A 96,371-nucleotide genomic window follows, 5' to 3' on the forward strand; every position below is an offset into this window, starting at 1 on the left:
TGGAGGCGGCAACGGGGGCAGGGCCTGGATCGGCATGGACGCCGCGGCGTACTCGTACTTGTTCGACGCCGCAGTCACCCACATCCGGCCGTAATTCGCCCGATTGACACCGATCGCGGGGGTGAGCATGCCCAGGAAGTTGTTCGCTTGGAGCGTGCCGTGCTCCACCTGGTTCTCCCCGATTTCCCCCGGCGTAGGGGTGGCAGCCTTGAGGGTCTCGAACGCCAGGGCCACCTCGTGGATGACGGCTGCTTGGGCTTCGATCTGACCTGCCGCAGCGGCCTGCCAGAGCATCAACGGCACCTTCGACAGCACCGCGAGCTGACCGGTCGGGTCAGGCCACGACATGGCCAGGGCCGAGTTGATCGCTTCCTGACCTCCCAGGTTGGCGATCAGCCCCGCAGCCACGGCGACCAGATTCTCCGCGGCAGCCACGAAGCTGGACGAGCCAGGTCCGAACCAAAAGCCCGCACTGTTGAGCTCTGGTGGCTCCGCACCCCATTCAGGCATCGTGTGGCCTTAATTCCCCGTGATCAATCAGCGGTCGGTTAGAGGATTCCGCCGATGGCGGTGTAGTTCATCGCATCGGCGAGGTCTGTGATGACCGCTGAAGCGCCCATCGCGACGCCGTGCTCGGCATGGAACGCGGCACCGGCTTGGATGACCGCTGAGGCCTCCGTCGCCAGCGTCATGATCTTCGCGGCGTTGGCCGCGCTGATCTCCTCCAGGCCCGGGGGGACCACGGCCGCCGAGGCGGCGGCCTGGCCACCGTGCGCTGCGGCTTCACCGGCCAGGCCCGCGGCCGCGCCCGACGACCCAGTGACCGCTGCGGGCTCGATCATGATGAAAGGGTCCATAGGAAACTCCTCACTTTCAGGTGGGACTGCTTTGCCGACAGTCTATACACGACGAAGCAGATAACGGAACACGTAAACGTCTGCTTGTTCACGAATCATGCAGTTTTCAACAGCAGTAGGCGGACACCGCCGTTTGCTACCTCCACGATACGGCCGTATTGACGTAGCCGACGACACCAATTTCCGGGCATCAGTCCACCGCCGGCGGGAGGGCAACCTGAATGAGCTGACCTCCTGCTTTGCGGAGATACAGTTCACCGCGGCCCGGGATGCGCGCCGCCGGGCGGACCTGGTCGATGATGACTTCCTTCCTGTCACCGTCGAGCACCAACACCGACGTACCGCCGCGCTGCATCGCCTGGATGAGCTTGTTCGATCCGCCGCGGGCGTACCAGCCTTCGCTGGTCACCGACGCGATCACGTGCACGTCGAGGTTGCGTGCCGCCTCCACCGCCGGCATCAGCGGCTGCAGCACCGTGGTGGTGGGCCCATTGGGACTCAACGCCGTCAAGTCGTCGACCAGGATGAACCACTTGGGGCGCACAGGCTTCCAGTTCCTGAGCTGGCGAGGATCCAGACCTTCCGGAGGGCGACGTTGCTCTAGCAACTGCGCGATCTGGGTCGCCGCAGTTCCGATCTTGGTGTGATCGGTCTCCCACACCGTGCGGTACTCGTCGGCCAGGGCGTCACCGATCGAGAAGTCGGGGTCGAACATCATCACCTGGGCCTGATCCGGGGTGTAGGTCTCCATGATGGCCGCGCACACCGTCCGTAGGAACACGCTGCGCCCGGCCTTGGTGGTACCGGTGCAGAACGCGTGCGGGTAGAGCTCCAAATCCAGCCAGGCCGTGGACATGTCGCGCTCACCGATACCGATCCGCAGCGCATGCCGCGGCGCGGTGGCAGGCAGCGGCGCGAGGTCGGTGAAGGCCACCTCGGCGGGCAGCTGCTGCAGCTGTGGCGCAGGACCGAATCCCCGTTGAGCCCACTTCTGGGCGATCAGTGACGCCGTCGCCTCAGTGGCAGCCACCTCACCGCCGACGTGCGCGACCTTAGACACATAGGGCACCGCGACGAGCATGTGCTTACCCGGCTTGACCACCCCACGCCCCTTCTGGTCGTCGGGAACGGTCTTAGCCACCGCGCGGTCCATCAGCGAATCGTTGTTGTTGGCCAGGCGCAGCTCGACTTTGGAACCCAACTTCGATTCGGCCTTCATGCCCATCCAGCTGTCGTTGCTAATAAGGACGTGCACGCCGAAGTTCAGGGCTCCGTCGGCCAGCGCGTTGATCCGGTCGTGGATGGCAAGCAGTTCGGTTTTGATCGCCGTGATGTTGTCGACGACGAGGAACACGTCGCCGTGGCCGTCCTCGGGCACCGGTCGCCGAGTGGGGCCGAACTTGTTGTCGCGGAAGCGCGACAGATCCATCCCCGATTGCTGACCGTCAGCCGGGTCAACCCACCGCGTCCAGTCGCGCTTGCGGTTGCGCAGGATCCGCTCGACCTCGGAGACCACCCGCTGAATCTTCTCCTCGTCACCGGTGCCCGCGATGCCGCACACGTGCGGCAGCCCGGCCACGCTTTGCAGCTTGAGGCCGCCAAAGTCGATGCCGTAGAACTGGACCCGCTGAGGCGAGTTGGCGGCTGCCAGAGACATGATCACCGTGCGCAGCGCGGTCGACTTACCGGCCTGCGGGGCTCCCGCCACGCCGCCGTTGGTGTCGATGAGCGAGAGCGCCACGACGTCTTGGGAATGCTCGAACGGATCGTCTTCACGGCCGTACGGGGCGACCAAGCCAGAGTCCTCGGTGAACTCGTCCCACGGACGATTCCAGTATTCGCCCAAGATGACGTCGAGTGTCAGCGCGGTGGTGTCGTCGAGCGCGGGCCGCCACATGCGGTGACCGCGCGGCACGGTTCTGGCCGCCTCAGTCATTCGCTCGACCATCAGTTCAGCCACGGCGGGTGCGTCGGGTTCGGGTGTGGTGTCGAGCGCGAGCACCGCTTCCTCGTGCTCCAGGTCGCTTTCGTTGACCACGGTGTCGGGCAGGGGCGCCAGCACGCTACTGAATTTGGTGACCGGCAGGTAATGCCCTTCGGTGCGATCGCGTTCTGTGGCATTCATTTTCGGGGCGATGAACTGCCCACTGGCATAGAAGCTGCGATAGCGCGTGTGATCACCATCGACGACGAGGAACGCCGAGCCTTGCGGGGCGTTCTTCAATTCTTCCCATGCTCGAGTAGAGCCGATCGCCGCGCGGGATTCGCCGGCATCCTTGACCTTGAGGCCGATGGCAAACGTTTGCTGGGCGATCATGCCGGCCATCTTGCCCACCTCCATGCGCTGGCTGGCGTTGAGGATGTGAATCCACAGTGACCGGCCCAAGCGGGCGACCTCGTCCATCACCTTGGCCATCTCTGGCACCAACTCGAGCATTTGGGAGAATTCGTCGAGAACCAGCAGCAGGGCGGGAATCGGTTCCAGATCGGTGCGCCCCGAGGTCCTGGCTTTCTCATAGGACCGGACATTGGCGAACCCCGTGCGCCTGAGCAGCTCCTGGCGACGCTGCAACTCACCGCGGAGCACCAGCTTGAAGCGGTCAAGCTTGTGCTGAGATTTCGACAGGTTCGAGATGATCCCGTCGCAGTGCGGCAAGAACTCCAGAGGCCCGAAGGCTGACTCGCCCTTGAAGTCTCCCAACAGGATACGAAGCTGCTCAGGAGAATGTGTCGCGCACAGAGCAAGCACGGTGGAGATCAGGTGCTCCGACTTGCCCGAACCGGTCTGCCCCACCATCGACCCGTGCGGCCCAACTCCGTCCTCGGCGCCCTCCTTCATGTCCAGATACACCAGACGGCCATCGACGGCCTTGCCGATCGGCGCACGTAGCCGATTGGCCGGAGAGAGACTGTTCCAGTTCAGCGTCGGATTCCAGGTCCGCAGATCGTAGATCCCCAGCGCGTCGGTGAAGTCCTGCCCGGCGCGGGCCTCCTCAGCGTTCTTGGCCAGTAGCGATTCGGCCTCGTCGGTGGGGGTGAACCCCGCCAGCGCCCGCGCCAGCGCTTCGGCCTCGTAGATCGGCATGATGTCGGGTTGGGCGGCGAACCGCAGACCCGTGGGCATCGACCGGGTGACTACAACCATCAGTGAACCTCCTGACCAGCGGCCTTGAGTAGATTGATCGTGCCGTTCTCGTCGGCGGCCACGAAGAACGCCGTGGTGCCGTTGGCCAGCACGCTTTGTTCGTTGCCGGTGGCTTCCAAGACCGAAACCCCCAGTCGCCCTTGTACACCGAGGATCGGTGAGCAGTCCGCCTCGGGCAGGTCGACGACAACGACCAGGTAGCTGTCCGGCGTCGCAACGCCGTCCTGCCGAGGCTGGAACGGACCCCGTTGGGACAGCGATTCACCGAAGCGCTCCATGAAGGACGGCACGTCGGGGAACATGAGCCGCACCGGGCCACAGGCGTCGACGAACTCGCCATCGCCGGTATGCGGCAGCCACTTCGCCCACTCCCACGACTCTTCGTCGTCGGAAATGATGGCGAGCTTGACGTCGTCAGGGCCATGGAACACGCACAGTTGACAAATCATCGAGCGCAACAAACCTTGGACGGTGGACCGCATCTGCGGCTCGGCGAAGTATGCCCACCCCATCTGATCGAACAGGTGCAGCGGGCGGGGCACATCGTGCACCACGTTTTGGGCGACGAGCAGATCCCGCACGGCGACCGTGGTCACAGTCTCCCGAAACTCCGGGGGCGGAACCTTTGTCGGCGGTACCAGTTTCGTCTTGAGTCGGGTCACCCCCAACCCGAGACGGACATGACCAAAATTGCGCTCATTGGGGGTGCGCTCCCACATGCGTCCGGTGCCGATCAGCGTCGCCAAGGAACCATTGGTGGGGTCTGGATGGTGGTAGCAAATCTCGGTCGCCTGCGCGCGGCCGGCGGCGTGAATCTTGAGCCGCTGCTCGTCGAGGGTCCTCAAATTGTCGGCGCGGTCCTGATTGATGGCGGCGCCATGGTCCTTCTTTCCGCTGCCACCCATTCGGCCCCGGACAATTCCCATCAGCGAGATCAGCATCACCGGCAACAGGAAGAACGAGCCAGTCGAAAGTTGGCGGGCGCCAGAGAGATACAGCATCACCATCAGGCCCACCGCCGCTCCGACGAAGATCAGAATCCACACCCACATCGGCGGCTTGGTCGGCGTCGGACGGCTGATCTCGCACGGATCGGGCAGTTCGATCGCGTCTTCTTGGACAGAGGGTTTGCCAACTTGTTGGCGGATGAACCCGATGCGGCTCACTGGCCCGGTCCTTTCGTGGGTGCCTGCAACGCGGCGGCATTGGGATCGGGCGCAAAGCTGCTGCCGTGCTGGGCCATGGCCGCGTCCTTGGTCAGCGCGGGTCCCGCCGGAAGCCACTTGATCACCGCCCACGGCGCCGGGGTGGGTGAGGCGGCCTTGAGTCCCAGCGACTCCCGGCTCTGATCGTTTCCGCCACCGGTCGGTACGCCAAAGCGCGCGCCGTCGTTCCCGATGAACCACAGGCTTTCCCCGCGCACCGAATCCGGCTGGACGCCGGTCACCTGAACGAAGTTGGCGGACTCCGGGTCGACGTAGACCCCATCGGCCGTGTTGTCCCCGGAACTGACGAAGGGCACCACGCGGTTCTCATCACCCACCGGGATCGGCAAGCGCCGTCCCGAGATCGTGCTCACCTGGGCCTGCGGCTCACCGTTGGTCTTGCGCCACATCACGCACGTCACCGGCTCAGCAGCCTTGTCCAGCAACTGCACCAGACCCGTCGGATAGACCGAGGTGTCGAAACCCACCGCTTGGGGCATCCCCGTCAAGGCCGTCGACTTGGCCTGCATGACCTGTGCCCCTGGCACCACCGCGGCGTTGATGATCATGGTGGCCACCGTCTTCGGGACGCGCTGCACCCCAGCAGGTAGCGCGACGAAGAACTGCGGATCGCCGGTCACGTCAGACACGCGCATCACGCTGCCCGACACCAGCGGCAGGTCAGCGGTGCTGTAGCTGACCGGTCCACCGGGAGTGGGAATCGCCGGTACCCGCACCGGCGCCGTGGGTGTCAACGCCTCGTACAGTGCCCGTGACATCGCCGCCGGATGCAGGTCACCGACGGGCAACCCCAGTGCCAGGGTCACCGGCTTGTCTGCAAGGTCGATCTCCGAGCGGTGCCCGTCAGTGACCAGGAAGGTTGCGCCGCCGTAGGTCATCAGCGCCACCTGCGGGGAATCAATCGTGTGTGCCCAGTCGCCGAGATCGGCCAAACCGTCGATCACGGTCACCTTCGGCACCACCTGAGATCCCTGCGAACCCAGACGATCGCACAGCGCCCACCCGGTGTCCCCGGGCGTGCGCACCGTCAGATCATTTGGTGCGCCTTGAATGCCGAGCGTCGGGCCCACCGGCGCCTTGAGAATTTCGCTCATGGGTACCAGCGTCGGATCGGCCGCCTGACCGGTGATCAGCCGGGCCGAGGCCTTGTTCAGCACCGGGTGCATCACACCGCCGACTTGGACGTAAAAGCCGCCGCCGCCGCGTGCTTCGACGAACTCGGACTTTCCGATCTGTCCGATCGGCTTGATGAAGGCCACGATGGCGCAGATCCCCACGATGGCTACCGCGGCCACGAGCCCCACCATCAGAGCCGCCGCCGAGTTCTTCGACGGATCGTGCACCAGCCGCACGTTGCGTCGACCGATCCCTACCGAAATACGATGCCGCAGAAAACGCCACGCTGAAACCTGCTCCAGCGATGCGTAATTCAAACCGCCACGTCGTGCCATCTCCCGAACCCCTCCGAACTATTGTCTATGCCGCGCGTCTGATCTCGAACCCACCAGAGGGCCACTTGCCGATCCGCACGTTCTGTCCCCGGCTCGGGGCTTCAATCGTTTGGTGATCGTTCATCACCAGCTGCACGTGCTGCCACTCGCCGTCGCGCCTGTTGCACAACAAGATGTCACCAGGCCTGGCATCTTCTGGGCGCACGCGCACGCCCCAATCGGTCATGTCGTAGGTGGTACGCGGAATCTTGATCCCCGCCTGCGAATAGGCGTATTGCACCAGGCCGGAACAATCCAATCCCTTGCCCGGCGTGGTACCACCCCAGGCGTACGGGACCCCCAGCTGCGACAACGCTGACTTCACGATCCGATCACCCTGCGGCCCGCCAGTACCAGCAATATCCGACCCGGCGGCACTGCCCGCGTGCGCTCCGATGCCCTGCTGGGCTTGGCCTGCTCCACCGCCGCCACCGCCGAGAAGGTTGCTCAGCATCCCCAGGGGAGCCATCGGCATTGCGCCCATGGGCATTCCGCCGCCCATGCCGCCGCCGCCCATCGGCATCTGCGGCATCTGCGGCATCATCGGCATCATCGTTGCGGCCCCGCCTGGCGGTCGACCAATGCTCTGGTAGCCCGCCGCGGTGGTGTCGGCGGCCGCGGCGTGCGTCGAGGCGTCGTTGCCGCCCTGATCGAGGGTGGACTTGGTGTCTTCGAGGTGACGTTTGATCGCCAAGACCAGGGCCTGCTGACCAGCTGGGGTGTTGACTGCCAACCCTTTTGACTGCACGTCGGCCACCGCGGCGGCGATCACGGCATCCATGCGCCCGCGCGACGCGCCCGCTGAGGCCACCGCCGCTTCGAGGTCGCCCTTGCCTGCTGCGTCGTGTTCGGCCAGGGCCTCAAGATGATTGACGACCACGCCGGACTCGTCGGCGAATCCGTCGGCGGCCCTACCGGAGCCGTCACCGGTACGGTCCGGGACGGTGGGAAGTTCCGGAGGTGGCGCCAACGCCAGCCCGCCACCCGTGCCGAAGCTCTCCCGAGCCATGCCCATCGCCGCACCCGCAGCCCGCACAAACCCCTCAACACTCATCGAAGCCCCCTCCACGGCGTTGTGACCGGCATCAGTAACCACCCGGGGCGTGGCGCGGATTGAATTGCCCCACCACCGACAAGTTCGATCCGTCGCGCGCCACGTGGTAGCGGCGCATCAGATAGTTCATCGCGGCAGTGATGTTGGCGACCGGGTCGTAGATATTGCGCGACGTACCGGGCTGGTGGTTGGACGCGAACGTCGCCGGAATCGTCTGCAACCCACCCCGTGACGCCCCGGCCGGAGCACCGTCGGCCATCCGAGCTCCATGGGCGTTGGAGTCGCTGAGGTTCACCGCATCCGGGTGAAACCCGGACTCGCGCGCCAACCCCGTCATCAACCCACGCGTCCAGTTGGCGCGTGCGGTGGGGTCAGTGACACCCATCGTGTCGAGGGCCTTGCCAAGGTACTGGCGGTAAGCCTCCGGGCCGCCGGGGAAGCCCTGCTTGGCCAGATTGACCTGCCCAACGGGGATCGCAGCGGCATCCGTGCGGTTCTCCACACCCGCCCCCGCGCTGGCACCAACTCCGCTTTCGGAGCCCACGACGGACCCGGTGCTAGGTGAGACCTGTTGGCCGAGAAGGTTCGTCAGTCCACCCAGCGGGCCGAGCATTGCGCCCATGGGCATTCCGCCGCCCATGCCGCCGCCGCCCATCGGCATCTGCGGCATCTGCGGCATCATCGGCATCATCGTTGCGGCCCCGCCTGGCGGTCGACCAATGCTCTGGTAGCCCGCCGCGGTGGTGTCGGCGGCCGCGGCGTGCGTCGAGGCGTCGTTGCCGCCCTGATCGAGGGTGGACTTGGTGTCTTCGAGGTGACGTTTGATCGCCAAGACCAGGGCCTGCTGACCAGCTGGGGTGTTGACTGCCAACCCTTTTGACTGCACGTCGGCCACCGCGGCGGCGATCACGGCATCCATGCGCCCGCGCGACGCGCCCGCTGAGGCCACCGCCGCTTCGAGGTCGCCCTTGCCTGCTGCGTCGTGTTCGGCCAGGGCCTCAAGATGATTGACGACCACGCCGGACTCGTCGGCGAATCCGTCGGCGGCCCTACCGGAGCCGTCACCGGTACGGTCCGGGACGGTGGGAAGTTCCGGAGGTGGCGCCAACGCCAGCCCGCCACCCGTGCCGAAGCTCTCCCGAGCCATGCCCATCGCCGCACCCGCAGCCCGCACAAACCCCTCAACACTCATCGAAGCCACCCACGAGCGCGAAAGACGTTGGTCGACAACCTGATCCGACGGCACGCGTCATCACGCCAGGTCATCTCACACCTGCCCTCCACGGATCTCACCCACGCTCTCTACGCAGCACCTACGACGACGACGGAGCAGGCGGCGTGACCGGCGGGACCGGCGCGGCCGGAGGGACCGGCGCGGCCACCGGGGCAGGCTCAGCCGCCTTGGCGGCCTGCGCACTGGGATCCATCCATCCCAGGAAGTCCGGGCTCGACCCCACGCTCGACAACGGCTGAACCTGTCCGGACACCAACACCTTGCCGCTGCCCAGAGCCATCACCAGGTGGTCCTGCCACACACCTACGTCGCCGGCCTGCAACTTGGTGGGGGGAATCGGATTCATGACCGGCGTTCCTGGAGGGGTACGTTCACCCCCGCCTGGTGCCACGCATCGGCCACCGTTGCCCCGCCGACTGCGGCCTTGACGGCGGTGGCACCCTGCACGGTGCGCGCTTCGACTGAGGCGCCGTCAGGCAGCGCGACATGCGTGCTCGCGGGCGGCTGGGCCGCCGCCGGATCGGTGGGGGTGTGATTGCCCGCCGCGTCGCCCGCCGCGGTGGTAGCAGGGGTGTCCGCCGAGGCAGGAGTGGTTTGCGCACCCTCGGAGCCGGAGCCGGGCTTGTCCGTCTCCCCGCCCGAGGTGGTCTCATCATGGAACTTCGGCTCATTCGACTCGGACTTCGACTCGTCACCGGAGTCTTGATCGTCGCGGAATCCGGCGTCACGCCCGCCGCCTTGGCCGCCAGCCAGGCCGCTCAACGCGCTCAGCGGATCACCACCGCCCAGGCCGGGCATTCCGCCACCGCCGAGGGACGGCATCGGCGGCATGCCCATGCCGGCGGGCATCATGCCCGCCCCCGGCATCATGCCCTGACCGAACGGAGACGTCCCCGCCGCTGGTGGGGCCGCAGCAGGCGCGGCGGCGGGGGCGGTGCCCTGGTCGGCCGCGCTGGTGCCGCCGCCTCCCCCACCGGACTCACCACCACCACCGCTGCCCTCACCGCCGTTGCCGGCAGGCTGCGTCGAGCCCTCACCGCCCCCGCCGACACTGCCGTACTTTTCGGTCAACTCCCGCGTATGGCGAGCCTTGGCATCGGCGTCAGCAATCTGCTGATCGAGCACCTTCTTGGCCGCGCTGAGCTTTTCCTTCAAGAAATCCCGCAGCTCCTGCTGACCAGCAGGAGTGTCCAGACGCGGCCCGAGCTCGGTGATCTTGGCGTCGACGTCCTTGCCGATATTGTCCAGCTGCTGCTGACCCGCTGTTCCCGCCGCATGAATCGCATCGATCGTCGCCGCCGCGCTCTGGTCCAATTCATGCAGCTGCGCGATCACATCGGCCACCGTGCCGGCATCGGCATCCCCCTTGTCCGCGGCTTCGCCCGACCCGGGCACCTGACCCGGAGGCGGCGGTGGCAGCGGCTTCGGTGCAGGAGGCGGCGGCGGCGGTCCACCAGGGGCAGGCACCGCGGGCGGCGCTGGTGGGGGCGCCTGGGGTGCATCCCCATGCCCGAACGCGTTGCCGCCAATGACGCCGCCGATCACCGGAGCCAGCGGCCCCAAGAAGGGCGTCAGCGGGGCGGCAATCGCACCGCCCAGCACTGAGCCGATAGCGGTGCCGATCGGGTCCCAGTCGTCAGTAGACATTGCGGTGACGTCCCTTCTTAGAAATTCAGCTTGAGTTCGGCGGCGGCCACGTCCTTGGGGTCCGGATAGTGGCCGTCAATGTTGGGCTGGTTCGACAAGTAGCGGTCATGGGCTACATCGGCGACCGCGACCACCCGGTCACCCAAGGTGTAGGCATCCCAGCGCCGGACCACATCAGAGAGCAAACGAACTCCCACGACGCACCCGTTGTCGCCCACCTCCACAGCCAAGCTGCGCTTGGCGGACACCGCCGAGGCGACCACGCGAACATCCGGGACTGCCGCTTCGTCCTCAGCAAGGTCTTCCACCGCTGCCCCTTTCGAGCGCTCAAACGAACCAATATCACGCAGTCTACACACACATAAGCAATCGTGAACAGTGATGATGCAATGCGTGTTGATGGCGCGCCCACACCGCACGGCGAAGGCGACAGAACAGCTCAAGCAGGCATGGCGCTAACCTGTTGCTCAATAGCGCTGACCATCGAGGTCACCACGGCCCCAAAGCCCGCCTGAACACCGCAATAGGCGATGTCGGCCAACGACGGCGGGCTTGCCTTCCACGCGCGGACCATCTCGACAACCCGGCCCGCGCAGTAGTAGTGCCGGTACCAAAGCGTCAGCGCCTCAGTCAGTTCCGAACCATCGTGATCGATCGGAGCGTGCGAGTCCGGCGAGACCAGGGCGCCATCGTCGCGTCGGTCGGCCAACTCGTCATAGAGCTTCCACGACACGGCGTCTGCGCTCCCGCGCTGCACCGACTGCAGAATGTTGATCTCGTCGTCGGTCACCAGCTTGTGGCCGGTCGCATCCGGCTGCGCCGCCGCTTGGACAACGGCCGCAGTCAGCTGTGCCGCCGCGTACAAAGACACGTCTCGGCCCCGGCAGATTGCCGAAACGCGGTGCGCCAGAACCGGATCGAGAACGGTCAACCGATGCTGATGGGCGCCGTCCAGCGTCGGTGCAACGCTCGCCATGCCAAGAGCCTGCCGATGCTGCACACCCAGGAAGTCCGACACCCCGGCTGGCTCCTGCGGCCACAACTCTGTGGTGACCATGGCCGAAAGCGATGCTCCTGCAACCCTTCTGCTGAATTGCTCGAAGTGGTCAGCCAGAATCTTCGACGGCTTCTGGCAGCCCATCCACCGCTGGGCCATCCCGAACGGCAAGGCTGGATCCGCCACTGCCAAACGCGCAGTCGCAGGCAGGAAGACAGTTGAAGGCACATACGCACCACCGCCGAGGCTGCTGGCAATCACCACTTGCGAACCCATCGAAGTCTTGACCACTCCGACAGCCCACGCGATCGGCGCCGGCCAATCCTCACATCCACGAACCAACCCACCCAGCACCCGCTGAGCCAACAGCAGGTCAGGGTTCACTTCACTGGTCATCGCGGCGATTCCTGGCGCCGACACCGTCGAACCGGCCCCTCCAGCCACCATGGGAGCTGGCGCGCCTGCCCCAGTCCCTGCACTCGAGGACTGCGTAGACGACGTCGCAGGAGCGGTCCCGGCGCCGCCACCGGGAGAGCCGCCCGCGCCTGCCCCCGGTGCACTGTAGGGAGCCATCGGTGCAGCGCCGCCCATCGCTCCGGGAGGCATCATCGACGTGCCGCCTCCCGGCGGGGTGCTCGCTCCACCAGCTGACGAGCCGCCAGGGGAACCCCCGACACCCGCATCGCCCCCTGGCGCCGACAACGGCGCCCCGGCCGGGCCACTCCCAAATGCCGGAGCGGCACCGGCGACCTGATGAGGGGCCAGTCCCTGCTGCGACACTGACTGCTGAGACAGCGGAGAACCCATCCCCGACCCACCAGTAGCACTCATGCCCGACGCCAGGCCTGACTGGAAACTCGATCCCGGATTCGTCATCGGAGAGGCCGCGGACGATGAAGACGGCGCCGATGGCATCGAGGACGCAGGAGAAGTCGGCATCGACGACGACCCCGACCCCATGCTCGACGACGACGCCGACCCCATGCTCGACGACGGCTTCAAAGCCGAACCCAGGCCCGACATCCCCGAACCGCCACCACCGCCACCGCTACCGCCACCACTCTGGCCACCACCAGCGGCACCGCCCATCGCCTGAGGCAACTGGCTGAGCATCGAGGGTGTGCCCTGGCCCACCGGCGTTTGCGCCCCATCGGCTTGCGGTGCAGCTGGCTGTTTGATGTCGCCCTGCGCTGCATCAGGCGTTGCGCTGGGAGGTTTGGTCGGGTCCGAAGTGGCGGGCTTGGTGCCAGTTTGCGACCCATCGGGAGCGGCGCTGCCGTCCTTTTCACCGTCCTTGTGGTCTCCGGCACCGGGGTCTTTGCCGTCTTTCCCCGATTCCGTCTGCTGCCCGTCCTTACCCGCTGGAGTCTTTGGGAGATCGAGCGGGATGTCGAAGCTCGCGGCTTGAATGGAACCTGTTGCTTTGGCGATGGCTTCCGAGGTGGATGTTTCAGCTAGTCCGTTGTAGCGCGTCCACACGTCCGCTGCGGCAAGAGGATCGCGGTTTCGGATGGCGGTGTTGAATTCTTCCTCACCGGCTTCTGCGAGGTTGTCGATGCGCCCTTGCAACCCCTTGATATGGCCTAGTGCTTGTGCGGCTGCGGTGGCTGCCGCACTGTGCTTGTCCTGGTGATCACTCCATGTCTTGACGGTGGAGTCGTGCGCTGCCAACAGAGCGTCGCCGGCCTCGCCGGTCAGTGCTCCGGCGAATCGCGGGCGGTAGTGATCGTAAGAAGTGTCGACGGCGTCGCCGAGGGTTTGGGCGAAGTCTTGGTGAAACTGATGGATGTCCTCGAACGACGTGCGTAGCGTTTCCGCTGGTCGCCAGGCCTGCTTCAGAGCTTGACCGAACTCTCCGCTCCCGAGCTCAGAGCCTGCCTGTTTAGCGACTGACGCGGCTTTCGTCGCAGCGCTGACGCCGCTGGTATAGAGCTGGCGTCCGATATGCGTGCCTGCTGCCGCTGCCGCCGCCGCTCCTTCGCTAGCGCCCCCGGCCCCTGAATCCACCAGTCAGCTCCCGTACGCCCTGCACAGATCCCAAACCTTTTGATCCGCATCGTTGGCTGCGGCTGCAGTCCAGCTGGTTGGAGGCTGGATTGCTCCTCGAGTCGCCTCGCCACTTGCGGATGCGGCGTGCTCACGCAGCAGGTTCAGGCTTTGGGTCACGGCGTCACGAATGGAGCCGTCGGCACTGGGGTTATCGCGAATTGCGTCCGCAATAAAGTTCGCCGTTGGGATTACGTCAAAGCCGGTGTTTTGTGGTGACGGCATGGCTCGGTATCCGGCGGCGAAGCGGGTGCAGAGGTCGATCGTGGCTGCGCTCACCTGCGCGGTCGTGGGTGCCGGCGGTGTGGCAGCAGGTGGTGGCGAGGCCGTGGTGGTGCCTGCCATGTGGTTGCCGATGAGGCCGCCGACTACACCGGCGGTGAGCGCGACAGCGACGGCACCGCCGATGATTGCCGCGATCAGGCCACCCTTGCGCTTCCGTGGAGCTGGCGCGGGGTAGAACGGCGGCATCTGCGGGTTAGGCGGTGCGGGGGGCATGGCGCCAGGGCCGACCGGGTAGGCAGCTGCGGGAGGCGGGTAGGTGAATTGGTCGGTCATGGTGTTAGACCTCGATTCCCGCGATGTGCGTGGCGTTGGTTTCGTCGCTGCTGGTCATGATTGCCGAGGTCCCGCCGTTGGCAGTGGCCACTCCGCTGACGTCAGTGGCTCTTTTGGCGGTCATTGCTTCATGGGCTGCAGGCCAGTCGGTGACTGCTGCACTCAGCGCCACCGACATCGGATCAGCACCGGCTGCACAGATGGGGTGCACGGCGGGCTGTGTGGGGGCAGCAGAAAACCACCCGCCCGTGGTCGACGCCAGGTCGGGGACGTCATTATGGATCGCAGCCATCTAGCTTCGCCCCTTTCGTTGCTCTAGAAAAATGGTAACTGCCAGCGCCGACGCTCCGAGCGCCAATTTTCAGGTCGGTTAGCCCACGCCGCGCAGCGCCGCGGCGAACTCTGTGGCTACCGGATGCTTGGCGAACTCCTCGGGGATGTGGGCGAATTCCTCGCGGAATTCGGCGGCCATCGCCTGAATTGCTGCGTAGGTGCGTTCGGCATTCTTGGCGATGGCGTCGTTCATCGCGTCTTCGAGCTCACCGACGGTGAGTTCTTCTTGCAGGCCCGTGCGGATGTCGCAGCCGATGAGTCGGCCTCTGCCGTCGTGGGTCAAGACGATGTCATCGTCGGGGTCACCGGTCGCAGTGAACGCCGCCACCTTGTCTTCCCAGCGGTAGACAGCATCCAGCAACTTGTCGATCATCTCTGAGGACTTCTCAGCTCGCGTGGCCATCGTCTTCTCTCCCTTAACTGCGATATGCGTTGCGGTGCAACGCTTCCCCTTGATTGTCGGCTCAGTTCTTCTTGTCTGGGTCGCGCCGTCGTCGCGTCTCGCGGCGCATCTCGCCGAAGACCGGTTCGGCGTTGGGCGTAGGTCGCTCGACAATGCGGCGCCGCTCCTCAGGTTTGCGGCCTTCGTCGTTCTTGCCGCCCATGCCGCCCATCATGGGCGGCATCATGCCCATTCCGCCGACGCCGGTCGGCGCGGCGCCGGTAGATGTTCCGGTCGCGGGGGAACCAACGGACAGGCCGGAGCCGACGGGCGGCCCGACGGCCGGGCTGGAGCTCGACATCGGTGCGCCTCCTCCCCCGCCGTCGCCGCCACCGCCCGCGGGGGTGGTGCCGCCGCTGCCGAAGTCGTCGCCCAAGTCATCCGACGGTGAGCCCGAGCCGCCGCCGCTGTCGGGCATTTCGGGGTTGCCTAGCTGCGGCATCCCGCCGCCCATGCCGGGCAACGAGGACAAGCTGGACAGTGCGGAGAGCGGGGACGCGCCACCGAGGCCATGGGTGACTTGACCGACCGCCCCGGTGCCAGCTCCCATGATCATCCCGGCCACGTTGGCGAGCATGCTCGCCGAGTTCGGATCGGCAGGGGGCAGCGGTCCTGCCGGGGTGGGGTTGGTCGGAGCCGTGGCGCCACCAATGGGGGGATGTTCTGCCGAGGTGGGATCGTCGGCTGCGTTGTCGCTGTTGCCCCGGTGCCCGCGCCCCTCGGCGGGGCCCTCGTCCTCGCCACCTGCTCCGGGGGCCGGGTGCGGGTTCAGCGTTTTGGCTTCCACGGTGGGCGGTGCGTGCACGATCGGCGGGGCGGGCTGCGGCGGTTTAGCTGCCCCACCGATGGTCGGCGGCGCGGCGGTGGAGAAATCCTGGAAGGCGCTCATTACGGCAGCGCGCTTGGTGGTCAAGTCGTTTCGCAGGGTCTCTACCTGGGCGGCGTTGGCCCCGCCGCTGGCCCTGTAATTGGCCAGCGCGACGTTGAGGCGCTGACGAGCATTGGAGAGTTCCTGGGGGTGCGGAGTGTTCTGGATCAAGGTTTCGGTCTGCGTGGCAGCGTCGTCAGCGGCGCTGGCCAGCGCAAGGACCTGAGGGTGAAGATCCGACTCCAGCCATTCGGCATGACCGGCGATGTTCGTGGCCGCTCGGTGGTGTCCATCGACCCAGTGCTCTGCCACCGACGTACCGGTGGTGCGCACGTGGTCGGCGGCATTCTGGACGCTCGTCGCCAGGGTGGTGCGGATGTGGGAGGCGAAATCGCGCAGGCTCTGAGGGCCAGGGCCGGAATGCACATGCGCGGCAACCTGCTCTGGGGTCATCGGCATGGGTGCTGCCATGGTCGGCATCGCGGGCAGCGATGGCACCGGGACCTCGGGAAACTTGCCGGCCGATGGCGCTGCCGGTGCAGCAGCGGCAGCGGCCGCCGAATCCTGCATGATTCCGGCGATTGCCGCGGCGTTGGTGTCGTCGGTGCCGGCGAGGTCGGCCGCGGTGCCGCCGACCGCCACCCCGCCCGCGGCTCGCTGCTGTCCAGCGTGCTCGTGCAGCAGGTGCAACGACTGCGCCCACGCGGTCAGCGCGCTGGCCAGGTGTGCAGAGACCGAATCGCCCGCTGCGGCCTGGCATGCCCCTGCTGGAGCGCTCTGGTGTGCGGAGGCATCGAGCGCCCCGGCGTCGGCACGTAGGCCGTCGGGATCGACCCTCAGATCCATGAGGGCGAATCTACGCGTCCACGACGTTATTGATCCGCGCTGCGGACTCGTCGTCTGCGTTGTTGAAATTCGTTCGGGTATTGCTCAGCCGCTCCGCATGTCCGCGAGCGTGCTCCGCCACGCGCTGGTAGGCGGCTTGCCTTTCCTGCATTTCAGCGTGCTTGGCCGCCACGAAGGGGGCGTAGGTGTCCCCCACCGTCGCCTGCAGCTGCTCGAGGGTCATGTGCTGCTGTCGGCCGTGGGCCTCCACCAGGTCGCCGTAGTTGCGCCACGCGGCAGCAGCCTGCGCCGCAGCGTCGCTGTCCAGTGAAATCGAATCCGTCATGTCGCCTCGCACCACTTTCTTCGTCACGGGTCCGCAACAAGCAACTTGCATCACTTGCGTTTACTCACTGCCTAGTCTGTAGCATCACCCGGTGAGTGCGCAAGGCGTGCCCGGATCTGTTCGCACGCCGCGCTCTGTGCTTACTCGGCTACACGCTAGGAAGGCCCACAGTCTTGAGCGACGTCCCCACCATCGGCCCATCCCCCTTTTCCCGAAATACCGCTCGCGCAGTTTCCGGCGTGTCGGCACAATTTCGCGAAATCGGCCGTGCATGATCAGCCCCATGACTGGAGTTGGTAGAAGAGGCCGTGCGGGTCGCCCCTCCCTCGGCGACCGGGCCGTCATGACTGCGAGGCTGCCGCTGATCGTTCAGCGGACGGTCGACGCCGCTGCCGCCGACCACGGCACCGATCGCACCGCGGTGCTGACCGACATCGTCTGCTTCCACTACGGGCGCCTTGACCTCATGCGCCATCTACCACAACAGCTGCTGTTCGAGACGTCCACGGCGACAACGGAACTCAGCGAAGAGGACCGCCGCATCGGGCCTCACGTCAAGGTACGGCCGCCGCGCGCGGTCGCCAACATCATCGACGTCGATGTCGACGACCTGCATCGCGGCGTCGAACGATCGACGTACCTGGCCGACATCATCTGCCACCACACGGGCTATCCCCAGCTCGTACGGGATACGGAAGTTCAGAAGGAGGGCTTGCCACTGGCGATGTGACACACACCGCCCGGCTCCCCCTCAAACGAGGACCACGTCTTGTCATCGACTGGGCCGGGCAAATGTGACATCTGAATAGCTGGTGTGCGGACAACCGCTCAAATGACGAAGGCCCCGCCTACGGCGGGGCCACGTCTAGAGAGTTAGAAGTCGAGGGCCAACTCGGCTTCGGGTTCTCCGCACCCGATTCCCCGAAGGGACTGTCTTGCTGGACAGCTCTCACGGTAGCGCATTGCTCGTCCACAGAACAGTGGTGGACGCCAAGTGGTGCGTTAATCGTGTCCAAACGTTTACCCACGTCACTTCCGTATCGCGGGTGTCAGCGTGGGCGCCCTGGTTGAGTGCCGCCCAATTGGCATCCACCGGCTCGCGTGGTGAGTTGCTGAAATCGCTCACCGGCGTGTGGCAGCCGTCTGCGCTGGGTCCGTTGTGCTGAGCGCGTCGCCGGGTCCGTCGATGCCGGTTCCGGACGACCCAGAGACAGTCTGGCGGACACTGGCCCCGCTGCTGAGCGCCCCCGGTCGCAGGTCGGTGCGCCTCTACGACGCCACCACGGGCAAGTTCAGCGAGGTCGCCAGGCTCACCAAGTCCTTGCCGAAGGCGCCGGCCGCCACCTACCTCTACACCAAAAAAGCCCGTACCCACTTGCTGGCCCTGGACTTCGACGATTCCCGTGGCGGCCGTGCCGCGGTGGACGCCGACCTGGCCACGGCCGCGGAATGGATCAGCCGCTGTGGCGGGGTGATCGTCACCGACCACTCCCCCACGGGCGCACACCTGTTGTGTCCCCTGGCCATTGGAACGACCGCCAGCTTCACGGAAGTGAACCATCTGGTGCGACTGCTCGAGGCCCGGTTGCCCACCCTGGACAAGACCCCCAGCACCAACCCCGACTCCGGCTGTCTCAGCGCGCCCGGCACCCCCGCCAAACGCGGCGGCTACCGCCAACTCGACTGCCCCCTCTCGGCTGCCGTCGAGGCATTCACCACCCGATCAGCACCCAGCCTGCTGCCCCGCCTCTACGAGCTGCTCGGCGCTCTCAAACCCCACCCCACCAACACCCAGCCCGCCACAGGCACCCCGCCGACCACCCCGTCCGACTACTGCACCGGTGAAGGCGACGACCAGCGACTCGCGCCGCGATGGGTCCGTGACGACCCGATCCACCCCGACATCACCCAGTACGCCCAGTACGGCACGATGCGCAACGACCAACGCCAATGGGACACCCAGTCCGAAGCCCGCATGGCCGTGCTCACCGCCGCCATCGCCCGCGGTCACAGCCTCACCAGCATCACCGCGTTAACCGCTCCCGGCGCCCCCTGGCACCAGGGCCTCGGCCAGGCCTACCAGCGCTACCACCACCATGCCCACACCGCCCTGAGCCGCGACTTCACCAAAGCCTTGCACTGGCTCTGCACAAACGCCCTCAAACACCGTCACCCGCAGCACAAGGGGAAGAACTCACAGGGGGGGAACCAGGGAACTGGACCGCGCGGTCCGCTCGCGTTGAGAACCTGGCTCGCCAGCGCGATGCACTGGGCTGACATCGAGTTCAAGGGCAAGCGCTACCGCTGGACCGTGCACGCCGTGCTGCAAGCCCTTGCGAGCAACGCCCACCGCGCAGGGCAAGAAATCAACGGCGTGTGGGTAGTCGGAGTCGGTGGAAGGAACCTTTCCCTCGGCACCGGCCTGCTCAGCGAGGACGCCGTGTGGCGCGTTTTACGGGACCTCCGCGACACCCCCGGAGCGCCACTGATCTTGACTCGTCGCGGCGTCGGCATCGAACCTGATTTCTACGCCTTGACCAGCTCGGCCGGAGTCGTCACGCCCAACGTCCGCGCCCTCCAGGTCCGCGTCGAACCAGTACACGACGCGTGGTCAGTGCTCGGGCACCATCACCGCCGCATCTATGAACTCGTCGCCCATCACGGACTGACCAGCCGCGCGGACCTCTATGCCGCGGCCGCGGTGTCGGCCAGTGCCGGCGACACCGCGGTGACCTCTCTCGAGATCGTGGGACTCCTGACGAGGACGGGCCGGGGCACCGTGTCGACGGGAACGACCACACTTGACGACGTCGCCGCCGCACACGACACCCACGGCTCACGCGCAGACCGGATCGCCCGGTATAAGGCCGAAAGAGACCAATGGCACGCATGGCTGGCCGATCGCGACGCGGCCCGCGAAGAAGAAGCGATCCAGGCCCTCGAACGAGCTGCACCCTACGAACACCCCGACGTCCTCCAGAGCTTCTGGGCATCAACCCACGCCAACGGACCCCCGGAGGAAGCCGTCGACCACGGTGATTACGTCGACTACGAGGAGGCCGTCGACCGCGTGCTGGCCATGCTCGGCGGCCGAATCCTCACCGCGCCACAGTAAGGCGTCGCGGCCGTCGACCACTGCGTGCTCTCGGTTCGGGCCGATCCACCACGTGAAATGGGCTGTGCGTCACGCTGACGCACCAACGACCGACGACTAGGGGTACGGGCGCTCAGAGGCACCGTCGAAGCGTGTGGAACGCGCTGGGGGCCAAAACGCGCTATTCATGTTTCCGACCCATGCGCCGGCAGACCGTTTCCGCAGGTCAGCTGGTGCGACCGGGAACAACCACTCCCCCTCCCCCGCGCCCCCTGGCGTCCATGATTCTGCCGCCGGAATCGTCGCCACACCCCGGAGCGGCCTGCCGTCGGGGTGGCCCAAATGCCCTGCTCATCCCCCTTGCCTGATGCCCGGCTCCGACGACTGGGCTGTTTCGTGCAGCGAGATGCGGCGGTAGGCCGGACTCGGCCGGGTTGAGCGCGCCCCATTCAAATGGACTACCAGTTTGGGCGCAGCAGGACGTGGTCAAAGCCCAAGCCCGACCGGAGGTCTAGTCCGTCGTGCCAGGAAGACCAACGCCCATGACGGGCCGCTACACACAAACCTCTCCCCGGCGGTCGCCGCCATCTCAGACGTCTGGGATGGCTCGTTCCTGACGAGACGGGCCTATCACCGCCCGCGCGGAAGCGCCGCACGACTGGCTCCTACCGCGCACGTTGCCTCGGCGTGTACTGCACGCCATTTTCAGTCGGAGGTAGTGGACAGGCGCATCCCCGGCGGCAGTGCGGGACGCGGGCCATTTCCTCATGCATGTCGTGCTGACACCGCCAATCGCAGTCCAGGTCGAGCCCTACGTGTTCGTACCTCCCCCGGCGGCGCGCCGTGCGGCATCAGGCAGCTCGCCACTCTGCTGGGATACGGTTTACGTGGAACAAACGTCAATGCGATGAAGTCACTGCGACGGCGCTATGCGAACGGGAAAGGGCAGCGACATGACTGACATTGATGCTGATCAACGCTTTGCGTCGCGCTCCTTATCGCGTATGTATCGCGCAGTCAGTCCCGCATTACGTCGCGCTTTCGGTGGCGCTTATCATCACGCTGTTACTGCGCCCGGCGTATCGCGCATGTATGCGCACACCACCGAGCAGACCGAGGCGCGTGGCACTACGCCCACCATTACGCACTTAATTGCGCGTCTGGTCCGCGCAGGCTCGCGCCGTTCACGGCGCTCATGCCACCGCCCTCGGTCGCGCCTTTATCGTCGCTCGGTAGTGCGCCGCCGTGTGCGCGCGGAGTCCCGCGCTAGGCCACGCCCAAATAACCGCCCTATATTGCGCCCCAAGGCCCGCTTTACGTCGAGCCCTTCTCCACGCCTCGCATCCCGCGCATTACTGTGCGTGGTGCAACGCGTGGTCATGTGCGTGCCGTGACGCGTGAACGTCCGCGCGGCTTAGGGCGAAACGGTGGGCGCAGATATCCGCGCTGACAAAAGCGTTACTCACGCGTTACCTGTCGCGTAACACAACGCGCTGTATGTCGCGCTATGCTCAGCGATATTCGCGCGTGACTTTCCGCCCCACTCATCGCCCCCGGCAACGCGCGGTACCCCGCGGTATAGACCGCGCGCCGTTGGGCGTGCACCCAACTGAAAGGGCAGAGAATTGATGACCGAAACGACCGCGCCGACACACGCGCTGGCTCCCGTGGTGCCGACGCCGTGGCAGGTGATCGCGCTTGCCAACGGTAAAGGGGGAGTGGGCAAGACCAGCATCACCGCCAATTTGGCCGGCCTCTACGGCCAGGGCGGATTCAAGGTGCTCCTGGTCGAGCTGGATCCTCAGGGCAACTTGGCGCGCGACTTCGGTCTGCCAGTGGCCGAGTACGAATCCATCAACGACCTGATCGACGCCAACGGCTCGCAACACGCTGCGTCGCTCATGCTGGGGAGCGCCAGCGCGCAGCCGCCGTTGTATGAAAATGTTCGGCCGAACGTTGACTTGATCGCCGGGGGCGGCGAGCTGCAACGCATCTTCAACTACTTCGGCTCGAACGCCAAGGAGAGCCTGGCGGACGCGATCCGCCGCGAAATCCTCCGCCTGGGTCGCACCTACGACCTGGTCCTTATCGACTCACCACCGATCGACCTGACGGCCCTGGAGGCCATCCTGCGGGTGGCGGGCACAGTGGTCATCCCCGTACGGGCCGATGACGCCAGCATTGACGGGCTGTCGACGATCGCGGGGCAGTTCGGGTCGGCGCAGTTGGAGAATCCGGCGCTACGCCTTGGGGGAGTGGTCCGGTTCGGGCTGGGCAGCCGCTCCACTCGAGTCGCCGAGCGCGTGCTGACCACCATCGAGGAGATCCTGGGCGGCGTGGCTCCGATCTTCACGTCCATCGTGCGGCATTCGGATTCTGGCGGGTACGAGGCCCGGCGCCACGGGCTGCTGGCACATGAGCTGGAATCGGCCAGCACTGAGGCCAAGGGGAAGCGTCTCGCAGCGTTGAAGGTGGGCGCCAAGGTCAGCGGCGACGAGGTCGGCACCGGGACCGGTACGAGCAGGGGACTGGCAGAGGACTACGAGAACCTGGCGGCCGAGGTGCTGTCCCGGGTCAATGAACTGATCAGCGAGAACGGCTAGAAGGGGCGTCGAGAACATGGCACCGAACGGAAAACACAAGGGTTTGGCAGGCTCCTTCGCCCCTCCCGAGCGGGGGAGCAAACTACAAGGTCTGCTCACCGCTCCGGCCCGCAGCTCAGCAACCGCCGCTGAACCAACACCAGACCCCGAGGGGGCCGACGGCGATGCCACGGTCGATGCCGCTCAGGTAGCGCAGCAGTCTGCACCCGTGGTTGAGGCGAGTGCGAGCGCACCGGCGGCGACTGCCGAGAAGTCGGCGCCGGCCCGCCGCACACGGGTAGGGGACAGGCGTGGGGTGTCCGCATCGTCGGTCTACCTCACGGCTGACACCTACAAGCAGCTGACGATCACCAAGTCGCGCAAGATCAAGGACTACTCCCAGATCGTTCAAGACGCTTTTGCTCAAGTCGCACGCGAAGCTGCTGATCAGAAGAAATCACCAGAAGAAGTGCTTGCCGCACTGTTCGTGGTCCCCGAGGACGGCGATTCGTGGCTGATGCCCTCGTCAACGTCGCGGTCCAAGTCCGCCACACCGTTGACCGAGGCGCGGATCTCCTTCAGCACACAGCAGCGCGCGTGGATTGAAGACAAGATGGCAGTGGTGAACAGGACGGTCACATTCTCAGAGTTCGTTGCGCGGATTCTCGATCATCATTTGTTGCCGTCGAAGCGGCGGTGAGCGGGAGCCCCAGTAGCTGGCGTCGTCGTCGCCGCGGCGGGCAACCCAGGTGCCGCAGGGCCACCGGTCGCGGTCGACACCGCACGCAACCGAAAGACGCCGTGCCGTCAGCGTTTCGTCATCCGGGGGAGTAGTGCGCGGAGAGTTCCGGACAGCGAACCTAAACGCTAAAATCGCGTCGACCTCACCCCTATGCCTTGGCGGCGTAGGTGGCGGGTTTTGCGGGTATCTCGTCCCACAAAAGTTGCTTAAATGACGTAAACACTCCTGTGTTGCGCTAATGCCGCTCTTGTTCTACCAGTGTCATACTGTGAGATGTACGATTCCCAGACACTGGGGGTTTGACCACAGGGCAACTCAGGAGGGCCATCATCACCGCTGCGCCGTTAGACGAGGACGCCGCCGCCGACATGGCGCGGTCCTTGCTCAGCGAAGGCCGCTCCGTCGACGAGGTGGTGGCCGAGACTGGGCTGTCGGAAAACTACGTCGAAATGCTCGCCAGCAGCACGGTGGCACCCGACGTGAAGCGCCTGGCCAAGTACATGAATACGCGACTCATGGAGTTGGGGATGAGCCAACTCGAAGCGAGCAAGCTCGGCCTGGTGTCGCGCTCGACGCTAAACCTGCTGGGCAAGGACGACCGGGTCCCGGGGCGTAGCACGCTGTCCAAGCTCGACGAACTGCTGTCCTGGTTGCCGGGCTCGGCGCATGCCACGATGTACGGCTCGGAGCCCAAGACGCGTGAGGCCAGCGTTGGCAAGCGCAAGGGTCCCGTGGTCGACCGCGACGCCGACGACGACTACGACAACCTGCGCATGTGGATCGAGAAGCGGCTGCTCGAGTTGCAGATGAGCAAGAGCCGCCTCGCGGCCGTCGGTGGTCCGGGACGTACGACTCTGGCAACGCTCGGTCAGCGTGGGTACAAACCCAATGCCGAAACGCTGGAACGCATCGACACCCACCTGATGTGGGAGCCCGGGTCGGCGTTGGCTGCGCTCAAGGGTGGCAGACCCGTGAACCGGCGCATCGAGGTGAAGCCACACCCGGCGGTGGTCCCCATCCATTCCATCGTCGACCGGCTCAAGCTGCTCAAGACTCGCGTCGAGCGTCAGCAGGAGACGCTCACCCAACAGGCTCGCGACATCGACCAGGCGTTGGCGCAGGCGCATCTGGTCATCGAGGACTTGACCCCGACTCACCACCGCACGAGTTTCCCGCCGTCATGATGGCGTCGGCGCCCCACTGGGGCATTCAGGTGACATCGTTCGGCAGGCGATCCTGCCGGCCGATGACACCGGGCATGGGCACGGCCATTGAGGTCGATGCCGCAGATCAGGAGACCAACTCATGACTAGCGGCATCGGGAGAACACTATGGCCCGCCAGGGCGACGAACAGCCAGATCTGTTCAGCTTCGAGGAGACAGACGACACCAGTGACCGAATGGATGAGCCAAGCGGTCAACGACGTGTACCGCCAGTGGCTGGACCTGCCGCCGGATTGGACGACGCCGCAACGGGATCGGTACCTCAGCGAGGTGACGGGCCGACTGGACCGGATGGCAGCACAGATGGCCGACGACCTGGCAGCCTCGTCGATCCAGGAATGGACCAGGCGCCACGGCCAGCACCCGGACTATCAGATGACCGTGAAGCTACGGCAAACCGCGTTGCAGAACGCCCGGGAGATAGTCGTGCGGCAGGAACTCTACGACCAGATCGAGGAACCGCCGGAGCAGACGGTGGACTTCGACCCGCCGCTACATCAGCCGCTGCCGCCCAGTCAGGTGCCGTGGAACCTGCGGTGGAACGACGTCCGGTATCGGAGCGAGCCGGGGGAGCAGGTCGAGGCACTGACCGAGATGGTGTGGCCCGCCCCGAACTTTTCGGTGATGTTCCGCATCAAGGCGGCCTATCTGCTCAGCGCCCTACTGGAGGACCAGCTGCCAGTTCCGGACGGCCCCCAGCATCCCCTGGCCAGCGACCTGGCACCCCTGGTGTACGAGGATCTTCGGGTCGACGGCTACCCCGTGGAGTAACCGAACCCAAGCCACAGCTCTCACTGTTCGAGGACTTCGACCAACCCACAGACCCCGCCACGATCGACCCCGGCGGCACACCCCTGCCCCCAACACGGCCAGTCGAGGCCGCGTCGTCGACCACCTCCGATGAACCGCCAGCGCCGCCCACCCCGGCCGAGGCCGCCACCGAGCAGGCACCCACCGGCGAGCGCACATCCCTCCCGCAGAGTTGGCGCCACCACAACAAGGCATCGCTGAAACCCCCGCCGTCACCGTCGAGAGCTCAGATCCCTTTGCCCTCACCACCGACATCCGGGTGCCCTCGGGAACCAAAGCTCGCATCCACGCCAACCTCGCGGCCATCGACGTCCTGGAACGCCTCAACCGGGAGGGTGGCCGTCCCGCGACCACCGCCGAAAAAGAGGTACTGGCCACCTGGTCGGGATGGGGAGCCTGCGCCGAACTGTTCGACCGCCGCAGCGACACCTACGCCACCGAGCGGGAGCACCTGCGCGAAACCCTTGGCCTGGAGGCTTACCGCGCCGCCGAGGCAAGCATCCTCAACGCCCACTACACCGATCCGCTCATCGCCGAGGCGATGTGGGACACACTGCGCCAGGCCGGGATGAGCGGCGGCCGCGTCCTCGAACCAGGTTGCGGAGCAGGAACATTCATCGGCTTGGCCCCAGAGGATGCCGTCATGGTCGGCGTCGACAACGACACCGTCACCGCCGCCATCGCCGCCGCTCTCTACCCGCGCGCCCAAGTCCGCGCCGAGGGCTTCGAAACCACCCGCGTCCCAGCCGATTCGTTCGTCGCCACGATCGGCAACGTCCCGTTCGGCAACTTCACCCTGATCGACCCCGCCCACAACCCGGGCCGATTCAGCATCCACAACCACTTCATCAACAAAGCGATCAGTCTGACCGCCCCCGGCGGCTACGTGACCGTTCTCACCAGCCGCTACACCCTGGACGGCATGGACACCCGAGCCCGTCGCGCCATGGCCGCCAAAGCCGACCTGATCGGCGCTGTCCGACTGCCGTCCACCGCATTCAAGCGCGTCGCCGGCACCGAAGTCGTCACCGACATCCTGGTCCTGCGCCGTAGAGACCCCGACCAGGCCGCCGACGACGGCGACGTGACCCGCTGGATCGACACCGAGGAGATCCCCTTCGACGACGTCGACCACCTCGTCGATCGCAGCGTCTTCGACTCCGAGAAGACCCAGGATGCCTTCAACGTCAACGAGTACTTCATCAACCATCCCGACCACGTCCTGGGCAACTACGCACTCGGCCAAGGGATCCACGGCTCAGCCACCCTCAAAGTCGTGGGGGAGCAGCCCACCCGCGAGGCCCTAGGAGCGTGGGTCAGTAACACGCCTGGCGGGATGTCTGGTTGATGGTGGTGTATCAGCGATGATGGGGTATGCCTGATGATCTCGATCCGGATGGTTTGTTCGAGGTAGACCCTTCGGACAGGGTTGAACCGCATTCCGTGGCGTCAAAGGCGCCGGTGGATAAGACGTTTCGGGTGTTCGCCCCGGATCAGGACCTGTTGTTTCCGCCCTCGCTCGATGATTGGCTACCGGCTGAGCATCTGGCCCGGTTCGTCGCCGAGCTTGTTGATGAGCATCTGGACCTGTCCCGGATCCATGGCGTCTATACCGAGGTCCGTGGCGGGCCGCCGTATGACCCGCGGTTGATGGTGCGGATCCTGCTCTACGGCTACACCACCGGGGTCCGCTCCTCGCGCAAGCTGGAGGCGGCCTGTGTTGATGTGGTGGCATTTCGCTGGCTGGCCGCCGGATCGGCCCCGGATTACCGGGCGATCGCCCGGTTCCGTAAACGCCACCTCTCCGCGTTGGGGCACTTGTTCGTCCAAGCGTTGGCGTTATGCCAGGCCGCGGGCATGGTCAGCCTGGGCCGAGTCGCCCTCGACGGAACGAAAGTCCGGGCCAATGCCTCTAAACGTAAAGCGATGAGTTACGCCCGGATGACCGAGAAGGAAAAGGTCCTCGCCGGGGAGGTCTCGGCGTTGTTGGCTGAGGCCGAACGTATCGACACTGCCGAAGATAAGAAGTTCGGCAAGAACCGCCGCGGTGATGAACTACCCGAGGAACTACGGCGCCGTGAAACCCGGCTGGCGGCGATTCGGGAAGCCAAGGCCGCACTGGAAGCCGAAGCCGCCCAAGCGGCGCGTGAACACGCCGAGGCCAAAGCCCGCGAGCGCGGCGATGACGACGACACCGCCGCCGAGAAAGGGACCGCCGCCGCCGAGGAGGCGACACCGAAACCCAAGTCGCAACGCAACTTCACCGACCCTGAGTCGAAGATCATGCTCACCGGCGATGGGGCGTTCCACCAGTGCTATAACGCCCAGGCCGTGGTCGACTCCGACCATCAGGTGATCGTGGCCACCGAGTTGGGCACCAACGCCTCCGACGTCATGAACTTGATCTCGATGACCGAACAGACCCTCACCAACACCGGGCAGGTCCCCGGCCAGATGCTCGCCGATGCCGGCTACTGCTCCGCGGACAACCTCGATAAGGCAACGCAATTCACCGCCACCCACGGCACCGAGTTCTTCATCGCCACCGGCCGCCGCCGCCGCGACGAACCGACCCCGGCACCGCCGCGCGGGCGGATCCCCAACAACGCAACCGGCAAGCAGCGGATGGCCCGCAAGCTCACCACGAAGAAAGGCCACGCGGTCTATGCCCGCCGCAAAGCGATCGTCGAACCGGTGTTCGGTCAAATGTCGACCCTGCAGAACGCCAAAGCGCTACTGCTGCGCGGGTTGGACCAAGCCCGCGGGGAATGGCTACTTCTGGCTGCCTGCCACAACCTGCGAAAATTGCACGGCCACATCGGAATTACCGGACTCACCGCCCTGCCAGCCTAACGGGGCATCCGCTGGCCGCCCCAGTTGCCGACACACGACTCATCGGGGCACGTCTACACCGAACATCCACTCAGAACGCCGCAGACCCCGCAATACCATCTCTACCCAGACTCGACGCCACACACCCGCTCGAAGCCTTACCGACCCACGCTCCTAGCCCAGCAGATCCGCCAGCGTCTGTCCGACATCGTCGACAATGCCGTGGCCCACGACAAAGTGCTCACCGCCACTGCGGAATCCCTCATCGAGGTCGACGACAGCGTCTTCGACGTCGGGCTGTACACCGCCGCCGAACGCGCCGACCAGCCACCCATGGACACCCTGCGCTATCACGAACCCACCGACAGCATCCAACGCTGGACCGGCCACAGTTGGGAAGAACAGCGCACACCGAAAAGCCGTCTGCGCGAGACCCGTTCACTGATCGAACTGCGCGACACCGCGACCGCGGTCATCGCCTCCCAACGCGACGATCAGCCTCTGGAGGTCCGCGAACAGCTACGCGCGCACCTCAACAAGCTCTACGACGGCTACGTCAGCAAGCACGGGCCGATCAACCGCTTCAAATGGATCTACCCCGCACCCCCCACTCAGGAGGCCCACGACCGCAAGGTCGCCAAGTCCGAGGAAACGTGGCGCAAAGCCCGCGGCACCGACGGGATGCCCTACCGGGGCCCGATCCCCGAGCAGCTGCTGGAGGACTGGTCACAGAAGGCATGGGAGCCCGCCAGCCCCTTCAAACGGCGCCCCCATCTCGACGGCGGCATGAAATACGACCCCCGCTGGGCCAACGTCGCCGCCCTGGAGATCTTCGACGAACAACGAGGCGAAGCGCTCAAAGCGCCGATCTTCTCAGTCGACGTCCTCAACGTCCGCGCCGTACCCGACACCGCGGCCACCATCGAGGACGCCGTGGCCATCAGCATGGACCAGCACCGACGCATCGACATCGGCTACATCGCCGGCCTACTGGGCATCGAGCCGGTCGCTGTCGGCGACCAACTACGCGGACTGGCCTACCCGTCACTAGAGGATCCCGACGAGCTGGTCCCGGCAGTGACCGCACTGTCGGGCAACGTCCGCGAGAAGCTGGCCGCCGCCACCGCCGCAGCCGAACGAGATCCCGCCTATCAGGGCTACGTCGCCGCGCTACGGGAAGTCGTGCCGGCCGACAAGGAAGCCTCCCAGATCAAGACCCGCCCGGGTGCGCCATGGATCGACGCCAAGTACATCGCTCAGTTCGCCCGCGAAACCTTCGGCGCCGACACGGTGGTCGCCGACCACGTCGGCGGCACGTGGTCGGTGGAATGTGCACGCTACCAACGTGGTTCGGTCATGATGACCGAAACGTGGGGCACCGGCCACAAAGACGCCATCGACCTGCTCGATGCGTTGTGCAACTCGAAGGCGATCACCGTCCATCGCCCACCCGAGATCGTCGCCGAAACAGGCGGCCCCAGCATCGATTTCGAGGCAACCTTCGCCGCCCAAGCCAAGGCCGCCAAGATCACCGAAGAGTTCCAAAAGTGGATCTTCGAAGACGAACAGCGCCGCGAGGAACTGGTCACCGAATTCAACAAGCGCTTCAACAGCCTCGTCGCCCCCAAGCATCGCGGTGACCAGCTAACCCTTCCGGGACTGTCAGACCGGTTCGAGCCGCACTACTACCAGCGCGATGCCGTCGCGCGTATTATCGCGGAACCCACTGTGCTGCTTGACCATACCGTCGGTTCAGGCAAGACAGGCTCTATGCTCATGGGGGCAATGGAACTCAAACGCCTGGGTCTATGCAAGCAACCTTGGATCGTGGTTCCCAATCATATCGTGGAACAAGTTGGACGCGAAGCCGCCCAGTGGTACCCGGCCGCACGAGTCCTCCTGGGCACCGCTGGCACCGACCCCGACGGCCGCCGCCGCTTCATCGCCCAATCGGCGACAACCGACTGGGACATGGTCATCATGCCCCAAAGCCTCTTCACCGCAATCGGTGTCAGCGAAGACACTCAAGCCGACTACGTGCAACGACAGCTTGACGAGCTGGAGAACCACGCCGAACGCGCGGAGACCTCGGTCAGCAAGAAGCGCGTCGAACAGCAAAAGAAGCGGCTCGCCACTCGGCTGAGCGACATGACCAAACAGGATCGCAAAGACACCGGCCTCAGGTTTGAGGAAAGCGGTGGGGACTACTTGCTAATAGACGAAGCGCATATGTACAAGAACAAGGGGCGCCTGAGCAATATCGAGGAATTGTCGTGCCCGGCGGCCGCGCAGCGTGCCGAGGACCTCGCCATGAAACTCGAAGTGCTCAGACGCCGCCGCCACGACGAGGGCCGCGCCGCCGGCCTACGCCCCGACCAAGTCGTCGAGCGCGTCGCGACCTTCGCCACCGGCACCCCGGTCGCCAACTCCCTCGGCGAGCTCTGGGTCATGCAAAATTATCTGCGCCCCGATCTGCTGGCCGCGGCCGGAGTTGCCGACATCAACGACTGGGGTGCGACGTTCACCGCCCCGGTGAGCACCGTGGAAGTCAACGCCACCGGCACCAGCCTGCGGACCGTGACCCGGGTCGGAAAGTTCTGCAATCTGCCCGAACTGCTGGCCTTGTCGTCCATCTTCACCGACGTCGTCACCCGCGACCAAGTCCCCGTCGAGCTCCCACAGCTCACCGATGGTCGCCGGCGCGTCGTCAGCATCACCCCGTCCCAAGAAGTCAAAGACTTCATCACCGACTTGGGCTGGCGCCTCGACCACCTTGACCCGAAACGTCCCGACAAGGACAACCAACTCAAGATCGCCAACGACGGCCGCAACGTCTCCCTGGATCCGCGCCTGGCCCACCTGGATGCCCCGGCGGTCTCCCGCGCCACCGAGGTCGCCTCCGAGGTCATGGCGTTGCACCACGCCAGCATCGACAACGTGTACCGCGACCCCGAGACCGGTCAAGAAATGCCGATCCGCGGTGGGTTCCAGATCGTGTTCTGTGACCGCGGCACCCCGTCGAAGGATCCCCGCCAGTTCACCATCTACTCCGCAATCCGCGACGAGCTCGTCGCCCGCGGAATGCCCCGGGAATCCATCGCCTTCATCCACGACGCCGTCAAGCCCGCCGACAAGCTCAACCTGGCCCAGCGGTGCCGGACTGGTGAGATATCGGTCCTGATCGGCTCCACCGAGAAAATGGGCACCGGCACCAACGTTCAAACCCGGCTCCGCGCCCTGCACCACGTCGATGTTCCCTGGCGCCCAGCAGACCTCGAGCAACGCGAGGGTCGCATCATCCGCCAAGGCAATCAGAACCCGGAAGTCGACATCATCAACTACGTCACCGAAGGCTCCTACGACACGGTCATGTGGCAGAAGGTCGAAGCCAAGGCCGGCTTCATCGAGCAGATCAAGCGCGGCGAAGTCGACGTCGACGAAATCGAGGATCTCGGGGGAGGAGACATCTCCGGGGCGGCAGCCGAAACGAAGGCCATCGCCACCGGAGATCCCCGCTACATCAAGCAAGTTCAACTCGCCGACGACGTCAAGCGCCTGTCCGCGCTGGAATCCGCCCACCGCGACGCCGCGGCCCGACGCCGCCATCAACGCCAAGGCACCGAACGAGAACTCACCGCGACCAAAGAGCAACTCGGCACGCTGGCACCAGTTCTGGAGAAGATCACCGCCCAGGGCGAGCGCGCCCCCAGCGTCACCGTGGGCGGGCGGTCCTACGCCGAACGCGTGGACGCCGCCGTCCCATTTGCGGCGGCCTGCCGCGACGCCTACGCCGCACTGCGGGACAAGTCGAGCTTCGACAGCCGCCCCTTGGATGCCACCCTCAACGGCATCGGCATCACCGCCCGACGAAGCCACCTCAAAGGCGAACTGCAACTGACCCTGGACGTGCCGTCCACCACCGTGGGCATCGAGGATGCCGACCTGCTCGCCACACTGCCCCGTGCCAGCGGTACCAACCACCTCACCAAGGCGCGCGGCCTCCTACAGCGAATGGAGAACGCCTACAAAGACATTCCGCACTTCAACAATCGACTGGAGCGCCGCGCGGCGAACCTGCAAGACGAACTCGACGACTACGACAGCACCAGCCTAGGAGATTTCGAGCACGCCGATGAGCTGGCCGCCAAACGCCTCGAACTGGACACCCTCAGCGCGCAGCTGCGACTGGAGGCGCAAAGCGAAGCCGCCCAGGCGGCCTCAGCGGCAGCCCGGGAACGCATGCTCGAATCCGGCCGCCAACCAGGATGGACACTGCAAATCAACCCCACCCCCGCCCTCGTCGCCGACGCCGGACTGGTCGACCCCGACAGCTACCGCGCAGCCCAACGCCTCGTCGAACGCCACCGCGCACTCGAGTACCGAACAAGCCAGCTCGCCAAAGACCAAGAACAAGACCGTCAGCGCAACACCGATGACGACGGACTCGGCCTCTAAGCGACTGAGCGACAGCCCGTGGAACGCGTCGCAACCACCGACGCGGCAGCTACCAATCTAAGCAAATAATGCAATACGAGAACACACTAAGCTGCAAATGGTGTAGTATCGCTGCCACGTCGTTTCACTCGATGCCACGACCGGTGACGATCTACATTCGGACCGGGTCGGCTGTGTCGAACTGGCCTGGGGGAGAGGGCATGACTGCATCAGCAACACTGTCGATCGAACCCACGGTGACGACGGTCCGCGCAGCCACGAACGGCCAGGTCGAAAACGCACACGTGAACACTTCGCCACCAACAGCTGCTGTTCAGGTCGGCTGCATGGTGGTCGACGTCGACATTTCCAAGAACTGTCCAGTGCCGGTGTTAGCGTGGAATCGGCGTCACGGGCACTGGGTTATTCCCCCGACCCCGATGTCCATCAAGCAATCTCCCGCGAGATGGGCGCTGCCCGTGACGCCAACCTCGACCTGTCATAGCCCAGCGCTACGCTTCCCGCTATCAGCTCGACGGCTGGGGAGGGTGATCGGATGAGCGCGGAAATCGTTGCCAGCGACCCTTGGTGGGTGTACGCCAGCGGATGCGCCGCCGCGTTGAATGCGGGCTCGCCGGCCCCGTCGATCGCCGTGTACGGCCCCATCCTCAACCCTGACGAGGACGCCCGGCTATGCACCACGGCGATCTCCAGTCGGCTGGTGGCCGGAGACGGGAGCTTTCAACGGTCCTCCACATTCGTGCTCGGCACTCCCTTGCTGATGGTCGGAATGCTTGCCGCGCAAGGGGTTGCCAATAGTCGGCGCCGCAAGCAGGCCCAGCGCGACGAGGTCCCGCAGTGGCGCGAACAGCATGAATGCACGGTCATCGTCACCGACGAGCGGCTGATGTGCAGCCGGTCAGACGGCACGTTCGTCGACTACTGGTTCGGATACGTCACAGAGTTTTATCCCGACCTGCACGCGCGCACAGTGACATTCGCCTACGGCGAGCGCTGCGTGCCGTTGCAGCTTGCCGGCCCAGCCGCGGTGGCGATCGCGCTGTGGTCCGCCCACGCGTTGCATGGGCCAGCGTGGATCAACGACGTTCGTCTGCACCCGCTGCTGTCGACTCAATCGAGCGTGCCTGCCCTGGCGTCACGACCGGCGATCGCCGGCCACTCAAGTTGGAATGACCGATAGGGGCCATTCATGGTGAAGCAGTGGTTGATTGACTATTGGTGGATTCTGGTCACGGTGCTGTGCATCATCGCCCTCGCCGTGACGATGTGGGTTCTCGGCCGCCGAGGAACGTTGAAGAAGACGTGGCCGAAGATCAGCTTCGCGGTGACTTGCGTACTGATCCTGTTGATCCCGTTCATGCCGGCGCCCGGTAACTACTGCCTTGCCGCAATCGCGGTGTCCAACCTGTTGGTCGTGTTCAGCGGCACATTCACCTCCGAGAAGTCCCCAGGGCGTGTAGATCAGCCTGCTACGAGTGCGACGCCCACCACGCGTAGAGGTCGTTGAGACCCGCTCCGTCGAGTCTCAGTGATTCAACGACGGCGAGAAACCGGTCGGCGTCCAAGGTCCAAGCAATCAGTGGGCGTCCGTCATTACCGATGCCGCAGAACAGCGTGCCTCGAGGGGTGGTCGGGTCGGCCACGCGGCGCCAGGGCCCGGGGGACTGAATGTTGCCAGGGCAGATCACCGTGGTCGCCGTTCTGATGACGTCAGCCAGTGCGCCCTGGAGGGATTGCGCGTCATGCGCGAGCGAGTAGGTGCCGGAGACCGGACCACCGGCATCCTTGTTGGGCCCGCAGATCATGACCACTTCGGTGCCGGGATCCGTTGAGTCTCCAGGGGTGCACGCGCCGGGGGGATACCCGGCCGGCAGCGCAATTTTCCGTGGGGGAGATGCTGACGTGCTCGTCGGGGGAGTCGGGGAAGGGCTGATTGTGGTGGCCGCATTGTCGTCATGGCTGGGAAAGGCAAGCCAGGCCAGGACGATTGCCACCACGACGGCCGCCGCGCCGCACAGAATCATCCACCGCTTGGACCGAGGTCGGGCCGGTCTGGCTGACTCGACGGGTGTCACCTGGATGCGCGTTGGTGGGGGAGTGGCGTCCGGTAACGGTGGGAGAGAAGGGCTCAGTGCGTGGGCGGCCGCCGCCGCCAGCTCGCCGGCGGTGGCGTAACGATCCGCCGGACGCTTGGCGAGCGCCTTGGCCACCACGGCGTCAAGCTCGGGGGCAGCCCAGCCGAGCAGTTCTGAGGGCTTCGGGGCGGCCTGGGTCACATGCGCGTTGGCCATGGCTGCGGCAGTGGTGTGCCCAGGAAAGGGGATCGAGCCGGTGAGAAGTCGAAACAGTGTGCACCCCAGCGAATACACGTCCGCCCGCCCATCGACAGTGGTGTCGCCGGTGATCACTTCCGGTGCGGTGTAGGCGAAACTGGCGACGAGCGAGTCCTCGGCATCGTCGGATTCCTCAGTCGTCGTCGTCGACAGCAGCGCCGCCGAGCCGAAGTCGGCGAGGACGACCCGCTCCCGCCCATCCGCGCGCGTCCCTAGAAGGATGTTGGAGGGCTTGACGTCTTGATGAACAACCCCGTATCTGTGGGCGTAGTCCAGTACCCCGGCGACCTCGCTGACGATGCGCAGAGCGCGCTCAGGAGCCATGGGACCGGCCGGCACCGCGGTCTCGGCATTGGGGCCCTCGATGTACTGCATGGCGATCCACCGTTGACCGTCGGCGGTTTCGCCGCGGCCGTAGAGAGCCACGACATTCGGGTGTCCCAACCCTGCGGTGGTTTCGCCCTCTCGCCGAAAGCGGGCACGGAATGCAGGGCTACGTGCGCGCTCCGCGGTGAGCACTTTGAGCGCCGCCCAGTGCCCTCTGGTGGGGTGCCAGGCCAGGTACACCACGCTCATGCCGCCGCGGCCCAGGACCCGGTCGATGCGGTAGCCGGCGATATCAGTGGGTTGATCCGGCGACGACTCAGGCTCGCTCACGTGTCGCAAACCTCCCGCCGACGTCGCCACCGCGGGGCGCAATATGTACGCAACCCCTGTACGCTGATCGTACAGGATAGTCGTACAACTGAGAGGTGCACGCGATGGCCATCAGTGCGAGCGAAGCGCGGCAGCGCCTATTTCCGCTCCTCGAGCAAGTCAACACCGACCACGTACCCGTCCGCATCACGTCCAAAGCCGGTGACGCAGTGCTCATGTCGGCTGATGACTACGACTCCTGGCAAGAAACGGTTTACCTCCTGCGTTCGCCGGAAAACGCGCGCCGACTCATGGAATCGGTCGCCCGAGACAGGGCCAGCCACGCCCCGTCGGCCGAGTACACCAAGTCGCTCGACGAGCTGCAGGAGATGGCTGGCGGCTCGGAGTGAGAAGCATCCAGTTCGACCCGGATGCGTGGGAGGACTTCCTGTTCTGGCTCGCCACCGACCGCAAGACCGCACGTCGCATCACCAGACTGATCGGTGAAATTCAGCGCGATCCGTTCAGCGGCATCGGCAAACCAGAACCCCTCAAAGGCGAACTGTCGGGATACTGGTCACGCCGAATCGACGACGAACACCGCCTCGTCTACCGAGCCAATGCGACAGAAGTCAAGATCCTCAAAGCCCGGTACCACTACTGATCAGCGGCCCCTCTACGCCCTCATGAAGACCGGATCGTCACCGGCGGCGCACTCCGCGCTCAACCTCCTCCGGGCCTCGGACGTTGCATCCAAAGCCCTCTAGGCCCTGATGCGGGGCGCCTCGGTGCTTTTCCAGGCGACGGAGGGGTCCGTAGCGAATCGGCTGGCACCCGCGTTGTCTCGCTCTGCGAGGTAAACCAGGATGTTCGGCTGGAGCGCGGTGGAGCCCTGCTCTTGCGACGTGATGTAGGCCTGTCCCCACTGCGGAAGCCGGACAGGCGCATCGCTACCGACGACCCGCCGAGCCAAGGCGGCGTGAGACATTCGCATCGCGCACGACTGCGGGAACTGGTAGTTGGACGGCGCCAACCGAACGTTGGACTCAGCCTCGAAAATCCACACGTAGACGGCCAAGGCCTGGCCCTTGTCGCTCACGATCGACGCCACCAGATTGGACAAGCCGGGGTTCGTGATGCTGCACGTGGCCCTGACGACGACGATCAAGTCGGCGATATGGGCCGACTCCTCCGGACGCGTGCGGCGCAATTCCTCAATTGACGCCAGCCCCAACTCTTTTAGCATCGTCGTTCGCTTTTGCATCTGATCTCTGACAGCACCCACGAATAGCCCCGCACTCTCCTCATCGTCGGCGACATCCGTGGCGAGCGTGACAATTGGTGGTGGGGCTGCCTCAGGATCTAGGTGGTGGTAGTTCACCGGAGCGGCGAATTCGGTGGTTGCGACGGCGAACTGAACGGCTGATCCGTTGTCCGTGGCGCCGTTGAGGACCGCGCTGACAAGGTAGATGAGATCGGCATTCACCTTCGCGACAACCCATGTATTGCAGGCTAATTCAAGTTCGACGATCTCCCCCAGTGACGTCTCTCCGATAGCCGTGTACCCGGGACGCGCGGCCAGGTCGCGGAACTCCTTGGGCGTCGGGTGCGCGCCGCCAACTAGAGCTGTTGCCTCTGCCGCCGCCTCGTCGATTGCTTCCAGGCGGTGGAGATCGTCGATGGGAACGATGGCCGCGACGGGCCTGTTCTGGTTGAGGATCACCAGGCGCTCACCGTCGGCAGCGCGCGAGATGAGCTGACCAGAGTTGCGGTTGAGGTCCGTTGCGGAGACGAGCGCCTTGGTGTCGACCTTCATACCTACAGAATACGGTCAATTTTACGTACGTGTCTACGTATCATTCCTCACGGCGCGCCGTGCTGTGCATCGTCAATCGGGGTCGCCGGCCGGTGACAGCGGGGCCGTCGCCCGAGTCTTCCCGCGCCTGGATACTCGGGTGGACAGTTGGGGGCTCGTCGTCTGGCCGGGGCCACGCCATCGCGATCTCAACGGCCTCTTGAAGTTGAGCATTGGTGTACATCCAGCCTTTGGCGGTCCACGTACGTGGAACAACCTGAGCGATCAACGGCTGTGGAAGTCCGCACGCCTTGGCGACATCGGCGATGGTGAGACTTGGCCTGTCCTGCTCCGTGGCTGCACGGTCGGCGCCCTTCACGATGCGCAGCGAGGTCCGGGGCGGGTTGTTATCGCGCACGCCTTCCACGCTACGGGTATGCCGGGGTGTGAGCGAGCAGCAATTTCGGCCAGAAAGACGTGAGAGTGTCGGACAGAATCCACAAAGACGTGAGAGTGTCGGACAGAATCCACAAAGACGTGAGAGTGTCGGACAGAATCCACAAAGACGTGAGAGTGGTTCGGTGTCTTGCGGGACAACGGCTTTCGTCCCTGTCGGCGGTGCTGGGACTTGTCGGTGCTCAAGTGCAGGCCGGTGTTGGCGAAGCGGCGGCGCACTTCGGTCAGGCTCAGTTCGCTGTAGAAGCCGTCGGTGGACAGACGGGCGCCCTGTGGTGCGACTATCTAGTGCTTGAACTGGCCTTCGCGAATCATCCGGGTTACCGCCGCGTCCCAGCGCCATGTCTGGGAGCGGTCGTAAAGGGGGGCTGTTAGGTGTCTCTCGACATGTGGCCGCAGCATGATGGTGCCAACCCGCAGGATCAGCGGGAGCATCGCAGCCCACACCGGATCGAGGTCCTCGCCCACAAGGCCCTGCGCCCTGAAGTTGGCTCCTTGCCGCTCACTGATTGCACAGAAGCCGTCGAAGATGACCCTCCCGATCTCGCCGCCTTCGGCCAGCGCCCGTCCGACGTAGTCCATTGCGTGTGGATTGCTGAACATCAAATCAGCAAACCGGCTACCGGCGGCGTCGGCGCTGACAGGTGCCGTTGGGGTGTCCGGGGAAGTTCCAAGCGCCTCGTTGAAGATGGCGAGGACGTGCCTGTCGATGCTCTCGATCAACTGTTGCTTGGTGAAGAAATAGTGCTGGATGAGGCCCAAGCTGACGTTCGCAGCCTCGGCGATGGTGCGCAGCGACGTCTTGTCGATGCCGTGCTCGGCGAAGCACTTCATCGCCGCGTCGCGAATTTGCTTGGGCTTGGTGGCCGACGACGGCGCCGCGATGCAATGGGGGAGTGAGCCATCCATCGTTACGATTCTGGCAGAGGACACAGTCCACCCCTGGCTCGGTTGGGATTGGCAAACTATGCGACTGGCGTTTGAGCTGCCGCGGGAGGGGCGTCGCCCGAACGTTCCGTCAACGGTCAATCGGTCGCGAACTCGCGGGCCGCATACGCCGTGACCACAAGCGCTGCCCAACACACGCCAACGAACGGAATTAGGACGTACCAGCCCATGGCGAACTCGGGATCACCGGCGTACGGCGTGAGAAAGCCGATGAAGGCAAACATGCCGGCAAAAACGCCAAATAGAATTTGCCCCGGAAGGTACAGCGCCATGGAGTGAAGGATCTCAAGTGCGTGCTCTCGACCCGTGACCACAAGGAAGTCGATGACGAACACCAGGCACAGTGCGATGATCGCCAATGTCTTGGTCAGTTCAACGACTTGGTCGAAGGAGAAGGCGATGCTGACCCACTGCGTCAGGCTCAGCGCTCCGTGGACCGAGCCGTCGAACGCGCGAAACATCCACCCACATAATTGAGACATGCAGCAGACCGATGCGATGAACAGCGTTTGCGCGATCGCCAAGACCGGAACTTGCCACGCGAGATCATCACGCTTTCGTCGAAGGAAGTCGCTCGCCCGTCCGTAGGAGTCGATGGCCTGATGAGCAGCCTCCTTCCACGCGAAGAAGGCAAAGACGCTGTTGAGCGCCAAGAGCAGGACGAACGGAACGCCCAGCCACTTCAAGATCCCTAAGACAAGGTCGTCTGGAGCCAGATCGGGGAGCTCCTCCGCCCGATAAAGCACCCCCGACAGCATGAGCACCGCGACCTTGCACGCCACAGCATCGACCACAACGAACCCCCTTTCGCTGCGGGCACGAACTCGACCGTCGACACCCGCCCGCGGGTCGATTGTGGCCCAACCCTTGCTAGCTCGCGCGATTGGGCCGCGGCGACGTCATGGGTTGCCCAGGACACGCCGTGCCTTGGGCGGCTCGTCTAGATCTCTTTGAATCGAAGCGGCATCGCATCGCGAACATGCAATTGTGGCAGGGACATTCGAAATTATGCAGTTGTGGCTCTGGTGGGGGCTTCCCTCATCGCCATTCGTCACAGTGACGAATAACCCTGCTAGACTTCATACTTGGCGGCAGCTGGCGATGGAAGTGGGCGATAAACTATCGGCATTAACCAGAATGCGGTCTGCTAAGCGCAAGAACTCGCACCTCCGAGCTGTCCGATCCGGAACTAGTTGGGAGTAATCCAGGAAACCTGGTATCTGTCCGATTTCTCGCCCTCCGTTCCAGAACTATCTGACAGTGACCCTTGCCCAGGTCCCTGCCCATGCACCTGCGGATCTTCGGTCGGCGTAACCATGGCGCCGACTCCGAATCCATGACTATCTGACAGCGCCGGACAGGACGATCGACTGTCCAGAACTACCTGACAGCGGCGGGCACTCCGCGCCTTCGAGGTCCAGCGTGAACCGGTTAATTCGTCACTGTGACGTTACGTAGGTGATGCAGCACCCGATCAACGGCTACGACACCCTGCAGATCCTCAGGCACTTCGGCAAGGTCTGAGCTTGACCCGCCGCTACTCCCCGAAGGTGTCCTTCAAGTCAACGCAGAGGTTGTTCCCGAATCGGTAGTCGAGCAGGCGTTTGCGGTGCATCTGGTGCACGGCCACCCCTGGGGAGATCCCCACCTGCCTTGCGGCGCGGACGATCTCGCTGTCCTGGCTGAGCCCCTCGAACGGTGCGATGCCGTGTTCGCCGAACAGCGTCTCGAAGGCGAACTGGTTCGCGCCCTTCTCGGCGGCGCTGGTGCGCTTCTTCTCCGTCTTGAACTCCAGGTGCATCTCGCCCCGGGGGTCGTTGAGAACGTGACCGAGTTCGTGGAACAGAGCCCAGGTCACGAACCCGTCCTTGCCCCAGCGGCCCGTCTGCTGGATCACCGGCACCCGCTTGTCGATCCACCGCGTCATCCCCAGCAGCGGGAAGTTCTTCGGGGGTTCGACCACTATGAAGACGACGCCGATCTCTGCGAGCTGGCCCGCGATGTCGCGGAGCATCATCTTGTCCGGCCGGGCAGCACGCGCGCGAAGCTCCGGGAGTGCGGCGCGCAGCTGTGCCTCGTCATAGTCGTACTTCCGGCCGCGTTCGAACGGCTCAGTGAGCTCAGCGGCGCGAAGCCACGTAGTCAGAGCGGTGGGTGCGACGTCGGCGCCGGACTCCTTCAACGCCGCCAGGGCGTAGTCACCCTGCGACGCGGTCTCATGGAGGTGCTCGTAGACCTCCCATGTGCCGCAGCGGTGGAACGCTAGGAAGTCGGAGACCAGGCGGCCCGGATTGGCTCGCGTCGAGGTGGTGGCACCGAGGCTCCGCAGATAGGTCGCCGCGTTCAAGTCGATGGCGTCGGCGTGCTGCGCGAGGTTCTCCTCATCGGCTATGCGGTTAAGGTCCGCGCGGTACGCGGCCTCGTACCGCAGCCACGCGTCGGCGGGTATCCCCACGACACGCTCCAGCCGCCCCGCGGTGTCCGGTGTGATCGGAGCACGTCCGTGAACGATCTCGTTGACCTGCTTGCGGCTGCAGCCGAGCATCTCGGCCACCCGTTGCTGGGAGAAGCCCTGTTCGTCGATCCACTCTTCCAGGTATTCCCCGGGGGCGACGGCGTAGTTGGTGGCGGTCATTGGCTTCTCCTCTCAGTGGTAGTCGTCGATGTCGATCACGGTCACGGTGACCGCGTCCCAGGGCTCTACCTCGCCTTCGGGACGGATCAGCAGGCGCCAGTTCCGACTCAGGTCACCCGCCCACTTGCCCGCGTGGTCCTCATGGAGCTGGTGCCAGTTGCCCAGCGGGTCGATGGTGGCCAATTCGCCCACGTTCGTCGCTGTGCGCAGGGCATTCACCCGAAGTCGCAGCTTCGCAGCGATGTCACCACGCTTCTTCTGCATCTCCCGCTCGTCCGTGCACAGCTTCTGGAGCTTCCGGTCCTCGTAAAGCACTTCCAACAGATGTCACCGATTTCGTTACAGTCTAACGCAGGCCGACCGCGCACTATGCCGCATGTGACGAAGAAGGCCTACCGAGATTCGTCGTGCGGATGCTGCCGGAACTTCGACCTGCACCCGTGGTGCGCAGAGCGTATCGACGGGGCGCGACAGGACCATTACGCCATGCCGCGAGTAGTCCGTTCGGGCTAATACGGCGGGCCACCTTTGCATCTCCCGATTCCGCGGCGAATGCAGCGGCAAAGGAGGACACCTCGCGGTGCATGCGGGTTTCGTCCTACCGTCGCGGCGTTGAACGAGGCAGCGACCAGTTGCTGACCATACCGGAAGCGATCGAGAGTTGCGCATATCCAGAACCCACTTCTTTCGCCTGAAGAGGCAGGGTGTCATCGTCGGATTCAGTTCGGGCACCGCACCCTGATTCCCGCAAGCGAAATCGGCAGACTGATCGACGAGCGGTACCGCCCCCGGCGCCGGGTAACTCCAATCATCCCAGCTCAAAGGGCACTTTCCTTACATCAACACCCTCCGAACAGGCGATTCATCGGTGGATCGAGGCTAAGTCAAGGAGCTGTTTTGGCTGCCACTGGTAGGTCGTCCACTGGGCCGGCACCCTGTTGTAGGCCTCGGTCCGCTCGACATCGGCGTCACCGACGTGGGTCGCGATGATCAACTGACCGCCCTGGCGCAGCGCCGCGGCGAAAGCAGCCAGAACCGTGGGCAGGATGTTGCGCGGCAGGTTGAATAGGGACCACCAGCCCAGGATTCCGCCGAGTGAAGACGGGCGGAGGTCGAGGTCGGTCGCCGAGCCGAATGTGAACGTGCAATGGGGATGCAGTCGCCGGGCGTGGTCGATCATGCGCGGTGAGAGATCGTCCTGCGACTTCGATGTCGCGCTCGGCAAGGTAGGCCGTGACCATTCGTGCCCCGCAGCCGACGTCGAGGACCGGGCCTATCGGTGCGACGGTTGTTGCGAAGGTATCGATGGCTGCTTTAAGCCAGGGATGGGTGCGGATGTCTCCGATACCCGTGGTCGTCACCATCTCGACGTAGCTGTCGGCCACGCGGTCATACGAATCGCGAACGGTGTCGAGATCGGCGGCTTGCAGACTTGATCGCGTAGCACGCAGGTGACGGTAGCGCCGGCCTCCGACAGCTGCTCCGGTTCGTCGCCTGTGATCTGAGATGACTCCGAACAGAGAAAGATCGGATTACCCTGGTCAGGGCAATCCGATCTTTTATGCTTCTCTTCGCTTGTACTTCTGGAAGAAAAAACGAGCTTATGGTCGGCAGAGCCGGGCATGTAGCTCGTTTACGACTTAAATGTACCACATGCCGATCCAGGAACCACCGGAGTACGCCCACTTCACCGCCAGAATCATGGAGATCTGCTCCACCCGCGCTCCGTGGCACCGTCGACTCTGGCGTGCAGGAACACTGCAGGTCGGACGCGAACTCCGTGACGAAAGCGTGCGGCCCGGTACGCCGGAGTCGGCGATCGCAGACCTGAGAAAGCACTGTCGGCACAGTCTGCAGACCGATAACGGTATCGCTGATCGCGGACAGGCTCTTGGCAATTTGGCCGGCATCAAACCCGGGCTGACGTACTCCGATCATGCCTGGGTGAGCCTGCGCGAGCACCTCGATCGATACAACCAGGACTACCTCCAGACGTGGGCGACTGCATTCGACGCCGCACCGGATCCAGACCCTCGCCGGCGAATCGACATCGAAGGTGCCGCCCGGCGGATTACCGCTCATCTTCTCGATGCCGGGATGCACAAGAGCAGCATTTACGCGTGGCTGCGAACGATCCGTGACGATCCGTCAACCGTTCTGTCGATCGGTGACTTCTTACGCGAAGCCGACGCTCGGCTGAAAAAGCCTCTCAAGCTCTATACGTTCTGCGTTCCGGTACAAAGCTCCCCGAAGTTCGGTGGATCGGAGCCACCACCTGGCTGGCTAACCGCCCAGCAGACAACCGCATGGAAAGCGCAACATGCCGCGAAGGCGCCTGGGGTTTCCCAGCAAGGCTCGTTTCTCATCGAGGTGTCTGCCCATGACATCAACACTGCAGCAGACCGAGCCCGTACGCGGATCTCCAACCTCGCAACCAAGCTGCAATTGGGCGCAAAAAAGCCGATCGTCCTCAACCCGAGCATGTGGTCCAAGGACAAAGGCAACGAGTTCCCCGCCCACGCAACGAACCGCGTTATCAACGTGCATGCCTTCGAACGCCTGGGACACCTGCACGACCTCGACACGGTCGACTACATCACCAACACCCTGGCGCTCGTGCAGGCAGTCCGCACCGGACCCCCGCACGTCGCCGTCGTCAACGGCTGGGCAGCCATCGAGTCACTGATGGTCGGCCCAGCCGACGAACAGGACGTCATCGCCGCGCGACGATTCGCGTTGATTGTCGCAGCAAGCATGCTGCGCGCGGAACTGTCCTGGCTCTCACGTTCCTACGCCACCGTTCACAGTGGGCCCGCTGCCGAGAAGATGCGGGAGTGCAGCGAAAACCTCGATCGTGCCAAGCTCTTTCAACAGCACCTCCACAACAATCCGCCGTTGAATCTGAATGCGATGGACGCGCTCGCGCTGGACCGCATCCGACCTGCTTTGGCCAACCCGCGAGGCGAAATCGAGAAGATAACCGACATCCTAACCCGTGAGTTCACCCGCCTCTACCGCAAGAGGAACATGATCGTCCGCGGAGGCCAGATCCAGGAAAGCAGCTTGCACTCCCTATCTGAAACCCTCGCTCCTCTTATCGGCGCAGGTATCGATCGCGTCGTGCACGTCGGCCTGAAGTACAACGTGCGACCAATCGAACTATCGGCCATCGCCGAGACGCGCACCCATTACCTCGCGCCCAGCACCCCCACCGACGCGGGGAAACTACTGGAACTGCTGGAGTTTTGACCCAAGCCCGCAACACCGCGAACGGCGTCGGCGCCACCGTATTCTGCGCGAATCATCAGGGAACGCCGGGCGACCCCGACCAGCCTCACCGTCTGCGATCCAATCTCGCCCCGAGATTCCGACGCGGGCGTCACGGCGAATCGCGGCATATTGCTCGACTCGGGAGGGCTGCCTCGAGACCACCGATGCGCTACCTGCCAGGCGTGGCGAAGACGAACAGGGCCATGAAGGCGATGTTGATGAAGTAGATCGCTTCAACCAGCCCGACGGTGATCAAAAACGGTGTGAACAAACGTGATTGCGCCTCGGGTTGGCGGGCAACTCCCGCGATGAACTGGGAGCCGGCCATCCCGTCCCCGATGCCCGCACCGATGGCACCACCGGCCAAAATGCTGGCCCCGGCCAAGAGGGCGTCGCCCACGATGGGGTCAGTCGGCATGATGAACCTCCTAGGTTGGGTGATGCAAACGGGATTCGACAGCATTTACGGCTTGGGCGGCGCCGTCCTCGCCTGCGATGGCCGTACTGAGTCGACGTACCTGGGGACTCTGGACGGGCCGATGGTGCGCTACATCGACGCGATCGAGAGCTCGAAGGGATTGCGGGTGGCTCCGCGGCTCGGACAGCTCCTACCGGCCCACTGCACCTCCACAGGCAAGGCGATGTTGGCGCAGCTGTCCACCGACGAACTTCGTTCCATCTATCCGGCGGAGGATTTGGAGATCCTCACGCCGAGGTCGATCAGCAACCGGACGGCGCTGGAAGCGGAGCTCGCCAGGGTTGCCCGCCGCGGGTTCGCCGTGACGAACGAGGAGAGCGAAGAGTCGGTCTCGGCGGTCGCGGTGGCGTTACCGGCCGACCGCACGCCGACGCTGCTTGCTGTCAACGTGTCGATGCCGTCCATCCGGCTCAATCGTGACGAGCTTCGGAGTATCGCGGACACCCTGTCCAAGACTGTCGCCGAGGCGGTCGAGGAGCTGTTCTGAAGCGGGAATTGGCGCTGCTAGACCGAATTGCGTACGTGGCGGACGAACTCCTGCACCGGAGGGCTGAGCGCCCGATTCGCCGCCCAGTAGATCCACACCGGCGTGGCCATCTCATGATCGTCGTCGCAGAGTACTGGCCAATCGTGATCTGCCGGCTCTCCGGGGAGGTGGTCGTCGGCGACCACCGCGACCCCTAAACCGGCTCGCGCCAGCGCAACCAGGGAGGCCATGTCGTGCGATTCGTACATGATGTCTAAGATAACGCCCTCGGTGCGCAGGGCGGGCTCGAGGAGCCTGCGAGTGAGGCTATGGTCAGGCCCCACGAGAACCGATACACCAGCGAGTTCGGCCACCTTCACCTCCGAACGGTTACGCCAGGGGTGATCATCGGGCGTGACCACGGCGATGCGCGCCTGTCCGAGCAAGTGGCCTTGCAGCCGACGATCCGCAACTGGGATCGACGTCACGAAATCGGCCTCTCCAGATAGAACCCGATCGATGGGCGGAAGGCCCGGCAGGCCCTGGATGGCGACGTGCACGTCCGGCCGCTCCATGTGGAATCCGCCGATGAGCGGGGCCAGAAACCGCAACAGGTGGGGATAGGCGCAGGCGATCGTCACGGTGCCCGCACGGCCGCGGGTGATCTCGGAGGCCAGTGATTTGATCTTGTCGGCACCTGCCAGAACCTGTTCGGTGAGCGGCAGGAGCAGCAAGCCCGCGCTGGAGACCTTGACCCGCCGACCCGACCGTTCGAACAACGGCACCCCGAGTTCCTTTTCCAGGGACTTGACCTGGCGCCATAGTGACGGCTGCGCCGTGTCGAGCCGGTTGGAGGCGCCGAGGAACGAACCTGTCTCGACAACCTCGGCGAAGTACCTTAACTGGCGTAACTCCATGAACTACTCCTGGAATATAGACTCTATCCAAACTATGCAATGGACGTAAGAATACTAGGCTCGTACTGTCAACGAGGTATCCATGCCAGAAAGTGTGCAGTCGGCCATCAAACTGGCAAGCGGCTGCGCGAGGCGCCCGAGGAGCGTTGAATGACAGCCAATTCGATACCCGACACCCGCACACAACAGACCCGTGGTCAACTGCTCGAGCGATCGCTGAGCAACTGGCGGGACGAGCTCGATGGCCGGGTCGCGGTCGTTACCGGTGGTGCTCGCGGTATCGGCAAGGTGATGGCCGACTGGCTGGTCCGGGCCGGGGTGAAGGTGGTGGCGCTCGACCGCACCTGGAGAGGTGCCGATGCGCACAAGCAGGGACTGGAATCGGCGCAGGGCCTGGCCATCGAGGCCGATATCACCAAGGACAGCGATCTGGACAACGCCTATGACCACGTGGTCGATCGCTATGGCGGCGTGGACATTCTGGTCAACAATGCCGCGTTGGTCTCGGAAACCCTGTTCCCGCCAATGGGCCACCGTCTGACGCTCGACACCACCGACGACGACTGGGCAGCCATGTTCGGTGTCAATGTCTTCGGTACGGTCAAGGTAACGCGACGGTTCATTAAACCGATGCAGGAGAATGGCCGCGGCAGCATCGTCAACGTGGTGAGTAGCGGGATTCTGTCGCAGTCCAGCGGTGGCGGCTACTACGCCACGCGCCCCTACACGGCCGAGATGCCATACCAGGCGGCCAAAGCGGCAGTCACTACCTTCGGTTTCTACCTCGCGGAGGAAGTGCGGGCCGACGGTGTCGCCGTCAACTCGTTCATGCCGGGCCACACCCGCGCATCGTGGTTCGACCACACCGCCCATGCGTACGGACAGGCCGGCCAGGTGTACTTCCAGCGCCCGGTGGTCTCCGAGCATGTTGTGCCCATCACGTTATTCCTCGCAGCGCAGGACGGCCAGCACGTCACCGGCCGGCTCTATCACGTCCCGGACTGGAATTACGACTCCGGGTACGGTGACTATGCGTTCTGGCAAGACCACGATCTGCCGCCCGAGATGGAGCAGATGTACACCGCGCTCGAGGCCGCGACGCCCGCTTTCGGCCGAACGGGGGTGCCGCAGTTGCCTTTCGACGCTCAGATCGCGCTTTTCGTGTCTGCGATGGGGAACATGGCTCGCGACGAGGCCGGCGAGTAGTGCTGCGCATCGTCGCGATCAGCCGGCTGAAGATAGCCCGGCGACCCCCGCAACCATGGAAGGATCCCCGTGGCCGCTAGTTCGAATGGTGTCGCTGTCGTCGGTGGTTCGGTGGCCGGTTTGCGGGCACTGGCGGAGCTGAGGGCGGCGGGCTTCGCCGGGACGATCACCCTGATCGACCGGGAGGCCGCCGCACCGTACGACCGGCCGCCGCTGTCTAAGCAGGTGTTGCTCGGCGCATGGCCACCGGCGAAGGCATCTCTGGGTGATCCGCGCACCGAGTGGGGCGCCGAGATCGTAGAGCAGCATGCGATAGCACTCGATACGGATTCTCGCGAGATCGTCCTTGAATCGGATGAACGGGTCGCCTACGACAGCCTGATCATCGCCACCGGTGCGACCCCCCGTACGATCGGCGACTGCCGCTTGGAGGGCGTTCATGTGTTGCGCACCATGGCCGATTGTCTGGCGATCAGGGAAAGCCTGGACCGGGGTGGGCCGCTGGTCGTCGTGGGCGGAGGTTTCATCGGCGCCGAGGTTGCCTCCGCGGCGCGCGCCAGCGGAGTCGACGTCACCTTGGTCGAGGCGCTACACGCGCCAATGGCGCGGGCGCTTGGTAACGAAATGGGCGGCCGGCTGCGCAGTCTGCACGAGGGCAACGGCACCCGGGTGATCTGCGGTGTCGCGGTGGATGGGTTCGCCGGTGACACCCGGGTCACTGGTGTGCATCTGGACACGGGTGAGACCCTCGCCGCCGATTCGGTGGTTGTCGGCGTGGGCGTCGTGCCCAACACCGCATGGCTGGAGAACTCGAAACTGACGGTGGACAACGGCATCCTGTGCGATCAGTACTGTGCCGCCGAAGGTGCGGACGACGTCTTCGCCATCGGCGATGTCGCTCGCTGGTACGACAGTCGTCGGGACCGGCACGTGCGCGTCGAGCACTGGACGAATGCTACCGAGCAGGCGAATACGGCTGCTCACAACATCATCAACCCTGGCAGTCGGCGCGCCCACCACGCTCTCCCGTACTTCTGGTCTGATCAGTACGGGGCGAAGATCCAACTGATCGGCCACTGTGAGCCCGCTGCGGACGTGACCGTGCTGCAGAGCTCTGGCGACAAGCCGCGTACGGCGGCGGTGTACCACTACGGCGACGACCTGCGCGCAGCGGTGATGATCAACTGGCCCCGCGCCCTTGGCATGGTGCGCTCCGCACTGCAGGAGCGAGCGCCCGCGGGCTCGGTCATCGACAAGCTGCGCGGACTGATCGAAGGATAAGATCGAACACGCATGCGGGACACCATCTTCCGATGTTTTCCCGCATTTTCACATTGTGCAGACATCTTGTCGTTGGGGCGCGCCGCGCCGCCCTGCCGATTGACCATGAATGTGGTCTGCTGCTACTATTCAGAGGAAGGTTCTGCATGACAGAATATGCTCCTGCGCCGGTGACCGCGGCGCATCCGTCGAGGCGGTTGACTGTGATCAAAGTCCATGCAGATCGTGAACAGTGCCAGGGTTACGCGAATTGCATTGTGGCGGCACCGGATGTGTTCGACATCGACGACGACGGCATCGTCGTGGTGCTCCGCGATCAGATCGAGGACTCCGAACGTGACCACGTCGACGAGTCGGTCCGGAGCTGCCCGGTCGCTGCTCTGCGGTTGGAGCAGCTGACGCCTGCCGAGCACTGAACGCTTGCCGAACTCATTCGCACAGAGAGGTGCCCATGTCTGAGTCCAGCCATCCCGCTGATCTCGCCGGTAGCGTCATCGTGGTGACCGGCGGTGCCAGCGGCATCGGCGACCAGATCGTGGTCGACCTGGTCGGGGCGGGCGCCGACGTCGTGGTGGCCGACCTCGCGCCGCCGCCGGATCGGCCGAGGGTGACCTATCACCACGTCGACATCACCGATGACGAAGCACTGTCCCGGCTGGTCGAAGCCACGGTGGCGCGATCGGGAAAGGTCGATGCACTGGTCAACTGCGCCGCACTGTACAAGTCGCTGGGCGCCAAGAAAGCCCTGGAGGAACTGACCACGCAAGAGTGGGACGACGTGCTGCGCGTCAACGTGCGCGGTGCGTGGCAGGCGATGCGGGCGGTGCTGCCTGCGATACCGGTCAACGGGGGTCACATCGTGAACATCTCCTCGACCACGGCTCGGACGGGAACGCTCGGCTTTCCCCACTACATCGCATCGAAAGCCGCGGTCGAGGGCCTGACGCGAGCGGCGGCGCGTGAGCTGGGCGCCCGCGGCATCACCGTAAACGCGGTCGCGCCCGGCCTGGTCGACGACGAGGCCACCAACGAACTCAACGATCCCGAGTACGTCGCCCAGGCGGTGAATCGGCGTTCGATCAAACGCACCCTGCTGCCCGGCGACGTGGCATCGGTGGTGCGTTTCCTCTGCAGCGATGCCAGCGCTTTCGTCACCGGCCAGGTCATCATCGTCGACGGCGGGGGGGTATTCGGCTGACGGCCGATTTGGCGACCTAGGGCCGCAACGCATCGAGCGTTGCGGCCCTTCTGCATCTGGTCGCCGACCATCGCGCGGCTTGTCGATTAAGACCTAATGGTATTACAATTAGGTCGTTATGACGGGCCAGCCCACGGTGTGGTCGGCGACGACGAGCTGAGGTAGACGGTGCTACGGGCAGAGATCAATGAACTGTTGACCAGGACCGGACCGGGAACGCCGATGGGCGAACTGTTCCGGCAGTACTGGATCCCGGCGCTGCTCGCCGAAGAGCTACCGGAGAACGACAGCCCGCCGGTGCGGGTGAAACTGCTCAGCGAGCGGATGATCGCGTTCCGCGATAGCAGCGGCAGGTATGGACTGATCGACGAATTCTGTGCCCACCGCGGTGCTTCCCTGTGGTTCGGCCGCAATGAGGAGGGTGGTCTGCGCTGCCCCTACCACGGCTGGAAGTATGATGTAACGGGACAGGCACTCGAGGTTCCGTCGGAACCCGAGAACTCCACGTTCTGCGCCCATGTCAAGCTGACGTCATACCCGCTGGTCAAGATCGGCGATGTGTTGTGGACTTATATGGGCGATGCCGAGACCCAGCCGCCGCAGCCGGAATTCGAGTTTGCTTTGGTGCCGGCCGACCAGACCTTCACGTCCAAGCGGTGGCAGGAATCCAACTGGTTGCAGGCGTTCGAGGGTGGTATCGACTCCAGCCACGTGTCGTTCCTGCACTCGGGTGGCCTCAAGTCGGACCCGCTGTTCAAGGGCAGCAAGGGTAATGAGTACAACCTGGCCGACCTCAAGCCCTTCTTCGAGGTGGCCGATTCCGACGGCGGACTGTTTGTCGGCGTCCGCCGCAACGCCGATGCCGACAGCTACTACTGGCGCATCACCCCATGGGTGATGCCGTGCTTCACCATGGTGCCACCGCGTGGCGATCATCCTGTGCACGGTCACTTCTGGATTCCGATCGACGACGAGAACTGCTGGACCTACTCGTTCGACTACCATCCGGTGCGACCTCTGACGGCCGATGAGGTACAGGCAATGAAGGACGGGCACGGGGTACACAGTGCTAACATCCCCGGCACCTACCGTCCGCAGGCTAACAAGGACAACGACTACCTGATGGACCGCGCCGCGCAGAAGCGCGGTGAGACCTACTCCGGGGTCCGCGGCATTGCGATTCAGGACTCGTCGCTGCAGGAGAGCATGGGGCCGATCGTGGACCGCACCAAGGAGCGGTTGGTGTCGGCGGACAGCGGCATCATCAAGGCTCGGCAGAAGCTGAAGCGGGCCGCAGAAGCTCTGCGGGACAAGGGTATAACCCCTCCGGGCGTTGATCCGGCCCACCATCGGGTGCGTTCGGCCGCCGTCGTACTGCCACGCGATGCCTCGTTCAGCGAAGCTTGCCGCGAGGACCTCACCGTGCGTGACGGTGTGCGGCAGACATCGGTATGACCAGGTCATTCCGGCCGATCCTGGGCAGCAGTTGCTCCCGTGCCACCTTGGCTGCCGAGATGCGTCACCGCATCGACCGTCCCATCGCCGGCCGGCAGGGAGCGCGCATCATTGCGCTCGACGCCGGTGCCCACTCGATCGTCGAGCGGCTCGGCGATCAACCGTGGGGACATGCTCGTCTGCTCTCGCTGACAGAACCCGTCGGAGACGGCGGAGAACGGGGCTCGGTATCGGTGGTCGATACCGACGGCGCGGTCTCCGCCCTGGTGGATGAACTCGCCGAGGCCGACGTCGTCGTCATGGTCGCCACCACCGACGCCGACGCCGCTGCGGCCAGCATCATCGGTGCCGCATGCACGGTACGGGCCATCATGACCGCAGGCGTGGTGATCGGCGAGGACAGCGCAGTGGGCCCCACGGTATCGGTGTTGCGCCCGCATGCCCGTGTCCTCATCGTCAGCGGTCATGAACACGATGTGTCTGACCTGCTGACCGCGTTGCGAGCCTGAAAGGATCCAGAGTGGACTCCAAGGTGAAACTGACTGAGCTCCAACAGATGAAGCAGCAGGGCCGCAAGATCGTCGGTGTCGTCGCCTGGGATTATCAGATGGCGCGGATCGTCGATCGCGCCGGGGTCGACGTGGTGTCGGTGGGTGACACCGTCGGTATCAACCTGTGGGGCCAGCCGAATCCGCTCGAGATCACCATGGACCAGATCCTGGTCGTGTGTCAGGCGGTTCGCCGCGGTGTTCAGCGCGCCCTGTTGTCGTGCGACTTCCCCTTCGGTCCACTGCAGGAGGGTTCCGCCAGCGCGGTGCGTGCGGCCATCCGACTGGTCAAGGAGGCCGGCGTGGACATGGTGAAACTGGATGGTGCCGCAGATCACCTGGACGCGGTGGCCGCGGTGGCGCGGGCCGGTATCCCGGTCTTTGCGCAGTTCGGGATCACCCCGCAGACATCGCTGAAATACGGTGTCACCTATAGCTCGACGCCCACTGCCGAGGATGCGATCTCCGATGAATTGCTCGACGAGATGGTGCGCGAAGCCAAGAGCCTCGCCGATGCTGGTGCGGTGATGCTGAACTTCACCAATTCCGGTCCGGTCGTGGGGGCGGCGGTGGCCGAGGCGGTGTCGATCCCGGTGGTCGGGGGATTCGGTGGCGGGCCATGGCTGGACGGGCGCATCAGGATGGCGACGGCGGCCATCGGTTACGGCGCTGATGGACTGGACGAACCACCCAACACCTATGCCAACGTCGCCCGGATTGCCCTCGACGCGATCTCGGCCTACGCCGACGATGTCCGGGGTGCCCGTCAGATCAAGGGCGGAATCCGGCGATGAGCGTGTCCTCGGTGACGATCGACGGTATCCAGACCCGATTCAGCATGCAGGGTTCGGGCCCACCGTTGCTGATGTTTTCCCCGGGTGGGTTCAGCGCAAGCATGAACAGCTGGGGAAAGCACGGACTCTACCGTCGCACACGGATGCTGGCACAGCTGCAGGAGCGGTTCTGCTGCATCACTTTCGACAAGCGCGAGTCCGGGGAATCCGGGGGCCGGGTCGAGCGGGTGAGCTGGGCGCACTATGTGCGCCAGGGCGTCGGCCTGTTGGACCACCTCGGCCTGGTGCGTGCGCACATCATGGGCGGGTGTGTGGGGTGCTCGATCGCCGCGCAGCTGGCTGTCACACATCGTGAGCGGGTCGCAGGCATGGTGCTGTATTCACCGGCGGGCGGGGTGCGCTATCGGCGTAAGCAACATGAGCGGTTCCGCTCCCATCTGGCCTACGCGGCCGAGCATGGATTGGTCGGCGTCGCCGATCTGGCGACCACCACCGACGGGGATTTCTCATCGGACCCCCGCTTGGGTCCGTGGGTCAGCGTCCTGCGTTCGGATGCGGAGTTCGCCGAGCAGTACCGTCGGCTGGACCCGGATCGTTACCAGACCACCGTTGCAGGCATGGGCCAGTTGCTGTTCGACCGCGACACCGTCCCCGGCGTCGAGCCCGACGATCTGCTGCTATCGGACGTCCCAACGCTGATCGTGCCCGGTGAGGACACGTCCCACACCCCGTCCGCGGCGCGCTATCTGCAGGAATGTTTGCCTATCAGCGAGTACTGGGATGCGCCGGTCGCCCAACAGACCGCCGAGACCGCGCCGGTCCGGGTGGCGAACTTCCTCGCAGCAGTCACCCTATGAGACGTGCTTGGCGGTACGACCGATGTGCGTACGCATCACCGCCGTTGCTTTGTCTACATCCCGTTTCTTGATCGCCGTGACGAACTGGCGGTGCTCCCGGTTACCGCGGATTCCCATCTCCGGGTGTGTTTCCTGGATGTTCAGCATCGAACGCAAGGTGACGCCGTGGAATGACTCGGTCAGCATCGCGATCGCTCCGTTGTGGCTGGCCCTGGCCACCCGGGTATGGAATTCTGCCGACAATTCCATCGGGTAGAAGCCCTGCTCCAGTGCTGCGTCACCGCGGTCGCAGATTTCCATCAGCTCATCGATGTCCTGGTCGGTGGCACGTTCGCACACCAGTGGAATGATTCCGAGCTCCAATACTTGTCGGGACTCGGTGACCTCTCGGTCGGTCAGACCAGAGAGCGTGAGGAGATCCTCGATCCCCTCACCGACGCGCTTGCTGGTGGGTGCGGTCACGAAGGCGCCGCCCCGGGCACCGACCTTGATGCGCAGCATGCCGTTGGCTTCCAGGCCGCGCAGCGCCTCGCGCACCGTCACCCGGCTCACCCCAAACCTTTCGCCGAGCTCACGTTCGGCGGGCAGTCGGTCACCCGGCCGCAGTTGACCCTCGCGGATCAACAGACGTATCTGGTCGACGATCATCTCCGAGGCGCGGCCCGGAATGACCCGGGTGAACAATGCGTCCCCTGTGTGCGGGGTCGTCATGGGGCCCTCAGAGGCAGTCATGGACCAATGATAAGGCCATGGTGGCTGGCGTATGTCCGTCCCTCGGGGGCGGCACCGGCACCGACGTGCCCGGCTGCGACGCCATCACGGTGGCGGTTCGGTTGTACGAGTGGTTGGCACGGACGTGTCGTCGGGACAGAGTTGAATTCCGCCGATCACCAGTGGCCGCAAGCGATCATCGAGGTCGTAGCGCACAGGCACGCCGGTGGGGATGTCGAGGGACCGCACCTGTTCACGAGTCAGGTCGTCCAAGAACATTCGGAGCATGCGCAGGGAATTGCCATGTGCAACAACCAGTGTCACCGCATGTCGGGCACAGTCCGGGGCGATTGCCGACTCCCAGTATGGCAGGAGGCGGGCGCGCACATCGGCGAGCGACTCGGCGACAGGCAGCTCATCATCGGCGATCGTTGCGTATCGGGCGTCGAGACGGGGGTGGCCGGGATCATCCATAGGAGTGGGAGGAGGGGCGAGTTCGTATGAACGTCGCCACAGCGCGACTTGTTCGGGGCCGAATTCCGATTCCACGTCGCGGCGCGCCCTGCCCTGCAGCGCACCGTAGTGGCGTTCATTGAGTCGCCACGTGCGAGCCGCGCTCAGATCGGGTACGCCGGCCTCCCTGACAGTGATCGCCGCAGTCTCTACCGCCCGGTCGAGCATCGATGTGTGCAGTGCCGCAGGGATCAGTCCGGCAGCACGTATCGCCCGGCCCGCTTCCGCGGCTTGCGCGCGTCCGCGAGTGGTCAGCGGAACGTCCAACCAGCCGCCGAAAGCGCCGGCGGCATTGGCCGCACTCTCTCCGTGCCGCATCAGCAGCAGTACCCGGCTCATGACCGGATCCGCTGCTCGGGAAGGTTGACGGGCCCGTTTCGGGACGCGGTTGAAATCACCATGCCCTCGCCCTCCTTTCCGGTTCTGTCCTCCGTAATTTAAGGTATAATGGTAAGGCCATCGGAAGCCAATTGGAGAGTCGTATGCCCAAGGTCGTCTTCATCACCATCGACGGAGCGCAGCGCGTCGTGGACGCCCACCCCGGCGAGTCAGTCATGGCAGCCGCCGTGCGCAACGGCGTCCCCGGGATCATCGGCGAGTGTGGCGGGAGCTGTAGCTGTGCCACATGCCATGTGTACGTCGACGCGGACTTCTCGGCGGCGGTAGGGGGTCCCACGGAGATGGAGGACGACCTGCTCGAGCTGGGCGCTGCGTCGGAGCGGCGCGACAGCAGCCGGTTGTCCTGCCAGATCGCCATGACCGAATCGTTCGACGGTCTGGTCGTGCACATCCCGGAGGAGCAGTGACGGTGCATGCGGGGACGTTGATCGTCGGCGCCAGTCAGGCCGGCGTGCAACTGGCGGTGTCTCTGCGTGACCTGGGCGAACAGGGGCCGATCACGCTGATCGGCGACGAAAAGCACGCGCCCTACCAACGCCCACCGCTGTCGAAGTCCTTCCTTGGCGGCGACGTCGGCGTCGAGCAGCTCTGGCTCCGGTCTCCGGAATACCTTGCTGATCAAGCTATCTCGGTGATCACAGGCGCGCTGGTCGAGACGGTCGAACTGGCTGGGTCGGGACCCGGCGGGGTCGCACGTACAGCTGGCGGGGGCGAAGTGCACTTCGACCGGTTGGCGCTGACCGTGGGTGCCCGACCGCGTCGGTTGGCGGTGCCCGGCGCCGATCTGGATGGCGTGACGTATCTGCGCACCGCCGACGACGCCGCCAAGTTGCGCCAGATGCAGCGCGATGCGCAGTCCGTCGTTGTGGTGGGCGGCGGGTTCATCGGACTCGAGGCCGCGGCGGTGGCGCGCGCGCAGGGCAAGGCGGTGACGGTCGTCGAGGCCGCCGACCGGTTGATCGGACGGGCGGTGGCACCGGTGGTGTCCGACTTCTACCATGCGGCGCACACCCGCCGCGGTGTCACCGTTCGTCTGGACACGTCCGTGTCGGCGCTCACCGGCCGGAAGTGCCAGGTGGAATCGGTTGAGCTGTCCGATGGCTCCGCCATCCCGGCCGACCTGGTCATCGTGGGCATCGGTGTCGAACCCCGCACCGAGCTCGCCGACCAGCTGGGGCTGACCTGCGATGGTGGCATCGTCGTGGACAGCCATGCGCGCACCAGCAATCCGGGCGTGGTCGCGGCAGGGGACTGCACCGTGCAGCCCAATCCGGTCACCGGCAGGGGCATGGTCAGGCTGGAATCGGTGCAGAACGCCATCGGCCAGGCCAAGACCGCCGCGGCGACACTGGCGGGCCGTGTGGAACCGAGCACCGCGGTGCCGTGGTTCTGGTCCGATCAATTCGACCTCAAGCTCCAGATCGCGCGATTATCGCCGGGGCATGACGATTTCGTCGTGCGCGGCAACCCGGAGCAGGAGTCGTTCTCAGTGCTCTGCTACCGGGACGGGGCGCTGTTGGCCGTCGATGCTGTCAATGCCGCCGCCGACTACATGGCGGTACGCAAGGCGCTCGCCCAAGGCTCGACGATTCTGGCCGAGGACGCCCGCAACCCTGGGGTGGCGCTGCGTGACCGCATCGGTCCACCGACCGTTAGCGCCTAGACAAAGACCTCCTCCAGCACCATCGGCCGCGTCAGAATCCCTTGTATCCGGGCGAATTCCAGGAGCTGGGTGAGCATCACCCGGTTGGGTTCGATGCCGTACGGCAGGGGGTCGGTACCGGTCGTGCGCATCACCTCGGCGTACATCCGGTCGGCGGCAGTGCTGATCTCGCCGTCGGCGAGCCGTCCGACGTAGCGTTCCTTGGCCTCGGTGAACGCGTCGTACACCGCCGCCGCGGCGTGCGGGAAACGCTGCAGGATCTCGTCCTTGATGACGATGAGATGGTTGATGGGGTAGAAGGCGCGGTCGCGCAGAGCCGCGACAGCGGTCGCGTTCGGATCCGGGATGAGCGGGGCAATGTCGGGATGGTCGACGTCGACACCTATGACGGCATCGAGTTCGCCGTCGATCAGCATTGCGCCGAGGTCTGCGCCGGGGCCCGCGGAGACGACGTTGGCGGGGGGGCGGTAGGAGCCGACGTGCTCGTCGCCGGAGAGCACCCAGGTCACCTGGGCGAGGTCGACACCGTACTCCAAGGCGAGAATGCCACGGGCCCACACTCCGGTGGTGACGGTGTAGCCCCGGTTCACCCCGACTCGACGACCCTCCAGATCCTTCGGCTCCCGGACGGTCGACCGGGTGTTGTAGAGGATCGCTCCGTGGTGGAAGCCTCGCACCAGGAAGACCGGCAGTGCGGTGAACGCCACACCGTGTTCACGAGCGGTCAGGTACGTGGTCAGCGCCATCTCGCTGACATCGAACTCCAGCCCACGGACCATCCGACGAAACCCGTCGACCAATACCGGTATCTCTTCGAACTGCAACGAGAAGCCGGCCGGGGTGACCGAGCCGTCTTTCAGGGCCCGATTCGCCCCTTGGCTGCGGGTCAACGTGGTCAGGACAGGGTCGTGTTCGGACATTTCGGCTTGCCCCTAGTCGGTCGATTAAAACGATGGTATATTGGCATTACCATTGTGCCATACCGAATGAAAGGTGCATTTTGGCCGAGCGTGTACTCGCTGCGGTGCGAACAGCTCCGAACACCACCGAACTGAGGGAGCTGCCCTTCCCGGAGTTGTCGGACGACGCTGCGTTGCTGAAAGTCGAGGTGGCCGGGATCTGTGGCACGGACGTAAAGATGTACTCCAAGCCGCCGTTCGATGCCCCTGTCATCATGGGACACGAGAACGTCGGCACCATCGCGTTGGCGGGGAACAAGTTCACCCGGTTGCACGGCGTGGGGGTGGGTGAGCGCATCTTCGTCGAGCACTACGTCGGCTGCTACCAGTGTGAGTGGTGCCGGATCGGTGAGTATCGGCACTGCGAGGCCACCGACTGGCGGTCCAACGCCGACGCACGGCGGTACGGATACACCTCTGCCGAGAATCCCGGCACGCTCTGGGGCGGGTTCTCCGAATACATGTACCTGCCGTGGAACGCCGTGGTGCACAAGGTGCCCGATACAGTCTCCGCCGAACTGGCGGGTCTTGTCACGCCGTTGTCGAATGGGATCGAGTGGGCGCTAATCGCCGCGGGCGTCGGCTATGCCGACACCGTGCTGATCCAAGGGCCGGGTCAACAGGGGCTGTCCCAGGTCGTGGCGTGTAAGCAGGCCGGCGCGTCTCAGATCGTCGTCACCGGGACGTCCCGCGACAAGGCCCGACTGGACCTGGCGCTCACCCTCGGCGCGGATGACGTCATCACCGTGGACACCGAGGATCCGCGTGAGCGGGTCATGGACCTCACCAACGGCCGCGGCTTCGACTTCGTGCTCGACTGTACCTCCCGTGCCGGTGTCGGACCGGTGCTGTTCGGCATCGACGTCCTCAAACGCCGCGAAGGCACATTATTGATTCAGGGTGAACTCGCAGCGTTCCCGGACTTCCCGATCAAGAAGCTGACCGAGAAGGCCATCACGATCAAGAGCGCGCGGGGGCACAGTTACCGGGCGTGTGAACTGGCATTGGCGCAGCTGGCATCGCGCCGCTTCCCGTTGGAACGGCTGTCCACCCACAAGTTCGGGCTGGATCAGGTCGATAGAGCGATCCGCGCACTCGCCGGGGACACCGAGGACTCCGACGTCATCCATATCTCGTTGATGCCCTGGCTGGGAAAGGAATCCTGACCGTGTCCGTCGTCGTACGCAATCCTCCCCGCACGCACTTGGCGGTGTGCGAGGAGCTGGCCAAGTTTGGTGTCGCCACCATTCACGAGGCACAGGGACGCACCGGGTTGCTAGCCGCGTACATGACGCCGATCTACATCGGCGCGAGGGTCTGCGGTTCTGCGGTGACGGTCAGCGTGCCGCCGGACGACAACTGGATGATCCACGTGGCCGTGGAGCAGTGCCAGGCAGGTGACGTTCTAGTGGTGGCCCCCGAATCACCCTCGGAGTACGGGTATTTCGGTGAACTACTGGCAACCGCCCTGGCGGCGCGCGGTGTCGGTGGCCTGGTCATCGACGCCGGCTGCCGCGACGTGACCGAGTTGGCTGCGATGAAGTTTCCGGTGTGGTCGAAATGCGTCTCGGCGCAGGGCACGGTCAAGAAGCGGCTCGGTTCGGTCAATGTCGGGGTGACCTGTGCCGGCGCCTGGATCGAGCCCGGGGACGTTGTGATCGGCGACGACGACGGTGTCGTGGTCGTCCCGCGCACCGAGGCAGCCGCTGTCGCAACCGCGTCGAAGGTGCGCGAGGCCAAGGAGGCCCGCAATAGGGAGCGCTACCAACGCGGCGAACTCAGCCTGGACGTCAACGATATGCGCGCCGATCTCGCGAAGGCGGGACTGCACTATGTCGACCATGAGGATGCTCCGCGATGATTATCGACATCCACGGTCACTACACGACGGCGCCGCCGGCACTCCAGGTGTTCCGTGAGCACCAACTCGCGGCTCTCGACGATCCGACAGCACCCGCGCCCGGCGCGCCCAGCGTCAGTGACGAGGCACTCAGGGATAGTGTGGAACACAATCAGCTGCGGGTGCTGCGCGAGCGGGGCGGTGATCTGATGCTGTTCTCCCCGAAGGCTTCTGGGATGGAGCACCATGTCGCAGACCAGGCCACCGCGATCGCGTGGGCGCGCGCGTCGAACGACCTGGTGCACCGTGTCACCGAGCTGTTCCCCGATGCCTTCGCGGCGGTTGCTCAGCTACCCCAGACCCCGGGTGGGGATCTGGGGCCGGTGATCGATGAACTGCGTCGCTGCGTGGACGAACTCGGCTTCGTGGGCTGCAACGTGAACCCGGATCCTGCAGCCGGCTACTGGACCACACCTCCAATGTCCGACGAGTACTGGTTCCCGCTCTACGAGGCCATGGTCGAACTCGAGGTTCCGGCGATGGTGCATGTCTCCACGTCCTGCAACCCCAACTTCCACACGCTCGGTGCGCACTATCTCAATGCCGACACCAGCGTCTTCATGCAGTTCTTGCAGTCCGACCTGTTCCAGCGTTACCCGACGCTCACATTCGTGATCCCCCACGGTGGCGGCGCCGTGCCCTACCATTGGGGCCGCTATCGCGGTCTGGCTGCGCGCCTAGGCCGGCCCGACCCGTCTGAGCTGCTCCGCAACGTCTACTTCGACACCTGCGTCTACCACCAGGCTGGGATCGACCTGCTGTACCGGGTGATCGGGCCACAGAACCTGTTGTTCGCTTCCGAGATGCTGGGTGCCGTTCGCGGCGCCGATCCGGATACGGGGATCGCCTGGGACGACACTCTTGTCTATATCGACGGGCTGGGCCTGGGTGCGGACGAGTACCGCGCGGTGGTGGAGCGCAACGCACGACGGGTGTATCCGCGGCTGGACCGACGGTTGGCGGCCGCCGAGGGAGAGGGGACCGCTTCCGTCGCAAATGAACGTCGCAAATGATGCTCGCGCGGAATGACCTGACGGTGGCGGCTTTCTGCCCGCCATGGGTCGGCAGACATATGTTGAACAGACCGAAGGAGGTCTCCAGTTGGTGAGCACGATCCCCGAGTTCGATGTCGACATCTTCTCGGACGAGGTGTTGCATGACCCGTACCCGACCTACGCGCAGATGCGGGAGCTGGGACCGGTCATCCGCCTGACAACCTACGGCGTTCTCGCCGTGACCCGGTATGCCGATGTGCGCACGGTGTTGATGGATCCCCAGCGTTTCATCTCCGGTAAGGGTGTGGGTTTCAACGATGAGTTCAACGAGGTCCGCAAGCACAGCGTCATCGCCTCCGATTCGCCGCGTCACGAGCAGCTCCGCGGTGTACTCCAGGACCGCCTAGGTCCTCGGTCGATCCGCAGTGTCGAGCACATCATTCGGCCGCGGGCGCAGGAACTCGTCGGCCAGATGATCGACAGCGGATCGTTCGATGCCGTGACCGATTTCGGACAAGTCTTCCCCGTCGAGATTGTCGGCGAGTTGATCGGGCTACCCGTCGATGCCCGGGCGGAGCTGCTGCGCTGGGCTAATGGTGCATTCAATGCGTTCGGCCCCCCGGGTGAGCGGACATCGGCCGGCCTTGCGGATATCGCCGAGCAGTTCGAGTACATCCGTACGGTGGCCACCCGCGAGAAGCTCGCGCCCGGAAGCATGGGCGCCGCGGTCTACGAAGCCGCCGACGCGGGCATCATCCCCCCCGAGTACTGTCTGCATCTGCTGTCCGCCTATCTCACCGCGGGGATGGACACCACCGTGAACGCACTCGGCGCGATGGTGTGGCTGCTCGGCTCCAACCCTGACCAATGGCAGGAACTCCGCCAGCTGCCACACCGGGCGGGAGCGGTGGTCAACGAGGTACTGCGGATCGAATCACCGGCCCAGATGTTCTCCCGGATCGCGGCTGTCGACGTCGAGGTGGGCGGGGTCGAGATCGCCGCGGGTGAGCGGGTGGCCGTCATCTACGCCAGCGCCAACCGCGACGAACGCCAATACCCCAACCCGGACAGGTTCGACATCCATCGGAACTCGGCAGGGCACCTCGCCTTCGGCACCGGTGTGCACGCCTGTGCTGGACAGGTGCTGGCCAGGATCGAGCTACAGGCGGTGCTGGAATCGATGATCGAGGAGGTCGGGACCATCTCGGTCGGTGAACCGATCCGCAAGCTCAACAACGTGTTACGCGGATTCGCGAGTGTGCCCGCGGTGTTCACGCCTGCGCCGGTCGAGAGTCGGGTGCCCTCGGGAGAACCCGTGTGATCGGCCAACGACACCGCCACCTCCACATCGATGGCAGGTGGCAACCAGCGGACTCGCAGGAAAAGCTCGACCTCATCGATCCCGCGACCGAACAGTGGGTCGCCAGCGCACCCGACGGCAACGCCGCCGACGTCGCGACGGCAGCAGCTGCTGCGCGCCGAGCTTTGCCAGGCTGGTCTGAAGCACCGCCCGAAGATCGGGCCGATCTGATCGCGGCTCTCGCGGACGGGTTCGATGAGCGGCGTGAGGAGTTCGCACGACTCGTGACAGCGCAGAACGGTGCCGTCATCAGCCGGTCGCGGCGTACCAACGGCACTCGGCCCGTGGCCCTGTACCGGCACCATTCCGAGGTCGCCAGAGCCTTCGAGCCGGAAATGGTCGACACCGCTGGCCGCGAGATCCTCCGACGTGAACCCATCGGCGTCGTGGGAATCATCATCCCGTGGAACGCGCCCCAGTCGTTGTTGGCGCACAAACTGGCCCCGGCGCTCGCCGCTGGTTGCACTGTCGTGGTGAAACCCGCGCAGGAAACGCCGCTCGATTCACTGCGGATCGCCGAACTGGCCGCCACCGTCGGCTTTCCGCCCGGAGTGATCAACGTCGTCACCGGCGGCCGTGCAACGGGGGCGGCCATCGTCGACGAGCCGGACATCGACATGGTCTCGTTCACCGGGTCGACCGGAGCGGGACGCGCAATAGCCTCGCGCGCCGGGCGTTTGCTCAAGCCCGTGGTCGCCGAACTCGGGGGAAAGTCGGCTGCGGTACTGCTCGACGATGCGGATCTCGAGCTCTTCTCGGAAAGGTTGATCGCGACCTGTCTGCCGAACACCGGTCAGGTCTGTTACTCGTGCACGCGTGTGGTTGCGCCCCGCGAGCGCTTTGACGAGGTGCTGGCGGTCGTAACATCGACACTAGCCGCCGCGAAGGTCGGGGATCCGTTGGATCCTGCAACCACATTCGGTCCACTGGTCAGCGCCGCGCAACGCGATCGGGTCCAGGGTTACATCGAGTCCGCACACAGCGAAGGCGCTAAGGTCGTCCTCGGCGGTAAACGCCCGACCACCACCCCGGCGGGTTACTACGTCGAACCGACGGTGATCATCGACGTGAACCACTCGATGCGGGTGTTCCGGGAAGAGATCTTCGGTCCGGTGTTGGTCGTGGTTCCCCACGATGGCGATGCCGACGCCGTCCGTATCGCCAATGACTCCTCGTTCGGGTTGGGTGGGGCGGTCTTCGGTGTCGACGTCGAGAGGTCCACCGAGGTCGCACGGCGCATGCAGACCGGCCGCATATCGATCAACGGAGAGGCCCACAGTGTGTCTGCCCCGTCCCAGGGGTTCAAGGACAGCGGTATCGGCGGCTCGATCGACCTGCATTCGCATCTACAGGTCAAGTCTATCGCAAGGTTTCCAAGCTGACAGTTGCTGTTCAGCCGACGCACTAGAGTCAGACTTTACGCCATGCGCAAAGAGAACGTTTGTGGCGTCACGACCTCTGCCTGGTGTGAATCATCGCGTTCAAGACGACGACCCGTCATGGCGAACTCTTGGCAGATGGGCCGGATCCGAATTAGCATAAAGAATTGCGAGAGTAACCCACGTAACGACTGGCAATATTTCGGCGCCAGCGACCCGATCGAACGCCTTAAGGCAAGACTCGGAACAGGATTGGCCTACATGGGATGCTCGGCGGCCTCAGGACATAATCCGAAATAGCTCCGTTATTCCTCGACGCCTCGTTATTCCTCGACGCCTCCGGCCAGAACAGGACTGGACAATAGACGCCGCGCATTTTCGTTGAGGTTGGCGAATCCGTCGACTATTTCGGATGCGATGCGGAAGTGACCGTCGACTAATCGGATCTTCCAGGTGTGAAACGCTGTACCAACGAACTCTTCACTATTGGCAGCCGGTGGCCTCCAACGGCGCATGAAGAAATCAAGCCTACTGGTAATTTCGAGATCGAGATCAGACAACATCGTCAGTGACAGCACTGCTTTCAGCTCGGTGCGTTGGTCGAAGAATTCAGCACGGACCGAAAGATACTCACGTAAGCCTTCGAATCCACGCCACATGTCGCCGCCACGGAGTCCGATTACAACGTCTTCAGTAAGGATCTGTGACATCACGTCCTGGGCCATGGGAGGGCCTTGACCCCGGATGTTGGACACGGGATTTGGATTACGCAGCTTCTGGCAGCGTAGCTGATGTGTGGGTGTTTTCGTAGCTGGCCGGGCTGGAGTAGCGGCAGCGGGAGTGCCTCCGTTTCAGGTTGTAGCGGACCAGCCAGCGGAACACTTCGCGGCGGCAGGTAGCAGCGTCGGTCCACTGGCTGCAGTCCTGCAGGATCTCGCGTTGGTTGCGTCCAGCAGAGTGGTGTATGAGTCGGACCTGATCAGCGGTACCGGCGTGTCGTAGCCGACTGATTGAAGGTCATCGCGTGATTCTTCGAGGGACCGTCCAAAGTCACTCGAGCAAAGGAATCGACGCGATGACCACTGCCCACAATATCGACCTGCCCGCTGTGCTGGCCGAACGACTCACCACCGCCCATCCCGATGTGCTGCGCGAGCTGCTGGCCACGTTCATCCACACCCTGATGGGCGCGGAAGCCGACGCCCTGTGCGGCGCTGGCTATGGCGAACGCAGTACCGAGCGCACCAACTCCCGCAACGGGTATCGGCACCGCCGATTCGACACCCGTGCCGGCAGTCTGGATCTTGCGATCCCGAAGCTGCGCCAGGGATCGTATTTCCCGGACTGGCTGCTGGAACGCCGCAAACGTGCCGAGCGGGCCCTGACCACCGTGGTGGCCACCTGCTATCTGCTCGGGGTCTCGACGCGGCGGATGGACCGCCTGGTCGAGACGCTGGGGATCACCAGCTTGTCGAAGTCGCAGGTCTCGGTGATGGCCAAGGAACTCGACACCGCCGTCGAGGCGTTCCGGACTCGGCCCCTGGATGCCGGGCCGTACACGTTCGTCGCCGCCGACGCCCTGGTTCTCAAGGTCCGCGAGGGCGGGCGGGTGGTCAACGTGCACGCCCTGATCGCCGTCGGGGTCAACCATGAGGGCTATCGGGAGATCCTGGGCATCGACGTCACCACCGCCGAGGACGGAGCCGGCTGGCTGACGTTCTGGCGGTCACTGACCGCCCGCGGCCTGTCGGGGGTCAAACTGGTCACCAGCGACGCGCACGCCGGGCTGGTGGCCGCGATCGGCGCCACCCTGCCCGGCGCCACGTGGCAGCGCTGCCGAACGCACTACACGACCAACCTCATGGCCATCACCCCGAAAGCGTCGTGGCCGTGGGTACGCACCCTGCTGCACTCGGTGTTCGACCAACCCGACACTGAATCCGTTGCCGCGCAATATGACCGGATCATCGACGCACTCGCCGACAAACTCCCGAAGGTCGCTGATCACTTGGAGGCCGCTCGGCCGGATCTGCTGGCGTTCACCGCGTTCCCCAAACAGATCTGGCGCCAGATCTGGTCGAACAACCCCCAGGAACGGCTCAACAAGGAGATCCGACGCCGCACCGACGTCGTGGGCATCTTCCCCGACCGCGACGCCCTGATCCGCCTGGTCGGCGCCGTGCTGGCCGAACAACACGACGAATGGGCCGAATCCCGCCGCTACCTCGGCCTAGACGTGCTGAGCAAATCACGCACCGTCAACGACGCCCCGACCGAACAGGAGGACACCCCCGCGGCACTGACCGCCTGAACCATCACCCACGAAGAATCACACGACGACGTCGTACACCACGTCCCTGGACTTGACCCTCGCGTTTAAGGCTGGCGTTGAACGATTCGGCGAGCGCGTTATCGGCACTTGACCCCACCCCACCCATCGACTGGACGACGCCCAGGTCTGCGCAGAGTGCCGCGAAAGCCTCTGAGGTGTACTGCCTGGGTTCAACCGGTCCTTGCAACACCGGGTTATTGGAGGGAGCGTAGCTGCTCCTCGAACACCTCGGCAGGTGTTTTCCAGTCAAGGCTTTTGCGGGGTCGGTTGTTTAGCGCGAGAGCGACTGCTTCGAGGTCTTCCGCGGACCACCGTGAGAGGTCGGTGCCTTTCGGGAAGTACTGGCGCAGTAGCCCATTGGTGTTCTCGTTCGTCGGCCGTTGCCAGGGCGAGTGGGGGTCGGCGAAGAACACCTTCGTGCCCGTCGCGAGAGCGAACTGGGCGTGGCCGGACAGTTCTTTGCCGCGGTCCCAGGTGAGTGTCTTGCGGAGCTGTTCGGGAAGCTTCGTCATTGACGCTATGAGTGCGTCGTTCATCGCGACGGCGCCGTAGCCGCCCAGCGCGGGACCGTTTTTGACGGGCGGTATCTCGCCATAGCCTTGCAGTCGCGGTAGGTGCACCAATAAGGTCGAGCGGCTCTTGCGTTCGACGATCGTGCCGATCGCTGACCGGCCCGTACCGATGATTAGATCGCCCTCCCAGTGCCCGGGGACGGCACGGTCGGCTGCCTGGGCGGGGCGCTGAGAGAACACGACGTCCGCGGTGACATGGCCTTGCGGGCGGTTCTGCGTACGAGCGCGTGGCTGGCGCAGTGCGCGGCCTGTTCGCAGGCAGGTGACGAGCTCGCGTCTGAGCGCGCCACGGCCCTGGATGAACAGCGCCTGGTAGATCGCCTCGTGGCTGATGCGCATGGACTCATCATTGGGGAAGTCGACCTTGAGCCGGTGCGAGATCTGCTCTGGGCTCCACGCGGTCGCCCACCGCCGGTCCTGCCGATGCGGTTTGTTCAGCCCCTTCCACGCGGGCGGCTGCGGTCCGACGACGATGCTGCCGTCCGGGCCGCGACATATCGACATCCTTCCAGCAGGACACCGTCCCGCTATCTCAGGTGTCCACTGAAACTGGGGAACCTCCGTTGACTCCTCTGACGCCTTGTTGGACGCGTCTCCAGTCGAACTTGGTTCGTCGGCGGAGAACTCCACGTGATCTCTGCCTCTGCACTTCGCGGATCAGGTCACCGAAACCCGGATAGCAGCAACATTGCCCGAAATCGGTCTCGGGCCAGCCTAGTCGCTGAAGTTCAGGTCGTTGACGATCGGACGCAACGAGTTCCCGAACGTCGATCCCGCGTAGCCGAACAACCATCGTTGGATCTGTAAGCGGACCGGCGGAGGAACGCACACCTGGCGATGCGCGAGAATGCTCAGGAGTTTGACCATGGCCGCTTGTGTATCGCCGCTCCCGATGGCCACGTACACCGCTTGTCGCTCGGAGCGTGACAGGGACTTCGAAGCCAAGTCGGCCAGTTTCCAAGCCAACGTAGCTCCATCAGTTGTGAGTCTCACCGCTTGGGACCCCCTCCACTCTGGCGTTCTCGGGCGGAATGGACTAACCATAATACTGTAATTGCGCCAGGTCCAGGGTTCTCGCGGCAGGACTAGGGGAGGGATCGTCGAGATTCATCACGGAGCCGACCACGGCTTCGCCGCGCTGGAACCGGGGTACCATCGGGAGGCGGTGATTGGGCTTATGGTCAGACCTTCGCGCTGTTCGACCGCGTGCTGGATTGGAAGGCCTCCAATTGGGCCATGTGAAGGGAGTCGTGCTGTGAGCAGGCCCGAGGAATCGCAGCCGGCGGGCTCAGCGATGCGTGGCGACACCGGATTGCGTTCCGAACGCGGGCCGATCTTGCGGGCACTCATGTTGTCCACGGCCTTGGTTGCCCTGGATTCGACGATCCTGGCTACGGCGATCCTGACCCTCGCCGAGGATCTCGGTGGATTTTCCCAGTTTCCGTGGCTGTTCTCCATCTACCTGCTTGCGCAGGGCGTCTGCACACCGATCTACGGAAAGCTCGCTGACACCTTCGGCCGCAAGCCCGTGATGCTGTGGGGCATCGGCGTATTCGCTCTTGGATCGGTGCTGTGCGGAATGGCGACCAGCATGTTTGCGCTGGTCGCCTTCCGTGCTGTCCAAGGTGTGGGTGCCGGCGCGGTGCAGCCGATGACGATGACGATCGCCGGTGACATCTACACCCTCGAAGAGCGCGCGAAGGTACAGGGCTACATCGCGTCCATGTGGGCGATGTCTGCTGTGGTGGGACCTACGTTGGGTGGGCTCTTCTCGGATTACCTCCATTGGCGCTGGATCTTCTTCATCAACGTTCCACTTTGTCTATTCGCAGGCTGGTCGCTGATCCGCAACTTCCATGAGGAGCGCGCAACAGATACTGCGCGCCGTATCGACTACCTTGGCGGCAACGCGCACCCGGGCGGCTCACCCCGATAGAGTTCGAACTGCTCCACACACCGGTCGCAACCACGGCCTGAAATTCACACCCCCCGAGTCAACTGAACTCCGGGCAGTCCCGAAAGCTTCGTCATCTGATAAGCGCGTCCTGCTAGGCGGTAGTGGCGACTTGTGGCCGGGCGATGTGGCTGCGCCGGTCGATATTGCCGCGCAGTACTCGCAGTGCTGTCGAGGGGAGCAGCAGTCTTGGCGGTGCGTCGAGCAGGTTGATGACGCGCAGGAAGGCGTAGGCTACGGCGGGGTCGTGTTCGGCAGCCACGTGCAGGCGTGCCAGGTAAGCATTCGTGAGGCGCACCCGCGCTGTGCGCTTGCCCTGCACACCAGGGAATCTCAGGTCACCGTCCACTCCGATGCTCCACGGGATATCGACGATGGCCGCGGCCTTCTTGAAGAACCGGGGAGCGAGTTGGTCGACACCTTGTTGGAGGCACTCGCGCAGGCCGAGCGCCTGAACCGCGCTCACGCTCATCCCCTGTCCGTACACCGGGCTGAAGCTGGCGATTGCGTCACCGAAGGCTAGGAAGCCCTCGGGTACGTAGGGCAGTATCTCCCAGCGGCGGCGCGTGCTGGCCGGGTAGCGGAACCGCAGTGGATCCGAGAGAGGTTCCGCGTCGCGGATGACGTCGTGAATTGCCATGGAGGGCAAGGTGGCCGCAAACTCGGTGAAACCCTCGTGATCCAGCGGGGTGGCATCGCCCAGGAGACCGCTGTAGGTGACGATCCAGCGGTCGCCTTCTTGGGCCAGCATCGCACCGCCGCGGGGATGCGCCACGCTCATCGCCACCGCCGCGGGCTGCGGACCGTTGGGGTCACGCCGATAGAGCCGGCTGCCGTAGGCGAGGCCGACCTCCACCCGGTCGGTGGTCGGTGCCGGATACCCCAGCGCCTCAAGCCAGTTCGGTCCGCGGGTACCGCGACCGGTGGCATCCACCACCAGGTCTGCGCTCAACACCTGATGGCTTTGCTGCTCGCCGAGTCGAGTCACGTGCACGCCGGTGATCCGCGGCGCCCCGGGGGCAGCTACCAGGTCAGTGGCTTCGGAGCCATCCATCACCGTGACGTTCGTCAGCGCGAGCACCCTGGCCCGGATCCGGGCCTCCAGTAGAGGCCGACTGGCACCTAGCCCGATCATTCCGGACGGCTGCTGGCACAACAGGAGTCCGTCGTTGTACCAGCGAAACTCGGATTGGAAATCCATTTTTGATACTCCGAGAGCCACCAGCTCGTCGGTCAGTCCGGGAAACAATTCCTCGAAAGCTTCACGCCCGCGCGCCAACAACGCGTGCGCGTGCCGGCCTTGCGGCACACCCTTACGCGGTACCGGATCGGTGGTCATCACGTCTCGATCGACGATGGTGACTTGTTTGAACGACTCGCTCAAAACCCTAGCAGCCAACAACCCGCCCAGACTGCCCCCGACAACGACGGCGTGATCGGTGTGCGTTGCCATATAGCCATCTCCTTATCGACGATGGCCGAGTGGCCAGCTATCGCCATAGATATTGCGCCCTTCAATTTGCGAGGGGCCGTTGGTAATCCGTTGCGGCTAGCACCTGTGGCGCTCGGGTCCGTCAAGACCGGAATCGCCGAAAGCGATGCGGTGCACCCGAGAGGCTGCGATGCAGGCCTGCATCCGGAGACTGTATGACTAGGGTCACAACGTGTCTAGAGGCATATACGGCATAGAATTTATGCAAATCGGGTAATTGCGAACCATTGGCGTCGCATTGCAGGTTCTGCCGCTGGGGGGCGTTCTTTCGGCAGGCTGCTGCTTTCTAAGACCACTGGCGTCCGCGGCATCGGCGCCGTCCCGATGGGCTGACTTCCTATGTGCCACGTGCCTGGGGCTCGTTGGGGGTGCAGCCGGTGGCCGTCGGCCTCGCATCCACAGCGTTGACCATTGGTTGGCCGGTCACCGCCACCGTGACCGGATTCTTCTATCCCCATCAGGATTCAAGAGATTGCAGTGAAAGGTGTTCGTCGGGATGTCGGTGTTGGTCCGGGCGCAGGTAAACCCAACCTCGCCGTGGTGAAAGGGGTGTGCTTGCTGATCGTGGCGGCATGGGACTACTGTCGCCGCCCACACTGATCGCCGCACAGTCCAGCGTCGATTGTAACGAGCGTGGCGTCGTTACAGATGCCAATAGATTCTCCCGGGCCCTCCGGAGCGGGGGGTGTGGCCATCTTGTGCGTGCCCAAATCTCCGGAACCAGGTGCGTCGCCGTGGATGCCGTCGACCTTGGCGCGCGGTCGGAATCGCATTACGACGCGTGGCTGACCGGCACTCGTCTTAGAAGGCCCCCGATATCATTGCACCACAGAGGCTTCTTGAGCGCTCAGATCTATCGGGGCGATCCATGCGGTCGAACCGCTCTACCCGCCCGATGCTGCCCCTCGGACTCCTGTCGAGGTTGCGTCACCAGCCCGGTGAACTGCCTTGCCCAGGTCGAACTCGTGGATGACCGACACGGGCAATACCTTGAAGTCGCGGCCGGTTGTCTTGGACCTCGCCGTGTGCTGGCGCTGAGCGCATCGGGACAAGCCCCTATCGGTCGGGAACGCCGCTCTGCTCGGGCAAGGCTGCGCCGGGGTGTCCCCAGAGGCCGTGAAGCATGTCCAGGCAGCCATCGCGGACTGGGCCGTCACACATGTAAGATCAGCTGCTGCAGAACCGCTTTCGTGGTCCGCGGGGGTTTGTCGATAGGTCTTCACAGGGCGATCACCCGAGTGACCGGGCTGCCACTGGCGGCGATTTCGATAACGTACGCGGATCGGAGATGCCTCCTATGTGGCGACTGACCCGTGAGATCGAAGTCGGGAGATCGCCTCGGCTACCACCGAATTTATGCCGCGGCGAACGCTATGCGGGTTGGCACGTGCTATCGGTACCGATGTGATGTCCGGTGCCCGCGATGACCGTCCCGGCCTAACGGATCTCATGGGTTACGTCCGTGAGGGTGACACGGTGGTGGTGTGGAAGCTGGACCGACTCGGGTGAAACATGCTGCACATCGTGCAGACCGTCATGGAACTGACGGAGCGCGGCGTGACCGTGGTGTCCGTCACCGACGGTATCGACTCTTCCGCCCCGTCGGGCCGGATGATGATCGGCGTCTTGGCTCTCTCGCGGAGTATGAGCGCGAACTGAGCAAGGAGCGCAACGCCCTCAAGCGGGCGACCTCGCGGGCTAACGGCACCAAGTTCGGGCGGCCTCGCAAGGTCGACGACGCCGAGCGCATTGCAACCGCGAGGCGGATGAAGGCCGACGGTTACACCGGCAAGGCCATCACCGAGTACCTCGGAGTGAGTCGGGCGACGCTGTACCGGTACTTAAACGACGCTCCAGACTGACTAGGCGACCGGGGGTGACGTCGTTCGCTGTGCGACAAGTTCACGCAGCCGTTCATCATCGATCGGTGCACCGCCACTGAGCGCGTCACCGACCCGGACGTCGCCGACGGTGTCCCAGACCGACAGCCTGGCCAGGTGTAGCGCATCGGAAGTCAGTGCGGCGAGGTCTTTCATCGCGTCGAAGAGGGCGCGTTGCTTCCAACGCGGAGCGCCAGCCCCCTCTATTAAGCCTGCCTCTCCAGGCTCCCCGAACATCGACTCACACGAAGGGCTCCTCCATGTCGGCATCGCCTGAAAACTGACGCCGTGTCAACGCCCGACTTTGACCCCCTTCGTCCGATTCTCGGCTTACGAGCCGAGAGGAGAAGGGAGTTGTTGTCAGTGGAGGACTGGGCTGTGATCCGCCGATTGCATCGGCGGAGGGGTTGCCGATCAAGATGATCGCCAGGACGTTGAACTCGAGGAACACGGTGGGATCGGCGTTGTCCTCGGATGGCCGCCGTAGTACGAGCGCAAACCGGCGGGGTCGGCGGTGGGCGCGTTCGAGGACGCGATCCGCGTCGAGCTGAAAAAGGCCCGACGATGCCGGCGACGGTGATCGCCGAGCGCGTCGGCTGGACGCGGGGAATGACGGTGTTCAGCGCGCGGGTCCGGGAGTTGCGTCCGGCGTATCTGCCGCCGGACCCGGCCGGACGCACCAGCTACGACGCCGGCGATATCGCCCAGTGCGACCTGTGGTTCCCACCTGTGACGATCCCCGTAAGGTACGGCCAGACTCGGATGCCGATACAGCTGCCGGTGCTGACGATGGTGCTGGGGTATTCACGGTGGCTCTCGGCGATTCTGCTGCCCTCGCGCCGGGCGGAGGACCTGTTCGCCGGCTGGTGGCAGCTGATCGCCGCATTGGGCGCGGTGCCCCGCACTCTGGTGTGGGACGGTGAGGGAGCGATCGGCCGAAACCGCGGTGGCTGAATCGAATTGACCGGCGACTGCCAGGCGTTCCGCGGTGTGCTGGGTACTAAGGTGGTGGTCCTCAAACCGGCCGAGCCCGAGCATAACGGCATCATCGAACGTGCCCACGAGTACTGCGAACGGTCGTTCCTGCCGGGCCGCGAGTTCAGCGGTCCCGGCGACTTCAACCACCAGCTCGGCAAGTGGCTGCAGATCGTCAACCCGCGCCGGCGTCGGGTGTTGGGTTGTTGCGCTCCGACCGACCTGATCGGCGCCGACCGGGGGGCGATGCTGACCTTGCCACCGGTGGCTCCGCAGGTGGGATGGCGTCACTCGGCGCGGTTGGCGCGTGTTCACTACGTCCGGTTGGATGCCAACGACTACTCGGTGCATCCCGGGGTGATCGGACGACGCATCGAGGTCACCGCCGATCTGGACCGAGTAAAAGTGTTCTGTGACGGCAAGACCGTCGCCAACCACGAGCGGGTTTGGGCCCGGCATCAGACGATCACCCACCCGGAGCATCGTGAGGCTGCGAACATGCTGCGCCGCAACAGGATCAGTGCATTACGCCCGATACCCGGCTCCGATGAGCACGTGCTGGTCGAGCAGCGTCGTCTCAGTGACTACGACGCCGCACTGGGCATCGACCTCGGCGAAGGCGGACTGGTGTCATGACCACCAGAACCACCTCCGCCAAGACCGCCGCGGCCGCGTCGACCCACCGGGATCTGACCGCGAAGGACGCATCCGCGCGGCACGATTTCCCTCGCGGAAGTCATAGAGGAGCTCGACTTCGACCACGCCCGCGGACTCAAACGCGACACCATCGCCCACCTCGGCACGCTGGACTTCGTCGCCGCCAAGGACAACGTCGTGTTCCTTGGACCGGGTGTTATCGAAGGTTCGAACGCAGAATGACCGTGTTATGCCTGTTCAGGACGTTGTTGCGATCGATACGACGTTAGGCGAGGGCTGGATGCCGCGGCGGGCCAGTTCGCGCCGTAGGTCGAGGTTCTCTCCGTGTGCTCGTTCGAGTGCGTCGCGGAGTGCTTTGAGTTGCTGGTGGTGCTGTTTCTTGAGTTCGGCGATCTGGCGGGTCAGCGTGATGACGAGCGTGCTGTCGGTGTCCACGGATTGGTCGGCGGGGGCCTTGGGGCGGGTGCCGCGCAGATGTTCGATTCGTTTGCGCAGTTCGGGATGGTTGTAGAGGAAGGCGTGAGAGACGGCCGCTTCGCGTTGCACGGCCTGGAAAGTGATCGGGTCGCCACGTTTGACCAGTCGGCGGATGGCCTGCTCAGCGTCTCGGGTCTTGTTCTGAGACTTGGCTTTCGCTGCTTGGGTGAGTGCGGTGATGCGGCGTTCTCGGGAGTCGGTCATGGGGTGCTCCTGCGGTGGGCGGTGAGATCGAGAGTCAGCGGGACTGGTCCAGCGCTGGCTCGATGACACTGGGTTGTCGCGCCGTGGGCTGCGGAGCCGGGCGCATCGTCGAGGGCGGCCAGGAGTCGGGTAAGCGCGTGGTGTTCAGCTCGGCGGCGGATCAGCCAGACGTTGTCCTCGGGCATGGGATGGCCGTGTCGCTGTTCGAATTCCGTTGTGGCCCGGTCGATCAGGTCGGTGGTCTCGCGGAGTTGACGTTGCAGTACGTCGTGGTGGGTGTGGTCGGTGACGAAAACTGAGCAGGTCAGGCAGGCGTTGCCTTTGTCGCAGGATTGCAGCGGTGGCAGCATGCACCACCCGTTGGGCAGGAACCGGTCTGCGCGGCGGAACAGGTGCAGACTGTCGTGGTCGTCGCTGGAGAGTTGGATGCGGGTGCCGTCGGATCGCAGCTTGGCCGTGGCCAGGAATGCCTGCTCGGCGTGTTCGTCGCGGGCGGCGATGTAGTGCATCGTCATGGTGGGGGTGGCGTGCCCTGCATAGCGCTGTAGGACGTGAATCGGCAGACCGAGTTCGGCCAGTCGGGTCAGCCGGGTGTGGCGGAAGCGGTGAGTGTGGCTTAACCGCACGGCGTGGCCCTTGGCGTCGGTGATCTGAACGAGGTCGCTGAGGCTGCGCAGCACCCAGTTGTAGGTACCTGCCGGATAGGGTTTGTCACCGCGGCGGTTGCCCAGACGCCGCGCGAACAGATACCGCCTGCTGCCTTCTGGATGCTGGATTTGGAGCCAACGGTGTTGTTCGGCAATGACTTCGGTGACCTCGCGGTCGACGAGGATGATGTCGGGTGCGACATCGATCTTGCTCTGCGCGTAGCGGAACCTGGTCAGCATTTGGCCATCGCCCTCGGCCGCTGCGGTAGTGGCGGGCGCAGCCGAAAGGCAGTCGAAGTCGCAGGTGCGGATCTCGCTGGCCCGCCGGCCGGTGAGGATCTGCAGCAGGATCATCCGCATCGCTTGCGGGTCGTCAAGTCCGTTGGCGGTGAGGGTGGTGCCGTCGCCGCGGGTGATGGTCATCTGCTCGGTGCGCGGCAACCCGATCAGCGGCAGCGCCGCAGTGATCTGCGCGAGTGCGTGATCATCGATGTAGTTCGCATCGTTGAAACCGCGTTGATGCGGTATCCGGGTGACCCGGCCGAACCAGCTGGAGGCGTGTGCTGCGCTCACTCGTTGCCAGGGCTCGGCACCGAGAACGCTGCGAGCCTCCCCGGGATTGGCGGCAATGAAGTCCAAGAGGCCGGCCACCGCTCGCAGGTCGTCGTTGATTCCCCGGATCGGCACTGTTCTTCCGAGGTGGCGTGTGTCGGATTGGCGGGTGACGCGGTTGGCTGCCACGGCGGTCCACCGCGCGAACGCCGCCGCCTGTTCGACCGCGCTCGTTGGGTCGCCCAGGATGCCAGTCGGGTCGTCGAAGCTGGCGGTCAGCCAGTTGTCGAACCGGCGGAAGCTGCGCATGCGTTCCTGGCTGACCGTGGTCCAGCGCAGCGCCCCGGATTCGAGCATCGTGCCCAGGTGCCACTTCACCGCGGCCCGCAACCACGGAAGCTGTATATCTCCGGGTGCGCAGCCGTAGTTGGCGACCGGTTCACGATCGGTCAGTGGTATCCGCGGATCGCAGCGCGGGTGCCAGAAGTCCAGGTGCCACCACGGGCCGTCGTGGCAGGCGGCGATCAGGGCGTGCCGGGCGAACCCGAACAGAGCGTGCACCCGGCCCCGACCTCGGGGTGAGGGCAGTCGCTTGCCCCTGCTGAGATAGAACCAGCTCTGCAACACCGCGGCGGCGTCGTAATCCATCGCCCGGATCGACGAGGGGAAATCACGGCCCTCGGTAACTGCCCGCCGAATCATGTTGGCCAACTGCGCCATCGCCAACACCGAGACACGGGTGCCATCACCGGCCTGCCAGTGCGCCATCCACGCCAGCTCCGCGGCGAACGGATCGGGTAATTCGCTCAGATCCAAATGCGGCCAATCATTCTCGGTAATCGACGCCCAGTTCTCGATACCGGGCCCGAGCACGGGGCCACGCCACTGTGCTGGCAGCTCGTCAAAGAGTCGCCAGATCGGATCGAGGTGTTCGGCACTACGCAGGCGCAGGTGGCCATGCTCGTCGATCATTCGGCCACCCGCCAGCTGCTGGCGTAGGAAGCCCAGTTGGCTGCCGCTCGCAGGGCTTCGTCGTCGCGGACCCAGCCGTAGAGGTCAAGGGTGGTCTGCACATGAGCGTGGCCAAGACGCCGGGAGACCACCCATTCCGGCGTCCCGGCGAGCAACAAGGCGGTGGCATGGGTGTGGCGGAACCAGTGCGGCGTCCACCCGAGTGGTCCGATGCCCCGCCGACGCAGCGTGGCCACTTTCTCCCGGACCGTCGTCTCCCGCAATGCGGCCAACAACGGTGGTCTGGCCACATTCACCAGCAGCGGCGATGTGTCCATCAGACCGATCCCGGATTCGGCTGCCCGGCAGGCGATGTCGGTGAGATAATCGGCGAACAGCCGCTCGAGGTCAGCCCCAACATAGACTCGTCGCGGTCGCATCATCTTCACCCGCGCCCCGTTGGGGTTATCCGAGCGAGGCACGATCTGCACATACGCGGTATCGCCGCGGCCGAGCACGAACTCGCCGATCCGCAGACCCAGCGCCTCCCCGAGACGCATCCCGGTCTCGGCCAGCAGGGCGAACACGAACCGGTCCCGCAGGTTTCCTTGCCACGAACCGGACTCGGTATCGAAGACCGCGCAGCCATCCAGGACCGCCTGGATCTGCTCGGGCAGCAGCAAGGGCGGTCTGTCGCGGCGTCGGTCGCGGCGCACCCGCACCAGCGAGGATGCCGCCGGGGCCGACCGCGCATCCAGATGCGCCAGCAAGCCCCGGGCCGGTCGCTGTCGCGGAGTTCCTCGAAGTAGCTGTCCTGCTACCGCCACACCGGATACTGCCTGATGCCAGCGGTAGAACGAAATCAATGCTGCAAGGCGAACTTCCAGTGTTGCAGCGGTCGGTGCCTGGTCCGACTCGGCCAGCCGATGCTCAACTGTGCGGCCATTGCGCTGCCAGGACAGAAACGCCGTGAATGCGGGGACACCGACATCGCGCCATCCATCGGATTGTCCGCGTTGTTCCAGGAAGCTCCACCACTGCGCCAACGACGTCGCATACCCGCGCACCGTGTTCGGCGACCACAGGTGCCGGTGGGCTTCTATCCACTCCTCGACGGGACCGACCGTTGCGAAGTCCTCCCCAAGCACGGTCCAGGTCCGCTTCCCTCCCGCAGGAGACACTGCCACCGGATACGCCATCGTTGCCGTTCCTTCACGTCGAAGAACACCCGCCGATAAACCGGCAACAACGATGACTTGCCCAGCATCAACCCCCTTGTTGCATACATAGATTCGAGCGTGTTGCTACCCGTTGATAACACCCGGCACTGGCAAAACGCACCTGGCCATCGGCATCGCGATCCGGGCGTGTCAGGCTGGGCACCGCACCCTGTTCGGCACCGCCTCGGAATGGGTGGCACGGCTGGCCGAAGCCCACTACGCGGGCCGACTTCAACCCGAACTCGTCCGGCTGGGCCGTTACCCGCTGCTGGTCGTCGAGGTGGTCGGCTACATCCCATTCGCACCCGAGGCCGCGAACCTGTTCTTTCAGCTGGTGTCGTCTCGCTACGAACGCGCCAGCTTGATCGTGACCTCCAACAAACCGTTCGGCCGCTGGGGCGAGGTGTTCGGTGACGACGTGGTAGCTGCGGCCATGATCGACCGCCTCGTCCACCACGCCGAAGTGATCGCCCTCAAGGGCGACTCCTACCGGATCAAAGACCGTGATCTCGGGAGAGTCCCGGGATCGACCACCGAAGAATGAACACCAGGGGGTCAATTTTCAACCGTTGAAAAGGGGTCAGTTTTCAACCGACGTTGACACAGGCAAATCGTTGCCCGGCTGTATTGAGTGAACCGGTAGGCTCCGTGGCTGTCGAAACCGGCATCTGCCAGTCGACGCTGCGCCGCTGGAAACGGTAGGCCCTCATCGACCCGGGGCCATCGAGGGCACGTCGAGCGTGGAGTCCGGCGAACACGCCGCCGCGCAAGCGCGCCCCAGAACCGAGGCCGAGCTGACCAGCGACCGGGGAGCGCGCCGAGTTCTCCTGAAGCATTCGGCACGACCTGTTCTGGTGGTCTTTGCCAACGCCGTGCCCGGCGTACTGACGGAAGGGGCGCGGACCGATGTATCCATCTCCAGATCCCGCCGGCGCCCGCTCAGCAAGGAGTGCTCCTATACCCACTAGGCATAAGAGTGCTAGTTAACTAGTAGTAGACGTAAGTGAACAGCGCCCATACCGTGATCGGCGTCACTTGCCGCATGAACCAGACCCGGGAGTCACCATGCGCGTCACGCCCGCACGTCTGGGGTTCCTTGCGTCCGCAACGCAGCGGTGCTGGGCAGCAACGACGAATCACGTTTGCTGGATCGAGGTCGACCGACCTCGACTCCGACGGCGGGGGCACTACCCGGAAGTGCCGACGTCCATCGCCTTCCGGATAGAAGGATCGAGTCGGTGACATCGAATCGCATTGATTGGTCAGAGACGCCCACCATGGAGCCGTTCCGTCGGATCGGTGGATTCGTCGGGATGGCGTTGGACACGTTCGTCGCGATCTTCAAGCCGCCCTTCGCCTGGCGGGAATTCCTGGACCAGACATGGTTCGTCGCGCGGGTATCGCTCTTGCCGACGCTGTTGTTGTCCATCCCGTTCGTCGTGCTCACGGTCTTTACGTTCAATGTGCTGCTGGTGGAGTTCGGCGCTGCCGATAACTCCGGCAGCGGAGCGGCGCTGGGGGCGGTCAACCAGATCGGCCCGTTCGTCACCGTGCTGGTGGTGGCCGGATCGGGGGCCGCAGCGATGTGCGCCGACCTGGGCGCCCGCACCATCCGCGAGGAGCTCGATGCGATGCGGGTGATGGGCATCGATCCGATCCGAGCCCTGGTTGTGCCGCGGGTGCTGGCGGCGACGGTGGTCGCGCTGTCGCTGTCGTCGTTGGTGACGCTCACCGGCCTGACCGGGGGGTTCTTCTTCGCCGTGTTCTTCCAGCACGTCACGCCGGGGGCATTCATCGCGAGCCTGACTCTGATCACCGGCCTGAGTGACGTGCTGATCTCGATGGTGAAAGCGACCGCCTTCGGTCTTGCGGCCGGCCTGATCGCCTGTCACCGCGGGACCACCGTTAGCGGTGGACCTGCGGGTGTCGGCAACGCTGTCAACGAGACCGTCGTTTTCTCGTTCGTCGTGCTGTTCGTCATCAACCTGATCATCACCGCTGTCGGATTCGAGGTGACGAAGTGACCGCGTGAACCATTGCGCAGCAACGCTTCCCCATGGCAACCCGGTCATTGAGGGCGGTCCGATCGAGTTGGCGCCAATTCGGTGAACAGACCAGGTTCTACGGCGAAATGCTGGGATCGATCGTCATGGCGATGGCCAAGTATCGCTCCGAACTGTTGCGTCAGGTCGCCGCGATGAGCCTGGGGACCGGATCGCTGATGGTGATCGGCGGCACCGTGGCCATCGTCGGCTTCATGACCATGTCGACCAGCGGCACCCTGGCGAGTCAGGGTTTCAATCAGCTGTCGCAGTTCAAGACCGAAGCGCTGGCGGGCTTCGTCTCGGCGTTCGTCAACACCAGGCTGGTGACGCCTGCCACCGCCGCGATTGCGTTCTCGGCAACGATCGGCGCGGGGGCGACCGCGCAACTGGGCGCTATGCGCATCAATGAGGAGATCGACGCGCTCGAGGTGATGGGCATCCGGGCCATCGCCTACCTAGCCTCCACCCGATTGCTCGCCGCGATCATCGTGGTAGTCCCTCTCTACAGCGTCGCGCTCTGGCTCGGTTACACCTCGGGTCAATTCGTGACCACCGTGCTCTACGGTCAGTCCAGCGGCGTGTATGCGCACTACTTCAACACGTTCTTCACCCCGGCCGATCTGATCCGGTCGTTCGTCGTGACCATCGCCGAGGTCGCTGCGATCATCATGGTGCATACCTACTACGGATTCACCGCGGCGGGCGGACCCGCGGGTGTCGGCGAGGCCGTCGGGCGCGCCACCCGCACTTCGCTGATCGTCGCCGCCTTCGTCATCACGCTCGTGACCCTGGCCCTCTACGGCCAGACCGGCAAGTTCAGCTACGCGGGGTAAGGAGATGCCCACCCGACGCCAGAGCGGCCGGCCCCGGATCGCCGCCGGCTGGCTGGCAACAGTGATGGTCGCCCTCATCGCCGGTGCGATCGCGCTCACCGTGGGCGCGTTCAACGAATCCTTCACTCCCACCGTGCCGGTGACCCTTTCGTCCGATCGGACGGGCCTGATCATGGAGCCCAATGCGAAGGTCAGGATGCGCGGTGTCGACGTCGGCAGGGTCGCCTCGATCGAGGGTAACGGCCAGGGGCCGGCGAGCCTGCGGTTGGCCATCGATTCCGACCAGATCGGCAACATCCCCGCCAACGTGCAGGCGCGTATCGCTGCCACCTCGTTGTTCGGCGCAAAGTTCGTCGACCTGATCTATCCCGCCGATCCCAGCCCGCAGATTCTCGCCGCAAACTCCATCATCGAGTCGGAAAATGTTGCCACCGAGGTCAATACGGTGTTCGAGAATGTCGTCCAGCTGCTGGACACCATCGATCCAGCCAAGCTGAACGCCGTACTCGCGGCGCTGGCAGAGGGTTTGCGCGGACAGGGAGAACGGATCGGCCGATCCATCACCGACACCAACACGGTGCTGCTGGCCCTCAACGCGCGCACAGATACGATGAAGCAGAACTGGCAGGCGCTGGAGGATTTCGGCGAGGTCTACGGTGCCGCCGCACCGCGCATCATCGACACCCTCAACGCCGCCAGCACGACGAGTGTCACGCTCACCGAGCAGGCCCAGCAGCTGGACGCCCTGCTGCTCGGCGTGGTCGGTGTATCCCGTAGTGGCATCGACGTTCTCGGACCGAGCAAGGATGCCCTGGTAGAGGCCGTCAATCTGGCGAAACCCACGACCGATCTATTCATGAAGTACAACCCATCGCTGACCTGCCTGCTCGTCGGTGCTCACGAGATATTGCCCGATTACGAAGCTGCCTACGGTGGCGCCAACGGCAAATCTCTCATTATGGACGCATCCCTGATGCTTGGTGACGATCCCTATCGCTATCCGCAGAACCTGCCCATCAACGCTGCCAAGGGTGGTCCCGGCGGCAAGCCGGGTTGCGGTTCGCTGCCCGACGTCGCGAACAACTGGCCGGTGCGTTACCTGGTGGCCAACACCGGCTTCGGTGCCGGGCTAGATGTGCGACCCAATCCGGGCATTGGCTTCCCGGGGTGGGCCAACTACTTCCCGGTCACCCGCGCTGTCCCGGAACCGCCCAGCATCCGTTATCCGGGTGGGCCTGCACCAGGACCGATTCCCTATCCGGGAGCGCCGCCGTACGGCGCTCCAATGTACGGGCCCGGCGGTGTGCCGCTGTATCCGGGGATCCCGCCGGCGTCCAACGCGCCACCCGCCGCCGGACCGCCGCTGCCCGCCCCGGCGCCCCCATCGTCATGACCACCGGCCGTTTCCTCAGAAGGAGGTAAAGCGTTGCGCCGCAGTATGTCCGGAGTTATCTGGCGTCTGGCCATCTTCTTCGTGGTGTGCGTGATGGGTGCCTTCGCCCTGATCGCGATCTTCGCCCAACTGCGATTCCAGAAAGAGACCGTCTACAGCGCCGTGTTCAGTACGGTCAGCGGTCTGGCCGATGGGAACTTCGTCCGCATCGCGGGCGTGGAAGTGGGCAAGGTCAAGGACATCACGGTGACCGACGACGGTAGTGCCGTGGTCCGGTTCAGCACCGACGACTCCGTGGTGCTCACCGAGGGCACCCGCGCCGTGATCCGGTACGAGGACATCATCGGGAGTCGGTATCTGTCGCTGCAGGAAGGTGCGGGCGGCACCAGGCGACTGCCACCCGGTGGCACCATTCCGCAGGACCACACGGCGCCGGCGCTCGACCTGGACGCGTTGCTCGGTGGTTTCCGGCCGCTGTTCCGGGCGCTGGACCCCGATCAGGTCAACGCGCTCAGCGGGCAGCTGATCGCCGCATTTCAGGGGCAGGGCCCGACGATCGGATCCATCCTCGCCCAGACGGCTGCACTGACCAACACACTGGCCGACCGGGACGAACTTATCGGACAGGTGGTGGTCAATCTCGACACGGTCCTGGGGTCGATTGGTGACCGCAGCGCGGAGTTCGGACAGGCGGTCGACTCGCTCGGTCAGCTGGTCGACGGACTGGAGGCTCGTGGCCAGGACATCAGCAACGGGGTGGCGCATGCCGACGAGGCAGCCAGGTCCATCGCGGACCTGCTCGGCGAGGCCCGTCCGCCGCTGCAGAAGACCCTGCACGAGACGGACCGGACGGCCGGCGTGGTGCTGGCCGACCATGAGTACTTCGACAACCTGCTGGCCACGCTGCCGGAAGCCTATCGGGTCTTGGGCCGGCAGGGCCTCTACGGTGACTTCTTCAGCTTCTACCTGTGCGACATCGTCCTGAAACTCAACGGCAAGGGCGGCCAACCGGTGTACGTGAAGATCGCCGGCCAGGACTCGGGCAGGTGCACACCGCGATGAAACCTTTCGTCGAACGCAATCACGTCGTCCTGGGCATTGCCGGGGTGACGGTAGCCGCCGTGGCCAGCCTGGGTGCACTGAACTACAACAGGTTGCCCTTCGTCTCGTCGGGCGCAACCTATTCCGCCTACTTCGAGGAAGCGGGCGGTTTGACCGCCGGCACCGAAGTGCGGGTCTCGGGATACCGTGCGGGTCAGGTACAGAGCATCACCCTGGATCGCAATGGTGTCCTGGTGGAGTTCACGGTCGCCGACGACATCCGTCTCGGTGAACGGACCGAGGCCAGCATCAAGACCATCAACCTGCTGGGCAACAAGGTGCTGGACCTGATGACCCGCGGCGATGGCCGGTTGGAGCACACCATCCCGCTGGACCGGACGACATCGCCGTACCAACTGCCGGATGCGCTAGGTGATCTCACCGCGACCATCAGCGGGCTGAACACCGACCAACTCTCCGGCGCGCTGCAGACGCTGTCTGAGACGTTGCAGGACACCCCGCCGCAGTTGAGGGTGGCTGTGGACGGAGTTGCCCGTTTCTCCCGCACGCTCGGTGAGCGGGATTCGCACCTGCGCAACCTGCTGTCCAATGCGAGTAAAGCGACCACCGTGCTGGCCGAACGCACGGATCGAGTCGTGCAGTTGATCCACGACTCCAACGGGTTGCTCGTCGCCCTGCGCGCACAGAGTGCCGCCTTGGACGGCATCATGGTGGACATCTCCGCGCTGGCCGACCAGATCCGCGGCTTCATCTCGGAGAACCGGGATACCCTGCGACCCACCCTGGACAAACTCAACGGTGTCCTCACCATCCTGAACAACCGCAAGTCCGAGATCCAACAATCCATCAAGGGATTGAATTCTTACGCAACGACTTTCGGTGAGACGCTGACCTCCGGCCCGTTCTTCAAAGCCTACGTGGCCAACTTGATGCCCGGTCAGTGGATCCAGCCTTTCGTCGACGCAGCCTTCTCCGACCTCGGCCTCGATCCGAACGTGCTGACGCCGTCGGAGCGCACTGATCCGCAGACCGGTCAGCAGGGCACGCCCGCCATGCCCGTTCCGTTCCCGCGCACCGGACAGGGCGGCGAGCCCCGGCTGACTCTGCCCGATGCCATCACGGGCAAGCCGGGAGATCCGCGGTACCCCTACCGCGAGCCGCTGCCCGCTCCGCCACCAGGAGGTCCGCCGCCTGGAGCGCCGGCTCCGCCGACACCGGATCCCTTCGCCTCACCGGTGCCGACCCCAGCCCGGTGTACCAGCCGGCGCCGAACGAGGCACCACCGATGGGCCGAACCGGTGAAGCGCTCCGGGTTCGTTCGGCTCCTGCTAGCGGCCGTCCTGGTGAGCACCCTCACTGCCGGCGCGTTCGTGGTCAACAATGCGGTCGGACAGCGCAATCGCATCCATGTCGAGGCTTACTTCACCAACACCAACGGCCTCTTCGTGGGTGACGACGTTCGGATCAGGGGCGTGAACGTCGGTCGCATAGAGTCGATCGAGGCCCAGCCGGCCAGCGTGAAGGTTATGTTCTGGGTGGAGGAGCAGTACGAAGTGCCGGCCGAGGTTAAAGCGGTGATCCTCTCACCGACGCTGGTCACCGCCCGAGCCATCCAGTTGACCCCGCCCTACCAGGGCGGTCCGCTGCTGGGCGACAACGCCGTTATCCCGGTGGAGCGAACCGCGGTCCCAGTCGAGTGGGACGACTTCCGGGAGCAGCTCGAGAAACTCACTGATCTGCTCGCTCCCACCGAGGCCGGAGGTGTCAGCACCCTGGGCAGTCTGGTCAACTCTGCCGCCGACAACCTACGTGGCCAGGGCGCGAACATCCGACAGACGATTCTCGAACTGTCGCAGGCGCTCTCGGCGCTGGGTGACCATAGCGGTGACACGTTCACCACCGTGAAAAACCTCGCCGCCCTGGTCTCGGCGCTGGAGGGCAGCACGACGCTGATGCGCGACCTGAACCAAAACTTCGCGTCGGTGACGAATCTGTTTACCAACGACTCGGGCGAGGTAGCCGAGGCCATCGCCGACCTGAGCGACGTCGCGAGTGAGGTCAAGTCCTTCGTCGCCGACAACCGGGAGGCGTTGGGTACCACCACCGATACGTTGACATCGGTATCCCAGGCGCTGGCCGACAGCCTTGGCGACATCAAACAGACACTGCATGTATTGCCGACAGTGGCGGCCAACGCGGCCAACATCTACCAGCCTGCCCAAGGGACGCTGAGTTCTGCTCTGGCGGTCAACAACTTCCGCGACCCCATCACCTTCCTGTGCGGTGCTATCCAAGCCGCGTCGCAGTTGGGTGCCGAACAGTCATCGAAGCTGTGTGTGCAGTATCTGGCGCCGATCGTCAAGAACCGCCAGTACAACTTCCCCCCAATCGGAATGAACCCCTTCGTGGGAGCCAGCGCAAGACCGAACGAGATCACCTACAGCGAGGACTGGATGCGGCCCGACCATGTCCCACCTGCGCCAGCAGCACCCGCTGTACCGCCTCCACCGGGTGCCGATCTGCTGCCTGCCGAGGCGCCACCAGTGGCGTTGCCCACAAATCCCACCGCCGGTCTGGCCGGGATCATGGTGCCGCCGGGGGGAGATCGGTGATGCGCACTGGTCGTCGTGTGGCCACGTTGGCGATCGCCGTCGTGACAATGGCTGGGCTCCCCGGATGCGGGTGGCGGGGACTGAACTCCTTCCAGTTACCGGGCACCGAGGGCAGCGGTGCGGGGGCGTTCACCGTGCAAGCCCAGATGGCCGATGTCTTCAACATTCAACAGAACTCACGCGTGCGTGTGAACGACGCCAACGTCGGTACCGTCACCAAGATCGAACGCCAGGGGTGGCATGCGTTGCTCGACCTCAAGCTCAACGGCGATGTGGTGCTACCGGCCAACAGTACGGTGAAGGTGGGTCAGACGAGTTTGTTCGGCTCGTTGCACATCGAGTTGGCGCCGCCGACCGATGAGCCACCCCAGGGTGAACTGCAGCAAGGTTCCCTGATCCGGCTGGAATCCAGCAGCGCCTACCCGTCCACCGAAGAGACTCTCTCGGCGCTGTCGCTGTTGCTCAACGGTGGCGGGGTGGGTCAGATCCAGGACATCACCCAAGCGCTCACCACCGCCTTCGGGGGCGGGAGGACGACCTGCGGAGCATGTTGGTGCAACTGGACACATTTATCGGCCGGGTGAACGAGCAGTCGGCGGACATCATCGCGGCCACGGACAGCCTCAACAGGCTGGTCGGACAGTTCGCCGCCGAGAAACCAGTGGTGGACCGGGCGCTCGATACCATCCCTCGGGCACTGGAAGTCCTGAACGAGCAGCGCGACAACCTTGTGGAGGCGGTCGACCAATTGGGCAAGTTCAGCGCCCTGGCCGCCGATTCGGTTCACCAGACCAAGGATGCCATCGTGGCGGAACTGAAGAATCTCGGCCCTGTCCTGGAGTCGCTGGCCAACTCCGGCCCCGCGCTCACCCGTTCGCTGGGCCTGTTCCTCACCTATCCGTTCCCCAAGGACACGCTGACGAAGTGGTTCCGTGGCGACTACGCAAATACCTCGCTGATCGTCGACCTGACTCTGAGCCGATTGGATGCCGGGTTGCTCACCGGCACCCGATTCGAGGGCGACCTAACCGAACTGGAGATGCAATGGGGTCGCACCGTCGGCACGCTCCCGAGTCCGTATACCGCAGATAATCCGCTACTGGCACCCTATCGCTGGGACCAAGGTCACTAGACATGCATCTGAGCAGACGAGTGTGGATACAGCTGTTGATCTTCGCGGTGATCTCGGTCCTCGCGGTGGGCGCGATCGGGCTCAGCTACCTGAAGGTGCCCGCGCTGCTGTTCGGGGCGGGGGAGTACCGCGTGATCGTCGCTCTTCCCGCGTCCGGCGGGTTGTACAGGAACGGCAACGTCACCTACCGGGGTACCGGAGTGGGACAGGTGAAGGACGTGCGCTTGACCCCCGCGGGTGTCGAGGCGGTGTTGTCCTTGACCTCGGATGTCGAGATTCCGTCGGATGTCGACGCTGCGGTGCACAGCCAGACCGGTCTCGGTGAGGTTTTCCTCGAACTCACACCGCGCAGTGACCGAGGTCCCGTGCTGGTCGACGGTGACGTGATCCCGATGGACCGGACCAGGCTGCCGGCCGATATCAACTCCTTGTTGACCGCCACGAACGAAGGCCTGCAGGCGATTCCCAACGAGAACCTACGAACGGCCATCGACGAGTCCTACCTGGCCGTCGGGGGGCTCGGTCCGGAACTCGCGCGAATAGTCAAGGGCACCACAGCATTAGCGTCCGATGCTCGGGCCAACCTGGAGTCCCTGACCACGCTGATCGACCGGTCCGGGCCCATTCTGGATTCACAGATCGACACCGCCGATTCCATCCAGCGGTGGGCGACCAACGTGGCCGACGTCACCGAACAGCTGCAATCGCGTGACGCCGAGTTTCGAGAGGTACTGCACACTGGTCCGCCAGCGCTGGGTGAAGTGCAGCAGCTCATGGATCGATTTCGGCCGACGCTGCCCATCCTGCTCAACAACCTGGTCAGCCTGGCCGACGTCGCGGTCGTCTATCAACCGAACATCGAACAGTTGCTGGTGCTGGCGCCCCGCTGGTGGAGGCCATTGGCGGCTCGATGCTGGCCAATCGCCACACCAAGCAGGACTACAAGGGCGTGTACATCTCGTTCAACCTCAACCTGAATCTGCCGCCGCCGTGCACCACCGGCTTCCTGCCCACCAGCCAGATCCGTCCACCCAGCGAAGAGGATTATCCCCAGCGGCCCCCGGGTCACCTCTACTGCCGGGTGCCCCAGGATTCGGCCCTCAATGTCCGTGGAGTGCGAAACCTGCCATGCGCCAACAGGCCCGGTAAGCGCGCACCCACGGTGGCGATGTGCGAGAGCGACGAGAACTATCTGCCGCTCAACGACGGATACAACTGGAAGGAGATCCCAACGCCACGCTGTCGGGTCAGGCGGTGCCGCAGGTGCCTGCCGAGTCGGTTGTTGATGGGCCTGCTGTGTCGCCACCGCTGACCGTGACGCGGTACGACCCGAGTACGGGTGCCTATGTCGGCCCGGATGGGAAAACGTACGTCCAGCGGAACCTCGCGCGCGGTGCGGCCCGGGCACGTGGCAGGACATGTTGATCCCGCCGGGGGATGAGCAATTGACCGACCGGTGGAGCCTGCTGATCGCACACCATCGCTCGGGTGCGCGCTCGGCCACCGCGATGCGCCAATGCCAGGTCACGGTTCTCCCGGGAGTCGGGACGTGGTGCACGAAAACGTCATTGGAACACGTTGGGAGGAGACAGCGAATGCACTGACCCCGATTGACCGATATCCGAACGACCGCAACTGATCGCACCGACCGAGGAGTACCGATGACAGACAATCAGGACATCCGAATGCTGATCGACGGGGAACTGGTTCCCGCCGTCGACGGCGATTGGCTCGAGTCCGTCAATCCCGCGAACGAGCGGGTGATCGCCCGGGTGCCCGCCGGTGGCGAGAAGGACATCGAACGTGCGGTCGCCGCGGCCGAGGCCGCATTCGTACCGTGGTCTCGAACCCCGGTATCCGAGCGCGCCGCCATGTTGCGTACCTTTGCTTCCCGTCTGCGCGCCGAGGGGGATCGGCTGGCCGCACTCGAGACCGCGGACACCGGGAACACGATCGGCATCTCACACTTCGACGTCGCATACGGCGCCGACGTCATCGACTATTTCGCCGGACTGGCGCACGAGAGCAAGGGGGAGACCTCCCAGCCCGCTGAACCGGGTTCGCTTAACGTCTCGGTGCGCATCCCCTACGGTGTGGTCGGAAAGATCTTCCCGTTCAACCATCCCCTGATGTTCACCGCCGCCAAGATGGCCGCGCCGCTGGTGACCGGAAACACCGTGGTGATCAAACCTTGCGAGCAATCTCCGTTGAGCACGGTGGCCATGGGCGAGATCATGCGGGGGGTCTTCCCCCCCGGTGTTATCAACGTCGTCACCGGCGCCGGCGGCCACGCCGGTGAAGCCTTGGTGCGCCACCCGAACGTGCGTCGGCTGGCATTCGTCGGTTCGGTGCCGACAGGTCTTGCGATCCAGCGCGCCGCCGCCGAGGTGTGCGTCAAGAGCGTGAGTCTCGAGCTCGGCGGCAAGAACCCGATGATCGTGTTCGCCGACGCCGATTTCGACGCCGCGATGGCGGGTGCGATGAGGGGATGAACTTCGGCTGGCAGGGACAGTCGTGTGGATCCACCAGTCGGCTGTTCCTGCACGACGACATCTACGATGCCGGGGTCGAGTGGCTCCGCGAAGCGGTCGGCGCTCTGCGTGTCGGTGACCCGATGGATCCCGGATCCCAGATGGGTCCGATCAACTCCAGAGAGCAGTTGGAGAAGGACGAGGCGTACATCGCGTCCGCACACGCCGACGGCGCGCGGCTGATCACCGGCGGTGGTCGCCCGTCGGGTGCGGACTACGAGAAGGGATACTGGCTGCAGCCAACCGTTTTCGCCGATGTCACCCCGGGCATGAAGATCTTCAACGAGGAGATATTCGGGCCGGTGCTGTCGGTGATCCGGTGGAGCGACGTCGAGGGGTTGCGTCCAGCAGAGTGGTGTATGAGTGGGACCTGATCAGCGGTACCGGCGTGTCGTAGCCGACTGATTGAAGGTCATCGCGTGATTCTTCGAGGGACCGTCCAAAGTCACTCGAGCAAAGGAATCGACGCGATGACCACTGCCCACAATATCGACCTGCCCGCTGTGCTGGCCGAACGACTCACCACCGCCCATCCCGATGTGCTGCGCGAGCTGCTGGCCACGTTCATCCACACCCTGATGGGCGCGGAAGCCGACGCCCTGTGCGGCGCTGGCTATGGCGAACGCAGTACCGAGCGCACCAACTCCCGCAACGGGTATCGGCACCGCCGATTCGACACCCGTGCCGGCAGTCTGGATCTTGCGATCCCGAAGCTGCGCCAGGGATCGTATTTCCCGGACTGGCTGCTGGAACGCCGCAAACGTGCCGAGCGGGCCCTGACCACCGTGGTGGCCACCTGCTATCTGCTCGGGTCTCGACGCGGCGGATGGACCGCCTGGTCGAGACGCTGGGGATCACCAGCTTGTCGAAGTCGCAGGTCTCGGTGATGGCCAAGGAACTCGACACCGCCGTCGAGGCGTTCCGGACTCGGCCCCTGGATGCCGGGCCGTACACGTTCGTCGCCGCCGACGCCCTGGTTCTCAAGGTCCGCGAGGGCGGGCGGGTGGTCAACGTGCACGCCCTGATCGCCGTCGGGGTCAACCATGAGGGCTATCGGGAGATCCTGGGCATCGACGTCACCACCGCCGAGGACGGAGCCGGCTGGCTGACGTTCTGGCGGTCACTGACCGCCCGCGGCCTGTCGGGGGTCAAACTGGTCACCAGCGACGCGCACGCCGGGCTGGTGGCCGCGATCGGCGCCACCCTGCCCGGCGCCACGTGGCAGCGCTGCCGAACGCACTACACGACCAACCTCATGGCCATCACCCCGAAAGCGTCGTGGCCGTGGGTACGCACCCTGCTGCACTCGGTGTTCGACCAACCCGACACTGAATCCGTTGCCGCGCAATATGACCGGATCATCGACGCACTCGCCGACAAACTCCCGAAGGTCGCTGATCACTTGGAGGCCGCTCGGCCGGATCTGCTGGCGTTCACCGCGTTCCCCAAACAGATCTGGCGCCAGATCTGGTCGAACAACCCCCAGGAACGGCTCAACAAGGAGATCCGACGCCGCACCGACGTCGTGGGCATCTTCCCCGACCGCGACGCCCTGATCCGCCTGGTCGGCGCCGTGCTGGCCGAACAACACGACGAATGGGCCGAATCCCGCCGCTACCTCGGCCTAGACGTGCTGAGCAAATCACGCACCGTCAACGACGCCCCGACCGAACAGGAGGACACCCCGCGGCACTGACCGCCTGAACCATCACCCACGAAGAATCACACGACGACGTCGTACACCACGTCCCTGGACTTGACCCGTCGAGGATGTCATCGGTGGGCGAACCAGGTCGAGTACGGTCTCACCGCCTCTGTCTGGTCACGGGATCTCGCCAGTGCACTCGACACCGCGAGCCGGATGGACGTCGGCTACTGCTGGATCAACGACACCAGCCGCCACCATCTCGGTGTGCACTATGGCGGTGTCAAGAACAGCGGGTAGGTCGCGAGGAGGGGCTCGAGGAGTTGCTGAGCTATACCCAGATCAAGAGTTTGAACATCGTCAGCAACCCGACCGCATAGACTCCGGTCGCGGGCGGCCGTGGCTCTCCACCGGCCGCCCGCGAACCGGATCAGGGCACCAAGCTGTCGCTACTGGAGGACTCGCGTTCGGCGATGAAATCCAGTGCGATGTCGACGATCATGTCTTCCTGACCACCGACCAGACGGCGCCGGCCGACCTCGAGCAGTAGGTCGCGGGCGTCGACACCGTAGCGGCCGGCTGCAGTCTCAGCATGCCGGAGAAACGACGAGTATACCCCCGCATACCCCAGGGTGAGCGTCTCCCTGTCGACCTGGACCGGCCGGTCGCGCAACGGTCGCACCAGGTCGTCCGCAGCGTCCTGCAGTGCCAGCAAGTCACAGTGGTGATCCCAGCCGAGCAGATCCGCGACGGCGACGAAGGCCTCGATGGGCGTATTGCCGGCACCTGCCCCCTGACCGGCCAGTGATGCGTCGACCCTGGTGACGCCGGCCTCGACCGCGACCACACTGTTGGCCACCGACAGGGACAGGTTCTCGTGGGCGTGCACACCGATCTGGGTCGAGTCGTCGAGCACATCACGATATGCCCGGACCCGGTCGCGGATGCCGTCCATGGTGAGTCGGCCGCCGGAATCGGTCACGTAGACGCAGTGTGCTCCATAGCTCTCCATCAGCTTGGCCTGATGGGCGAGTTCCTGGGCGGGGCCATATGACTTAGCATCAAGAACCCCGAGACGTCCATGCCGAGTTCACGCGCCTTGGCGATGTGTTGCGCGGAGATGTCCGCCTCTGTGCAGTGGGTGGCGACGCGCACCGATCGCACGCCCAATGCGTGCGCCTGCTCGAGTTCGGCGACGGTACCGATCCCCGGGAGCAGCAACGTCGTCAGCGTGGCCCGACGGACGTTGCGGCGGCAGCTTCGATCCACTGCCAGTCGGTGTGACTACCCGGCCCGTAGGTGAGGGATCCGCCCGCCAATCCGTCGCCATGGGCGACCTCGATGGCGTCCACCCCCGCGGCGTCCAGCGCCGCGGCGATGCGGCCGACATCCTCGGCGCTGATCCGGTGGCGGATCGCATGCATGCCGTCGCGGAGCGTGACGTCCTGGATGTACAACCGGTAGGTCATCTGAGCGCCTCCTGACCGGCGAGGTGGACTGTCGGGCGAGCGCTTCCGAGACGCGCACGGCCGCGGAGGTCATGATGTCGAGATTGCCGGCATAAGCGGGCAGATAGTGTGCCGCTCCCTCGACCTCGAGGAAGACCGAGACCCGCGTCGTCACAGGCGGTGATCCCTCGGCACCAGGGTGTGTACCGGCTCGTCGGCATCGACCGGAGAAACTGCACATCCTGTTTGAGACGGTAACCGGAACGTAACGGCAGACCCGTTCGACCATCTCGGTGATCGACGTCCGGATAGCGTCATGATCGGCGTCGCCGACGAGGCACAGCACGGTGTCACGCATGATGAGTGGAGGTTCGGCGGGTTGAGGATGATGATGGCCTTGCCCTTGGCCGCCCGGCCCACGGATTCGATGGCGTGCGACGTGGTTTCGGTGAACTCATCGATGTTGGCGCGGGTGCCCGGACCCGCCGACCGGGAGGCGATGGACGCCACGATCTCCGCATAGTGCACCGGCGTTACCGCCGACACTGCCGCCACGATCGGGATGGTGGCCTGACCACCACAGGTCACCATGTTGACGTTGGGCATATCGCGGGCGGCTTCCAGGTTCACGGCGGGACAACCAGGGTCCGAGCGCGGCGGGAGTCAGGTCCACCAGCTTCTTGCCCAGCGGGGTGAGCACTGCGGCATTCGCGATGTGCGCCTTGGCCGATGTCGCATCCAGAACGATGTCGATCTCGTCGAAGTGTGGCATGGCGATCAGCCCGGCGACACCTCCGTGGGTGACTGGAATCCGAGTCGGTGCGCGCGGCCAGCCCGTCGGAATCGGATCGATACCGACCATGGCGCCAACCTCAAGGATGTCCGAGTTCCGAATGATCTTGAACATCAGGTCGGTGCCGATATTGCCCGATCCGATGATGGCAACCTTCGACGTGGTCATCGATCCCCTCCGAAGAAATGTGGCTGAGACCGTCCCGAGCGGTTCGATCTCAGCGTGGATCCGGCGCCGGGCGTCACTGGCACCATCGGTCCCAGCGCTCCGGACAGCACGACCTGTCCGGAGCGCAGCGGGTTGCCGTATGCCGATGCGGTCCGCGCCAACCACACGAGGGCATTGAGGGGTCGCCGAGCAGGCCTGCCCCTCGCGTGGAGACCAGTTCATCGTCGGCGTACAAGCGCATGACGGTTGTGCGCGGCTCGAACTCGGCAAGAGTCAGTCGTCGCGGGCCGAGAACGAACAGACCGCTCGAGGCGTTGTCCGCCACGGTGTCCGCGATGGTCAGATCCCAGTTCTCGATCCGGCTGTCCACAATCTCGAGGGCCGCGACGGCGTAATCGACCGCTGCATGGATCGTCTCCTCGCTCAGGTCCTCGCAGGTGAGGTCGCGGTTCAGGGTGAATGCGACCTCCGCCTCAGCCCTTGGCTGCAGGAGCCGACGCATCGGTACCAAATCTTCGGCCGATACGTCCATGCTCGCGAATAGCACGCCGAAGTCCGGCTGATCCACCCCGAGCTGCTGCTGTACCGAGGGTGCGGTCAGTCCGATTTTGCGGCCGACGATGACTTCTCCGCCGGCCACCCGCCTGTCGATCAGCTCCTGTTGCACCGCATATGCGGCGTCGATGGAAGTGCCGCCGATCAGGTTCCGCACCGGACTGGCAGCACGGCGTGTTGCAGCCGCGGTCTCGATGCGATCGGCGGCTGCGCGGATCAGTTGATGTCGTGGGTGATCTCGTTGATGGCCGTCGCCTCTCGTAACGTTCGGACAGTCCGCTATCGCCGCCGCGGCGGACGGGCCGGCGGCGATGGTCCGATAATCACGAGGCTGACTGCTGCGCCAGTTGGTCGTTGACCTGTTCAGGTCGTTGCCAGTAGGCGAATGCCAGGCCGGTGACCGCATGGTGAAGTGGGATGTAGTCGACGACCTCGGCCGGCAGTGTGTCGAATGCTCCTGCGGCGGTGATCCATGCCCGGATCTCGCCGGTGCCACGTGATAGGTGCCGGAGTCAACGGTGAACAGGTTCTCGAGCTCACGGCCTTGGCCCTCGCGCAGCTTGTTCAGCACCCAGTTGTCCAGATCGCAGTCGATCCAGCCGGCACGCGACCTGCTGGATCGTGGACAAGCCGCAGAGGCCAACACTGCGACCCGTTCGGGTCGCGAATCGGCGATCTCGCGTATTGCACTCCCAGCTCGTAGCAGCGTGCGGCCGTGGGCAGCGGATGAAGTAGCAGTTGAGGAAGACCGAACAATGGGATGCCCATATCGGCTATACCCAGAAAGCGCCCGGCGAGTGAAAGCGTGTCCGATGCCGTGCGCTTGCTCAGCGGCTCAATTCGGTCATGACCGCCACGTCGAAGCCGACTCGACAAGACCTGTTGCCAGGCAGTGGCGAACTCGCGCCGCATTCATATCTATACGTTCGTCGATGCCCGGTTGGTCGCGAAGCGCGCAGTGTGTGCCACTGACTTCGTGCCGCAGTAGACCGCCAACGTCGGGTTGAACGCCGAACCAAAAACCTCGGCCTGATCGTCACCGATGATGATGACACGTCGGGATCGGCTCCTGGATCACCGAACGCAACCGCGCGAGGTTCGCGTCGATCCGCCGTTTGGCAGCAGCGTTTGTCGCAGCGTTCTCCTGTGCGGCCGAAAGTGGTTGCGCTACATCACCTCGCATCAATTCGTAGGCTCGGGGCCAATCATCGACTGGCAGCAGGATGGCTGGCGCATGGGAAGTTGCGACGCCTAGCGTAAGCATTTTCAGCCCTAATCGGATAGTGTGAGGTGGATTTTCTGGTCGACGATCTGGATCGGATACGTCTTGATCGGGAATATTGCGGGCAGCGAACAGGCCCGCCCGGTGGTGAGATCGAACTTCGCAAAGTGCATCGGGCACTCGACCTGACAGTTCTCGACGAACCCCTCGGCCAACGAAGCGTCTGCGTGGCTGCAGGTATCACTCACGGCGAAGTACTGGCCCTCCGAACTAATCACGGCGATCGGTTCAGGCAGTTCCGGACGCTCGATGCGCAGCCCCTCGCCTGACACATCGGTGGTATCGCAAAGATAGATCTCAGACGGGCCGAGGGTCAGCACGGTCGACTTCCCTTCGTGCTGCCTCGGCGGGTGGCCGGCCTGGTCATCTGTCAGCATGGATTCTCACTCATCGTTCGGAGTTGGATCGTGTGGGTCGGACTCATGGCGCTGCCAGGAACTCCGTTGCCACCCGGTTGAATTCCTCCGCCTTCTCGACCTGAGCCCAGTGGCCGCACCGTCGGAACACCAACAAGCGGGATTCCGGGATCTCGCGGAGTAGGAGCAAGCCAATTTCGAGCGGATTGACCCGGTCCTCTCGGCCCCAGATGATCAATGTCCTGGCCTGGATCTGCGTTAGCTCGGGGGTCTGGTCACGCCATGGTGCTGCAGATGTCCCGGTCGGCGTCTCTCGCAAGGGTGACCGCTGGGACGCTTCGAGCCGTCGCTCGAAGGCTTCGGGAGTCATCACCGACGGGTCGAAGAGCATCACGTCGACCACGCGTCGCACAGTTTCCCGCGTCGGGTTCTCGGCGGCGGCCCGGATTGCTCGATGACCTTCGGTGGGCTGCAGAGCGGTGATGGTCGAGAGTGTGCCCCCGGCACCCATGAGGACCAGACGTTCAACCCGGTCCGGGAAGTCGACGGCGACAGCCATGGCGACCGAACCACCCATCGAGTTGCCGACGATGCTGGCGCGGTCGATACCGAGCACATCCATCAGGTCGCGCACCACCTGTGCC

At 64.7% G+C, this 96,371-nt stretch carries 79 protein-coding genes and 16 pseudogenes (1 of these 95 running past the window's edge); 50 read left to right on the forward strand and 45 right to left on the reverse strand.

Annotated elements, in window-relative coordinates; genetic code table 11:
• From EXE63_RS02620 to EXE63_RS02670, 11 genes are all read right to left on the reverse strand, one after another.
• Positions 1–510: the start of a PPE family protein gene (locus EXE63_RS02620; protein ID WP_168140657.1), read on the reverse strand. The gene continues 708 nt to the left of window position 1, outside the view; 510 of the gene's 1,218 nt are visible here — the first part of the coding sequence; the start codon lies at positions 508–510; its stop codon lies beyond the left edge, outside the window.
• A 38-nt stretch (positions 511–548) separates the two neighbouring features.
• Complete coding sequence (locus EXE63_RS02625) at positions 549–857, reverse strand: PE domain-containing protein (protein WP_168140658.1); 309 nt, start codon at positions 855–857, stop codon at positions 549–551.
• A 190-nt stretch (positions 858–1,047) separates the two neighbouring features.
• Complete coding sequence (gene eccCb, locus EXE63_RS02630) at positions 1,048–4,002, reverse strand: type VII secretion protein EccCb (protein ID WP_168140659.1); 2,955 nt, start codon at positions 4,000–4,002, stop codon at positions 1,048–1,050.
• Positions 4,002–5,168 carry a cell division protein FtsK gene (locus EXE63_RS02635; RefSeq protein WP_168140660.1) on the reverse strand — a complete coding sequence of 389 codons (1,167 nt, stop codon included), beginning with the start codon at positions 5,166–5,168 and terminating at the stop codon, positions 4,002–4,004. The genes eccCb and EXE63_RS02635 overlap by 1 nt, the downstream gene beginning before the upstream one ends.
• Positions 5,165–6,679, reverse strand: coding sequence for a type VII secretion protein EccB (eccB, locus tag EXE63_RS02640; protein WP_168140661.1), 1,515 nt, complete (start codon positions 6,677–6,679; stop codon positions 5,165–5,167). The genes EXE63_RS02635 and eccB overlap by 4 nt, the downstream gene beginning before the upstream one ends.
• 25 nt (positions 6,680–6,704) lie before the next feature.
• Complete coding sequence (locus EXE63_RS02645) at positions 6,705–7,733, reverse strand: C40 family peptidase (RefSeq protein WP_168140662.1); 1,029 nt, start codon at positions 7,731–7,733, stop codon at positions 6,705–6,707.
• A 70-nt stretch (positions 7,734–7,803) separates the two neighbouring features.
• The gene (locus tag EXE63_RS32765; RefSeq protein WP_234904155.1) at positions 7,804–8,964 is read right to left on the reverse strand and encodes a transglycosylase SLT domain-containing protein; all 1,161 of its coding nucleotides are present in this window, start codon (positions 8,962–8,964) and stop codon (positions 7,804–7,806) included.
• A gap of 121 nt (positions 8,965–9,085) precedes the next feature.
• Entirely contained in the window at positions 9,086–9,352 is a 267-nt protein-coding gene (locus tag EXE63_RS02655; RefSeq protein ID WP_168140663.1) for a hypothetical protein, read from the reverse strand.
• Entirely contained in the window at positions 9,349–10,653 is a 1,305-nt protein-coding gene (locus tag EXE63_RS02660) for a DUF4226 domain-containing protein (protein ID WP_168140664.1), read from the reverse strand. The genes EXE63_RS02655 and EXE63_RS02660 overlap by 4 nt, the downstream gene beginning before the upstream one ends.
• A 17-nt stretch (positions 10,654–10,670) precedes the next feature.
• Complete coding sequence (locus EXE63_RS02665) at positions 10,671–10,961, reverse strand: hypothetical protein (RefSeq protein WP_168140665.1); 291 nt, start codon at positions 10,959–10,961, stop codon at positions 10,671–10,673.
• Between the two features lie 131 nt (positions 10,962–11,092).
• Positions 11,093–12,046, reverse strand: a complete 954-nt coding sequence (locus tag EXE63_RS02670; RefSeq protein ID WP_168140666.1) for an EspK C-terminal domain-containing protein — start codon at positions 12,044–12,046, stop codon at positions 11,093–11,095.
• Between the two features lie 433 nt (positions 12,047–12,479).
• On the opposite strand from EXE63_RS02670, the gene EXE63_RS02675 reads away from it, so the two are divergent.
• The gene (locus tag EXE63_RS02675) at positions 12,480–12,746 is read left to right on the forward strand and encodes a hypothetical protein (protein ID WP_168140667.1); all 267 of its coding nucleotides are present in this window, start codon (positions 12,480–12,482) and stop codon (positions 12,744–12,746) included.
• A 914-nt stretch (positions 12,747–13,660) separates the two neighbouring features.
• Here EXE63_RS02675 and EXE63_RS02680 read toward each other — a convergent pair.
• The 5 genes from EXE63_RS02680 to EXE63_RS02700 form a co-directional block, all read right to left on the reverse strand.
• A complete protein-coding gene (locus EXE63_RS02680; protein WP_168140668.1) occupies positions 13,661–14,254 on the reverse strand; it encodes a hypothetical protein in 594 nt (197 codons plus the stop codon).
• A gap of 4 nt (positions 14,255–14,258) precedes the next feature.
• Complete coding sequence (locus tag EXE63_RS32490) at positions 14,259–14,546, reverse strand: hypothetical protein (protein WP_209999718.1); 288 nt, start codon at positions 14,544–14,546, stop codon at positions 14,259–14,261.
• 78 nt (positions 14,547–14,624) lie between these two features.
• The gene (locus EXE63_RS02690; RefSeq protein ID WP_168140670.1) at positions 14,625–14,990 is read right to left on the reverse strand and encodes a hypothetical protein; all 366 of its coding nucleotides are present in this window, start codon (positions 14,988–14,990) and stop codon (positions 14,625–14,627) included.
• Positions 14,991–15,051: 61 nt separating this feature from the next.
• Complete coding sequence (locus EXE63_RS02695) at positions 15,052–16,743, reverse strand: hypothetical protein (protein WP_168140671.1); 1,692 nt, start codon at positions 16,741–16,743, stop codon at positions 15,052–15,054.
• Between the two features lie 10 nt (positions 16,744–16,753).
• Positions 16,754–17,095 carry a hypothetical protein gene (locus EXE63_RS02700; protein ID WP_168140672.1) on the reverse strand — a complete coding sequence of 114 codons (342 nt, stop codon included), beginning with the start codon at positions 17,093–17,095 and terminating at the stop codon, positions 16,754–16,756.
• A gap of 244 nt (positions 17,096–17,339) precedes the next feature.
• Between EXE63_RS02700 and EXE63_RS02705 the strand changes: the two genes are divergently transcribed.
• From EXE63_RS02705 to EXE63_RS02755, 11 genes are all read left to right on the forward strand, one after another.
• Entirely contained in the window at positions 17,340–17,798 is a 459-nt protein-coding gene (locus tag EXE63_RS02705; protein ID WP_234904156.1) for a hypothetical protein, read from the forward strand.
• 456 nt (positions 17,799–18,254) lie between these two features.
• Positions 18,255–20,183 (forward strand): hypothetical protein, encoded by a 1,929-nt coding sequence (locus EXE63_RS02710; protein ID WP_168140673.1) that lies wholly within the window; start codon positions 18,255–18,257, stop codon positions 20,181–20,183.
• Between the two features lie 1,607 nt (positions 20,184–21,790).
• Positions 21,791–22,765, forward strand: a complete 975-nt coding sequence (locus EXE63_RS02715; RefSeq protein WP_168140674.1) for a ParA family protein — start codon at positions 21,791–21,793, stop codon at positions 22,763–22,765.
• A 16-nt stretch (positions 22,766–22,781) separates the two neighbouring features.
• On the forward strand, positions 22,782–23,444 hold the full coding sequence (locus tag EXE63_RS02720) for a hypothetical protein (protein ID WP_168140675.1): 663 nt from the start codon (positions 22,782–22,784) through the stop codon (positions 23,442–23,444).
• A gap of 341 nt (positions 23,445–23,785) precedes the next feature.
• Positions 23,786–24,670 (forward strand): hypothetical protein, encoded by an 885-nt coding sequence (locus EXE63_RS02725; RefSeq protein ID WP_168140676.1) that lies wholly within the window; start codon positions 23,786–23,788, stop codon positions 24,668–24,670.
• A gap of 208 nt (positions 24,671–24,878) precedes the next feature.
• Positions 24,879–25,481, forward strand: a complete 603-nt coding sequence (locus EXE63_RS02730) for a hypothetical protein (protein ID WP_234904157.1) — start codon at positions 24,879–24,881, stop codon at positions 25,479–25,481.
• 211 nt (positions 25,482–25,692) lie between these two features.
• Complete coding sequence (locus EXE63_RS02735; protein WP_168140678.1) at positions 25,693–26,868, forward strand: class I SAM-dependent methyltransferase; 1,176 nt, start codon at positions 25,693–25,695, stop codon at positions 26,866–26,868.
• Between the two features lie 113 nt (positions 26,869–26,981).
• Positions 26,982–28,373 (forward strand): IS1182 family transposase, encoded by a 1,392-nt coding sequence (locus EXE63_RS02740; RefSeq protein WP_436277479.1) that lies wholly within the window; start codon positions 26,982–26,984, stop codon positions 28,371–28,373.
• Positions 28,374–28,574: 201 nt separating this feature from the next.
• Complete coding sequence (locus EXE63_RS02745; RefSeq protein ID WP_168140679.1) at positions 28,575–32,807, forward strand: helicase-like domain-containing protein; 4,233 nt, start codon at positions 28,575–28,577, stop codon at positions 32,805–32,807.
• 535 nt (positions 32,808–33,342) lie between these two features.
• Entirely contained in the window at positions 33,343–33,987 is a 645-nt protein-coding gene (locus tag EXE63_RS02750) for a hypothetical protein (protein WP_168140680.1), read from the forward strand.
• A 9-nt stretch (positions 33,988–33,996) separates the two neighbouring features.
• Positions 33,997–34,314 carry a hypothetical protein gene (locus EXE63_RS02755; RefSeq protein ID WP_168140681.1) on the forward strand — a complete coding sequence of 106 codons (318 nt, stop codon included), beginning with the start codon at positions 33,997–33,999 and terminating at the stop codon, positions 34,312–34,314.
• On the opposite strand, the gene EXE63_RS02760 is transcribed toward EXE63_RS02755, so the two are convergent.
• On the reverse strand, positions 34,277–35,797 hold the full coding sequence (locus EXE63_RS02760; protein ID WP_234904158.1) for a serine/threonine-protein kinase: 1,521 nt from the start codon (positions 35,795–35,797) through the stop codon (positions 34,277–34,279). The genes EXE63_RS02755 and EXE63_RS02760 overlap by 38 nt on opposite strands.
• 104 nt (positions 35,798–35,901) lie before the next feature.
• Here EXE63_RS02760 and EXE63_RS02765 point away from each other — a divergent pair, with 104 nt between their 5' ends.
• Positions 35,902–36,186 (forward strand): type II toxin-antitoxin system Phd/YefM family antitoxin, encoded by a 285-nt coding sequence (locus EXE63_RS02765; protein WP_168140682.1) that lies wholly within the window; start codon positions 35,902–35,904, stop codon positions 36,184–36,186.
• Positions 36,183–36,440 carry a Txe/YoeB family addiction module toxin gene (locus tag EXE63_RS02770; protein WP_168140683.1) on the forward strand — a complete coding sequence of 86 codons (258 nt, stop codon included), beginning with the start codon at positions 36,183–36,185 and terminating at the stop codon, positions 36,438–36,440. Before EXE63_RS02765 ends, EXE63_RS02770 begins: the two co-directional genes overlap by 4 nt.
• Positions 36,441–36,539: 99 nt before the next feature.
• Here EXE63_RS02770 and EXE63_RS02775 read toward each other — a convergent pair whose 3' ends face one another.
• From EXE63_RS02775 to EXE63_RS02805, 7 genes and pseudogenes are all read right to left on the reverse strand, one after another.
• Positions 36,540–37,592: a type II toxin-antitoxin system prevent-host-death family antitoxin gene (locus EXE63_RS02775; RefSeq protein WP_168140684.1), complete on the reverse strand. Its 1,053-nt coding sequence runs from the start codon at positions 37,590–37,592 to the stop codon at positions 36,540–36,542.
• Positions 37,593–37,632: 40 nt separating this feature from the next.
• Complete coding sequence (locus EXE63_RS02780; protein ID WP_168140550.1) at positions 37,633–37,989, reverse strand: hypothetical protein; 357 nt, start codon at positions 37,987–37,989, stop codon at positions 37,633–37,635.
• Between the two features lie 323 nt (positions 37,990–38,312).
• Positions 38,313–38,936 carry a TetR/AcrR family transcriptional regulator gene (locus tag EXE63_RS02785; RefSeq protein ID WP_168140685.1) on the reverse strand — a complete coding sequence of 208 codons (624 nt, stop codon included), beginning with the start codon at positions 38,934–38,936 and terminating at the stop codon, positions 38,313–38,315.
• Between the two features lie 116 nt (positions 38,937–39,052).
• On the reverse strand, positions 39,053–39,769 hold the full coding sequence (locus EXE63_RS02790) for a hypothetical protein (RefSeq protein WP_168140686.1): 717 nt from the start codon (positions 39,767–39,769) through the stop codon (positions 39,053–39,055).
• A 743-nt stretch (positions 39,770–40,512) separates the two neighbouring features.
• Complete coding sequence (locus EXE63_RS02795; protein WP_168140687.1) at positions 40,513–41,610, reverse strand: HigA family addiction module antitoxin; 1,098 nt, start codon at positions 41,608–41,610, stop codon at positions 40,513–40,515.
• Positions 41,611–41,622: 12 nt separating this feature from the next.
• On the reverse strand, positions 41,623–41,925 hold the full coding sequence (locus EXE63_RS02800; RefSeq protein WP_234904169.1) for a type II toxin-antitoxin system RelE/ParE family toxin: 303 nt from the start codon (positions 41,923–41,925) through the stop codon (positions 41,623–41,625).
• Positions 41,926–42,490: 565 nt separating this feature from the next.
• Positions 42,491–42,974: pseudogene (locus tag EXE63_RS02805) on the reverse strand (class I SAM-dependent methyltransferase); the annotation flags it as partial.
• A gap of 289 nt (positions 42,975–43,263) precedes the next feature.
• Here EXE63_RS02805 and EXE63_RS02810 point away from each other — a divergent pair.
• Positions 43,264–44,859, forward strand: coding sequence for an integrase (locus EXE63_RS02810; protein WP_168140689.1), 1,596 nt, complete (start codon positions 43,264–43,266; stop codon positions 44,857–44,859).
• A gap of 190 nt (positions 44,860–45,049) precedes the next feature.
• On the opposite strand, the gene EXE63_RS02815 is transcribed toward EXE63_RS02810, so the two are convergent.
• Positions 45,050–45,298 carry a F0F1 ATP synthase subunit C gene (locus EXE63_RS02815; RefSeq protein ID WP_168140690.1) on the reverse strand — a complete coding sequence of 83 codons (249 nt, stop codon included), beginning with the start codon at positions 45,296–45,298 and terminating at the stop codon, positions 45,050–45,052.
• A gap of 22 nt (positions 45,299–45,320) precedes the next feature.
• Here EXE63_RS02815 and EXE63_RS02820 point away from each other — a divergent pair, with 22 nt between their 5' ends.
• Positions 45,321–45,845, forward strand: coding sequence for an IclR family transcriptional regulator (locus tag EXE63_RS02820; protein WP_168140691.1), 525 nt, complete (start codon positions 45,321–45,323; stop codon positions 45,843–45,845).
• A gap of 17 nt (positions 45,846–45,862) precedes the next feature.
• Here the strand turns inward: EXE63_RS02820 and EXE63_RS02825 are convergent, their stop codons facing one another.
• Positions 45,863–46,741 (reverse strand): LysR family transcriptional regulator, encoded by an 879-nt coding sequence (locus EXE63_RS02825; protein ID WP_168140692.1) that lies wholly within the window; start codon positions 46,739–46,741, stop codon positions 45,863–45,865.
• A 150-nt stretch (positions 46,742–46,891) separates the two neighbouring features.
• On the opposite strand from EXE63_RS02825, the gene EXE63_RS02830 reads away from it, so the two are divergent.
• The 8 genes from EXE63_RS02830 to EXE63_RS02865 all read left to right on the forward strand — a co-directional run bounded on the left by EXE63_RS02830 (position 46,892) and on the right by EXE63_RS02865 (position 54,080).
• On the forward strand, positions 46,892–47,947 hold the full coding sequence (locus tag EXE63_RS02830) for an SDR family NAD(P)-dependent oxidoreductase (RefSeq protein ID WP_168140693.1): 1,056 nt from the start codon (positions 46,892–46,894) through the stop codon (positions 47,945–47,947).
• Between the two features lie 69 nt (positions 47,948–48,016).
• Positions 48,017–49,228 (forward strand): NAD(P)/FAD-dependent oxidoreductase, encoded by a 1,212-nt coding sequence (locus EXE63_RS02835; protein ID WP_168140694.1) that lies wholly within the window; start codon positions 48,017–48,019, stop codon positions 49,226–49,228.
• Between the two features lie 146 nt (positions 49,229–49,374).
• Positions 49,375–49,644, forward strand: coding sequence for a ferredoxin (locus EXE63_RS02840; RefSeq protein WP_366515277.1), 270 nt, complete (start codon positions 49,375–49,377; stop codon positions 49,642–49,644).
• A 35-nt stretch (positions 49,645–49,679) separates the two neighbouring features.
• Entirely contained in the window at positions 49,680–50,426 is a 747-nt protein-coding gene (locus EXE63_RS02845) for an SDR family NAD(P)-dependent oxidoreductase (RefSeq protein WP_168140695.1), read from the forward strand.
• A gap of 168 nt (positions 50,427–50,594) precedes the next feature.
• Positions 50,595–51,881, forward strand: coding sequence for an aromatic ring-hydroxylating dioxygenase subunit alpha (locus tag EXE63_RS02850; RefSeq protein WP_168140696.1), 1,287 nt, complete (start codon positions 50,595–50,597; stop codon positions 51,879–51,881).
• On the forward strand, positions 51,878–52,390 hold the full coding sequence (locus EXE63_RS02855) for a 3-methyl-2-oxobutanoate hydroxymethyltransferase (RefSeq protein ID WP_168140697.1): 513 nt from the start codon (positions 51,878–51,880) through the stop codon (positions 52,388–52,390). The genes EXE63_RS02850 and EXE63_RS02855 overlap by 4 nt, the downstream gene beginning before the upstream one ends.
• A gap of 11 nt (positions 52,391–52,401) precedes the next feature.
• A complete protein-coding gene (locus EXE63_RS02860; RefSeq protein WP_168140698.1) occupies positions 52,402–53,223 on the forward strand; it encodes a 3-methyl-2-oxobutanoate hydroxymethyltransferase in 822 nt (273 codons plus the stop codon).
• Positions 53,220–54,080 carry an alpha/beta fold hydrolase gene (locus tag EXE63_RS02865; RefSeq protein WP_168140699.1) on the forward strand — a complete coding sequence of 287 codons (861 nt, stop codon included), beginning with the start codon at positions 53,220–53,222 and terminating at the stop codon, positions 54,078–54,080. Before EXE63_RS02860 ends, EXE63_RS02865 begins: the two co-directional genes overlap by 4 nt.
• Here EXE63_RS02865 and EXE63_RS02870 read toward each other — a convergent pair.
• Positions 54,075–54,812, reverse strand: coding sequence for a FadR/GntR family transcriptional regulator (locus EXE63_RS02870; RefSeq protein ID WP_168140700.1), 738 nt, complete (start codon positions 54,810–54,812; stop codon positions 54,075–54,077). The two genes, EXE63_RS02865 and EXE63_RS02870, sit on opposite strands and share 6 nt — an antisense overlap.
• Before the next feature lie 84 nt (positions 54,813–54,896).
• On the reverse strand, positions 54,897–55,643 hold the full coding sequence (locus tag EXE63_RS02875) for a 2,3-bisphosphoglycerate-dependent phosphoglycerate mutase (protein ID WP_168140701.1): 747 nt from the start codon (positions 55,641–55,643) through the stop codon (positions 54,897–54,899).
• A gap of 143 nt (positions 55,644–55,786) precedes the next feature.
• Here EXE63_RS02875 and EXE63_RS02880 point away from each other — a divergent pair, with 143 nt between their 5' ends.
• The gene (locus tag EXE63_RS02880; protein WP_168140702.1) at positions 55,787–56,110 is read left to right on the forward strand and encodes a 2Fe-2S iron-sulfur cluster-binding protein; all 324 of its coding nucleotides are present in this window, start codon (positions 55,787–55,789) and stop codon (positions 56,108–56,110) included.
• Entirely contained in the window at positions 56,107–57,366 is a 1,260-nt protein-coding gene (locus EXE63_RS02885) for an NAD(P)/FAD-dependent oxidoreductase (RefSeq protein WP_234904160.1), read from the forward strand. Before EXE63_RS02880 ends, EXE63_RS02885 begins: the two co-directional genes overlap by 4 nt.
• Here the strand turns inward: EXE63_RS02885 and EXE63_RS02890 are convergent.
• Positions 57,363–58,286 carry a substrate-binding domain-containing protein gene (locus EXE63_RS02890; protein ID WP_168140703.1) on the reverse strand — a complete coding sequence of 308 codons (924 nt, stop codon included), beginning with the start codon at positions 58,284–58,286 and terminating at the stop codon, positions 57,363–57,365. The two genes, EXE63_RS02885 and EXE63_RS02890, sit on opposite strands and share 4 nt — an antisense overlap.
• 80 nt (positions 58,287–58,366) lie before the next feature.
• Between EXE63_RS02890 and EXE63_RS02895 the strand changes: the two genes are divergently transcribed.
• The 5 genes from EXE63_RS02895 to EXE63_RS02915 all read left to right on the forward strand — a co-directional run bounded on the left by EXE63_RS02895 (position 58,367) and on the right by EXE63_RS02915 (position 63,962).
• Positions 58,367–59,491: a zinc-dependent alcohol dehydrogenase gene (locus tag EXE63_RS02895; protein ID WP_168140704.1), complete on the forward strand. Its 1,125-nt coding sequence runs from the start codon at positions 58,367–58,369 to the stop codon at positions 59,489–59,491.
• A gap of 2 nt (positions 59,492–59,493) precedes the next feature.
• Positions 59,494–60,186 carry a 4-carboxy-4-hydroxy-2-oxoadipate aldolase/oxaloacetate decarboxylase gene (locus EXE63_RS02900; RefSeq protein ID WP_168140705.1) on the forward strand — a complete coding sequence of 231 codons (693 nt, stop codon included), beginning with the start codon at positions 59,494–59,496 and terminating at the stop codon, positions 60,184–60,186.
• Positions 60,183–61,238: an amidohydrolase family protein gene (locus tag EXE63_RS02905; protein ID WP_168140706.1), complete on the forward strand. Its 1,056-nt coding sequence runs from the start codon at positions 60,183–60,185 to the stop codon at positions 61,236–61,238. Before EXE63_RS02900 ends, EXE63_RS02905 begins: the two co-directional genes overlap by 4 nt.
• A gap of 91 nt (positions 61,239–61,329) precedes the next feature.
• The gene (locus EXE63_RS02910; protein ID WP_168140707.1) at positions 61,330–62,541 is read left to right on the forward strand and encodes a cytochrome P450; all 1,212 of its coding nucleotides are present in this window, start codon (positions 61,330–61,332) and stop codon (positions 62,539–62,541) included.
• Positions 62,538–63,962, forward strand: a complete 1,425-nt coding sequence (locus EXE63_RS02915; protein WP_168140708.1) for an aldehyde dehydrogenase family protein — start codon at positions 62,538–62,540, stop codon at positions 63,960–63,962. The genes EXE63_RS02910 and EXE63_RS02915 overlap by 4 nt, the downstream gene beginning before the upstream one ends.
• Positions 63,963–64,282: 320 nt before the next feature.
• Here EXE63_RS02915 and EXE63_RS02920 read toward each other — a convergent pair whose 3' ends face one another.
• Positions 64,283–64,684, reverse strand: coding sequence for a hypothetical protein (locus tag EXE63_RS02920; RefSeq protein ID WP_168140709.1), 402 nt, complete (start codon positions 64,682–64,684; stop codon positions 64,283–64,285).
• Positions 64,685–64,724: 40 nt separating this feature from the next.
• Positions 64,725–64,901 (reverse strand): annotated as a pseudogene (locus EXE63_RS32770) (IS3-like element ISTesp3 family transposase); the annotation flags it as partial.
• A gap of 133 nt (positions 64,902–65,034) precedes the next feature.
• On the opposite strand from EXE63_RS32770, the gene EXE63_RS02925 reads away from it, so the two are divergent.
• Positions 65,035–66,270, forward strand: coding sequence for an IS256 family transposase (locus EXE63_RS02925; protein ID WP_168140710.1), 1,236 nt, complete (start codon positions 65,035–65,037; stop codon positions 66,268–66,270).
• A gap of 58 nt (positions 66,271–66,328) precedes the next feature.
• Here EXE63_RS02925 and EXE63_RS02930 read toward each other — a convergent pair.
• The 3 genes and pseudogenes from EXE63_RS02930 to EXE63_RS02940 form a co-directional block, all read right to left on the reverse strand.
• Positions 66,329–66,451 (reverse strand): annotated as a pseudogene (locus EXE63_RS02930) (IS3-like element IS1206 family transposase); the annotation flags it as partial.
• Positions 66,452–66,485: 34 nt separating this feature from the next.
• A pseudogene (locus EXE63_RS02935) lies at positions 66,486–67,349 on the reverse strand (IS30 family transposase); the annotation flags it as partial.
• 228 nt (positions 67,350–67,577) lie between these two features.
• Entirely contained in the window at positions 67,578–67,730 is a 153-nt protein-coding gene (locus tag EXE63_RS02940; protein ID WP_168140711.1) for a hypothetical protein, read from the reverse strand.
• A gap of 427 nt (positions 67,731–68,157) precedes the next feature.
• On the opposite strand from EXE63_RS02940, the pseudogene EXE63_RS02945 reads away from it, so the two are divergent.
• A pseudogene (locus EXE63_RS02945) lies at positions 68,158–68,766 on the forward strand (MFS transporter); the annotation flags it as partial.
• A 145-nt stretch (positions 68,767–68,911) separates the two neighbouring features.
• Here EXE63_RS02945 and EXE63_RS02950 read toward each other — a convergent pair.
• Entirely contained in the window at positions 68,912–70,270 is a 1,359-nt protein-coding gene (locus EXE63_RS02950) for an FAD-dependent oxidoreductase (RefSeq protein ID WP_168140712.1), read from the reverse strand.
• A gap of 1,446 nt (positions 70,271–71,716) precedes the next feature.
• Between EXE63_RS02950 and EXE63_RS32775 the strand changes: the two are divergent.
• Together EXE63_RS32775 and EXE63_RS32780 are read left to right on the forward strand one after the other, a co-directional pair.
• A pseudogene (locus tag EXE63_RS32775) lies at positions 71,717–71,968 on the forward strand (recombinase family protein).
• Between the two features lie 107 nt (positions 71,969–72,075).
• Complete coding sequence (locus tag EXE63_RS32780) at positions 72,076–72,171, forward strand: helix-turn-helix domain-containing protein (RefSeq protein ID WP_234904161.1); 96 nt, start codon at positions 72,076–72,078, stop codon at positions 72,169–72,171.
• On the opposite strand, the gene EXE63_RS33585 is transcribed toward EXE63_RS32780, so the two are convergent.
• A complete protein-coding gene (locus EXE63_RS33585) occupies positions 72,172–72,459 on the reverse strand; it encodes a DUF7255 family protein (RefSeq protein ID WP_436277497.1) in 288 nt (95 codons plus the stop codon).
• An 84-nt stretch (positions 72,460–72,543) separates the two neighbouring features.
• On the opposite strand from EXE63_RS33585, the pseudogene istA reads away from it, so the two are divergent.
• Positions 72,544–73,800 (forward strand): annotated as a pseudogene (istA, locus tag EXE63_RS02965) (IS21 family transposase).
• A 61-nt stretch (positions 73,801–73,861) separates the two neighbouring features.
• Positions 73,862–74,013: pseudogene (locus EXE63_RS02970) on the forward strand (ATP-binding protein); the annotation flags it as partial.
• A 45-nt stretch (positions 74,014–74,058) separates the two neighbouring features.
• On the opposite strand, the gene EXE63_RS02975 reads toward EXE63_RS02970, so the two are convergent.
• The 3 genes from EXE63_RS02975 to EXE63_RS02985 are packed head-to-tail and all read right to left on the reverse strand — an operon-like array spanning position 74,059 to position 77,851.
• Positions 74,059–74,502 carry a DUF6262 family protein gene (locus EXE63_RS02975; RefSeq protein WP_168140339.1) on the reverse strand — a complete coding sequence of 148 codons (444 nt, stop codon included), beginning with the start codon at positions 74,500–74,502 and terminating at the stop codon, positions 74,059–74,061.
• Positions 74,499–76,673 carry a tyrosine-type recombinase/integrase gene (locus tag EXE63_RS02980; RefSeq protein ID WP_168140340.1) on the reverse strand — a complete coding sequence of 725 codons (2,175 nt, stop codon included), beginning with the start codon at positions 76,671–76,673 and terminating at the stop codon, positions 74,499–74,501. Before EXE63_RS02980 ends, EXE63_RS02975 begins: the two co-directional genes overlap by 4 nt.
• Entirely contained in the window at positions 76,670–77,851 is a 1,182-nt protein-coding gene (locus tag EXE63_RS02985; RefSeq protein WP_013470154.1) for a tyrosine-type recombinase/integrase, read from the reverse strand. The genes EXE63_RS02980 and EXE63_RS02985 overlap by 4 nt, the downstream gene beginning before the upstream one ends.
• 121 nt (positions 77,852–77,972) lie before the next feature.
• On the opposite strand from EXE63_RS02985, the pseudogene EXE63_RS02990 reads away from it, so the two are divergent.
• The 13 genes and pseudogenes from EXE63_RS02990 to EXE63_RS03050 all read left to right on the forward strand — a co-directional run.
• Positions 77,973–78,416: pseudogene (locus EXE63_RS02990) on the forward strand (ATP-binding protein); the annotation flags it as partial.
• Positions 78,417–79,149: 733 nt separating this feature from the next.
• On the forward strand, positions 79,150–79,896 hold the full coding sequence (locus EXE63_RS02995) for an MlaE family ABC transporter permease (RefSeq protein WP_168140735.1): 747 nt from the start codon (positions 79,150–79,152) through the stop codon (positions 79,894–79,896).
• 32 nt (positions 79,897–79,928) lie between these two features.
• On the forward strand, positions 79,929–80,750 hold the full coding sequence (locus EXE63_RS03000) for an ABC transporter permease (protein ID WP_168140713.1): 822 nt from the start codon (positions 79,929–79,931) through the stop codon (positions 80,748–80,750).
• Positions 80,751–80,754: 4 nt separating this feature from the next.
• A complete protein-coding gene (locus EXE63_RS03005) occupies positions 80,755–82,143 on the forward strand; it encodes an MCE family protein (RefSeq protein WP_168140714.1) in 1,389 nt (462 codons plus the stop codon).
• A 45-nt stretch (positions 82,144–82,188) separates the two neighbouring features.
• The gene (locus tag EXE63_RS03010; RefSeq protein WP_436277500.1) at positions 82,189–83,205 is read left to right on the forward strand and encodes an MCE family protein; all 1,017 of its coding nucleotides are present in this window, start codon (positions 82,189–82,191) and stop codon (positions 83,203–83,205) included.
• A pseudogene (locus EXE63_RS03015) lies at positions 83,202–84,490 on the forward strand (MCE family protein); the annotation flags it as partial. The gene EXE63_RS03010 and the pseudogene EXE63_RS03015, both read left to right, overlap by 4 nt.
• A 13-nt stretch (positions 84,491–84,503) precedes the next feature.
• Positions 84,504–85,817, forward strand: a complete 1,314-nt coding sequence (locus EXE63_RS03020; RefSeq protein WP_168140716.1) for an MCE family protein — start codon at positions 84,504–84,506, stop codon at positions 85,815–85,817.
• A pseudogene (locus tag EXE63_RS03025) lies at positions 85,817–86,949 on the forward strand (MCE family protein). The gene EXE63_RS03020 and the pseudogene EXE63_RS03025 overlap by 1 nt, the downstream one beginning before the upstream one ends.
• 2 nt (positions 86,950–86,951) lie before the next feature.
• A pseudogene (locus EXE63_RS03030) lies at positions 86,952–88,388 on the forward strand (MCE family protein); the annotation flags it as partial.
• Between the two features lie 222 nt (positions 88,389–88,610).
• Entirely contained in the window at positions 88,611–89,441 is an 831-nt protein-coding gene (locus EXE63_RS33225) for an aldehyde dehydrogenase family protein (protein ID WP_168140717.1), read from the forward strand.
• Positions 89,438–89,854: an aldehyde dehydrogenase family protein gene (locus tag EXE63_RS33230; RefSeq protein ID WP_168140718.1), complete on the forward strand. Its 417-nt coding sequence runs from the start codon at positions 89,438–89,440 to the stop codon at positions 89,852–89,854. The genes EXE63_RS33225 and EXE63_RS33230 overlap by 4 nt, the downstream gene beginning before the upstream one ends.
• A 96-nt stretch (positions 89,855–89,950) precedes the next feature.
• A pseudogene (locus EXE63_RS03045) lies at positions 89,951–91,176 on the forward strand (IS256 family transposase).
• Between the two features lie 60 nt (positions 91,177–91,236).
• Entirely contained in the window at positions 91,237–91,425 is a 189-nt protein-coding gene (locus EXE63_RS03050) for an aldehyde dehydrogenase family protein (RefSeq protein WP_234904162.1), read from the forward strand.
• A 130-nt stretch (positions 91,426–91,555) separates the two neighbouring features.
• On the opposite strand, the pseudogene dmpG reads toward EXE63_RS03050, so the two are convergent.
• From dmpG to EXE63_RS03075, 6 genes and pseudogenes are all read right to left on the reverse strand, one after another.
• Positions 91,556–92,594, reverse strand: a pseudogene (dmpG, locus tag EXE63_RS03055) (4-hydroxy-2-oxovalerate aldolase).
• Positions 92,595–92,751: 157 nt separating this feature from the next.
• Positions 92,752–93,128, reverse strand: a pseudogene (locus tag EXE63_RS33235) (hypothetical protein); the annotation flags it as partial.
• The gene (locus EXE63_RS33395) at positions 93,028–93,534 is read right to left on the reverse strand and encodes a hypothetical protein (protein WP_366515280.1); all 507 of its coding nucleotides are present in this window, start codon (positions 93,532–93,534) and stop codon (positions 93,028–93,030) included. The gene EXE63_RS33395 and the pseudogene EXE63_RS33235, both read right to left, overlap by 101 nt.
• Before the next feature lie 9 nt (positions 93,535–93,543).
• Positions 93,544–94,309, reverse strand: a pseudogene (locus tag EXE63_RS03065) (2-keto-4-pentenoate hydratase); the annotation flags it as partial.
• Between the two features lie 1,052 nt (positions 94,310–95,361).
• On the reverse strand, positions 95,362–95,748 hold the full coding sequence (locus tag EXE63_RS03070; protein ID WP_168140719.1) for a bifunctional 3-phenylpropionate/cinnamic acid dioxygenase ferredoxin subunit: 387 nt from the start codon (positions 95,746–95,748) through the stop codon (positions 95,362–95,364).
• A gap of 43 nt (positions 95,749–95,791) precedes the next feature.
• Positions 95,792–96,371 (reverse strand): alpha/beta fold hydrolase (locus EXE63_RS03075; protein WP_168140720.1); only part of this gene is annotated, 580 nt, incomplete at its 5' end.

This window comes from Mycolicibacterium frederiksbergense, assembly GCF_012223425.1.
GTDB classification, from domain to species: Bacteria; Actinomycetota; Actinomycetes; order Mycobacteriales; family Mycobacteriaceae; genus Mycobacterium; species Mycobacterium frederiksbergense.

What these genes read in the sequence shown, in the direction of transcription:
- EXE63_RS02625 (WP_168140658.1), bottom strand. Translation starts at nt 857, where the DNA reads ATGGACCCTTTCATCATGATCGAGCCCGCAGCGGTCACTGGGTCGTCG.
- eccCb (WP_168140659.1), bottom strand. Translation starts at nt 4,002, where the DNA reads ATGGTTGTAGTCACCCGGTCGATGCCCACGGGTCTGCGGTTCGCCGCC.
- eccB (WP_168140661.1), bottom strand. Translation starts at nt 6,679, where the DNA reads ATGGCACGACGTGGCGGTTTGAATTACGCATCGCTGGAGCAGGTTTCA.
- EXE63_RS02645 (WP_168140662.1), bottom strand. Translation starts at nt 7,733, where the DNA reads ATGGGCATGGCTCGGGAGAGCTTCGGCACGGGTGGCGGGCTGGCGTTG.
- EXE63_RS32765 (WP_234904155.1), bottom strand. Translation starts at nt 8,964, where the DNA reads ATGAGTGTTGAGGGGTTTGTGCGGGCTGCGGGTGCGGCGATGGGCATG.
- EXE63_RS02655 (WP_168140663.1), bottom strand. Translation starts at nt 9,352, where the DNA reads ATGAATCCGATTCCCCCCACCAAGTTGCAGGCCGGCGACGTAGGTGTG.
- EXE63_RS02660 (WP_168140664.1), bottom strand. Translation starts at nt 10,653, where the DNA reads ATGTCTACTGACGACTGGGACCCGATCGGCACCGCTATCGGCTCAGTG.
- EXE63_RS02670 (WP_168140666.1), bottom strand. Translation starts at nt 12,046, where the DNA reads ATGACCAGTGAAGTGAACCCTGACCTGCTGTTGGCTCAGCGGGTGCTG.
- EXE63_RS02675 (WP_168140667.1), top strand. Translation starts at nt 12,480, where the DNA reads ATGCCCGACGCCAGGCCTGACTGGAAACTCGATCCCGGATTCGTCATC.
- EXE63_RS02680 (WP_168140668.1), bottom strand. Translation starts at nt 14,254, where the DNA reads ATGACCGACCAATTCACCTACCCGCCTCCCGCAGCTGCCTACCCGGTC.
- EXE63_RS32490 (WP_209999718.1), bottom strand. Translation starts at nt 14,546, where the DNA reads ATGGCTGCGATCCATAATGACGTCCCCGACCTGGCGTCGACCACGGGC.
- EXE63_RS02690 (WP_168140670.1), bottom strand. Translation starts at nt 14,990, where the DNA reads ATGGCCACGCGAGCTGAGAAGTCCTCAGAGATGATCGACAAGTTGCTG.
- EXE63_RS02695 (WP_168140671.1), bottom strand. Translation starts at nt 16,743, where the DNA reads ATGGATCTGAGGGTCGATCCCGACGGCCTACGTGCCGACGCCGGGGCG.
- EXE63_RS02705 (WP_234904156.1), top strand. Translation starts at nt 17,340, where the DNA reads ATGATCAGCCCCATGACTGGAGTTGGTAGAAGAGGCCGTGCGGGTCGC.
- EXE63_RS02710 (WP_168140673.1), top strand. Translation starts at nt 18,255, where the DNA reads ATGCCGGTTCCGGACGACCCAGAGACAGTCTGGCGGACACTGGCCCCG.
- EXE63_RS02715 (WP_168140674.1), top strand. Translation starts at nt 21,791, where the DNA reads ATGACCGAAACGACCGCGCCGACACACGCGCTGGCTCCCGTGGTGCCG.
- EXE63_RS02720 (WP_168140675.1), top strand. Translation starts at nt 22,782, where the DNA reads ATGGCACCGAACGGAAAACACAAGGGTTTGGCAGGCTCCTTCGCCCCT.
- EXE63_RS02750 (WP_168140680.1), top strand. Translation starts at nt 33,343, where the DNA reads ATGAGCGCGGAAATCGTTGCCAGCGACCCTTGGTGGGTGTACGCCAGC.
- EXE63_RS02755 (WP_168140681.1), top strand. Translation starts at nt 33,997, where the DNA reads ATGGTGAAGCAGTGGTTGATTGACTATTGGTGGATTCTGGTCACGGTG.
- EXE63_RS02765 (WP_168140682.1), top strand. Translation starts at nt 35,902, where the DNA reads ATGGCCATCAGTGCGAGCGAAGCGCGGCAGCGCCTATTTCCGCTCCTC.
- EXE63_RS02775 (WP_168140684.1), bottom strand. Translation starts at nt 37,592, where the DNA reads ATGAAGGTCGACACCAAGGCGCTCGTCTCCGCAACGGACCTCAACCGC.
- EXE63_RS02785 (WP_168140685.1), bottom strand. Translation starts at nt 38,936, where the DNA reads ATGGATGGCTCACTCCCCCATTGCATCGCGGCGCCGTCGTCGGCCACC.
- EXE63_RS02795 (WP_168140687.1), bottom strand. Translation starts at nt 41,610, where the DNA reads ATGACCGCCACCAACTACGCCGTCGCCCCCGGGGAATACCTGGAAGAG.
- EXE63_RS02810 (WP_168140689.1), top strand. Translation starts at nt 43,264, where the DNA reads ATGCCGATCCAGGAACCACCGGAGTACGCCCACTTCACCGCCAGAATC.
- EXE63_RS02815 (WP_168140690.1), bottom strand. Translation starts at nt 45,298, where the DNA reads ATGCCGACTGACCCCATCGTGGGCGACGCCCTCTTGGCCGGGGCCAGC.
- EXE63_RS02820 (WP_168140691.1), top strand. Translation starts at nt 45,321, where the DNA reads ATGCAAACGGGATTCGACAGCATTTACGGCTTGGGCGGCGCCGTCCTC.
- EXE63_RS02825 (WP_168140692.1), bottom strand. Translation starts at nt 46,741, where the DNA reads ATGGAGTTACGCCAGTTAAGGTACTTCGCCGAGGTTGTCGAGACAGGT.
- EXE63_RS02830 (WP_168140693.1), top strand. Translation starts at nt 46,892, where the DNA reads ATGACAGCCAATTCGATACCCGACACCCGCACACAACAGACCCGTGGT.
- EXE63_RS02840 (WP_366515277.1), top strand. Translation starts at nt 49,375, where the DNA reads ATGACAGAATATGCTCCTGCGCCGGTGACCGCGGCGCATCCGTCGAGG.
- EXE63_RS02845 (WP_168140695.1), top strand. Translation starts at nt 49,680, where the DNA reads ATGTCTGAGTCCAGCCATCCCGCTGATCTCGCCGGTAGCGTCATCGTG.
- EXE63_RS02855 (WP_168140697.1), top strand. Translation starts at nt 51,878, where the DNA reads ATGACCAGGTCATTCCGGCCGATCCTGGGCAGCAGTTGCTCCCGTGCC.
- EXE63_RS02865 (WP_168140699.1), top strand. Translation starts at nt 53,220, where the DNA reads ATGAGCGTGTCCTCGGTGACGATCGACGGTATCCAGACCCGATTCAGC.
- EXE63_RS02870 (WP_168140700.1), bottom strand. Translation starts at nt 54,812, where the DNA reads ATGACTGCCTCTGAGGGCCCCATGACGACCCCGCACACAGGGGACGCA.
- EXE63_RS02875 (WP_168140701.1), bottom strand. Translation starts at nt 55,643, where the DNA reads ATGAGCCGGGTACTGCTGCTGATGCGGCACGGAGAGAGTGCGGCCAAT.
- EXE63_RS02880 (WP_168140702.1), top strand. Translation starts at nt 55,787, where the DNA reads ATGCCCAAGGTCGTCTTCATCACCATCGACGGAGCGCAGCGCGTCGTG.
- EXE63_RS02890 (WP_168140703.1), bottom strand. Translation starts at nt 58,286, where the DNA reads ATGTCCGAACACGACCCTGTCCTGACCACGTTGACCCGCAGCCAAGGG.
- EXE63_RS02905 (WP_168140706.1), top strand. Translation starts at nt 60,183, where the DNA reads ATGATTATCGACATCCACGGTCACTACACGACGGCGCCGCCGGCACTC.
- EXE63_RS02920 (WP_168140709.1), bottom strand. Translation starts at nt 64,684, where the DNA reads ATGGCCCAGGACGTGATGTCACAGATCCTTACTGAAGACGTTGTAATC.
- EXE63_RS02925 (WP_168140710.1), top strand. Translation starts at nt 65,035, where the DNA reads ATGACCACTGCCCACAATATCGACCTGCCCGCTGTGCTGGCCGAACGA.
- EXE63_RS02940 (WP_168140711.1), bottom strand. Translation starts at nt 67,730, where the DNA reads ATGGTCAAACTCCTGAGCATTCTCGCGCATCGCCAGGTGTGCGTTCCT.
- EXE63_RS02950 (WP_168140712.1), bottom strand. Translation starts at nt 70,270, where the DNA reads ATGGCAACGCACACCGATCACGCCGTCGTTGTCGGGGGCAGTCTGGGC.
- EXE63_RS32780 (WP_234904161.1), top strand. Translation starts at nt 72,076, where the DNA reads ATGAAGGCCGACGGTTACACCGGCAAGGCCATCACCGAGTACCTCGGA.
- EXE63_RS33585 (WP_436277497.1), bottom strand. Translation starts at nt 72,459, where the DNA reads ATGCCGACATGGAGGAGCCCTTCGTGTGAGTCGATGTTCGGGGAGCCT.
- EXE63_RS02975 (WP_168140339.1), bottom strand. Translation starts at nt 74,502, where the DNA reads ATGACCGACTCCCGAGAACGCCGCATCACCGCACTCACCCAAGCAGCG.
- EXE63_RS02980 (WP_168140340.1), bottom strand. Translation starts at nt 76,673, where the DNA reads ATGATCGACGAGCATGGCCACCTGCGCCTGCGTAGTGCCGAACACCTC.
- EXE63_RS02985 (WP_013470154.1), bottom strand. Translation starts at nt 77,851, where the DNA reads ATGGCGTATCCGGTGGCAGTGTCTCCTGCGGGAGGGAAGCGGACCTGG.
- EXE63_RS02995 (WP_168140735.1), top strand. Translation starts at nt 79,150, where the DNA reads ATGGAGCCGTTCCGTCGGATCGGTGGATTCGTCGGGATGGCGTTGGAC.
- EXE63_RS03000 (WP_168140713.1), top strand. Translation starts at nt 79,929, where the DNA reads ATGGCAACCCGGTCATTGAGGGCGGTCCGATCGAGTTGGCGCCAATTC.
- EXE63_RS03005 (WP_168140714.1), top strand. Translation starts at nt 80,755, where the DNA reads ATGCCCACCCGACGCCAGAGCGGCCGGCCCCGGATCGCCGCCGGCTGG.
- EXE63_RS03010 (WP_436277500.1), top strand. Translation starts at nt 82,189, where the DNA reads ATGTCCGGAGTTATCTGGCGTCTGGCCATCTTCTTCGTGGTGTGCGTG.
- EXE63_RS33225 (WP_168140717.1), top strand. Translation starts at nt 88,611, where the DNA reads ATGACAGACAATCAGGACATCCGAATGCTGATCGACGGGGAACTGGTT.
- EXE63_RS33230 (WP_168140718.1), top strand. Translation starts at nt 89,438, where the DNA reads ATGAACTTCGGCTGGCAGGGACAGTCGTGTGGATCCACCAGTCGGCTG.
- EXE63_RS33395 (WP_366515280.1), bottom strand. Translation starts at nt 93,534, where the DNA reads ATGACCACGTCGAAGGTTGCCATCATCGGATCGGGCAATATCGGCACC.
- EXE63_RS03070 (WP_168140719.1), bottom strand. Translation starts at nt 95,748, where the DNA reads ATGCTGACAGATGACCAGGCCGGCCACCCGCCGAGGCAGCACGAAGGG.